This is a genomic window from Pseudomonas congelans, from assembly GCF_900103225.1.
Taxonomy (GTDB): domain Bacteria; phylum Pseudomonadota; class Gammaproteobacteria; order Pseudomonadales; family Pseudomonadaceae; genus Aquipseudomonas; species Aquipseudomonas congelans.
Genome location: NZ_FNJH01000001.1, coordinates 256,521 through 371,863 on the forward strand (window position 1 = coordinate 256,521; position 115,343 = coordinate 371,863).

At 59.1% G+C, this 115,343-nt stretch carries 79 protein-coding genes and 2 pseudogenes (2 of these 81 cut by a window edge); 51 read left to right on the forward strand and 30 right to left on the reverse strand.

The window, feature by feature from the left end; genetic code table 11:
- Positions 1-952: the 3' portion of an AI-2E family transporter gene (locus BLR20_RS01080; RefSeq protein ID WP_003406124.1), read on the forward strand. It extends 95 nt beyond the left edge of the window; only the last 952 of its 1,047 coding nucleotides appear in the window; the start codon falls outside the window, past its left edge; the stop codon is at positions 950-952.
- Positions 953-1,065: 113 nt separating this feature from the next.
- Here the strand turns inward: BLR20_RS01080 and BLR20_RS01085 are convergent, their stop codons facing one another.
- Entirely contained in the window at positions 1,066-2,091 is a 1,026-nt protein-coding gene (locus BLR20_RS01085; protein WP_054993948.1) for a sensor histidine kinase, read from the reverse strand.
- Entirely contained in the window at positions 2,088-2,837 is a 750-nt protein-coding gene (locus BLR20_RS01090) for a response regulator (RefSeq protein ID WP_010432884.1), read from the reverse strand. The genes BLR20_RS01085 and BLR20_RS01090 overlap by 4 nt, the downstream gene beginning before the upstream one ends.
- A gap of 276 nt (positions 2,838-3,113) precedes the next feature.
- Between BLR20_RS01090 and BLR20_RS01095 the strand changes: the two genes are divergently transcribed.
- The 3 genes from BLR20_RS01095 to BLR20_RS01105 all read left to right on the forward strand — a co-directional run bounded on the left by BLR20_RS01095 (position 3,114) and on the right by BLR20_RS01105 (position 9,100).
- On the forward strand, positions 3,114-5,126 hold the full coding sequence (locus tag BLR20_RS01095; protein ID WP_054993947.1) for a hypothetical protein: 2,013 nt from the start codon (positions 3,114-3,116) through the stop codon (positions 5,124-5,126).
- A gap of 206 nt (positions 5,127-5,332) precedes the next feature.
- Positions 5,333-7,516, forward strand: coding sequence for an autotransporter outer membrane beta-barrel domain-containing protein (locus tag BLR20_RS01100; protein ID WP_054993946.1), 2,184 nt, complete (start codon positions 5,333-5,335; stop codon positions 7,514-7,516).
- A 147-nt stretch (positions 7,517-7,663) separates the two neighbouring features.
- The gene (locus BLR20_RS01105; RefSeq protein WP_054993945.1) at positions 7,664-9,100 is read left to right on the forward strand and encodes a hypothetical protein; all 1,437 of its coding nucleotides are present in this window, start codon (positions 7,664-7,666) and stop codon (positions 9,098-9,100) included.
- A gap of 25 nt (positions 9,101-9,125) precedes the next feature.
- Here BLR20_RS01105 and BLR20_RS01110 read toward each other — a convergent pair whose 3' ends face one another.
- The 5 genes from BLR20_RS01110 to BLR20_RS01130 all read right to left on the reverse strand — a co-directional run bounded on the left by BLR20_RS01110 (position 9,126) and on the right by BLR20_RS01130 (position 19,734).
- Positions 9,126-10,259: a fimbrial protein gene (locus tag BLR20_RS01110; RefSeq protein ID WP_010432873.1), complete on the reverse strand. Its 1,134-nt coding sequence runs from the start codon at positions 10,257-10,259 to the stop codon at positions 9,126-9,128.
- Between the two features lie 47 nt (positions 10,260-10,306).
- On the reverse strand, positions 10,307-12,820 hold the full coding sequence (locus BLR20_RS01115; protein ID WP_054993944.1) for a fimbria/pilus outer membrane usher protein: 2,514 nt from the start codon (positions 12,818-12,820) through the stop codon (positions 10,307-10,309).
- Between the two features lie 31 nt (positions 12,821-12,851).
- Positions 12,852-13,613 carry a fimbrial biogenesis chaperone gene (locus tag BLR20_RS01120; RefSeq protein ID WP_032614496.1) on the reverse strand — a complete coding sequence of 254 codons (762 nt, stop codon included), beginning with the start codon at positions 13,611-13,613 and terminating at the stop codon, positions 12,852-12,854.
- Positions 13,614-13,720: 107 nt separating this feature from the next.
- Positions 13,721-14,272 (reverse strand): fimbrial protein, encoded by a 552-nt coding sequence (locus tag BLR20_RS01125; RefSeq protein ID WP_032614498.1) that lies wholly within the window; start codon positions 14,270-14,272, stop codon positions 13,721-13,723.
- 347 nt (positions 14,273-14,619) lie between these two features.
- Entirely contained in the window at positions 14,620-19,734 is a 5,115-nt protein-coding gene (locus BLR20_RS01130) for an RHS repeat-associated core domain-containing protein (RefSeq protein ID WP_054993943.1), read from the reverse strand.
- A gap of 272 nt (positions 19,735-20,006) precedes the next feature.
- Between BLR20_RS01130 and BLR20_RS01135 the strand changes: the two genes are divergently transcribed.
- The 5 genes and pseudogenes from BLR20_RS01135 (at position 20,007) to BLR20_RS01160 (ending at position 37,164) form a co-directional block, all read left to right on the forward strand.
- Positions 20,007-21,812, forward strand: coding sequence for a hypothetical protein (locus BLR20_RS01135; protein ID WP_054993942.1), 1,806 nt, complete (start codon positions 20,007-20,009; stop codon positions 21,810-21,812).
- A gap of 183 nt (positions 21,813-21,995) precedes the next feature.
- The gene (locus BLR20_RS28015) at positions 21,996-26,624 is read left to right on the forward strand and encodes a hypothetical protein (protein ID WP_235810011.1); all 4,629 of its coding nucleotides are present in this window, start codon (positions 21,996-21,998) and stop codon (positions 26,622-26,624) included.
- A gap of 54 nt (positions 26,625-26,678) precedes the next feature.
- Positions 26,679-31,828: pseudogene (locus BLR20_RS26350) on the forward strand (hypothetical protein).
- A 40-nt stretch (positions 31,829-31,868) separates the two neighbouring features.
- Positions 31,869-32,363, forward strand: a complete 495-nt coding sequence (locus tag BLR20_RS01155) for a hypothetical protein (protein WP_054993940.1) — start codon at positions 31,869-31,871, stop codon at positions 32,361-32,363.
- A gap of 97 nt (positions 32,364-32,460) precedes the next feature.
- The gene (locus BLR20_RS01160; protein WP_054993939.1) at positions 32,461-37,164 is read left to right on the forward strand and encodes an RHS repeat domain-containing protein; all 4,704 of its coding nucleotides are present in this window, start codon (positions 32,461-32,463) and stop codon (positions 37,162-37,164) included.
- Positions 37,165-37,247: 83 nt separating this feature from the next.
- Here the strand turns inward: BLR20_RS01160 and BLR20_RS01165 are convergent, their stop codons facing one another.
- On the reverse strand, positions 37,248-37,511 hold the full coding sequence (locus BLR20_RS01165) for a helix-turn-helix domain-containing protein (RefSeq protein ID WP_010432849.1): 264 nt from the start codon (positions 37,509-37,511) through the stop codon (positions 37,248-37,250).
- A 243-nt stretch (positions 37,512-37,754) separates the two neighbouring features.
- Between BLR20_RS01165 and kdpF the strand changes: the two genes are divergently transcribed.
- The 12 genes from kdpF (at position 37,755) to BLR20_RS01230 (ending at position 52,212) form a co-directional block, all read left to right on the forward strand.
- Positions 37,755-37,850 (forward strand): K(+)-transporting ATPase subunit F, encoded by a 96-nt coding sequence (gene kdpF / locus BLR20_RS01170; protein ID WP_003406089.1) that lies wholly within the window; start codon positions 37,755-37,757, stop codon positions 37,848-37,850.
- Between the two features lie 2 nt (positions 37,851-37,852).
- Complete coding sequence (gene kdpA, locus BLR20_RS01175; RefSeq protein ID WP_054993938.1) at positions 37,853-39,547, forward strand: potassium-transporting ATPase subunit KdpA; 1,695 nt, start codon at positions 37,853-37,855, stop codon at positions 39,545-39,547.
- A 22-nt stretch (positions 39,548-39,569) separates the two neighbouring features.
- Positions 39,570-41,648: a potassium-transporting ATPase subunit KdpB gene (gene kdpB / locus BLR20_RS01180; RefSeq protein WP_412778633.1), complete on the forward strand. Its 2,079-nt coding sequence runs from the start codon at positions 39,570-39,572 to the stop codon at positions 41,646-41,648.
- Positions 41,649-41,702: 54 nt separating this feature from the next.
- Positions 41,703-42,275 (forward strand): potassium-transporting ATPase subunit KdpC, encoded by a 573-nt coding sequence (gene kdpC, locus BLR20_RS01185; protein WP_054993936.1) that lies wholly within the window; start codon positions 41,703-41,705, stop codon positions 42,273-42,275.
- A gap of 66 nt (positions 42,276-42,341) precedes the next feature.
- On the forward strand, positions 42,342-45,005 hold the full coding sequence (locus tag BLR20_RS01190; protein WP_054993935.1) for a sensor histidine kinase: 2,664 nt from the start codon (positions 42,342-42,344) through the stop codon (positions 45,003-45,005).
- A 55-nt stretch (positions 45,006-45,060) separates the two neighbouring features.
- A complete protein-coding gene (locus tag BLR20_RS01195) occupies positions 45,061-45,753 on the forward strand; it encodes a response regulator (protein WP_032614516.1) in 693 nt (230 codons plus the stop codon).
- Between the two features lie 96 nt (positions 45,754-45,849).
- A complete protein-coding gene (locus tag BLR20_RS01200) occupies positions 45,850-46,128 on the forward strand; it encodes a lipoprotein (RefSeq protein ID WP_003316607.1) in 279 nt (92 codons plus the stop codon).
- A 504-nt stretch (positions 46,129-46,632) separates the two neighbouring features.
- Entirely contained in the window at positions 46,633-47,550 is a 918-nt protein-coding gene (locus BLR20_RS01210) for an AAA family ATPase (protein ID WP_010440612.1), read from the forward strand.
- Positions 47,520-48,503 (forward strand): DUF58 domain-containing protein, encoded by a 984-nt coding sequence (locus BLR20_RS01215; RefSeq protein ID WP_074594291.1) that lies wholly within the window; start codon positions 47,520-47,522, stop codon positions 48,501-48,503. Before BLR20_RS01210 ends, BLR20_RS01215 begins: the two co-directional genes overlap by 31 nt.
- Complete coding sequence (locus tag BLR20_RS01220) at positions 48,500-50,509, forward strand: transglutaminase TgpA family protein (RefSeq protein WP_054993933.1); 2,010 nt, start codon at positions 48,500-48,502, stop codon at positions 50,507-50,509. The genes BLR20_RS01215 and BLR20_RS01220 overlap by 4 nt, the downstream gene beginning before the upstream one ends.
- A gap of 24 nt (positions 50,510-50,533) precedes the next feature.
- A complete protein-coding gene (locus BLR20_RS01225) occupies positions 50,534-51,295 on the forward strand; it encodes a CHAD domain-containing protein (protein ID WP_074594294.1) in 762 nt (253 codons plus the stop codon).
- A 119-nt stretch (positions 51,296-51,414) separates the two neighbouring features.
- Positions 51,415-52,212, forward strand: coding sequence for an acyl-CoA thioesterase (locus tag BLR20_RS01230; protein ID WP_032614523.1), 798 nt, complete (start codon positions 51,415-51,417; stop codon positions 52,210-52,212).
- A 12-nt stretch (positions 52,213-52,224) separates the two neighbouring features.
- Here BLR20_RS01230 and BLR20_RS01235 read toward each other — a convergent pair whose 3' ends face one another.
- From BLR20_RS01235 to BLR20_RS01245, 3 genes are all read right to left on the reverse strand, one after another.
- Positions 52,225-52,467 (reverse strand): hypothetical protein, encoded by a 243-nt coding sequence (locus tag BLR20_RS01235; protein WP_010440619.1) that lies wholly within the window; start codon positions 52,465-52,467, stop codon positions 52,225-52,227.
- 107 nt (positions 52,468-52,574) lie between these two features.
- Positions 52,575-54,050 carry a methyl-accepting chemotaxis protein gene (locus BLR20_RS01240; RefSeq protein WP_010440620.1) on the reverse strand — a complete coding sequence of 492 codons (1,476 nt, stop codon included), beginning with the start codon at positions 54,048-54,050 and terminating at the stop codon, positions 52,575-52,577.
- Between the two features lie 83 nt (positions 54,051-54,133).
- Positions 54,134-54,973, reverse strand: coding sequence for a TatD family hydrolase (locus tag BLR20_RS01245; RefSeq protein WP_054993931.1), 840 nt, complete (start codon positions 54,971-54,973; stop codon positions 54,134-54,136).
- 180 nt (positions 54,974-55,153) lie between these two features.
- Between BLR20_RS01245 and BLR20_RS01250 the strand changes: the two genes are divergently transcribed.
- The 5 genes from BLR20_RS01250 to greB all read left to right on the forward strand — a co-directional run bounded on the left by BLR20_RS01250 (position 55,154) and on the right by greB (position 58,629).
- Entirely contained in the window at positions 55,154-56,575 is a 1,422-nt protein-coding gene (locus tag BLR20_RS01250) for an MltF family protein (RefSeq protein WP_054993930.1), read from the forward strand.
- A 112-nt stretch (positions 56,576-56,687) separates the two neighbouring features.
- Positions 56,688-57,122 (forward strand): DoxX family protein, encoded by a 435-nt coding sequence (locus tag BLR20_RS01255; protein WP_003316619.1) that lies wholly within the window; start codon positions 56,688-56,690, stop codon positions 57,120-57,122.
- Between the two features lie 244 nt (positions 57,123-57,366).
- Positions 57,367-57,675, forward strand: coding sequence for a class I SAM-dependent methyltransferase (locus BLR20_RS01260; protein WP_054993929.1), 309 nt, complete (start codon positions 57,367-57,369; stop codon positions 57,673-57,675).
- Between the two features lie 103 nt (positions 57,676-57,778).
- Complete coding sequence (locus BLR20_RS01265; RefSeq protein WP_010440631.1) at positions 57,779-58,108, forward strand: hypothetical protein; 330 nt, start codon at positions 57,779-57,781, stop codon at positions 58,106-58,108.
- A gap of 47 nt (positions 58,109-58,155) precedes the next feature.
- The gene (gene greB, locus BLR20_RS01270) at positions 58,156-58,629 is read left to right on the forward strand and encodes a transcription elongation factor GreB (RefSeq protein WP_010440634.1); all 474 of its coding nucleotides are present in this window, start codon (positions 58,156-58,158) and stop codon (positions 58,627-58,629) included.
- A 195-nt stretch (positions 58,630-58,824) separates the two neighbouring features.
- On the opposite strand, the gene BLR20_RS01275 is transcribed toward greB, so the two are convergent.
- Together BLR20_RS01275 and BLR20_RS01280 are read right to left on the reverse strand one after the other, a co-directional pair.
- Positions 58,825-61,341, reverse strand: a complete 2,517-nt coding sequence (locus BLR20_RS01275) for an ABC transporter permease (RefSeq protein ID WP_054993928.1) — start codon at positions 61,339-61,341, stop codon at positions 58,825-58,827.
- The gene (locus tag BLR20_RS01280; protein ID WP_003406778.1) at positions 61,341-62,024 is read right to left on the reverse strand and encodes an ABC transporter ATP-binding protein; all 684 of its coding nucleotides are present in this window, start codon (positions 62,022-62,024) and stop codon (positions 61,341-61,343) included. Before BLR20_RS01280 ends, BLR20_RS01275 begins: the two co-directional genes overlap by 1 nt.
- Before the next feature lie 10 nt (positions 62,025-62,034).
- Between BLR20_RS01280 and BLR20_RS01285 the strand changes: the two genes are divergently transcribed.
- From BLR20_RS01285 to BLR20_RS01295, 3 genes are all read left to right on the forward strand, one after another.
- Positions 62,035-62,640: an arylesterase gene (locus BLR20_RS01285; RefSeq protein ID WP_010440639.1), complete on the forward strand. Its 606-nt coding sequence runs from the start codon at positions 62,035-62,037 to the stop codon at positions 62,638-62,640.
- Between the two features lie 56 nt (positions 62,641-62,696).
- Complete coding sequence (locus BLR20_RS01290) at positions 62,697-62,978, forward strand: hypothetical protein (RefSeq protein ID WP_003315714.1); 282 nt, start codon at positions 62,697-62,699, stop codon at positions 62,976-62,978.
- A 112-nt stretch (positions 62,979-63,090) separates the two neighbouring features.
- Entirely contained in the window at positions 63,091-64,056 is a 966-nt protein-coding gene (locus tag BLR20_RS01295) for a L,D-transpeptidase family protein (protein WP_044323451.1), read from the forward strand.
- 660 nt (positions 64,057-64,716) lie between these two features.
- Here BLR20_RS01295 and BLR20_RS01310 read toward each other — a convergent pair.
- A complete protein-coding gene (locus BLR20_RS01310; protein ID WP_003347084.1) occupies positions 64,717-64,968 on the reverse strand; it encodes an Lpp/OprI family alanine-zipper lipoprotein in 252 nt (83 codons plus the stop codon).
- 461 nt (positions 64,969-65,429) lie between these two features.
- On the opposite strand from BLR20_RS01310, the gene BLR20_RS01315 reads away from it, so the two are divergent.
- Positions 65,430-65,717, forward strand: a complete 288-nt coding sequence (locus BLR20_RS01315) for a GNAT family N-acetyltransferase (RefSeq protein ID WP_003315710.1) — start codon at positions 65,430-65,432, stop codon at positions 65,715-65,717.
- A gap of 85 nt (positions 65,718-65,802) precedes the next feature.
- Here BLR20_RS01315 and BLR20_RS01320 read toward each other — a convergent pair whose 3' ends face one another.
- On the reverse strand, positions 65,803-66,879 hold the full coding sequence (locus tag BLR20_RS01320; protein WP_003315709.1) for a 3-deoxy-7-phosphoheptulonate synthase: 1,077 nt from the start codon (positions 66,877-66,879) through the stop codon (positions 65,803-65,805).
- A gap of 232 nt (positions 66,880-67,111) precedes the next feature.
- On the opposite strand from BLR20_RS01320, the gene BLR20_RS01325 reads away from it, so the two are divergent.
- From BLR20_RS01325 to cysB, 4 genes are all read left to right on the forward strand, one after another.
- Positions 67,112-68,083, forward strand: coding sequence for a putative 2-dehydropantoate 2-reductase (locus BLR20_RS01325; RefSeq protein ID WP_054993042.1), 972 nt, complete (start codon positions 67,112-67,114; stop codon positions 68,081-68,083).
- A 3-nt stretch (positions 68,084-68,086) separates the two neighbouring features.
- Positions 68,087-69,007, forward strand: a complete 921-nt coding sequence (locus BLR20_RS01330; protein WP_003406772.1) for a 5'-nucleotidase — start codon at positions 68,087-68,089, stop codon at positions 69,005-69,007.
- 76 nt (positions 69,008-69,083) lie between these two features.
- Positions 69,084-69,578: a universal stress protein gene (locus tag BLR20_RS01335; protein WP_054993041.1), complete on the forward strand. Its 495-nt coding sequence runs from the start codon at positions 69,084-69,086 to the stop codon at positions 69,576-69,578.
- A gap of 151 nt (positions 69,579-69,729) precedes the next feature.
- Entirely contained in the window at positions 69,730-70,704 is a 975-nt protein-coding gene (gene cysB / locus BLR20_RS01340; RefSeq protein ID WP_010429364.1) for an HTH-type transcriptional regulator CysB, read from the forward strand.
- Between the two features lie 78 nt (positions 70,705-70,782).
- Here cysB and BLR20_RS01345 read toward each other — a convergent pair whose 3' ends face one another.
- Positions 70,783-71,517, reverse strand: coding sequence for a phosphoadenylyl-sulfate reductase (locus BLR20_RS01345; protein WP_010429366.1), 735 nt, complete (start codon positions 71,515-71,517; stop codon positions 70,783-70,785).
- Positions 71,518-71,656: 139 nt separating this feature from the next.
- On the opposite strand from BLR20_RS01345, the gene thrH reads away from it, so the two are divergent.
- Entirely contained in the window at positions 71,657-72,274 is a 618-nt protein-coding gene (gene thrH / locus BLR20_RS01350) for a bifunctional phosphoserine phosphatase/homoserine phosphotransferase ThrH (RefSeq protein ID WP_010429370.1), read from the forward strand.
- Between the two features lie 32 nt (positions 72,275-72,306).
- Here thrH and pabB read toward each other — a convergent pair whose 3' ends face one another.
- The 4 genes from pabB to rloA form a co-directional block, all read right to left on the reverse strand.
- Positions 72,307-73,650, reverse strand: coding sequence for an aminodeoxychorismate synthase component I (gene pabB / locus BLR20_RS01355; RefSeq protein WP_054993040.1), 1,344 nt, complete (start codon positions 73,648-73,650; stop codon positions 72,307-72,309).
- Positions 73,651-73,725: 75 nt separating this feature from the next.
- Complete coding sequence (locus tag BLR20_RS01360) at positions 73,726-74,703, reverse strand: alpha-L-glutamate ligase-like protein (protein WP_162235649.1); 978 nt, start codon at positions 74,701-74,703, stop codon at positions 73,726-73,728.
- Positions 74,703-76,238 (reverse strand): osmotic stress tolerance membrane protein RloB, encoded by a 1,536-nt coding sequence (rloB, locus tag BLR20_RS01365; RefSeq protein WP_054993038.1) that lies wholly within the window; start codon positions 76,236-76,238, stop codon positions 74,703-74,705. The genes BLR20_RS01360 and rloB overlap by 1 nt, the downstream gene beginning before the upstream one ends.
- Positions 76,239-76,242: 4 nt before the next feature.
- Positions 76,243-76,779, reverse strand: coding sequence for a retropepsin-like aspartic peptidase RloA (gene rloA / locus BLR20_RS01370; RefSeq protein WP_003366834.1), 537 nt, complete (start codon positions 76,777-76,779; stop codon positions 76,243-76,245).
- A 297-nt stretch (positions 76,780-77,076) separates the two neighbouring features.
- On the opposite strand from rloA, the gene BLR20_RS01375 reads away from it, so the two are divergent.
- The 5 genes from BLR20_RS01375 (at position 77,077) to prpF (ending at position 83,903) form a co-directional block, all read left to right on the forward strand.
- A complete protein-coding gene (locus BLR20_RS01375) occupies positions 77,077-77,796 on the forward strand; it encodes a GntR family transcriptional regulator (RefSeq protein WP_054993037.1) in 720 nt (239 codons plus the stop codon).
- A complete protein-coding gene (prpB, locus tag BLR20_RS01380) occupies positions 77,793-78,686 on the forward strand; it encodes a methylisocitrate lyase (protein ID WP_054993036.1) in 894 nt (297 codons plus the stop codon). Before BLR20_RS01375 ends, prpB begins: the two co-directional genes overlap by 4 nt.
- Positions 78,687-78,793: 107 nt before the next feature.
- Complete coding sequence (prpC, locus tag BLR20_RS01385; RefSeq protein ID WP_054993035.1) at positions 78,794-79,921, forward strand: bifunctional 2-methylcitrate synthase/citrate synthase; 1,128 nt, start codon at positions 78,794-78,796, stop codon at positions 79,919-79,921.
- Between the two features lie 69 nt (positions 79,922-79,990).
- The gene (gene acnD / locus BLR20_RS01390) at positions 79,991-82,579 is read left to right on the forward strand and encodes a Fe/S-dependent 2-methylisocitrate dehydratase AcnD (RefSeq protein WP_032614543.1); all 2,589 of its coding nucleotides are present in this window, start codon (positions 79,991-79,993) and stop codon (positions 82,577-82,579) included.
- A 136-nt stretch (positions 82,580-82,715) separates the two neighbouring features.
- Positions 82,716-83,903 (forward strand): 2-methylaconitate cis-trans isomerase PrpF, encoded by a 1,188-nt coding sequence (gene prpF / locus BLR20_RS01395; protein WP_054993034.1) that lies wholly within the window; start codon positions 82,716-82,718, stop codon positions 83,901-83,903.
- Between the two features lie 61 nt (positions 83,904-83,964).
- On the opposite strand, the gene BLR20_RS01400 is transcribed toward prpF, so the two are convergent.
- Positions 83,965-91,206: a phosphoinositide-specific phospholipase C-related protein gene (locus tag BLR20_RS01400; protein WP_054993033.1), complete on the reverse strand. Its 7,242-nt coding sequence runs from the start codon at positions 91,204-91,206 to the stop codon at positions 83,965-83,967.
- Between the two features lie 189 nt (positions 91,207-91,395).
- The gene (gene ppsR, locus BLR20_RS01405; RefSeq protein WP_007249927.1) at positions 91,396-92,214 is read right to left on the reverse strand and encodes a posphoenolpyruvate synthetase regulatory kinase/phosphorylase PpsR; all 819 of its coding nucleotides are present in this window, start codon (positions 92,212-92,214) and stop codon (positions 91,396-91,398) included.
- Between the two features lie 220 nt (positions 92,215-92,434).
- On the opposite strand from ppsR, the gene ppsA reads away from it, so the two are divergent.
- From ppsA to BLR20_RS01445, 8 genes are all read left to right on the forward strand, one after another.
- On the forward strand, positions 92,435-94,810 hold the full coding sequence (gene ppsA / locus BLR20_RS01410; protein ID WP_054993032.1) for a phosphoenolpyruvate synthase: 2,376 nt from the start codon (positions 92,435-92,437) through the stop codon (positions 94,808-94,810).
- A 189-nt stretch (positions 94,811-94,999) separates the two neighbouring features.
- Complete coding sequence (locus BLR20_RS01415) at positions 95,000-95,989, forward strand: alpha/beta fold hydrolase (RefSeq protein ID WP_032614550.1); 990 nt, start codon at positions 95,000-95,002, stop codon at positions 95,987-95,989.
- A 98-nt stretch (positions 95,990-96,087) separates the two neighbouring features.
- The gene (gene rraA / locus BLR20_RS01420) at positions 96,088-96,576 is read left to right on the forward strand and encodes a ribonuclease E activity regulator RraA (protein ID WP_003315690.1); all 489 of its coding nucleotides are present in this window, start codon (positions 96,088-96,090) and stop codon (positions 96,574-96,576) included.
- An 11-nt stretch (positions 96,577-96,587) separates the two neighbouring features.
- Entirely contained in the window at positions 96,588-97,583 is a 996-nt protein-coding gene (locus BLR20_RS01425; protein ID WP_054993031.1) for a zinc transporter ZntB, read from the forward strand.
- An 85-nt stretch (positions 97,584-97,668) separates the two neighbouring features.
- A complete protein-coding gene (locus tag BLR20_RS01430) occupies positions 97,669-97,917 on the forward strand; it encodes a crfX protein (RefSeq protein WP_003383654.1) in 249 nt (82 codons plus the stop codon).
- A gap of 2 nt (positions 97,918-97,919) precedes the next feature.
- Positions 97,920-98,744, forward strand: a complete 825-nt coding sequence (locus BLR20_RS01435; protein ID WP_010428133.1) for a mechanosensitive ion channel family protein — start codon at positions 97,920-97,922, stop codon at positions 98,742-98,744.
- An 82-nt stretch (positions 98,745-98,826) separates the two neighbouring features.
- A complete protein-coding gene (gene sigX / locus BLR20_RS01440) occupies positions 98,827-99,417 on the forward strand; it encodes an RNA polymerase sigma factor SigX (RefSeq protein WP_003315686.1) in 591 nt (196 codons plus the stop codon).
- Positions 99,418-99,522: 105 nt separating this feature from the next.
- Entirely contained in the window at positions 99,523-100,557 is a 1,035-nt protein-coding gene (locus tag BLR20_RS01445; protein ID WP_003392951.1) for an OmpA family protein, read from the forward strand.
- 87 nt (positions 100,558-100,644) lie between these two features.
- On the opposite strand, the gene cobA is transcribed toward BLR20_RS01445, so the two are convergent.
- The 5 genes and pseudogenes from cobA to BLR20_RS01470 form a co-directional block, all read right to left on the reverse strand.
- On the reverse strand, positions 100,645-101,406 hold the full coding sequence (gene cobA, locus BLR20_RS01450; protein ID WP_054993030.1) for a uroporphyrinogen-III C-methyltransferase: 762 nt from the start codon (positions 101,404-101,406) through the stop codon (positions 100,645-100,647).
- 10 nt (positions 101,407-101,416) lie between these two features.
- Entirely contained in the window at positions 101,417-104,137 is a 2,721-nt protein-coding gene (locus BLR20_RS01455; RefSeq protein WP_054993029.1) for a nitrate reductase, read from the reverse strand.
- Positions 104,138-104,163: 26 nt separating this feature from the next.
- Positions 104,164-105,363 (reverse strand): annotated as a pseudogene (locus tag BLR20_RS01460) (NAD(P)/FAD-dependent oxidoreductase); the annotation flags it as partial.
- 276 nt (positions 105,364-105,639) lie between these two features.
- On the reverse strand, positions 105,640-107,301 hold the full coding sequence (locus tag BLR20_RS01465) for a bifunctional protein-serine/threonine kinase/phosphatase (protein WP_054993028.1): 1,662 nt from the start codon (positions 107,299-107,301) through the stop codon (positions 105,640-105,642).
- Positions 107,302-107,308: 7 nt separating this feature from the next.
- Positions 107,309-108,520: a nitrate/nitrite transporter gene (locus tag BLR20_RS01470; protein ID WP_054993027.1), complete on the reverse strand. Its 1,212-nt coding sequence runs from the start codon at positions 108,518-108,520 to the stop codon at positions 107,309-107,311.
- A 905-nt stretch (positions 108,521-109,425) separates the two neighbouring features.
- Here BLR20_RS01470 and BLR20_RS01485 point away from each other — a divergent pair.
- Positions 109,426-110,673 (forward strand): glycoside hydrolase family 68 protein, encoded by a 1,248-nt coding sequence (locus tag BLR20_RS01485; protein WP_054993024.1) that lies wholly within the window; start codon positions 109,426-109,428, stop codon positions 110,671-110,673.
- A gap of 59 nt (positions 110,674-110,732) precedes the next feature.
- Here BLR20_RS01485 and BLR20_RS01490 read toward each other — a convergent pair whose 3' ends face one another.
- A complete protein-coding gene (locus BLR20_RS01490) occupies positions 110,733-111,308 on the reverse strand; it encodes an ANTAR domain-containing response regulator (protein WP_054993023.1) in 576 nt (191 codons plus the stop codon).
- A gap of 14 nt (positions 111,309-111,322) precedes the next feature.
- On the reverse strand, positions 111,323-112,534 hold the full coding sequence (locus BLR20_RS01495; RefSeq protein ID WP_054993022.1) for a CmpA/NrtA family ABC transporter substrate-binding protein: 1,212 nt from the start codon (positions 112,532-112,534) through the stop codon (positions 111,323-111,325).
- A gap of 252 nt (positions 112,535-112,786) precedes the next feature.
- Here BLR20_RS01495 and BLR20_RS01505 point away from each other — a divergent pair, with 252 nt between their 5' ends.
- A complete protein-coding gene (locus tag BLR20_RS01505; RefSeq protein ID WP_010428110.1) occupies positions 112,787-113,818 on the forward strand; it encodes a quinone-dependent dihydroorotate dehydrogenase in 1,032 nt (343 codons plus the stop codon).
- Between the two features lie 144 nt (positions 113,819-113,962).
- Here the strand turns inward: BLR20_RS01505 and rmf are convergent, their stop codons facing one another.
- Complete coding sequence (rmf, locus tag BLR20_RS01510) at positions 113,963-114,178, reverse strand: ribosome modulation factor (protein WP_002553055.1); 216 nt, start codon at positions 114,176-114,178, stop codon at positions 113,963-113,965.
- Positions 114,179-114,766: 588 nt separating this feature from the next.
- Here rmf and rlmKL point away from each other — a divergent pair.
- Positions 114,767-115,343 carry the start of a bifunctional 23S rRNA (guanine(2069)-N(7))-methyltransferase RlmK/23S rRNA (guanine(2445)-N(2))-methyltransferase RlmL gene (gene rlmKL / locus BLR20_RS01515; RefSeq protein WP_010428108.1) on the forward strand. It continues 1,676 nt past the right edge of the window, so the window shows 577 of its 2,253 coding nt (coding positions 1-577); it begins with the start codon at positions 114,767-114,769; its stop codon lies off the right edge, out of view.

A 115,343-nucleotide genomic window follows, 5' to 3' on the forward strand; every position in this document is an offset into this window, starting at 1 on the left:
ATGGGGCGCGGTGCTGGCCTTCGCCAGCTGGCCGCTGATGCGTTTGCTGACCCGCTGGTTCAAGGGTCGAGAGTCGCTGGCTGCGTTGGTGATGTGCCTGTGCTGGATGCTGCTGGTCGCGGCGCCGCTGGTGTGGCTGGGTTTCAATCTCGCCGACCATGTGCGTGACGCAACCGGCCTGATCAAAGACATTCAGGTCGACGGCTTGCCTGATCCACCGCAATGGCTGGCAGGTATTCCGCTGGTGGGCGAACGGCTGGTAGCGCTGTGGACCACCATCGATCAGCAAGGCGCGGCGTTCATGGCGACGCTCAAACCACACCTGGGGCAGGTCGGTAACTGGATTCTGGCACGCAGTGCGCAGATCGGCAGTGGGATTCTGGAACTGACCCTGAGCATCGTCTTCGCCTTCTTCTTCTACAGGGACGGTCCGCGCCTGGCCGCCTTCGTGCTCAGCCTGCTTGAACGCCTGATTGGCGAGCGCGCCCAGTATTATCTGGATCTGGTCGCCGGCACGGTGCAACGCGTGGTCAACGGGGTCATCGGGACGGCAGCGGCCCAGGCGGTACTGGCGCTGATCGGCTTTCTGATCGCCGGTATTCCCGGTGCATTGGTGCTGGGTATTCTGACCTTTCTGTTCAGTCTCATCCCGATGGGTCCGCCATTGGTCTGGCTGCCGGCCACTGCCTGGCTGGTCTGGCAGGGCGAGTACGGCATGGCGATATTTCTGGGCATCTGGGGGATGTTCATCATCAGTGGCGTGGACAACGTGCTCAAGCCATACCTAATCAGCAGGGGCGGCAATCTGCCGCTGGTAATCGTCTTGCTGGGTGTGTTCGGCGGGTTGCTTGCCTTCGGCTTCATCGGCCTGTTCATCGGCCCGACGCTGCTGGCAGTCGCGTACAGCCTGTTGACCGACTGGGTCGGCAGCGAGCGTGCCCGCAGCCGCTGACGGCGAACGTTTTCGCAGTGGTTTCCAGGCACGGAGTGGTTGCACGGTCTAACTGGTTTGGCTGGAGAGACTGCTGATATCACGCTGGCCATTGTTCGCACTCACAGAGTGCGTCACAGGCGTGGCAGGTTCAGTATCGCCGTCAGGCCGCCGCCCGGCGTCTGCGCCAGCGTCAGATCACCGCCGATCCGCCGGGCGGCTTCTCGGGCGATGCTCATGCCCATGCCGATACCGCCCGAGTTGCGGTTACGCGAGCTTTCCAGACGGTAGAACGGTTCGAATACCGTCTCGTGAAACTCAGGCGCGATGCCCGGTCCGTGATCAACCACCGATATGCGCACGCGCTCGAGGCTGTCCTCGATCACGATATGCGCGCTACCGGCATAGCGCAGCGCGTTGTCGACCAGATTCTGCAGGCACGAGCGCAGTGCCATCGGCTGCGTTTTGAGCGGCTTGCACTGGCCTTCGTACTGCACGTCGTCGCCATTGTCCTGGGCATTCTCGGCCTGTGACTCGATCAGCGCCTGCAAGTCGAACTGCTGCAAGCCCTCGTTTCGCCGATGTTCGTTGAGGTAGGCGAGCGTGGCGTCGAGCATGTTGATCATGTCGTTGAGGTCTTGAGTCATCTGGCCATGCAGCTTCGGTTCCTCAATCTGTTCGACGCGCAGCTTGAGCCGCGAAAGGGGCGTGCGCAGGTCATGGGATACCGCAGCGAGCATGCGTCCGCGTTGTTGCATCTGTTCACGGATGTTGCGCTGCATCAGGTTGAACGTCTGCGCAGCCTGCCGGGCTTCTTTGGGGCCGATGATCTCCAGTGCCGGGCTGTCGAGATTTTCACTGAGCCGCTCTGCTGCCTCGCTAAGGCGCTGTACCGGGCGGGCCAGCGCTTTGGCGCCGTACCACGCGGCAACAATCAGGGTGACGAACTGAAAGAACAGCACCACCAGCGGACCACCCGGCGGCGGCCTGTGCCGTTGCCCTCGATCGTCCTGTGCATGCTGCGCATCCGGGCGGTCTTCAGGGGGCGGGCGCATGCCGTATTGCGTGAACCAGATGAACGCCAGCAAGTGCGCGAGCATGATCGCCAGCAGCGCGCCGCCGAACAGTCGGGCAAATAGCGTATCGAACCTGCGGATCAACCCAGCTCCCTGGCATCGAAAAGATAGCCTTCGCCGCGTACGGTCTTGATCAACTGCGGATTTTTCGGGTCGTCCCCCAGTTTCTGACGCAAGCGCGAGACCAGCAAATCGATGCTGCGGTCAAAGGCTTCTATCGAGCGGCCTCGGGCAGCATCGAGCAGTTGCTCGCGGCTCAGCACCCGGTGAGGTCTTTCGAGAAAAACGCGCAGCAGCCGGAACTCGGCGTTGGACAGCGGTACAACCAGGCCATCGGCCGCTGTCAGTTGACGCAAGACACTGTTCAGGCGCCAGGCGTCGAAACGGATGGTGGAGCGCTGATCGCTGCGTTCATCACGTACCCGACGCAGAATGGTCTGGATGCGCGCGACCAGTTCGCGCGGCTCGAACGGTTTGGCCATGTAATCATCGGCGCCCAGCTCCAGGCCGATGATCCGGTCAGTCGGCTCGCAACGAGCCGTCAGCATCAGGATAGGGATGTCGGATGTGCTGCGCAGCCAGCGGCAAAGCGACAAGCCGTCTTCCCCGGGCAACATCAGGTCAAGCACCACTACGTCAAACTTTTCTTCGTCCAGGGCCAGGCGCATCTGGGCACCGTCAGTCACGCCGCGTGCCTGAATGTTGAAACGCTTCAGGTAATCGCACAGCAACTCACGGATCGCTACGTCGTCATCGACGATCAGAGCGCGGGTAGTCCAGCGCTGTTCGGTGGCCGATTCATCGGCCGGACTGTCGGTAAGTACTTGCATAGGCCTTCGCTGTCTCACTGGCTGCCTGTGACCGGGTATCGGCTGGCTGGCGCGCGGTGCGCAATCGTGTCGATATGAAATGTCGTGTGCATGTCATCACTGTATCAATTCGGACACATTTTTCCGTGTCTTCGATGAGACCAGATTTTCACGGCTGTCAAGCTAGCAAATTCGAGAGTTGTGCCTGGCTTGCAGTGGTTGTCCACTGGCATGCCAGGCGGCACGTTCCCCAAGGCCTCTGCTGTCTGCGGACACGCCATTCAGGAGATGCTAATCATGGATTCGAAGAAATACCAACCGCTGCGTGCGCAGAAAGTACGCGACGATTACGCAAAGCAAAAAAGAGTGCTGAACAGGAACGCGGATTTACCACTGCTCCCTGTTACCGTCATCAATGCAATCGACGGAGATGCTGACGGGTTGCTGCCCGTCAGCGCACTTGCAAGCGACCTCGCCATCACCATTGCGGACTGGCGGCTAACCGCTCCGCCACCCGGCTTTACAGAAGATATTCATCTTGAGTGGCGACCCGATACCGTCAGTGAGTTCATTTCAATTTCGATAGAAACTTTGTCGACACCCATCATGGAACCTTTTCCTTTGCAGAGAGCTATTGAGCAAAGGCATTTCGCGCAACTCGAAGGCTTGCTGCACTTCAGGTATGGGGTCAAACCCTGGAACGACATCGAGGTGCAGTATGCGACTCCTCAGCCGATCACGCTGGACCGAATTCCCCCTTACGGAAACGAAGAGCCGCTTGTCATGGAGGATCCGGGACAGGTCAACGATGCCTCTCTTGACGTTAACGGCGGCGTCATAGTGACAGTGCCTGATTTTGTGGAAAGCAAAAAGGACTTCGTCAGGGTTGCGATCATCTGGTCGGATAAGGTCCCGCCTGTCGATCAAGCCATCATTCCCGATATAGTCGAGCTCCTGCCCGCAAATCGGCAGATGTTGATATCCCGCGACCTGGTGGAACGCTACGCCTCCGGGGATCATTATGTAGCCTATGAGCTATTCGACAAGGCAGGAAACCGCAGTCGTGTTTCGCGGGTGCGGACCGTTCCGGTCGCCAGAGGGTTGTTGCCCATCAATCTTAAATCGCCTGTCGTTCCACTGGCTGCTGACGGGTTTGTCGACCTGGAAGACGCCAATCGAGGTGTGACGGTAGAGATTCCTGCATTTGAGCAATACCATCCCGACGACCAAGTCGTGGTCACCTGGGGAGCAACCCCGTTGACGGCAAAGCGCATCGGTGAAGGAGACAACCCTTTTCCAGTGACGGTAGATGTCAGTTGGGAGCATCTGAATGCCGAATACACGATGCCCGCCGTAACCCCCTACGACGTTAGCGTTCCGGTCACCTACACGGTCATGCGCGGCACGACGCCTTTTGCGTTGCCGGATCTCCTTGCGATCGAAGTAACCGTCAACCTTGCCCACCCGGGTCCGGTGAACCCGACGGATCCGAATCCGGTCAATCCCGATCTTCTCCCGATACTTGTAAGGGGGGAATCGGGCGAGGATAACCACCTGATTGCCGCCGACAAGGATAAGGATGCGAAGGCTATAGTGACGCTCTATAGCCCGACCAGATCCGGTGAAGTCATTACGATGTACTGGAAGGGGGTGGCAATTGCGCAGACGGCTACGCTGAACGGCAATGAAAGCGCTGGAGATGAAATCGAGCTGAACATTACGTGGAATGAGATTGAGGTCGGTGGCCCAGGGACCGTACCGGTGTACTACACTGTGACTCATCCGGATTTTATTAATATTCAGAGGTCAGCTGAAACGCCAGTACTGGTTGACGCAGTGCCGATCATATTGATCGCCGCTACCTTTCCCGATATTTCCGCTGTCGGCTCTGCTTCAATGCTTAATTGCGCGTCTTTGCGTAAGCGTCAAAGTGATGGCTTTATTGGTTACAGGGTCAGTATTCCACCCTCCGGCTTTTTGGTCGCAAAACAAGAGATTACCCTCAAATGGGTGTTGAAAGAGGCAGACCAGATTGCGGACATACTCGGCACTGAGCTGATCGACAAGATTGAAATTGCAGAAGGTGCAGATCTGGCCGGCATAGAATGGTTTGTACAACCGTATGATCAGTACATTCTGCCAGCACAGGAGGATTCGGCGAACGGCTGGGCCTACGCTCGCGTGGTTTACACGCTCAATATCAACAATGGAGACGTTGAGTCACAGTACGTCGATACCATTGTCGGCATTCAGGATCTGGAAGAAGCCAGTGGAACATGTAACATAACTTCACTGCCAGAAATTCCCTGAGTGTTATAGCGAAAAAGTCTGTCGGGCAGGATGATCCCGGCAGACCAATCATTTGAATAGCATTTTACTTGTAGGAGAAGTCCTACAAGTAAAGTGGACCGGTCCGACAGAAGATAGGGGGGGATCTATCTACTATTGGCACCCTTTCGTTATTGACTGGTTCGCTTGATGGCGGGCCAGCATTTCGTAGTCTGGAGATGCCTTAAATGAACAATCCCCCGCTGCCTGGTGGTCGCCTGATCCTTTTGTTTTTATTCAGGCCTTTGGCCTTTTTGCCACTCCTGCTGTCCGGCCAGGAGGTCTTTGCTGAGCCCGTCAGGTCTGACAAGACCATTGATGGTACGACCCCGGTAACCGATTATCGTGTTTCAAGCGGGGCCACGCTGACGGCCAATGGTGCAGGGACGCTCAATGTCGTTGTCGAGCAGGGGTCGGCCGTGGTGCTCAATGGCTCCAGCGTAGCCGGTACCGGTTCAGGTGTTCTATTGCTCAACTCCATTGCCGACGTTGTCGGCAGTACGATTACAGGTACAACGACGGGATTATCGATAGGTCGCGTCAGCACCGATCCGACAGGCTCCAGCGCCACTGTCCAGGCCAGCACCATCAGCGGGAACTTGATTGGCGTACAGCTTGGTTCGCGGGGCGAGTTTACCGCGCGCGACTCTCAGATCAGCGGCGGCACCGTGGGCTTGCAGATGGGTAACGGGTCTGCGACCGTCTATGGCGGCACGATCAGTGGTGGCAACGGTGTGGGCATCAACCCTGGCAATGATCTGTCGATGCCTAACAAGCTGATTCTCGACGGCGCGACCGTGCAAGGCACGACTGGCGCGGCCATTCTGGTGGGCGACTATGGTCTGGAGTCCACAATCGCCGAGATTTACGTGAACAACGGCTCTACTTTACAGGGGGCAAACGGGGTCTTGCTGGACGTCACCGGCATCGCGGCTGCGAACATGGAGGTGGACAACAGCCGCCTGACCGGGGACGTGGTTGCGCAACAGGGCGCCACTGCCAATCTGGTTCTGCAGAATTCGGCCACCCTGACCGGCAACCTGCAAAACGTGCAGCGCGTTGCGATCAACAGCAACGCACAATGGATCATGACAGGCGACGACAAGGTGGAAAATCTGTCACTGGCGGGCGGTTCGGTGCGCTTTGGCGAATCGAGCGCTTTCTACACATTGTCGGTGGACAATTTGTCGGGAAGCGGCACTTTCGCCATGAAGGCCGACTTTGCTCAAAAACTGAATGATTATCTGGAAGTCACTGGCAACGCCAGTGGCAGCCATCAACTCGCGGTGACCGCCAGCGGTGAAGAACCGTTGAGCGACGCCAGTCTGCACATGGTGCATATTGGCGCAGGTGATGCGCAATTCAGCCTGCTGGGCGGGCCGGTCGATCAGGGAACCTGGTCCTACGATCTGGTACGGCAAGGTAATGACTGGTATCTGGATGCGTCGCAGAAGATCATCAGCCCAGGCGCAAGCTCGGTCCTCGCACTGTTCAATGCCGCACCGACGATCTGGTATGGCGAGCTGACTACACTGCGCACCCGCATGGGTGAATTGCGCAGCAGTCCCGGAAATGCCGGGGGCTGGATGCGCGCTTATGGCAGCCGCTACGATGTCGAACAAAGTGCAGGTGTAGGTTATCGACAGTCCATGAGTGGTGTGAGCCTCGGTGCCGACGCGCCGCTGCCATTCGGTGACGGGCAATGGCTGGTAGGGTTGATGGCAGGCTACAGCAAATCGGATCTGGATCTGCAGCGCGGCACCAGCGCGAAGGTCGACAGCTACTATGCCGGGGCTTACGCAACCTGGCTTGATCAGCAGAGCGGCTATTATTTTGACGGCGTGGTGAAGTTGAATCACCTGCGCAACACGGCCGATGTCAGCATGAGTGACGGGCAGCAGGCCAGAAGCGACTACGACACCAATGGTCTGGGCGCCTCCCTGGAATTTGGCCGGCATATCAATCTGGCAAATGGGTACTTCATCGAGCCGTTCGGTCAGGTGTCTGGCCTGGTTTTGAGCGGCAAGGATTATCAACTGTCCAACGGCATGCGTGCAGAAGGCGAGCGAACCGGATCCTTGCTGGCCAAAACGGGGGCAACGGCAGGACGCAACTTCGACGTAGGCGACGGGCGAGTTCTGCAGCCCTACATCCGTGCGGCACTGGCTCATGAGTTCATGGATCGAAATGAAGTGCGGGTCAATGACAACCGCTTCAATAACGACTTGTCGGGTTCCCGTGGCGAACTGGGAGCGGGCGTCGCGATGTCAGTATCGGAAAAGTGGCAGGTTCATGCCGATGTCGATTACAGCCGCGGCAATCGTATAGAGCAACCTTGGGGGGCCACGGTAGGCTTGCGTTATAACTGGTAAGACTATTGAAAAAAGGCCGTCATGGCCTTTTTTTGCGGCTTTAGAACCTCGCAATTCTGACAGTGTCGTCATGCAGGGCAAGGGTGTTAAATGAGCTCTGGTAAAGGATAAGGATCCCTCTCAGGGGATATACATGGAGCGTTCAAAATGACGAACACGGAACAAGTTCTGCCACGCCCGGTGGTGGCTGCGCTGCTGCCTGACAGCGCCGATTGGGATGAAACTAATCTGCTACCTGCAGGCGCGGCTGTCAGGGATTTGCCTGTTGAAATTCCCAAATGGGAATACATCCCCATCCCCGGCACCAAGACGCTACTGACGTTGTATTGGCGCACCGGGATCAGCACTCATCTGATTGAGTCGCGAGAGTTCAAGAGCGAGGATTACCCTCTGATTCCTCCAGACGAGCGCGTGTTTGAAGTGCCGACCCTCTATCTGGTTCAAGGCATTCACGACGTCTGGTATCAACTGACAACGACTAATGGCGAGACTTCAGAGTCCGAAAAAAAAGCCATCACAATTGACCTCACGCCACCTCTTACCGCTGTCATTGAACGATTGAAATTCGACACGACTACTGTCACGGAGCAATACCTGACTGACCACGGCCAGCAGCTGGTCGCAGAGGTCCCTGTTTATCAGGATTGCAAGCCGGGCGATGTCATCACGTGGTACTGGAATAGCAATCCGTTGAATGTACAGCCTGGCGATGAGGTGGACAGTCGGCTTTTGCTACGTGGTGAAACCCAGCCACTGTCTGTTGAATATCCTGGCAGCATGATTATTGCCAGTGGCGACGGGGAGCATTACGCCTTCTACACACTCAGGGACCGGGCAGGGAATGTCAGCGCATTTTCACAGCCGGCGTTGCTCCAGGTGTCGGCTCAGCCCGTTCCACGGGTACTGCCTGCACCGCGCATCACCGAAACGTCAGGGTCGAGTTCAAGCACGCTCAACCCCTATGACGCGCTGAAGGGCGCTCATGTGGAAATACCTGACGCCGCTGTGATCTACCCCGGTGAAACCGTCCGTGTGCAATGGGGAGAGCCGGGTACTGTGGGCGCCTATCGCACAGAACCGGCAGAATCAGCCGTGTTCACCATTCCCTCCACACACATTGCGCAGCATTTCGACAAGTCGATTCCTGTGTACTACGAGGTGTTTGAAAGCGGTGTCGAACTTCCGCATGTGTCAAGGGTACATACCTTAAGCGTGTCGAAACTCGAGGGTTTTCCTGTTGTGCAGTGCGACAAGGTAACAGGCGGGCAGCTGAGTCTGGGCGGCATTGCCACTGGAGGAAAGGCCAGTTTCACACTCGCCAGGTGGTCATTCATGGGGCCTGATCAGTTCGTCAGTATTGAAGTGCGTGGCACGGACAACGCCGGAACTCTGGTAGTGGTTCCGGTGGTGACGGGGTATCCAGTACCGGGAGAGGCTACCACTATCGCGGTCGGCCATATTTTCAAGGCGGACCTGCAACGCTTTAAAATCGGCGGTCTGCTCGAGGTCAGAGTCAGGGTGAGTTTCGATGCGAAACTCACCTGGCAGCGGTTTCCTTCCTTGACGCCGACCCTTTATCCCTGACGGTAAACACAGTTGTGCTGGCGGGTTACTTATAGGTCATGGTGAAACTCAACGCCCCTTTGGCCAGGCCTGGCCGGATCGCACTGTTGGCATCGGTCTGATAGAAACGGGCGTGAAAGTTGAGCACGGTGTTGCCCGGACTGATTGCAGACAACGGCACTTCAGTTAGCAGCTCCATCGGCGTGATGGCATCTGCTTTGAGGATCTGGATGCCTATGCCCTGGGCAGTAGAGTCGCTGGTCAGACTGAAAACACCGCTATTAGTCGGTTCTACCGGCATTGATCCCTGAACGCCATCGAGCTGGATATGAGCGGTAGCGACGAAACCTGTGCCAGGGGCGGTATCGGTTTCGCAATTGCTCAGGGAAATGCTGAAAGGTACCGCCGTGGTGGTAAAGCCAGGGCCTGTGAAGTCCGCGCTGTCCCATTCCCCGAGCTGGACAGGATCGGCGCTCACCGCATTGGCACCGACGCTGCATTGGGCCTGGTGAACGGTGCCTGTCAGGCCGAAACTCATGATCTTGCCCAGCGGTGTAACACTGCCGCTCCACAGCTCGCCGCCATCCAGTAACTGCGGGCCGGAGGGGATAGGCCCGGTCTTTACCAGCGTGACCTCATGTCTCAGGTGCAGAATCCTCATAGCGCTTATCATTGGCCGATGATCGTGAATGCCAAGGTAGGGCACTGTCGGGTCGCCGTCCACAGGGATGAAACAGTTGTTGCACGGGCCACCGGGAGGGGGGGTGAGTGGAATGCCCAGTCTGGTCCGCACGCCGACGCCCGGGATATTGGTCTGTAATATCTTGCCGGTCACATCCTCCCCGTTGATCGGGTCTATCACGCCAGGAAACACGGGTACCGTTGCAACTGCCCGGAACTCAAGCAGCGCGGTGCCGTCATTGATGCATGCCACCTCCAGGCCAGCTGGATCCGGTGTGATCGCGCTCATGTTGACGCTGCCGATTACCGAACCGATTTTTGCGTCCCTGGCGACATAAAGTGCACCGATGTCTCGACGAAAGTCTTTCATTCCCGGGGCTGTGCGCCAGTAGCATTCGTTGCTTGGATTTTGTTGGGGTTCACCGGCCATTGCGATGCTGAAATGGCTGGCGCCCAAGGCCATGAGACCATAGGCCAGGCATTGAGAAGCGGTGTTCATAAGCGTTTTCCTGATGGGACGGTAACGTGACTGCACCTTCACTGCCTTCATGGGTTGCACGTCAGTTCCTGCACTCGATAACCTTTGGCCACAGGCATGCGGGCGGGGTCGATGTGCAGGCGGCATTGGGGGGCTGATTGATTGCCCCATCGCACGTTGAGGCTTTGCGGTTGCATGCCTGTGGACAGCAGAATCTGCCCGCCCTGGCCTGCGATACCCATGAGATTTCCATGTTCATCACTGACCTGCGCACCGAATGGCAGTGGCTGGCCATCGCTGGCCCGTGCGTTGATGATCAATCGAGTGACCTCACGCGCGGCAAAGACGGTTTTGACCACAGCGCCGCGAGCCGGCACGACCTGAGTGCTGCCGTTGTCGATTTCCACTTCGGGGCCAAGTTGATCGGTCAGCAGGGCGATCTGGTTGTAACGATAAGGGCGCAGGTACGGGACAAGCGCGTAGCCCCGGTTGTCTGTCCTGACCCCGATCGCGTTAAAAACGCCGACGTCCGGCGTATCCGGAACCTGAACCAATGCGATGGTATCGCCCAGGTTGGGGCCCAGTTCAACGCCATCGGCGTGCAGTAACACGGCACCGCTGGCGTTGACCGACGTGCTGCGGTAATTACTGCCCTGGGTCATCCCTGCGCCGATGCTGCCGAACGGGGCCTGATAGCTTGCCGCGATACCTGCGCTCTGTCGGCGGCCGTCTTCGTTGCTCAGGCTCGTACGATAACTCAGGCGATTGTCGTCCAGGCTTCCGCTGAGGCTGGCGCGTTGGCTGTGGCGGTCGCCACTTTTTTGCAAATCGAAGGTCGCATTGCTTGAGCGCCCGATGCTCAGAGGCATCGACACGCTAAGCCCCACTTGCATGTCGTTGCCACTGTTAAATGCATCGCTCAGCGACTGCGACGCATAGAAGTTGTAGGTAACGCCTGCATACCGGGTATTGGCGTTGAACTGGAACTGACGTTGCTCATGGTTGATGCCCCAGTAATCCTGCCGGGACAGCGTCAGGCTGACGCTGCTGCGGTCTCCGAGTCGTTGATGAAGGGAGGCTTCAAGGCGACTGCGGCGGCTGCCTTTGAACATCGTGCTGTCGCTGCGCTGGCGCAGTGTTTCGTTAAAGTCCCGATACCCTTGGGTGGAATAGCGATAACCGGCGAAGCGCAGGTGGGTCCGGGTCGCGAATGCCTTTCCGTACTTGAACGCGTAACTCATGCCTTGCACGCTAGCCTGGCCGGGTTTGTCGATTTGCGCATCCGAATGCGTCACGTCAAATGCCAATGCACCCAGCCCCCCCATGTCTCTGGATATCCCCAGGGCTGTGGCGCGGTAAATGTCGCTGGTCAGCAGGCCACCGTAGAGCGTCGAGCTCCAGCCGGTACCCACTGCCAGCGTGCCCTGCCATAGCCAGGGTTGTTCGGTTGCGTTGATGCCGTTATGGCGACCCATGGCTGCGCTGTATTTCCAGGCGCCTTCACGCAACAGGTTGCCAAGGGTGGAGTAGGGCTGGGTAAAGCGCCGGACCTGGCCATCGGCTTCGGTCAGCACGACTTCCAGTTCACCACTGCCTGCGGTAGTCAGGTCATCGATCTCGTAAGGGCCTGCGCTGACGTAGGTTGAATAGATCGGGAAACCGTTCTGCAGCACTTCCAGCTTGGCTCTGCTTTGCGCCACTCCGCGGATGACCGGCGCGTAGCCTTGCAGCGCATCGGGAAGCATTTCCTCGTCGGTGTTGATCAGCACGCCCTTGATCGGCAGGCTCGGGAAGACATTGCCGCCAGTGTGTGTTTCGCCAACCGTCAGGTTTGCATGAGTACCGGGAAGATCGCGTTGAGCATAGGCGTAGGCCCTTGTCCATTCACGCCTCCCTTCTTCATCATGGCGCACGCTTTGATTACTTCGCAGCCGCCATTTGCCGAGGTTGATGCCGCTATTGAGGTACAGGTCCGCGCTGTTGCGTCGGCCCCTTTCAGCACCGGAAGTCTGTTGTGCCGAGGCCTGATAGCTGAAAAATGCTGCATTGATGCCGTAATCCCAGAGCGCCGGATCGACCTGGCCGGACGTGTCGCGGCGCATGGCGATCTGCGGAATGGAGATCGACAATTGCAGCCTGCCGCCGTCGAAATCGATCTGTGATCCCGGGACCAGCCCGAGCAAATCGACACACGAGGCGTCCAGCAATGCCGGATCGGCGAGGCCTTCAAGACGCAAGCCCATCTGCTCGAGCATTGCTCGGGAAAGGCACGGCAACAGCTGCTCGCCCCGCGGGTCGGTTTCGAAGCGCAGTTCCTGCTGGCCGAAGTAACGGCTGTTGATATGAATTTCTACCCAGTGGTTGCCAGGTGCGAGGTCCTGCGCATTGGCCAGCGTATCAAGTGCCTGGGCTGCCGCATCGCTTGAATAACCCGGACCCTGGCGCAGGAAGCCGGACTGGAACGAAATGGCGGCCAGCGCGGGACTGGGATCCAGCATAAGCGCGCCGCTGCCATAAGCCAGCAACGAACGCATAAAACGCAGGCGCACTGGTATGAACCCGGATTCAGGTAATAGGGGCATGTTCAATGTCCTGGAATAAATCGACGCTGTCTTACGGGATCAGCCGGACCGGGAGGGTTAATGGCGTGCTGTAGCCGCCGTAGTCGTTGATCGCGGAAAACACCACCTGCGTGCCAGGCGATGCGCGCAGCTCGTTGAGTTCATAGGTCTGCGAGGTCATCGGGCCGAGCATCACGGGCTGGCTGATCTTTTCTGTCTTGCCGCCAGCGGTGACTTCCAGGCGAATGAAGGAGACGTGGAAGGGGGACGGGTTGGTGGCGGTCAGTTGCGTTTTGTCTGAGGTTCGTTCGATCGACCATTGCAGATCCTTCAGTCGTGCAGTGGGGTTGTCGGTCAACCGGGCAGGGCGATAAAACATCTTGAGACGAGTGCGCAGAGCGATATTCAGCACGTTGCCTTGCGTGCTGTCGGCCTGAGGTATTTCCTGCACATTGAAATAGAACAGTGATTCGCGGTCAGCAGGCAGATCATTGGGCAGGCCGTTGATCTGTACCTGTTGCTCCTTGCCGGGATTGAGGCGGAACAGGGTCGGCGATGGCGCGAACGGTACCAGCGTGGTGGCGTCGTCGGCCGATGTGTTGACCCATGTCTGAACCGCGAACGGCCTATCGCTGGGGTTTGAAATGATCACCGAGGTGCTGCGTTTGTCGCTGGCAAACACTACGCGAGTCGCGTTGACGGTCAATGCCGCTTGAGCTGCGGGCATGCAGGCGGTCAGCATGAACAACGTCATGCAGATGCCGCGTGCACGCACGGCAGGAGCAGGAGCTTGCTTGCAGAGGGTGCCGAACATGAGAATTTACCTTGTGCATCCAGACCCCGTGGAGGCCTGGATGCATTGACGATGCTTTCGATAAGGGCGCGCGTGGCGCCACTACACGGCAAGCGAAAGGGGGAGTATCAGTTGATGGCAACGACAAACTGCACGTCTGCCGAAGCAGCACCGGCAGTGACAGTCGTTGCGGTCGAGCGGTAGTAGGCGTTGAAAATCATGTCGGTCACCCCACCGGCGATCAGCTTGTAAGGCGCGGACTCTTCGCCAGGCTTGATGGGACTTCCCTTGTTGTCCTTGATCACGATGGCAACGCCTTTAGCGCCATCGGTACTCGATGCAACCCCGAAGTAGTCCCCGGAGGTGTCCGTAGCGCCGTTGAAGGTGACTTTTGCAAAGTCGTCGGTGCCGGTCAGGTTGCAGTTGCCCTTGTCATTCAAACGCAGGACGAAGGTTTTGCCACTGTATTCCTGGCCGACTGCGGTAAAGCGGGAGGCGTCGACGCTGCCCATTTTCACCTGACTGCCAATTGCGCCATCGCCAGGGTTGACGACTTCGATAGGGCACGTGCTGCTGGTGATCTTGCCTTCGAAGTTGATAGTGCCAGTATTTGCAAGCGCCGAGGTGCCAGCCAGCGCAGCAGCCAGGGCAATGCCCAGTGCAGAGAAAGTTGTTTTCACGATAAATACCTGAGGGTGTTTTAAGTTACATATATTTTCAAGTTACACAGCGTGTATGTAACTATTGATGTCGTTCAATTGCTTTGTTTGTGTTAGCTGTCATGACGGGGCGGGAGTTTAGTGTGAAGTTACCTACAAATACAGGTGTCTTATGAGCTGGTTTTATGACTGATGTTGTAGGAAATGTCTTATATGTTTTGGCGTAAATTCATATGCCATGCTTTTAACGTGATACGTTTTCAGGTGCCAGTGCCTGCATTTCATTGCGGGCCGCCCAAATGCGGAGCAGGCCGGAATAGCAGTCAGGCGAGGATGCGTCATCATCCTCACCTGACTGATGAGTGTGCTCAGCTTCTTATTACCCTGGTCACACGATGCTTGGCGATAGCATTTAGCATGATTGCCGATGGCCCTTCAGCAGCGGCTGCCGCCTTTATTGCCTGACTGACAGGTTGGCCCTCCAGGCGCGCTCGAGTGGCCAGTTTTAATTCATCCAGCCCCCCCGCGTTCGCTGCCTGTGCCGGCGCGGTGGGGCGCAGATTTGCTTTGGCACCCGCCAGCATGGCGGGGTCAATAGCTTGACTCGCAATGGCACTGGTACTTGGTACGCTCGGTCCTGCGACCGCTACCGGGGCGCCTGAGAGAGAAGCTGCTGGAGACCTTGGAGAATAACGTGCTCGGGGGATTAGGCCAGATGCGTCCGCCGCTAAGCCTGGTGATCCTGGCGGGCTGGGCGGTCTGGGCGCGCTAGGCGCGTGCAACATTTCCGCAAGAATCAGGTTTTTTACCCCCTTGTCGTTTACAGGCTTGCTCAACGCGCGCATCGCTGAACTTGCAGCGCCTGTGCCCAAGCCCACTCCAAAAGCAGCCACGCCTGTCCACAAGGCAATGCTTCCGGCTGTCTGATCACCATTGGTCGCGTTGACCGCACCTGCTGCAGTGGAAGCTGCCGTGAGCGCTGTCGTTGCAACCAGGGCGACGGTCGCTGATGTCGTTTCGGCCACTCCCAGGCCGATGAGTGGTATTGAAACAGGTGCCGCCAGACCCGCTGTCATCGCCAGCGATGCAACACCCACTACCGTAAAGAACGCACCGACTGCCACGCCTACCCAACCCATGACGCCACCGCCACCCGCCGACCCTGGATACAACTCGCCTTCATCCGGCCGCCGCAAGCGACCGCTTTGAACGCTGGCATCGTGGCCAGTGGGGTCGCGCAGGGCGATAGGGTTACCCAGGCAATAGGTGTAGGGATTGACGCCACCCGCTGCGAAAGGGCTCAGGGAGTCGGGGCTGTGAAAGCGCATAAGGACAGGGTTATAGGCCCGATAGCCTCTGCCCAGCAGATACCAACCGCTGGAGGCATCGCGTACTTCACCGTTAAAGCCCAGCGTGGTGAGCAGCGGTTCATCGCTGTGACGATTGCCATAGGCACTGTAAACGGCTGTTCTGAGGGTGTCTTGCTGACATTCGCCCAGCACGCTGTTGTTCGGATCGGTGAGCAGCAGCAGGGTTTCGTCCTCTTGGTTTTCGCATTGCTGCCCCAGGGATTGCTCGCCCAGATACAAGTAGTGCGTGCGCCGGTCTTCCTGCACGCTGCTGCTGAGTTGCTGGTCCTGATAAAAACGCAGGGTTTCGCTGTCACTGCCATGTCGCGACGTCACCAGGTGGTCATGGCTGTCGTAACGGTATTCGCTGAGCGACCTGCCTGCAGTGTCCAGCACACCCAGCAGGCGGCTCTGGCTGTCGTAGCTCAAGGTATGTCCTTGCTCGTCGTTAAGCTGATTGCCATTTTCGTCATAGCGGAATGTCGGATCCAGCATCGGCGTGATCAGATCTTTTCTGACCCTGGACGGGCGGTAGGTAACGCCCGACAACTGACAAGGGTCCTGCACGGCATAGGTGAAAAACGCCCGCTCAATCGTATCGTCGGCAAACGTGGTCGTGGCCAGAGTGATGTTGTCCAGCGAATCGAAGGTGAACAGCTGGCGAATAATCCCCCGCGGCTCTGTATCGACGGGATGCCAGGTTTCTCTGGGCAGCGTACTGCCTGAACATTCGTGCAAGGTCAGGCGGCCGCGAGCATCATAGGTAAAGTTCTCCAGAAGCAGGCTTTCACTACCCTGTTGCAAATGCCGGCTTGCCAGCAAACCATCGGCTTGCCAGACCTGTTCAAGAATTCGCTCGGGCTGTTGATTCAGTGCCTGAGCCCTGAGCGTTTCCCGTCCCTGATGATCGTATTCGAAGCGGGTCGCAAGCGCCGTCCCTGCGGTCAGGTCGTGAGTGACAACGGAGCCGGGCCGGCTAAAATCGTCGTACGTGATCGAAGCCTTCAGCGTCCCTTGTTCGATACAGTCGAGCCTGCCGAAAGCATCGTAGTGGTAAAGCGTATCGAGCCCGGTGCTGGCACCTTCTTCAAGTTCTGTGCGCTTGAGCGGACGTTTTTGCAGGGAGGTCTGATAGCTGGTTTTCCAGGGTGTTCCCTGGTTGTCGATCCAGCTTTCGACTTGCAGACGGTTGAGCACGTCGTAATCGTAAGTGCGTGTGCCTTGATCATTATGAGCGCGGATCAAGCGTGCGCTCGTGGCGTCGTAATCGTATTCGGCGTTTTCGTCCGGCGCGATGCTGGTAAGCGCCTGATCAGTGAGTGCCAGGTTATACGTAAAGTTGATCGCTTCTCCCTTGGCGGTCGTGCGGGTCTTGACCTGTTTTCGGTCACCTTCATACGCGTAATTTTCCACGCGCGGACCGACGGTGCTGCTGGTGAGTCGCTGCAAACCGTCGAAGTTCTGTTTGCCTGCCAATGTTCTGGTCGTACCGTCGCTGTGAACCACCTCAAGCGTCGTCGCCAACTCGTCGCTGCTGTGCGTGGCGTAACTGCGATTGATCACGCTCTCGTCTGGCAGGGTGGTGGTAATCATGCGCGACCAGGCGTCGTAGCTGAACTGCGTGCTGTAGCCGGCTTCGTCAGTCTGACACGTGCAGCGACCCAGCCCGTCGTACTTGAATGACTGCGTGCCCGTGATCTTTTCACTGCCGTCCAGGCTGCTGATCTGTTGCGGTTTGCCGAACAGGTTCAGCCAGGTTTCGCTGCAGTTGCTGATTTTCGGGGTGTCGCTGCCACATTGTAACCAGCTGCGCTGGATTGGCCCGGCGTAGTCGTCACTGCCGATGGGGTTGAAATGTTGATGGTTTTGTACGCCGTCGTCTCCGGTTACCACACATTGTTGATTCCAGTCGTCATAGGTGAAGCGACGGTTGAGTATCAACGGTTCATGACCCAGGTAGTCGTAGGTGGTTTCCTGTTCCACGTTATTCCAAGTGCTGTATTGAGCGGCGTAGATCTGAAGCACGGCGATCAGATCGTCGGCGTCGATGTGATCCTGTTCTTCGTAGATAACTCGGCCCAGCCCGTCCATCCGGGAGCGAGTCATGACCTTACGGGCATTGATGGTCACCTGTTCTGCCTGTTCTCCTGAAGTGGCGCAGAGGACATATTGATATTCGCGGCTGGCCTCGAATTCCTGACCTGAAGCGACCACTTCCCGGGTCATCCGGTTGAGCGCATCGTATGCATAGCGTGTTTCCACGCCTTCGGCCTGGGTGAGCAGCTCTTGCCCGGTCAGGGGCGAAAGCTGACGGACCGTAACGCTGGTCACGCTGTCGAAGTCAGTGCTCAGCGTTTGAGTGATCTGTTGCACCGGTACTTCCAGTTGCGGGCTGTCCAGGTTGCTGTACGCATAGTCGATGTGAGTCGACTGACCGTTCAGGCGCAGGCTCTGACGCTCGACACGGCCATGCAGAAACGGCTCATCAGGCCGGTTGAAATGCGTCAGGCGGGTGTGCCGCAGCTCCACATCGTTACCCGCACCCTCGGTATCGATTTGCACCAACGTTTCGGTTTCAGGGATGATCCCGGTCGGCATCTCGCTATCGGTCAGCGCGGGAAATTCAGCGTAGCGATAGTGGGTTGACAGGATGGGTGCGTCGATCTCGTCTGACTGGGCGGGGGTGGGAGTAGTGGTTCTGGTGCGCAAACGGCTGACAAATCCTTCCGGGTCGGCAGGGCAATCGCCCTCGACGCCTTCTGCCGGGTACCAGGTGCTGGTTTCAACGATACCGTCGGCGCGGGTGTGCTCAAGCAGATTTCCAGCGCTGTCATAGGTGTTGCTTTGCTTCTCGTTGCGTACGCGTCCAGGCTCACTCAATACCGTCCAGCTTGTGTTGATTTCCTTGGGCAACTGGCAGTAGCTGAGTTGCCTTTCGAACGGTACGCCTTCTTCGATAAAGTAGAGCGTCTCGACGGTCTGGCGGTGTTCGTTCTGGGTAGTGACCTCTAGTGTCTGTAAATGAAACCGGTTGAACGTACGCTCGATACTGCGCACCGATTTGTCATCGACCCACAGGCTTTCGGTGCAGACATAATCATAGGGGTTCACATATTTGTAGAGGTTGTCCAGACCGTTGTCTTCCCAGTAAATACTCAGACCTGCGCCCAGAAAATTACGCGAGCGCTGTTGACTGTCTTTATAGGTATAGCGGACATCGACCTTTGGCTGGGCAAACCCGGGATCGACGATATGCCGGGTTACCCTTGGCAGTGCCGGGCGTTTGGCACTGGCAGGAAACTCATGACCGGCATCCTGGTAATAAACGTCTTCCTGGCTTCCCGTCGGTGTTTCTACGCGCTTGATGCACAGCTGGCTGTCGTTCTCGAAACCGTATTCGAACCGCCACGAGGCCGCGTTTTCCGTGGGCAGCGTGATCCGGGAAACACGCTTGTCAGTGCCCGTCAGGGACATGACGAAACGTGCCAGTTGTCCATCCTCTGTTGCGGCTTCCGGGTACAACGTGATCTCGACGCTGGTACTGCTGCGGGTGATATTCAGCAGGGGCTGGCCCTGATCGTCCTTGATCGATTCCAGCATGAATTGAGTGCTGTTGAACGGCTTGTGTTCGAGTCGGAGGCTATGACCTGACGGCGCGATGATCCGAACAGGCCAGGCCATGCGCTTGTCACCACTGCGGTGCACTTCAAGGATTTCTGTCAGGCCGGACTTGTGCACTACTCGAAAGCGGTTTTCATCCAGCTTGTAGAAATGAAAGGTGTCGAGTTTTTGTTCCGACATCGTCAGCCGCCCGACACGGGTGGTCCGTTCGCTACCTTTGCTGCCTGCGCTTCCATCTATGCAGAACGTTTCGCCAGTGCTCAGCGACAGAATATTAGTGCCGGGATTGTAGTGCGACAGCTGCAGGCCCCAGCCCAGACCATAGCCGCTGTCCTGCGTATTGAGCGGGCTATAGGAGAGCGCGGGTGTGATTCCGGGGCCGAGCAGATCATTGCCCTGCAGCTCGGGTAGATTGATAGAGACGTTATAAAGCCCTGTGCGCGGATCAACGCCGCTTTTCAGGCAACTCATAAAATTGAGCGCATTGGAGTGCACGGAAGTAGAAACAGTCATGGAGCATACCTCGTGGGTTGAAAACGACACGAGCGCACCGGTTGACTGCGTGCAATCCATGCGCCTGAGTCATAGGAGGAATTCAGTGTTCCTGGCTGCCGGAGACACTGAAAGCCTCGCTCAACCCTACTCGTTCCTCCGTGAGTCAGTAACCTAGCAATTGTACGAGTAGTCAGACGATTCGCCCGGGCTTACAAAGACTCCATTCGGCGCGGCCACACGGCTGAAAAAAATTTCATCACTTCACGTACTCGCGTGAAAGGAGCGCACTCATGGCTGTTGAGTATCCGGCACCCGGAGTCCCTGGACTGCAACAGCCCGGGAACTACATAGATCTCGAGCAACTGGGGAGCCTGGATTTGCTGACCTACGTCAACTATCCAGGCATCGTCAATGGAAGCTTTTTCTACATCAATTGGCGTGGTTGCGGTGCGAAAGGTGAGGTCGTGGATATATTTGATGACTTGATCGAAGTCGTCGGTCTTGAGGCCGATGGCATGCCGGTAATGATCGACAATCAGAAACTCAAGAGGCTTGATCAGGGGTGGGTTTTTTATTCGTATTTCGTGCCTGACAGCAATACCCTGGACACGCTAATCGAGTCGAAGCGGCTCTTCTTCAATGTAGGGCGCCCCTTGATCAGCGCCACGCCACTGGCTGTACCGCAATGTAAACAATCCCATGACCTCAAGCTGGATCCGCAGCTGCTCCGCTCGGGTGAAGTCACGTTCGTGACGCCGCCGTACAAGGCCATGCGCGCGGGCGACGAGGTGACGCTCACGCTGGATCTGTACTTTGGTGTCAGCGATCCTTGGGATCCTTTGGTCAGGACTCATAGCGTGACCGCTGGTGAGGCAGGTCAGCCTCTGACCTGGAAAATTCCTGCAAACGACCTGTTAGTAATCGAGGATGGTTACGCCCTCATGAGCCAGAAGATCGACTACGCAGGCACCACGTTCAGCACGCAGGGCCCTGTTCAAACCCTGGATATCGTGGCCCCGGATATCGTGTTTTTGCCCAGGCTCGAGATCAAGGACTTCAGCGGCGGCTCGCTGGATCCGCAATCCTATCCCGACGGCATAACCCTGAAGATCGAGCCGTACACAGGCATGCAAGTCAACGATGAGGTTGTGATCTACGTCAGCAGTGATAGCCAGTTGGTGAAAACCCTGCGCACTGATGTATCGACGCTCGACAGTCAAGTGCTTGAGCTCAAGGTGGACCAGGACTGGCTGGTCAGCAACAACGGCAAGAACGTGGAGTTCATGTACCAGTACGCACGGCAGGGTACTGCGGGCAGTTCGATCGCTCGCGGCGTCCTGCTACGCCAGCCGCTTGACCTGCCACCGCCGGAAATCAAGCACGCTATTGTCGAAGACAACGGCAGCGAGGGTGTCATAGGCCACGTCTTTGCACAGGCGCTGATTGACGGGGTGGAGGTGCGGATTCCAGAAACCGCTGTCATTGGCCCCGACGATACCGTGCAAATGCACTGGGACGGTTACGGCAGTACCGGCAGTTTCATCGCTGAACCTTCGGTCGGTGATCCAAAGCTTTTTATCATTCCAGCTACGGCCGTGCCCGCCAATATGGGCAAGCGTGTTGACGTGTATTACCAGGTGACCCCTGCTTTGGAACCGCCCGGCACCTCGAAGGTTTTCGATCTGGAGGTCAAAGGTATCGACGGCGGCTGGCCGGTCGTTCAGAACGTGCGGCCGTCAACCCATGATGGCTTGCTTTCGCTTGGCGAGGTGCCCACCGAAGGCGCCGGGCTCAGTCTTGCCACCTGGATGTATATGGTTGCAGGCCAGCGGGTACGCATCATCGTTACTGGATTGTCCTCAAATGGCGATCCGCAAAGCTTCGATGTGCGGACAGGCGCTGCCGAGCCTGTCACTGTCACTGAGTATCAGGCCGGTAAAGTCTCTGGACTCATACCCAAGGATTTTCTGGAGGGACTGCAGCGCGACACCGAAACTATTACCGTGAAGATTGAAGTCAGCTTTGACGAGGGCAAAACGTACGTACCGTTCCCTTTCATCAGCTTCAGCCTGACGAACCAGATGCGAGCCCGTTGATCAATAGCCAAGCAAGGATAATTAGCCATGGATGGTAATACGCTGGAAAGTCTGCTGGCCTGGATGCAGGCCCCTGAAAACAATGTCATGCACGGGTGGGGCGCGATTACCGTCCTGGGACGCAAGAAGGTCAATGAACTGTTGGCGCAGCAATTCATAGCACGAGCCACCACCGACTCCTGGTTGCCGCTGGTCAGTGGTGTAGTCGCCACGATCCCGGGCAAGCGGCTGGACGCCATCCACGGCTTCAAGCTGGGTACGCCACAGCTTTCGTTCGAAAAAGCCGGTGTGGTCAGTAACCATGCCACCTTGAGTTGCTCGGTGGACGCCGGAGCCTGGCTCAGGATGAGCCGGATAGACAACCAGTGGCAGACTCAGAGCATTGTAGAAATAGACCCGCTGCTCGGCCCCAGAGTACTGCTGGATCTGGACCTGATGAAGACGCAGGGAGTTGTTTCCGAGGACGGCCGAATCGTTCTCGATTTGAAACACAGTGACGATGTCAGGCTGACAGGGGCCGGCACTGAAGAAGAACAGGAACTGATAGGTACTGTTTTCAGCAACCTGATCAGCCAGTTGCCCGACGAGCAGCGGATATGGGAACTCGGCAGTATCGATGCCGGAGACGAAATCGTTGAGCTGATGAAGCCTCACGCTTTCAGGCTGCAGACCCAGGCAGACCCTCAGGCATCACCGGGCGCGGATGCTGCGACTGATCGCGAGGGCGCGCTTCTGGTGTGCATCAGTATGGTGGGTCAGGAGGCAGGCGATACGCTCCCGGCTAACTATCCATACTTTCTTCCCGGTGACACCGGCCTGGATTACTCGGCCAGTGTGCTGATGGGCGCAAATGCAGCACCCCTGGGTTTGCTGTATGCGATGGCAGACGCATTAGGCAGCGGTGATTTTGAGTACGTTGAAAATGCGGACGGTACGCTCTCGCAGGCCACGTTGACTTCAGGGCAGTTAGCGTTTGAGCCATTCTCGGTGAGTAAGGTTGATCCTGAGACCGGTGACCGGACGGATGCCGACGTCGGTGAAATGATCTTCAGCGCCACAGTCGATCAACCGCTCACGCTGGATTTCGAGTCTGGAAAAATCCAGCTGAACTGGACAACCCGATCGCCGGTCGGTTTAACAGTCAGGACAGATTCTGAGGCGTATGACTTCAGGTTTGAAGTCGGCCTGTCATTTGATGTCACCTATGAACGGACAGGTTCGCAATGGACGAGAGCGTCATACTCACTCGATAAAACCTTGACTATGCCCTCGGGCAGATCCTGGGAGGATGAACTTATCGGTCAGCTGATTGGCGTGGTCCTCTTCGCGATAATCATGACGCTGATCCAACTAGCCCGTGATGAGATTCTGCGCATAATCAGTGAGCGCGTGGACCCGATATTCGCAGACACGTTTTGGGCTGGTGCAGGACTCGAAGCGTTTACGAGTCAACAGATCACTCTGGGTTTCGGTGAGTCGATTCAGAGCGACGTTCTGTACATACCCAGGGACGTTGTGATCTTCGGCCATGTCAACCCGACGCTGACTTCGTTTACCGTCAGCCCCCTGCAGCCGCTGATGGCTGCTGGCAGCAGTCAACTGTTCGTCACTGAACCGAGTATACCGGGCGTGGTCTGGTCAGCAGAGGCGCTTGAAGGCGGGTCGGGCGAAAAGGTCGATATTTCGCCCTCCGGGCTTTACCAGGCGCCGCAAGCCGACGCGGTCAATGGCCTGCTGCGTGTGCGAGTAGTCGCTGAAGACAAGGCTACAGGCAATTCCAGCGCTGCCCTGGTCACAGTGCTGACCAACCCGATGACGATCAGTCCGCTGATTCAGATCTGCAGTCCCGGTGAGACCGTTGAACTCGCCGCCAAAGGGCTTGCTGGCATGCCGTTGCAGTGGTCGATAGGTAATCAGGTGCCGGGTGAAAGCGGTGAGGTGAAGCCCAGCATATTGCCCGGCGGTGATCACACCTATTTGGCCGGCCCTAAAGTGAGTGACAAAACCTATGTGCTGGACGAGGTCAGGGTCACCGGCGCCTCAGGGGCTCGCTCGGCCTGGGTACTGGTGGTGCAGCACTCACCTGCTTTGGTCGTCAAGCCACTGGTCGTTGACGTGTCGGCCGGTGAGGTCAGCTTGCAGGCGCAGTGGAACGGCGTTGAGATCAAGCCTGTGTGGACGTTGGCGGCGGGCAGTCGCGGCGAGATCACCGATGACGGCAAGTACAAGGCACCTGACAGCATACATGAGCGGTTTGCGCTGGTGTTTGCCACCTACGCTGACGACATGTTCGGCGAAGTGCAAGGACACATCATCCTGCCGCTCCCGTTGCTGGATTTCGAGGATGAGCTGACCTTGATGGGCGATGATGCCAGCGCCGTCAGCGTACTGTCCGCAGACAAGCCCAAGTCCGTCGCCAAGCAGCGCGCGCTGGCTTCTGCCAATAACACGTTGGACGGCCTTGTCGACTGGATGGCAAACCCTGCCAACAACGTCATGCTGGGCTGGGACGCCATTGCGGCCATGGATCGCAGCAGGGTCAATTCGCTGTTGCTGCAGGAATACATCCATCGCTTTTCGGCCAACACCTACCTGCCTCCGGTGAGCGGTCAAGTACCGACAGTCGTCAACGAGTGGATGGAATCCATTCATGAGTTTCTGCTGGACGCTCCGCGCCTGGCTTTTGTGAACGATGATCTGGGCAATTCTCATGCAACCCTGACCTGCTTCATTCTGGGCGGCACACAGTTGACCCTGAAAAAGAATGTCGACACCTGGGGCCTTGTAAAGCTGACCCGAATCGACCCGCTGCAAGGACCGAAGCTGACGCTCGATTTGAGTCTGGACGAGGTTGCGGGCCTGGTCGACGACGATGGCCGGGTCAAACTGGACTTGCGGCACAGTGACAACTTCATTCTCACCTTCGCCGAGTCAGCCTATGAAAGAAAGCTGGGTGGTGATTTCTTCAAGGACCTGTTCAATCAGCTTCCGGACGAGAAACGCATCTGGACATTGGGCGTCATCGAGGCCGGCTCCAATGCATCAATGCGCGCCGAGTCATTCAAGTTGCGCACCCAGACCCGTTCGCTGACTAAACAGGAGCTACAGGCAGGGAATGCCGGCGACGGCGCGATTCTGACCTTCATCTGTATGGAAGACGGTTCGCCAGGCGGTGATATACCGATTGAATACAGATACCTGATTCCGGAGTACTACTCGAAGCGCTATTCCGCCACAGTGCTTTTTGCCAAAGAGCGTATAAACAAGGCCGTGAGCATTGTCCAGACCGTGGCAGACGCTCTTTCCGCTGTGATTGAAAATCTTAAATTCGAGTACGTCACTGACGCCAACGGTCGAGTGATCAAAGCCACGGCGAAGAGCGGGAGTTTGACTGTCCCTTTTAGCTCCGAGGATTTAAATCCAGTAACGCTTGAGGGTAAAACAGTGACCCCCCGAGTTGTCAGATACGGGGCGTCATACTCTGCAACGGGTGGTTCGTCACCTTTAACGATCTCACTCGAGGGTGATCGGAATGCGCTGTTGACCTGGAAATCGGCGGCGTCCGGAGGCGTCACGCTGGAGCTCCTGGGTTCAGATTATCCAGTGTATGTGGCAGGCAGCTCCGTCAGCTTTGACGTGACGTGTGACTACGTATTTTCCGAGTTGTCCGACGATCTGGTGCTCCAGCCGACACTGAACACCGACGTCCTTGTCGGTGAAATGACGTTCGCTGCCGTTGACGGCCAGCCGGCTGTAGGTTTCGAGCTGCAAATGCGACTGGTCGCTATTGCTGCATATGTCATTGGCCAGGACAGAGCGCAAACGGCCTGGGAAATTCAGACACGGCTTGAAGAAGTACTTCCGACCCCGTTGCCGGTCAGCGCATTTATCCAGGAAAGCATTCAACTCAATTTCAACCAGGCGATCGTGAGCGATATTTTGCGTGCGCCTGGGGATATTGCAGCGTTCGGCTATGTCGCTCCTGCCACGACCGCTTTTGTCATCAGCCCGCAAGAGCATGTGATGGCGGTAGACAGCTCGATCACATTCGTCACATATCCTGCGAATATGGCGGTGGACTGGAACGCAGAAAAACTGCATGGCGCATCGGAGGATGCCGGTGGGATCACTACCGACGGCAAATACTACGCGCCGGAAGCCCTTGCAATGAACGAGCCCTTTATCCGGGTCAGAATCACCGCCACCGATAAAGCCACTAACTATCACAGCTCGGCTCTGGTGACGGTCGTCGCCAGCTCAGTGAGCCTGAATCCGCTGATTCAGGTGTGTGATGCCGGTAGTAGCGTCGAGCTGGCAGCCGGCGTACTGGGTACCGATGAGGTGAGCGTGTCGATCAGAAATCCGGTGGAGGGCGAGAGCGGCGAGCTATTACCCAGCGCATTGCCTGACGGTGACTACACCTACGTCGCCATTCCTGCAGGTGAACAGATCAACAAGACCTATGTGCTGGACGAGGTAGTCCTCTCTACTCAACCCTTCAGTGCGTCTGCCTGGGTGCTGGTTCAACTGAAAGCCCCGTTTCTGACTGTTCAGGCGACGGTAGAAGAGCAACAAGGCACACAGGTCAAGAGTGTGCGATTACAGGCATTCGCCAACGGAACTGCGAAGGATGCCCTCTGGTCGATGCCGCTGGAAGGGCCGGGCGAGATGAACGGCAGCGTGTACATCGCTGCCGAGCAGACCGACAAGCATTTCGTCTTGATTGTCGCCAGCATCGAGCATCCCCAACTGGGGACGCTGCAAGGGCACATCATTCTGCCTTTGCCGCTGACTGATCCAAACCCTGAATAACAATTCACTAAACACACAACTCAATACTTCATTGGTACCACAGGAGGTGGGCTCATGGCCGGTCATTCAGCAGACAGTCTGTTGGCATGGATGCAAGGTTCAACCCGGTTGAGAGGCTGGGACGCGATAGTAGCGATTGACGGCAAAGCTGTTAATGACCTGCTTGCACAGACGTATAAAATCGGAGTAGGTCAGGGGCTGGCGCAGCCCGTCCCTGATGGAAGCATTACCATTCCCGATACGAATATTTCGCACTATTTCTCGGGTCTGATGCTTGGCCCGCCTGCGCTGTCCTTCGAGAACAGCTCGCTCGAAAGCGCGTCAGTGGCATGGCGAATGTCTGGTCTCAGCGGCATGCATACTGTCGTGGAGAACAACCAGGGGCGTGACAGTATCCTGAAGATGTTCAGCTACGACCCTTCCGGTAATGCAGGTCTGCGTCTGGATACGCAGTTGACGAGTCTGAAGTCGGCGCTGGCGGTTGACCTCACTCTGAGCGAAAACGTCGAGCTGGATTTTTCCGGCAGCAGTCCCGCTGAACGGCGCGAGGCGGGCAAGTTCGTGCAAGCGTGGTTGCTCGACCCGGAGAACCGGCAGCGGGTGTTTACGCTGGGCGTGTTTGGCGACCCGGGTAATCCGCTGCTCAACGTACGCAGGATTGATGCACGCACACAACTTGAAAACGCTGAGGGGGGTGACGGCAGGGGCGCACTGCTGCTGTTCACCACGCTGGAGCATGGCGCAACGGGCGGATTCCCTGACGACGCTGCCGACTTCCGCTATCTGATCCCCAATGATACCGGGGCGGATTACTCGGCAACGGCGGTGTTCTCCTCGCATGCGTTGCACCGGGCTGCGCTGGGTCATGCCATGATACAAGCGATGCAAGGTCCGGAATTCGAGTTCACTCTTCCACCGGAGAAGCCGCTGGGACGAATGGTCGCAAAGGCCGGTACATTGGAGGTCGCTTCAGAGACCTATAAAACTGCGGACTTCGAATTCGAGTCCAGGGCGCTCAGCATTCCGGCGGTCAGCACACAGAAATCCCTGACCATCGACTTCGATTACAGCCAGGCAATGCAGAGCTGGAGTTTTCCGGTCACCGTCGATTTTCAGTACAGAGCTTTAAGCAGTACGGAGTGGCAACCGCGCAGCGAAGTCTTCAACGTCGATCTGGAGTACGAGTTCCATCTGGTCCCTGGCGAGTCCGATGATCAAGTGATGCAAGGTCATTTTTACGTGCCCTATGACCACGATCAGGAAGCCAGCGCGGTTGAGGGGCGACTCGACGGCCTTTCCGATCAGGAGCAACGGCAGATCAACGGTTTCGTGGCACATACCGTCAAGCACAGTTTGACGAAGTCGCTTAGTCGTACGCTCCAGACCCAAGGCTACGAGAGCGTGCTGAGCCATTTCGATCTGGGCGATGACCAGGTCCTGAAAGGGGTTACCTCAGGTATGCCCCATGACCTTACCGTGTTCGGCAGGATCGACTCCGCTGCCTCGGCGTTCAGGATTGTCGAGCAGCAAGCCCTGGTGGTCGCGGGTGCGCAACTGCAGATGAACACTCTGCCGGCGCGCGCCGGCCTGGTCTGGAGCGCTGTGAACCCGCCTGGCAGTAGCGGCAGCCCAGGCAAATTCGAAGGGCAGGGGATTTACCTGGCACCTGACGCGCAAGAGATGACGCAGGCTGTTCAGCATGTGCTTGTAACGGCAAGCGACCCTGCAACCCTGCAACCCTGCAAACCAGCACGGCGCTGGTGACCGTGCAGGCCTATGCCGTGAGCATCAACCCGCTGATTCAGGTCTGCAGTTACGGCGAACGCGTCAGTCTGCTGGCCGGAACGCCAGGTGATGGCAAGCTGACCTGGTCGATCGTTGACCCTGTAACCGGTGAAAGCGGCAAACTGGAACCCGATGCGGATGGCGCGGGCGGACAGATTTATGTGGCTGGGCCAAATGTAAAAGGCAAAACCTACGTGCTGGACGAAATCGCCGTCAGCGACGGTCAACACACCCGATCGGCCTGGGTGCTGGTTCGTCAGGTCGATCCCATCTTGACGATCGAGATGGTCGAAGACAGCACCTTGCCCGACGGCGAGATACGCTTGCAGGCCAAGGCCAATGGCATGCCTCTACGCGACGACGTGGAGTGGTGGAAGCCGGATGGCATGCCCGGTAGCTTCGACGGGGATGTCTACAAAAGCGACCTCAGTGCGCTGAATCCTTTCGTGGTGATCTTCGCAAGGTTCGAAGATACTGAATGGGGCATCGTCTACGAGGGGCACGTGATCCTGCCGTTGCCTTTGAACCGTTCTCCTGAAATGGTGCAGAAACTGCTGCTGCCTCAAGTCAGCACCCTGGATCGTCTGCTGAAGCTTTCGAACACCGAAGCGCTTACCCAGGGCTGGGATGCCATACTCGCCTTCAGTCGTGACGAACTCAACAAGCAGCTCGAACAACAATATGTCGAGCGTCACCAACAGCTGTCGTTTTTGCCTCCGTTCAATGGCGCCGTCGCGCTGGATGAGCAGGCGGTCGAGGTCGTCAAGCTGCAAGGGGTCCAGCTTGGGGTACCGTCCATTTCCATGCTGGCAGCTGATAGCTCCAGCGTGACTGTGACGATGAGTCTCGCGGCCGGGCGCTACACCAGAACACATCAGCCCGCAGGCGGAGCAACAGCCGTGTCCGGGAGCTTCAAAATCATCGAGGCCATGGGCTTCCGGGTAGAGATGAGCGTACCTCTGCAGGTGGACGGCGAGGGTAACGTGACCATGGATCTCACAGAAGGGTCTGACTTCACCTGCAATTTGTCTGGTGTCGACGAGCCCGTCAATGTACTGCTGGGCGGGTTCTTTGCGAACGAGTTCAAGCAGATCGCCCTGCATCGTGCCGTGTTTGTCTTGTTGGGTGTCGACCTCAATCGTTACACCGCTCAGTCGCCTGCAAGCTTTCGCGTAGTGACCCAATCAGCGCCCGGGGCCCGAAATGCCGAAGCGAGAAATTTTGGCGAGGGTGCCCTCGTCCTGCTCATCCGGATGCGTGGAGGTCATGGCGATGGACAGTTTCCGTTGAACAGCGACTTTACCTACCCGATTCCTGCCAATCCCAGAGCGCGCCTCGGGCAGTCCTACGGTGCTTCGCTGATACTGTCCCGGGAGATGCGATGCAACGAAGGACAGGATCGGCCGTCCCTGCTGGACAGTCTGCGGTTCGGTTCTGGAGCACCTTTCGCTGCGCCGGCTACCCGCGTGGCGGATGATCTGCTGATGTTCGGCACGTTTGAAGCACCCCAGGCCAGTATTACGCCTTTGTTTTCGACCATCATGGCGGGACAGACGCAGAGTTTTACCTTACGCGACGTGCAGGGGCAGTCAATCGCCGCGAACAGTTGGCAGGTGATCAGCCTGCAGGGTCACAACCCGGTAGTACACGGCATGATCACCTCCAGTGGTGTTTACACGGCAGCCAGCGTGACGCAGATGGGCCATGACGCGTTGCGTGTAGTGGTTACCGCCACCTACGACGATGGCGGCAAGACCCGCACCGCGTCGGCGCTGCTTGGTGTGGTCTCCGAGCCCATGGAAATAGCGCCGCGGGTGACGGTTGTGGCGGGCGGGGCGCTCTTCCAACCCGTGTTACTCAAGGCGACGGCGCTGGACGGTACGCAGGTCGGCCTGGCGCTGCAGGGAACAGAAGCAGGGACGTTGAGCGAGGTCGACGGCGGAATGCTGTTCACGCCGGACGCCAGGTCCGGAAAACGAACATTGAGCACCCAGCAGCTATCCGTTGAAGGGGAAGAAAAAAGGCTGGCTACCGTATTGATCGCCAACGGCAAGCAGGCGCTGCGCATCGAACCTGCTGCCGTCCCCAGAGCGCCCAAAGGCGTCCCGGTACAGCTGCGTGCCGACACTGCGCTGCTGCCCGAATTCGAACGGCGCTGGAAGATGATGGGTGGAGAGGGCGAGGTTGACGCTCAAGGGCTGTTCACACCGCCAGCCGACTACATAGGCAGCAGCGTTGTCAGTTGCGAAATTGTCAATAACGAGGTGGTGCTGGCCAGCGGCTATGCGGTGATAGAGGTGTCCGAAATTGTCGATGAGCCGACCTGGACGGATCTGTCGCTGTTCACGGTCACTGTGCCGGGCGGACCGGACAGTCAAGGGTCGGGCAGTCTGTACCCTAACGGCTATCAGCAACTGAGGATACAGATCAAGGCGCAGCCTATGGAGGAGGAGCACTCGTTGAGTGTAACGGAGACGGCATCAATGCGTCTGGTGGATAATGAATCCAGCGCATACGTCCCGTCAGTCATTCCGCCACTTGATGGCATTCCTGAGGACAGTAGTGAAACCTGGAGCCTGGCCTCTGTCTTGAACCGTTTCGAGCTATCTCTGCCAGGTGCCGTGGCGGCTGAGTTGTTGGCCGATAATATGTCCATCCAGAACTTCTATTTGCACAGCCGGGCGAAGCCCAGTTACGTAGGCACCTTTCACGCCACCTTTCAGCAGGACGATACAGCCCGTTGGTGGACCTCCGTAGAGAAGGAAGATGCGAACAGCAAAGTACTGATATCGCCGCTACCCATTCCTGTTTTCGATACCAACAACTATCAGTTCGATGTGACACGGGCTCAAGGCAGCGGAGGAGATCCAACGGTAATGCCACCTGACGACTGGACGACCGACGTCCCCTTCGTGATGAACTTTCGCACCACCGACTACTGGAAGTTGAGTGTTCGATACCCGGGAACTGGAGCCTTTGTGAGTTTCGTAGCGTTTAAGTTTTTACCGGCGAGCGGAGCGGATATCAGCGCCTCAATGATTCTCTGGGAAAGCGAACTGGAAGCTGAAACGTTTTTCAGTTGGACAGGGTATATCTTTGATGACCCGAGTGTCCCTGAAGATGTGGACAAGATTAAATTTGATGAAGCCGTCGAGTACGTTGTCAAGGCGGAGCCTCTGGACCTGCCTGTCAATATGAGCGTGTTCGAGTCTGGAAAGTTTACCATCAGCTTGCACAGAAGTGACCGCGTACCGTTTGTCATCGCTGGCAATCCTGATCGCGACAAGTTGTACCGTTCCCTAGTGGTCAGTCTACTTGATAAGCTGGGCAATATTCACAGGCGGCGAATCAGTTTTCTGTCAGAAGGCACTATTGGCAGGCGGAATCGTCTGGTTCACACGTTGTATACACCTACCTGATAGTTACCGTCGGATCATTAAATGACAGGGAGTCATTAACATGAAAGTTTTAAACACGTTGACAGTCTGCATGCTGGCTGTCGCTCTGACTGGCTTCAGTCTTGACAGCCCGGGGCAATCGGCTTCGGTGAAGCCTAAAGAAGAAGTGGTCCGCAGTATCGAGTTCAGGGAGAAGACCGAAGAGGGTGGAAACACGTGCACCGTCAAGATTGAAAACTCGGACATTACTGTTAATTTAAATGACGAGGAGTATAGCTGTGAAAACGATGAGATGCGCTACTTTAGATTGAATGATGTCCGGTCGGCTACCCTCATCACCCTGGAAAGTAAAGACTGTGACGATAGCGGCGGTTGGGTCTTTGTCCTGAAGACCTACGTTGATCCTGTGACCACCGGCCTGATAGCGATCGATGATCTTGACGATAAGTCAGAAGGGGCCATCGTTGTTCCGGGTGTGTTGATGCAGGAGAAAAGGAACGACGATGAAAACACCACCGGGAAGTTGTCCTGCGTCAGGATTAATATTTCCGACTGATAGGCTAACTGAGTAAGCAGTGCGCGCGCCCGGCGGCGTGCGCTATTGCTATAGCTTATGAGGCATCACCTACTGCTTGACTCTCGGAGTCTTTATCATGACGATTTCAACTTCCGTGCACTCCAACGCCTTCAACTTCATGAGTTTCATACAGAACGGTGTTGATCCCAGGACGGGTCAATACACGGTGTCCCTTACATTGCCCGATATCAAAACCAACGGGTTACGTGGGCCCGGTGTGCCACTGGTATTGAGTTACAACCCGCTCAATACCGAGGACAGCGGTTTCGGGCTGGGCTGGAACTTGCAACTGTCGCAATATCTGCCGGGCAGCGGGATTATCTCGCTGAGCAGTGGCGAAACGTTCAAGGTGGACGGCTCGCAGGGTGATCAACTGACGATGTCGGAAAAAAAGCTTGATAGCTTCCACTTCTACAGGGAAGACGACACGCATTACCGGGTGATGCACAAGTCCGGCCTGATGGAAGTCTTCGAAACGCTGGGTGCCACGGGGAACAAGGTGGCGATGCCGACACGCATTCTTGCGCCCGAGGGGAACAGCGTCACCCTGAGTTATGTGCCGTTCAACAGCGCTCACATGATGCTCAGCGAAGTGAAAGATGATGAGGGGCAGGTCCTGCTTGACATCCGCCGCGAGGAGACCGCGGTGTATATCCGCCTCTCTGCTGCACAGGGTGCAGTCGTGGAATTTGTGCTGACGCTGGGCGGGTCGGACCGAACTGTGACCCGCGTGGAGATGCCAACCGACAACGCTGCTTCCTGGCGTTTCGAATACGGTCTTGTCCGCGAACATATGTGCATGACGGCAGTGGACACTCCGGTCGGAGGACACGAAGCCATTTTTTATCAGGACGCAGGCCATGCGTTTCCTGTAAGGGCCAAGCGTGAACCGCTGCCACGTGTCTCCCGTCACCTGACGACCCCCGGCAGTGGTCAGGCGGAGGTGGACGTGCATTACACCTACGCAGACAGCCAGGGGCGCGAGCACAACTTTCTCGGGGCCGGCCTTGATATCGCCTGGGAGGATAACGGTCTGGACAACCTTTATCTCTACAGGGGCTCAGACGTGTATGAATACGAATCCACTGAAACCCTCCGGGTTGAAGACGCGGACGTACGCAGCATCAGGCGCGTTTTCAATCAGTTCCACCTGCTGACAAGCGAGACCACCACTCAGAACAATGCGTGCTCTACAGTGGAGACCGCCTACTATCTGTCGCCCGAGGAGCCTTTTTACGCTCAGCTCAATTACTGCCAGTTGCCGAAGGCGGTCAAGACCACCTGGCGATCGCTGGACAAACCATTGGCGCTACGCACTGAATCGGTCGCCAGCACCTATGACAACCATGGCAACCTGCTGGTCCGGACCCAGGCCAACGGAATGGTCGAAACCAGCACCTGGTACCCGGCCGCAGGCGAGGACGGCTGCCCTCCAGACCCTGAAGGTTTCGTGCGCACCATCAAGAGCAAGACCGTCACGCCAGCACCTTCCGATTACGGGCAGGCAGCGACACTCACCACTCGCTATCGCTATATCTCGCTGGCTGCCACAACCGGTAGTGAACGTGAAGACTGGATTACCGTGGAGAGCGAGAGCCTCGTGCAACTGGATTCCGGCCCCGGGCGATTGGTACAGGAGAGTGCCGAGAGCGAGCAGGTTTTGCAACAGACCACCTACACCTACATCAATACTCCGGACGATGCGTTTCAGCATGGCCGTGTCAGTCTGGAGGAACTGACCATGAGCGAACAGGTCACCGCCACGAAGTATGTGTACAGCACACTCATGAGCCCTGACTTTGGTGAAAGCGTGCTGCGTACGGTGCAGACCGTAACCGGTTTTGACGACGCGAAAAAAACCATCACGCTGGAGCATTCGTTGCTCAACGGCGAACCGCTGCTGAACCGTGACGACAATGATGTCGAAATCCGTTACGTCTACGACAACCTTCGGCGTGTGCTGAGCGAGACGGTCGCGCCGGACACCGATTATGAAGCCACCCGTCGCTATGAATATCAATTGTGCGCCGCCTCGACCGACTTTGCCGAGCAGCACCTGTTCGACGTCAAGGGCGTGCAGACCTGCAGCCGCTTCGACGGTTTGCAGCGAGTGATTTACGAAGAACGAGACGATGTCGACAGCCCTGTCTATGTTGCAGGCGCTGGCGTTGCACGCCAGACATATGCCGCCGTGTATGACGCATGGGGGCATCTGGTTAGCGAAACCGAATACGACTGGACAGGAGAGCAGTCACTGGCGCTCGCCAATGTGCTGGAGTACGACGATTGGGGTGAGCAACGTTGCGTTACCGGTCCCGATGGCGTGAAGACTGTCGAGGAAACCGACCCTGTCGGCACGCTTGAGTCTCAAGGCCCGATTCAACGCAGTTGGACCGAAAGCACGGGCGAGCCCGTCATCAAGACCGGCGTCAGCGAAACCTGGCTGAATCTGTTTGATAAACCGGTCCGCAGCGTACGTCTGGGTCTGGACCTTGAAGGTGAGCCGCTCAGCCTGAGCCGTTACCACTATGACGGACTGGGCCGCAGTGTTGAAGAAATCGTGGGCCATCCCGATCTTGAGCGCTCGACACTATACGTTTATGACGCGTTTGACCGGGTGATTGAAACCACCCTGCCGGACGATTCAATCGTAAGCCATACGTTCGCCGCTCACAGCAGCGAAGATCTGCCTGTCAGCGTCAGCGTCAAGCACAATGGCAAGCTTTCGGTATTGGGTGAACAGGTCTATGACGGTCTGGACCGCATGGTCAAAACCATTACCGGCGGGCGCGAGCGCACATTTGTCTTTGACCCTGGTCAGCCACAGCCCAAGAAGGTGACAACGCCAAGCGGACAGGGCATTGACTATGACTACCAGCCACAATTGGGCAGCGAACCTCTGCAAAGGAAGATCTTCGGCGCGACCGCCAATTACAAGTACGACCAGCACAATGCGCGCCTGTTGCATTCCGATGAGCAGGGCGAACAGCTGGACCGTGATTACTACAGCACCGGACTGTTGAAAAGCGAGAAGCGTATCTCCGAGGGCAGCGAGTACACCATGCACTACCAGTACAGTCGTCTGGGCCGATTGCTGTCCTACACCGATGTGCTGGGACAGGAGCAGACTAACCAGTACGACGACAAGGGGCGGTTGACGCAAACCTCGCTGGGCACGCTCTGTTCGGATTTCACCTACGACGCTCTGGGCCGTACGGCCAGTATCACCACTCATGACAGCGCTGGCGGGCAACACGTCGCCATCAACCTTGAGTACGACGAACTGGGCAGGGAAGTACTGCGCACCTTTGACCTCAATGGCACCGAGCAATGCATGGTTCAGGCCTACAATGATGTCGATGACATGATCAAACGCACGCTCAGCGATGGGGCCGGTACCCTGCGCGACGAGGATTATCGCTACGACAAACGCGGGCGGCTGGTTGGCTATGATTGCGCAGGACCACAGCAGCCCGTCGACGCTTACGGCAATCACATCACAGGGCAGATTTTCAGTTTCGATGGCATTAACAACCTGACGCTGGTCATGACCATGTTCGAGGGTGAAAGCAACCGCGCCCGATATTTTTACGAAGGCGCTGACCCTGCACAACTGACCCGGGTCACGAATACCGTCTATACGCCGGAAGAGCTCCGACTGGTCTATGACCTGGACGGCAACCTGATCCTCGATGAGGCGGGGCGTACGCTTACGTACGATCCGTTAGGCCGCCTGATCGAAGTGAGCACGCCGGGTGCAGGCATTCATTACCGCTATGACCCGCAGGACCAATTGGCTGGCGAGACCCGAGACGGCGACCAGGATCAGCGTTTTTATCGCGACGGAGCATTGGCCAATCAGCTCGGTGGCAGTCAGAGCAGTACCTTCATGCGCGGCGATGGCTACCTGCTGGCTGAACAGCAAAGTGATAAGGCGCTGCTGCTGGCCACCGACGGTAGCGACAGCGTGCTGAGTGAAGTCCACGCTAATGAGGTCGACCGGAGAAGTTATACGGCGTACGGCCAGGCGGACAGTGAGGGTGCAGCGGTCGGCAGGCTGGGCTATAACGGCGAACTTGCCGAGCGCGATACCGGCTGGCAAATGCTGGGCAACGGCTATCGGGCTTACAACCCGGTGTTGATGCGCTTTCACAGCCCGGACAGTTTGAGCCCGTTCGGCGAGGGTGGGCTGAACGCGTATGCGTATGTCGAGGGGGATCCGGTGAATGGAGCCGATCCGACGGGGCATAGCCTTTTCGGTACGTTCATCAGATTTTTTACAAAGGCACCTTCCAGTCTCAGCTCGAAGGTCAAGCATCTCCCCAAAAGCTTCCTCATGACCGAGTTTGACGAGGGAGCCCGTTTGAGGACATTTACGTCCAAGGATGCCGCAAATCTCGAAAAGTATGTGGCGAGAAATGCGGGAAAATCGAAGGCCGCATCCAGACGGTTTCAAGCTGCCGAGGCGAAGTACGAAAGAGCACTTGGCCAAAAAAATATGCCTTCAGAGATTTTCGATGAATACAACGCAGCAAAAAGAAGCTACGATTTTTTTGAGGATACTAAAAACGCTGCCGCAGTTGTCCAAAATTATATCGGGCAACGAGCGATCACGCCGTATGCAAGAGCTGTGTTCAAGAAGTCGGCGAAAGAGTTTGATATTGATGCGGCTATTATCGCTAAAAACGAAGATATAACGCGACGTATTAGGCTGGGGCAGCCCAGTAAAACAAGACAACCTGGTGACCTGGGTAGCTACCTGGGTGATGGCTTTTCTTGATAACACGTAGTTTCGAGATAACCGGGCAACAATGGCTTTACCGTTGCCCGGTTTAACTCAGAGGCTTGAAGTGTATTTTTATATCACTCCACCGAAATAACGCCCTGCCTGATCGCTATGACCAGCGCCGCACTTAACGAATGCACGTCGAACTTGCGGCGGATATTACTGGTGTGAAAGTGCACGGTCGCTTCCGAACACTTCTGTATGCGTGCTATTTCCCACGCGGTTTTGCCGATCGCCGCCCACTCCAGAATCTGTCGTTCCTTGACAGTCAACTGGACAAGCGTCTGAGCGGTCGGGCCGGGCGGCATGGCGCCGGACGGTTCTTCCTTGTCGCGATGCATGGTCAAGTCCTTTCCCTGAAGATCGCCGCACCACGATACCCCTGAGCGCCGGTCCGCGAACCTGACAGAAATGACAGCGCTGGCAGCTATGCAAGCGCTGCACCATCTGGCCTGTACAGCTTTTTTACAATTTCTTTACGGCGCGCCACGACTCTCGATCTCGCGCCTTTACACCCAGGCTCTCGACAATGCTCCCCATGCGGCCTGCGCCATATCGGTGTTTGCCTGATGGGGGAATTTTCAATGAGCGTTATGGATGGTATCTCTCTGCTGATGGGAGTCGGGCTGTTCATCTATCTGCTGGTGGCGCTGTTGCGCGCCGACCAGAGCCAGGAGTGATCATGCACAGTTACGATTATCTGTTGATCCTGGCCTTTCTGGTCCTGCTGCTGGCGCCCGCGCCATGGCTGGGACGTTTCTATTATCGGGTCATGGAAGGCGAGCGCACCTGGCTGACCCCGGTACTGGGGCCGGTCGAGCGGGCCTGCTACCGAATCTCCGGCGTCGACCCGAAAACCGAGCAGTCCTGGAAGCAATACGCCTGGGCCTTGCTGGCATTCAACCTGGCGGGCTTCGTCGTACTGTTCGCGATCCTCATGCTGCAAGGCATGCTGCCGCTCAACCCGCAGCAATTGCCGGGCATGGAGTGGTCGCTGGCCTTCAACACCGCGATGAGCTTTGTCACCAACACCAACTGGCAGGCCTACAGTGGCGAAGCCTCGCTCAGCTACTTGAGCCAGATGGTCGGCCTGACCGTCCAGAACTTTGTCAGCGCCGCCACCGGTCTCGCTGTGCTGGTTGCGCTGTGTCGCGGTATCAGTCGTCGTTCTTCGCACAGCCTGGGTAACTTCTGGGCCGACATGACCCGTGCCACGCTCTACGGCCTGTTGCCGATCAGTATCGTGCTGGCGGTGTTTCTGGTCTGGCAGGGCGTACCGCAGAACTTCGCCCATTACATCGATGCACTGACCCTGCAAGGCGCTGACCAGAGCCTGCCAATGGGCCCTGCGGCCAGTCAGATCGCCATCAAGCAACTGGGTACCAACGGCGGTGGATTCTTCGGCGTCAACTCGGCGCATCCGTTCGAGAACCCCACTGCCTGGAGCAACCTGTTCGAGCTGGTATCGATCCTGCTGATCCCGGCCGCGCTGGTGTTCACCTTTGGCCATTACGTCAAGGACATGCGCCAGAGCCGCGCCATCCTCGGCTGCATGCTGGCGCTGCTGTTGATCGGCGGCGCGGTCTCGCTGTGGGCCGAGTACCAGCCCAACCCGGCGCTGAACATCCCCGGTGTCGAGCAGACCGCACCGCTGGAAGGCAAGGAAACGCGCTTCGGCACCACCGGCACGGTGCTGTGGTCGGTCGCCACCACAGCCGCGTCCAATGGCTCGGTCAACGGCATGCACGACAGCCTCAACCCGCTGACCGGCATGGTCGCGCTGGTCAACATGATGGTCGGCGAAGTGATCTTCGGCGGCGTCGGTGTCGGCCTCAACGGCATGCTGCTCAACGTGCTGATCGCCGTGTTCCTTGCGGGTCTGATGATTGGCCGCACGCCGGAATACCTGGGCAAGAAGCTGCAGGCGCAGGAAGTCCGGCTGCTGGTTGCGACCCTGCTGGTGATGCCGGTCGGCGTACTGGTGCTGGGCGCGATTGCCGCGAGCCTGCCCGGCCCGGCCGGTGCCGTCAGCAACCCCGGCCCGCACGGCTTCAGTCAGTTGCTGTACGCCTATACCTCGGCGACGGCCAACAACGGCTCGGCGTTCGGCGGTTTCAGTGCCAACACCGTGTTCCACAACCTGATGCTCAGCCTGGCGATTTTCATCGGCCGCTTCGGCTACATCCTGCCGGTGCTGGCCCTGGCCGGTAGCCTGGCCGTGAAGAAGGCTGCGCCGCAGGGCCAGAACAGCTTCCCGACCCACGGCCTGCTGTTCGTCACCCTGCTGACCGTCACGATTCTGCTGGTGGGTGGCTTGACCTTCCTGCCGACCCTGGCACTGGGGCCGATTGCCGAACACCTGAGCCTGGGTTTCTGAGGAACCGATCATGAACTTACCTATTAATCCTGCAAATAACGCTGCAAAAAACGCTGCTGCGAACGCCACCGAATCGCAGGCCACCGAGTCGGCAAAAACCGGCATCGCTGCCCTGTGGCGTCCGGCGCTGGTGCAGGCGTTCGTCAAGCTCGACCCGCGTCAGCTCAAACGCTCACCGGTCATGCTGGTGGTGGAACTGACTGCCATTCTGACCACCGTACTGTGTGTGATCCCCAACCCGCAGGTGCCGACTTCGGTCTGCGTGCAGATTGCCCTGTGGTTGTGGTTCACCGTGCTGTTCGCCAACTTCGCCGAAGCGCTGGCCGAGGGCCGTGGCAAGGCCCGTGCCGATAGTCTCAAGGCGGGCAGCGAAGGGCTCAAGGCCCGTATCAGGGACGACAACGGCAGCCTGCGCATCATCAATGCCAGCGAGTTGCGCAAGGGCGATGTGGTGCGCGTCGAAATCGGCGAAATGATTCCCGGTGATGGCGAAGTCATCGAAGGCATCGCTGCGGTCAACGAGGCCGCGATTACCGGCGAATCCGCGCCAGTGATTCGCGAATCCGGCGGCGACCGCTCGGCCGTGACCGGCAACACCCGGCTGGTCTCGGACTGGCTGCTGATTCGCATCAGCGCCAACCCCGGCGAATCGACGCTGGACCGCATGATCGCGCTGGTCGAAGGTGCCAAACGGCAGAAAACCCCTAACGAGGTGGCGCTGGATATTCTGCTGATCGGCCTCACGCTGATCTTCCTGCTGGTGGTCATCACCTTGCAGCCATTCGCCCACTTCGCTGGTGGCAGCCTGCCGCTGGTGTTTCTGGTGGCGCTGCTGGTGACATTGATTCCGACCACCATTGGCGGCCTGCTGTCGGCCATCGGCATCGCCGGTATGGACCGCCTGGTGCGCCTCAATGTGATCGCCAAATCCGGTCGTGCCGTGGAAGCCGCGGGCGATGTACACGTACTGCTGCTGGACAAGACCGGCACCATCACCTTCGGCAACCGTCGTTGCGCTGCTGTGTATGCAGCGCCGGGCGTGACCCCGAAGGAACTGGGCGAGGGTGCTTTGCTGGCCTCGCTGGCCGACGATACGGCAGAAGGCAAATCCATCGTCGAGTTCCTGCGCAACCTGCACCCGATGAACGAGCCGACCCTGAGCTCGGTGACTGCCGTACCGTTCAGCGCTGACACACGTCTGTCCGGCGTTGATTACCAGGGCCACGTTTACCGCAAAGGCGCGGTGGATTCGCTGCTGGCCTTTATCGACATGCAGCGCAGCGAGCTGCCGCCGGTACTGGCCCGTGAGGTCGAAAAGATCGCCAAGACCGGCGGCACACCGTTACTGGTGTGTGCCAACGGGCGGCTATTGGGTGCGATTCATCTCAAGGACGTGGTCAAGCCGGGCATTCGCGAGCGTTTCGAAGAGCTGCGCAAACTGGGTATCCGTACCGTAATGGTCACCGGCGACAACCCGCTGACTGCCGCAGCGATTGCTGCGGAGGCCGGTGTCGACGACGTTCTGGCCGAAGCCACGCCGGAGAAAAAACTGGAGCGAATTCGCCAGGAGCAGGGCGAAGGGCGACTGGTGGCAATGTGTGGCGACGGTGCCAACGATGCACCTGCACTGGCCCAGGCAGACGTCGGCATGGCGATGAACGACGGCACCCAGGCCGCTCGCGAAGCGGCGAACATGGTTGACCTCGACAGCGACCCCACCAAGTTGCTGGACGTGGTGCAGATCGGCAAGGAGTTGCTGGTCACCCGCGGTGCGCTGACCACCTTTTCGATTGCCAACGACGTGGCCAAGTACTTCGCCGTACTGCCCGCGCTGTTTGCCTCGATCTACCCGCAACTGGGCGTGCTCAACGTCATGAAGCTGGCCAGCCCGCAGAGCGCGATTGTCTCGGCCATCGTGTTCAATGCGCTGATCATCGTCGTACTGATCCCGCTGGCCCTGCGTGGTGTGCGCGTTCAGGCGGCAAGCGCCGCTCACTTGCTGCGCCGCAACCTGCTGATCTATGGCCTGGGCGGCATCGTTGTGCCGTTTATCGGTATCAAGCTGATCGACATGCTGCTGGTCGCTCTGGGCCTTGTTTGAAGCCTGTGCTGCACGCCGGTCGGCGTGCAGCCTCACCTGATTGAGGATGTGCAGATGTCCAATGTATTGCGTCCGGCCTTGAGCCTGATCGTGTTGATGGGCCTGATCACCGGCGTGGCCTACCCACTGGTGGTCACCGGTGTTGCGCAAGTGGCGTTTCCGGCGCAGGCCAATGGCAGCCTGGTGTATGACGCATCAGGCAAGGTGCGCGGCTCGGCACTGATCGCCCAGTCGTTCACCGGTGATGAGTGGTTTCAGTCGCGCCCTTCGGCCGGCGCATTCGCGACCGTGGCCAGTGGCGCAAGTAACTTCGCGCCGAGCAACCCGGCGCTGGCGACACGCGTGAAAGAGGACGCCGCGAAACTGGCCAACGACTCGCAGGGGCCGGTGCCACTGGCCTTGCTGACCACCTCCGGCAGCGGACTCGACCCGCACCTGTCGCCTGAAGCGGTTGCCTGGCAGGCCGGTCGCGTTGCAGCGGCGCGCCAATTGCCGCTGGACAAAGTGCAGGCGCTGATTGAAGCCAATACCCAGCGTCCGCTGATTGGCCCGCCAGTGGTCAACGTATTGGCCTTGAATATGAGCCTGAATCAGTTACCGTCTGCACCGCGCAGCGCGCAGCTGTAACAAACGGCGCGGTGCCTGCAACAGATTAACTATGCTGACAGTAATAAAGAAAAGGCGGTAACCCACTTGAGTGATTCCGGTCGAGCTGATGCATTGCTGGCCCAGTTGCCCCGCGAAGGGCGCGGGCGGCTGAAGGTTTTCCTCGGCGCTGCGCCAGGCGTAGGCAAGACCTACGCAATGCTTCAGGCAGCCCACGCGCAGCTGCGTCAGGGCGTGAAGGTGCTGACGGGCGTGGTGGAAACCCATGGCCGCGCGGAAACCGAGGCGCTGCTCAACGGTCTGCCGCAACAGCCCTTGCTGCGCACTGATTATCGCGGCATGACCCTCGAAGAAATGGACCTCGACGCGCTGCTCAAGGCTGCGCCGAGCCTGGTACTGGTCGACGAACTGGCGCACACCAATGCGCCCGGCAGTCGACACGCGAAACGCTGGCAGGATATTCAGGAACTGCTCGCCGCCGGCATCGATGTGTATACCACCGTCAACGTCCAGCACCTGGAAAGTCTGAATGACCAGGTGCGCGGCATCACCGGCGTGCAGGTGCGCGAAACGCTGCCGGACTGGGTGTTGCAGGAAGCCTTTGATCTGGTGCTGATCGACCTGCCGCCTCGTGAACTGCTGGAGCGCCTGCGCGACGGCAAGGTCTACGTGCCGGAGCAGGCGCGCGCGGCCATCGACGCCTTTTTTACCCAGACCAACCTCACTGCGCTGCGCGAAATGGCCATGCAGACCGCAGCGGCGCAGGTCGATAACGATCTGGCGCAGGGCTACCGGCAGTTGGGTCAGTCCGCTCCGGCGGTGCGCGGGCGGATGCTGGTCGGCATTGATGGCGACATGCACGCCGAGCGTCTGGTGCGCCACGCCAGCCGGGTGGCCCAGCGTCGCCATCTGCCGTGGAGTGCGGTGCACGTCGACGACGGGCAGACGCTGGACGAGCAGTCCCGCGCGCGTCTGCAAAGCGCTCAACAACTGGCCGAGCGGCTCGGCGGCGAGGCGGTTTCGTTGCGCGCCGGGGAGGTCGCCCGAACGCTGGTGCAGCACGCCATCGAGCGGCGCGCCAGTGTGGTGCTGGTCGGCCAGTCGCGCCGGCACTGGCGGCGCAAAGTCTTCGGCGGTGGTGTTGCCGCGCGTTTGCTGCGCGAAGGGCACGGGCTGGAAATCTCGGTGCTTGACGACAGCGAAGAGCTGCCCGATCAACCGCCGCGCGCGCGCCCGGCTCGCGAAGTGGTGTGGTTCGATTACGGCCTGGCAGTCATCGCTACGCTGGTCGCCAGTCTGGTCGCCTGGGGAGTTGCAGGCGTGTTGGCGCTGCCTAATATTTCCTTGATCTTTCTCGCCGCGGTATTGCTGGTCGCTGTGCGCAGCAGCATGGGCCCGGCGCTGGCGTGTGCCGGGTTATCGTTCCTGGCGTATGACTTTCTGTTCATTCCGCCGAGTTTTTCGCTGAATATCCAGCGCGAAGAAGACGTGCTGACACTGCTGTTTTTCCTGCTGATGTCGGCCCTGACCGGCAAACTGGCGGCGCGCCAACGCAGGCAACTGCAAGCGCTGCGCGATACCCAGGAGCAAACCAGCGAACTGCTCGACCTGTCACGCAAGATGACCGCCGCCACTGACGGCAAAGCGGTGTTCAGCGCCGCCGAACAGCATTTTTCCGGCTGGAAGGAACTGCACCTGTGTCTGGTCGACCGCGACGCAGAGGGCGGCTGGGTGGTCGAAACCGGCGGCCCGCTGACTTTCTCTGAAGCCGAGCGTGCTGCCGCCGACTGGGCCTGGAAGCACGATCAACCCGCGGGCAGTGGCACTGGCACCTTGCCGTCTGGACGCTGGTGGTGGTGGCCGATCACCGCAGAAGAAGGGCCGTTGGCTCTATTGGGGGTCTGCGCGCGCGAAGGCCAGTCGTTCACCGCGCAGCATCGACGTCTGCTGGCCGCGCTCACCCAGCCACTGGCGCAGGCCCTGGCCCGTGCGCAATTGGCCCAAGAGCTTGAAGCCGCCCGTCTGCACGGCGAAACCGAGCAGCTGCGCAGCGCCTTGCTGGCTTCGGTGTCCCACGACCTGCGCACGCCGCTGACCTCGATGCGCGGCAGCATCGACAGCCTGCTGGCGTTGGGTGAAGCCATTCCACTGGAGGACCGCCGCGAGCTGCTGGAGGGCACTCGTGACGAAGCCGAGCGCCTGGACCGCTATATCCAGAACCTGCTGGACATGACGCGTCTGGGGCATGGCGCCCTGAAGCTCGCCCGCGACTGGGTGTCGCCCGCCGATATCGTCGGCAGCGCGCTGAACCGGCTGCGTGCCGTACTGGCGCCATTGCAGGTCAGCACCCAGGTGACCGGCGAGCTGCCGTTACTGTACGTCCACGCGGCGTTGATCGAGCAGGCGCTGGTCAACGTGCTGGAGAACGCCGCACGCTTTTCTCCCCTTGGCGGGCGCTTGCAGGTGGCGGCGGGCGTGGTTGACAGCGAGCTGTTCTTCTCGGTGAGTGACGAAGGGCCGGGTATCCCCGAGGACGAGCGGGCGAAAATCTTCGACATGTTTTACACCGCCGCACGCGGTGACCGTGGCGGGCAGGGTACCGGGCTAGGGTTGGCGATCTGTCAGGGCATGATCGGTGCGCATGGCGGGCGACTGACTGTCGAGGAAGGTATCGACGGGCTGGGCACGCGCATCACCCTGTTTCTGCCATTACAGGCGCAGCCGGACGCCGAAATGGAGGAGCCAGCTTGAGTCGATCATCGGTTACGCTAATGTCCATTGGCTGCATTGAAATGGCACGGTGATCATGAGTCAGACGGCAACTATTCTGGTGATCGACGACGAACCGCAGATTCGCAAATTCCTGCGTATCAGTCTCGCGTCCCAGGGCTACAAGGTACTGGAGGCCGCGACAGGCGCGGAGGGGCTGACCCAGGCAGCGCTGAACAAGCCGGACTTGCTGGTGCTCGACCTTGGGCTGCCGGACATGGACGGTCAGCAAGTGCTGAGCGAGTTTCGCGAGTGGTCGGCAGTGCCCGTGCTGGTGCTTTCAGTACGTGCCAGCGAGGCACAGAAAGTCCAGGCGCTGGACGCGGGGGCCAACGATTACGTGACCAAGCCGTTTGGCATTCAGGAGTTTCTGGCCAGGATCCGCGCATTGCTCAGGCAGGTGTCGGGCAACGACAAGCCCGAGTCTGCCTTGCGTTTCGGCCCTCTCACGGTGGATCTGGCCTACCGGCGCGTGCTGCTCGATGAGCAGGAAGTGGCGCTGACCCGCAAGGAATACGCGGTGCTGGCGCAACTGGCGCGGCATCCCGGACGTGTCATTACCCAGCAACAATTGCTCAAGGATATCTGGGGGCCTACGCACACCGAAGACAGTCACTATCTGCGTATCGTGGTGGGGCATTTGCGACAGAAGCTGGCGGACGATCCGACCGCTCCCCGATTCATCCTCACCGAGCCTGGAATAGGGTATCGTCTGCTGGCTGATCACTAGATGAAAAAAGCGAGCATAGCCCCGTGCTGCGGCACTTTTACTGCCCCGCACCGTCAAAGCCGCACACTCCCTGTTCACTCTTGAGGTAACACCCGCATGAAAGCCCTTATCTGTCTGCCATTGCTTGTTTTGGTTCTTGCAGGTTGTGCTGGCAAGACCGGATATCGCGACAGCTGTGCCACTCAGCTCGACGCTGCCTGGCATGAGCTTGATCTGGCCAAGGCTGAAGGCTTCGCCGGAACGGTCAGTTACTCCAAGGCCTTGTCGCTGCTGACGGGCGCCAAGACTCAGCAGCAGTTTGAAGCGTTTGAAGGCTGCACCGAAAAATCCGAAAAAGCCCGCTTCTATATCCGTGAGTCCCGCGCTGGCCGTTGATAAGTTGACGATTCCGGGGCATGGGAGCACTGGCTATCGCTCCCACGCTCCGCGTGGCAATGCATTTCGTGACGCCCTGCGTCAAACAGCGGTTCTGTCGCTTCAGTGATTTCTCCATCTGGCTCAAGGCACCTTTCCGCCCCTCGGCGAGTTACTTTGATGAAGCCAAAGTAACCAAAGCCTTTCGCTCCTGTTTCCGGCCCGACTTCGTCGGGTTCCTTCGCCCTGTCACTCATGTCGCACCCTGCGTCGTCAGTACCATCGTGGTCGAAAAGCGCTTTAGAGCAATTGGGCTAAAGGCACGGCTCGGGAACTGATGATTATCGTCCCCACGCTCCGCGTGCGGATGCCGTTCGTGACGCTCCGCGTCACAAATCTTCAGCCTGGCGAGACAGTAGGCCTAACCAACTCTGGCGAAACGGCCTACGCTCACTTTAAAGTGTTCGGACACTAGCATCGCTTGCAGTCCCACAGTCATGACGCAGTTGCCGGAAGGGGCTTTTGATGGGTAGAAAACTCGATGCGTGCCTGAGCGCGATCAATGAAGTGGTGCTGGGCAAGGAGGCGCAGGTACGGTTGGCGATGACGTGTCTGATCGGTGGCGGGCATTTGCTGATCGAGGACTTGCCGGGGATGGGCAAGACCACCCTGAGTCATGCGCTGGCGAAAATTCTCGGTCTGAGTTATCAGCGCATTCAGTTCACTTCTGACTTGCTGCCGGGTGACATCCTGGGGACTTCGGTATTTGATCGGGACAGTGGCCAGTTCACTTTTCACCCGGGGCCGATTTTCGCCGAGCTGGTGCTCGCCGACGAGATCAACCGCGCCACGCCCAAGAGCCAGAGCGCGTTGCTGGAAGCCATGGAAGAAGGGCAGGTGTCCATCGAAGGCGCGACGCGTCTGTTGCCCGATCCATTCTTTGTGATTGCGACTCAGAACCCGTTCAGTTCCGGCGGCACTTTTGCCTTGCCCGAGTCGCAACTGGACAGGTTCATGATGCGCATTTCCATGGGCTACCCGGCCAGAGCCGCAGAGAAAGCCTTGCTGCTGGGCGAGTCGCGCCGCGAACTGTTGCCGCGTCTGCAACCGATTCTGGATCACGCCCTGCTTGGTCAGCTTCAGGCGCAGGCGCGGCAGGTGCGCGCCAGTGACGCGCTGGTTGATTATGTCCTGCGACTGGTCGAGGCGACGCGCAGTCAGCCGCAGTTCGCCTACGGACTTTCACCCAGGGCGAGCCTGGCGGTTCTGGCTGCAGCACGGGCGTGGGCGATGTTGCTGGGGCGTGAGTATGTGATTCCCGAGGACGTGCAGGCGGTGCTGCCATCGGTGATCGGCCACCGCTTGCGTGAACGCAGCGATCCGACCGGGCATGGCGGCGGTGCGCTGGTGCAGTGGCTGTTGCGCGAGGTGCCCGCGCTTTGATCGAACCGCTCAAACCGCTCTGGCAACGCTGGCTGTCGAGGCGAATTCCTCCAGCGTCACGCATTACCCTCGACCACCGGCGCATTTTCATCATGCCGACACGCACCGGCATGATTTACGCGTTAGTGCTGGTGCTCATGCTGCTGGTAGCGATCAATTATCAGAACAGCCTGGCCTACGGGTTGACCTTTCTACTGCTGTCGATAGGCGTGCTGGCCATCCTGCACACCTACCGCAACGTCAGCGGTCTGATTCTGAGTGCAGGCGTGGCGCGTTCGGTATTCGTCGGCGAGCCGGTGCAATTGCGCCTGCGTCTGGAAAGTGCCGGTCAGGCTCACCATGCATTGGGGTTGGGTTGGAGCGCGACAGCGTTGCAGTCAGGCGACGTACTGCCCAGGGCGCTGACCGACCTGGAACTGACTCTGCCCGCCGAAAAGCGCGGCTGGCTGCACGCGCCGAGGCTGCGGATCGAGAGCGTGTTTCCGCTGGGCATCTTTCGCGCCTGGAGCTGGCTCGACCTGGAGCTGAGCGCCTTGATCTATCCTCGGCCATTGTCCGGAGCCATGCCGCTGCTCAAGGGCGTGCAACCGCATGCCGAGGACGATGGCCATGCCACTCAAGGGGCCGGCGTCGATGATTATCAGGGCCTGCGCAGCTACCAGCCGGGTGACAATCGCAGTCGTCTGCACTGGAAAGCGTATTCCCGCGGGCAGGGGCTGCTGATCAAGGATTTCACCGACCTCAGTGGTCATGACCTGTGCCTGGACTTCATGGCGCTGGGCGGGGGTATCGAGGAGCGTCTGTCGCGCCTGTGTTATTGGGTGCTGGAGCTGTCGCAGCGGCAGCAGCCGTTTGCCCTGCGGCTGCCGGGCTTTCTGTCGGCGGTGGACAGCGGTGATGCGCACCGCGAAGTCTGCCTGCGCGCCCTTGCGCTGTACGGCCATCGATCATGAACGCCAAGGTCAAGGCAGTTGCCGCCACGCCCATTCCGCGTGTCAGCCTTACCTGGCTGCTGGTAGCGCAGGCACTGGTGGTGTTGCCGTTCGCGTTGCATGTCCCGGTGTCGATCATGATCCTCTGGCTCGGTTGCACGGTGTGGCGCGTTCAGGCGTTCAGGATGCGCGTGCGATTGCCCGGCACCTGGGTCAAGTCCGGGTTGCTGGTAGGCACCGCAGGTGGCGTTTATCTGGCACGCGGCAGCCTGGTCGGGCTGGATGCAGGGGCTGCGTTACTGGTGGCCGCATTCGTTCTGAAAATGCTGGAAATGAACAATCGCCGTGACGCGCGCGTGCTGATTTTTCTCGGCTTCTTCTGCGTGGCGGTCGGCTATCTGTTTGAAGACAACCTGCTGTGGGCGCTCTTCAGTCTGCTGCCGGTCGGCGCACTGCTGGCAGCGCTGATCGGCCTGCAACACTCGGACCTGGCTAGCAGGTCGGCGGACACGCTCAAGCTGGCATTCAAGCTCATGGCGCAGGCACTGCCGTTGATGCTCCTGCTGTTTCTGTTCTTTCCGCGTCTGGACCCCCTCTGGTCGCTGCCGCAGCCGAGCAACAAAGGCGTCACCGGCCTCTCGGACAACATGGCACCCGGCGACATGGCGGAGCTGAGCAAATCGCCCGCGCTGGTGTTTCGCGCCAGTTTTGAAGGGCCGATCCCGGCGCGCAATCAGCTGTACTGGCGCGGTCTGACCCTTGAGCAGTTCGATGGGCGTCGCTGGTCGCAGTCGGCCCGCGCCCAGACCGTACAGATTGCGCAGTGGGAGAAGCGCGGTGAGCCGTTGGTTTACAGCGTTGTCATGGAAGCCAGCGGCCGGCCCTGGTTGCCGAGCCTCGACGTGGCAGAGACCACCTTGCCGGACGTGCGGCAGATGAGCGACTTCCGCCTGCAGCGCAGACGCCCCGTCGAGCAGTCGCTGCTGTACGCCGTCAACTCATGGCCGCAGAGTGTCCGTGATCCGCTGTCCAGCGAGCAGATCCAGCGTCAGGACCTGCAATTGCCTGCCAAGGGCAACGATCAGGCGCGGCAATGGGCCGATGAACTGCGCCGTCGCTACGCCACTCCTGACGCCATGGTCGCGGCGATGCTCGGTTACTTCAGCGATCAGCCGTTTCACTACACCCTCAAGCCGGTGCCACTGGGCAATGACAGCATCGATGAATTCCTGTTTGCCAGTCGTCAGGGTTTTTGCGCCCACTACGCCGGTGCCATGACCTTTGTCCTGCGCGCGGCGGGCATTCCGGCACGGGTGGTGGCCGGGTATCAGGGCGGCGAAGTGAACCCTGAAGGGCAGTACCTGACTGTCCGCCAGTTCGACGCGCATGCCTGGGTGGAATACTGGCAGCCGGGCGTGGGCTGGCGCAGCGTCGACCCGACTGCAGCCGTGGCGCCGCAACGTATCGAGCAAGGTCTGGAGCAGGCGCTGGCCGCGGACGAAGCGTTTCTGCAGGATTCGCCCTATTCAGCGTTGCGCTACCGCAACGTGCCTTGGGTCAACGCCCTGCGCCTCAGTTGGGATAACCTTAATTACGGCTGGCAGCGCTGGGTGCTGGGCTATCAGGGACAACAGCAGTTACAAATTCTTGGTCGCTGGTTTTCAGGGTTCCAGGCGCCGGCTTTTATCCTGGGGACCCTGTTTTCACTGGGCCTGGTGGCGTTATGGCTGTTCAAACCCTGGCAACGCGAAAGCGACTCGCAACTGCGCGTGTTCAACGCCTTTGAACGCTTGCTCGCCCGCCATGGTCTGCGTCGTATGCCGGGTGAAGGCGCTGACGCATTCTGCCGCAGGGCGGTGCTCAATTTTCCGCAGCATGCCGAGGCCATTGAAGGTTTCATCCGCGAATTTCAGGCGCAGCGCTACGCTGGGCGGCTGGCCTCGGCAAGCCGCTTGAGGCAGGCACTGAGTACACTGCGCCGTGGTCTGCCATGGAGGTTGTCAGCCGTCAGGGACAGGCATTCATGAATCAGTATGTCGAAGGGGAATTGCATGTCTTCAATGGTGGATCATCTAGTCGCCGAAGTGCTGGCGCTGGATGTCAAATTGCTCGCGTGTCAGGCACGTCTTGCTGTTTCGACTGACAGCGAAGCGCTGCACGATTTACGTACCACGGTGCGTCGTCTGCGCAGCGTACTGCGGCCCCTGCGGGAAAATCCGAGTGCGGCAGAGCTGGAAGAGGCGGCCAAGGCGGTCGGCCAACTGACCACGCCGCTGCGTGACATGCAGGTGCTCGCCGGGTTTCTTGAAGAGCAGGGTTTGAACGAGGCCGCGTTTACACGCAACCGCTACCTGGAAACCTCCTGCCCAAAGGTCGCCAGCTCGCCCGAGCTGACCCGTCTGCTCAAGCTGATTGACCGGTTCCCGGAAATGCTGCGCCTGCAGCAGCGCCAGGGCATGTTGCGGGGGCTGCGCAAGACCATTGAAAAACGCATGGACAAGCAATGGCACAAGCTGCGTGTGGCCATCGCCGAGCCGGGGCACGATCGGCATGACCTTCGCTTGCTGATCAAGCGCGTGCGATACGCTGCTGAAGCCTATCCACAACTCAGCCACCAGCCCAAAAATATGCGCGCCCGGCTCAAATCCGCACAAGGCGAACTGGGCGACTGGCACGATCATCTGCAATGGCTGGCGCAGGCTGCGGAGCAGCCCGATCTGGCACCCTGCGTGCCGGGCTGGCAAATAGGCATAGTCCGTGCCGAACGCAAGGCCGAAGCGTCGCTGAAACGCTTGGCCAAGGCCTGCTTCTGATCCGGTAATTTGTCGTGAGGCAAGTCATTCAGGCCGCAAAAATGGCCATTATGCGGCCTGTCGTCAACTAAGAGGATGGTTATCATCCATCCCCTTGTGTGTTGACGTGTGGAGTGAGCATGACCTTTTCCGAACTGATCGATGCGCTGCGTCGTGATCCGCGCTCTGTCACGATCCCTGCCGAATGGTCGCAGGGGCGTGCCTGCTTTGGCGGGCTGATGGCTGCGCTGACCTACGAAGCGATGCGTGCAGAGGTGCCCGAAGGGCGGCCGGTTCGCTCGCTGGCAATTACCTTTGTCGGGCCGGCCGCCCCCGGAGTGCCAATTGCTTTCGAGGTCGACATCCTGCGCCATGGCAAAGCAGTCAGTCAGGTGCTTGGACGCGCCATGCAGAACGGTCAAGTGATGACCCTGATACAAGGCAGCTTCGGTGCCCCTCGGGAATCAATGATCACCTTTGCCGCAGAGGCCGCGCCGCTCCTCAAACCGGTGGAAGAATGCCCGGACCTGCCTTTCGCCAGCGGCGTGATGCCTGATTACCTACGTTTCATGGATATCCGCTGGGCGTTGGGCGGCATGCCGTTCAGCAATACCCCATCACCGGCGATTGGCGGCTACGTGCGCTTTCGCGATGAACCGCACGCCACGCCCATGAGCGAAGCGCACATTCTGGCCCTGGTGGACACCTGGCCGCCTGCGGTGTTGCCGCACCTGGACAAGCCGGCACCCGGCAGTTCACTGACCTGGACTATTGAGTTCGTCCAGCCCCAACCGTCGCTCGATACCCAGCAGTGGTGCAGCTACCGCGCAGTCATCGAGCATGCCCGCGATGGCTATGGTCATACCGCCGCGGCATTGTGGAGCCCCGACGGCGAGCTGATCGCAATCAGTCGCCAGACGGTCACCGTGTTTGGCTGACCGGTATCCTCATCAAGGTTTGCGAGCAGCCCGCGCGGCGTCCTGGCGCTGGAAAGCCAGCGCCGCCACCAGGCCGATAACGCCGATGGCAACCGATGAAAGGCTTTCGGAAAACAGGCCGTTGAGGATCAGCAGGGCCGCCAGAATGAACAGCGGTACGGCGATCAGGTACAGGGCCAGACTGGTCGAGTGCTCCTGACTGTCGTTGCTGTCACGCCATTGATTCAACTGCAGATCGGAAAGTGGCTTGTTCATGATGCGGTCCTCTTCAGGTAACGCGTAAAGCGTCGTTCAATGCCTGAAGGGTAGGCCCGCGCGCAGGTGGCTGACGAGTCAAGCCTGTCTATCGCGGTGATAGCCTGTTACAGCTTGAGCTGGCCTATGGCGGCATTCAGTTCGCCTGCCAGCGTGGCCAGTTCGTCACTGGTGCTGGCGGAGTCAACCGTCTGGATCACCGTGCGTTCGGTAACATCGCGGATACTCACCACCGCACGGTTCATCTCCTCGGCGACCTGGCTCTGCTGCTGGGCAGCGACGGCGATCTGCGTGTTGCTTTCGCGCATCTGGGCCACGGCACCGGCAATCGCCGCCAGTGCATCACCGGCTTCCCGGGCCTGCTGCACGCACTCATCGGCCTTGTACGAGCTTTCCTGCATGAAATCCACGGCATCGCGGGTGCCGCTTTGCAGGGTCGAGACCATCGTGGTGATTTCATCGGTGGAGGTCTGCACCCGCTTCGCCAGATTGCGTACCTCGTCGGCGACCACGGCAAAGCCCCGACCCATTTCCCCGGCGCGTGCGGCCTCGATGGCTGCGTTGAGGGCGAGCAGGTTGGTCTGCTCGGCAATGCTGTGGATGACGTTGACCACACTGTTGATCTTCTGACTGTCTTCGGCCATGCGCTGGATCATTTCCGCCGTTTGCTGCACGCCGCTGGAAAGCCCCGCGATGGACACCTGCACGCGGTCGACCACCACCTTGCCGCTGCCTGCCAGCGCGTCAGCCGTCTGCGACTGATCACGGGTGGCCGTAGCGTGCTGGGCAATGTGATGGACAGTGGCAGTCATCTCGTTGATGGCCGTCGCCACCTGATCGGTTTCGCTTTGCTGGCCGAGCATGCCCAGGCGCACCTCCTTCATGCCCGCCGCCAGATGCGCGGCGCCCTGATCGAGGCGGCCAGCAGTTTGCGAAACGGTGTTGACCACTCGCTGATAACCGGCCTGCATGGCATTGAAAGCCTTGGCCATCTGCCCGACCTCATCGTCACTGCGGTTGGGAACACGGGCAGCCAGGTCACCGCTTTTTTCCACGTGCAGCATCACATCCTTGAGCGCGTTGAGCTGGCTGAGCAGAAAGCGGATCAGCAGTTGCGAGGCACAGAGCATCAATAACATCAGCACGAAAACCGCAATCGCGTAATGCGTGAAGCGATCCAGCAGGATCTGCATGAAGGTCGGGGTGAATGCCAGTAGCGCAATCCGTTGTTCGGCGCCGCGGGTGATGATCTGCGCACCGCTCAGCCATCGATCGCCGGCGGGTTTTTCCAGCGCAACCCAGTCGCGGGCGTCAGCCAGTTCCGGCAGCGCAAGGCTATCGAAAACCGGTGTCTGGCCCTGGCGGTAAGTCAGCAATGCATCGCTGGAGGGCAGCGCTGCGTCGACCGGCCAGGCGGCCAGCAGGCGCGCCTGTGCTTGTGCTGCCTGGCGCGACGCATCCGTGCGCGCCTGTTGCTCCGTTTGCATGGCGTACAGCACCAGCAACAGTGTTGTGACGAAAGCGACCGCGTTGACGGCCCAGAACTTATATTTCAGTGACAGGTTGGCAAGCCATGAGCCCATGAGTGGTCTTCTTCGGTAATCGGTGAGGTGGCAGCAAGATGCCATCACTGTGCCTCAGCCAACGAAGAGACCCTTGATGCGGGTCAAGAAAGCTGCAGATTTTCATCTTCTGGGTTTTTCTTCAGCACTGGCAAGGCGAAAAACTGCCGCGCGCAATCAGTGCTGTGGCGTGCGAGATCTTCCTGCGTTTCGCCCCGGTGCAAGGCCACTTCGCGCAAGACTTCCGGCAGGTAAGCCGGTTCGTTGCGACCGTTTTTCGGCTTGGGGCGCAGGCTGCGTGGCAGCAGGTAGGGCGCATCGCTTTCCAGCATCAGCCGGCCGCGAGGGATGTTGCCCACCAGCGCGTGGAGGTGGGTGCCGCGTCGTTCGTCGCAGATCCAGCCGGTGATGCCGATATGCAGATCCAGGTCCAGGTAACTGAACAGCGCGGCGCGCTCGCCGGTAAAGCAGTGCACGACTGCCGCGGGCAGGCGGTCGCGGTAGTCGCGCAGAATCTCCAGCAGCCGCTGATTGGCGTCGCGCTCGTGGAGGAACACCGGTAATTGCAGTTCCACGGCCATGGCCAGGTGCGCCTCCAGGACCTTTTCCTGCTGGGGACGAGGCGAGAAATCGCGATTGTAATCCAGGCCGCATTCACCCACGGCGCGAACGCGATTTTCCTTGAGCAGGGCATGCAACTGTTTCTCGGTGTCGCCGGTCCAATCGCTGGCTGAATGCGGGTGGATACCCGCCGTGCAGAACAGGCGTTGCGCGCTTTCATCCAGCTCGTGACACAACTGCAGCGCGTGTTCGCTGCCCTCGACACTGGTGCCGGTTACCACCAGTTGCTCGACGCCTGCGGCATAGGCGCGGTCGAGTACCGCCTGTCGCTGCGAGGCGAAGCTTGCGTTGGTCAGATTGACGCCGATGTCGATGAGTTGCATGGTGCTACCTCCAGCTGAAGGCTGTCGAGCATACCAGAGCTCTGGCCACAACAAGAAAACGCTGGGTATTCAAGCGATTGAACCTGAAGGTTCAACGATTTCCTTCGCTGCTCGATGCTGCTGCGTGACCTCAAGATTTCCTTTTTCCTGTTTCTTTCCGGCATTGCCCTGGGGAAGTGAATGATCCGATCCGCGCTCGTGTCTTTGCTGTGTCTGTTACCGCTGCTGCCCTTGCAGGTTTCTGCTCGTCAGACCGGTCCCGAGGTCGTGCAGCACACTGTGCAGGTGCGCGATTTGCCGGCGATTCGCAGCAGCAAGGTGCTGCGTGTGCTGGTCAATCAAAGTCGTAACAGCTCCGGCGACGTCAAGGGTCAGGAAATCGGCGTCGAATACCATCGCCTGCAAGCCTTCGAACAGTACCTCAACAGTCATTCCCGTGCGGGGCAGAAGGTCACGATCAAGGTCATCCCCAAGGCCAAGAACCAGCTGCTCACCGCTTTGCAGCGCGGAGAAGGCGACATGATCGCGCCCGGCGAGCTGCTCGATGTCAGCGACGCCAAGGGCATTCAGGCCAGCGCACCGATCGTTCATGACGTGCCTCTGGTGCTGGTCGGCATTCGTGGTCAGCGCAGTGTGCGGCGTGTGGATCAGTTGTCCGGAAAGACACTGAGCCTGCCCACCGGCAGTGCTGCCGACGAAGCCTTGCATCAGGTCAATCGACAACTGGAGCTGCGCAAGCTGCCCCTGGCAAAAATCGAATGGGTCGACCCCAGTCTGGCCGTCGAGGATGTACTGGAAATGGTCCAGGCCGGGATTTACCCGATGACGCTGGTCGAGCAGCCGATTGCCGAGCGCTGGGCGAGGATCATGCCCAAACTGCGCATCGAACGCGGCCTGACCCTGCCCACCCACGGAGATATCAGCTGGTTCGTACGTGACAACGCCACCCAGCTGCGCGCCAGTGTCGATGATTTCCTCAAAGACTATAAGCCGTCGGCCCAGCAGGATCAGGTGTTCGCCCAGGCGTACAAGAACACCTACAAGGTCAACAACCCGTTGGTGCGCAATAATCTGCAGCGACTGGAGCAACTGCGTCCGATGCTACAGCGCCATGCCGATGCGCAGGGCATGGACTGGCTCGACCTGGCTGCCCTCGCGTTCAAGGAATCCAAACTCGACCCGACTGCCAAGGGCAGTGGCGGCGCGACAGGCCTGTTGCAGATCACTCCGTCGGCAGCGAAAAGCGTTGGCGTGCCGAGCATCCAGAGCGCTGACGACAACATCCGTGCCGGGTCGCGCTACATGGCGCTGATCCAGCGCAAGTATTTCTCCAGTAAACGGGTCAACGAACGCGAGCGCATGGCATTCGTGATGGCCGCCTATAACCTGGGACCTGAGCGCGTGCAGGGTATGCGCGAGGAAGCGCGGCGTCGCGGGCTGAATCCGAACCAGTGGTTCTTCCAGACCGAGCGTGTGGCGATGGAGCAGGGCGGTGCCAATGTCGTGGCGTTCGTGAACAGCGTGAACAAGTACTACCTGGCCTTTGATCGCGAGCGCGACTCGCTGGAAAAGAGCGGGCCTAAACCAGCGGTAAAACGCTAAAGATCGATTTATTCGATTTTTATACGCCGTTATTTGCGGTTTTTACATAAGTGAATTTGATTATCATGGCGCCACTCGCTGTTAATCACCCATCACTCACGGAAAGTCCTCCATGAACACATTGATCAAGTCGGTCCTCACCACTCGTGCCGGTTACGGCCTGACTGTCCTGCGCGTCATCGTCGGTATCGCGTTCATCGCGCACGGCAGCCAGAAACTGTTCGGCGCCTTCGGTGGTTATGGCCTCGAAGGCACTGCGCAGTACATGGAAAGCCTGGGCCTGACGCCGGGTTACCTGATGGCGCTGATGTCGGGCAGCGCCGAATTCTTTGGTGGCCTGGGCTTGCTGCTGGGGCTGCTGGCTCGTCCCGCTGCGGTCGTGGTGATCCTTCTGTTGCTAGTGGCGATCTTCACCGTGCACATCCACAACGGCTTCTTCATGGCCAACAACGGCTACGAGTACGCGCTGGCACTGCTTGGCGGTGCCGTAGCGGTACTCATCGAAGGTGCAGGCAAGTTGTCGCTGGACCGTATCATCGCCCGATAACCGGCTACGCTTGCTGTGCAATGCCCGCTCTTGTAGCGGGCCTTGTGCGTTTGCAGGCACCCGCCATGAATGGCAATTGACAATGAATGGGACGTTTCTCTAGGATGCGTGCTCAAGCGCCGATTTAACAACTACTTGCGGGGCGCCTGACGAGGCTGAAGTCTTGTCGAAATACCGCTAAAACGTTGGTTCGGTGTTGCCTCTCACCGCTGCCCAGCGGATCTTGCGAGGCAGAGAAACAACCATGAACAACCTGCGCCCCCTCATTCGTCTTTCCCCGATCAGCACGGTCTTGTCACGCAAGAATCCGAAGATCCTCCTCAGCGGCTCCCATCAGCCCACGCTGTTGCGCTATCTCGACGGCTGGCCGCGTCGGCGTGGCGGCTCCTGTGCGTTTCTGATCCAGTTCGTCGAGACCCATCAGTCGCTGAGCCATTTTGCCGACGATCAGTTCGACCTCGCCGTGGTGCAATCGCCGCAGGCTGAGGATGTAGGGCAGGTGATTCGTGACCTGACCCGCATTGCCCGGCAGGGCCTGATTACGCTGGGTTGAACGCCTGAGTCAGCCAATTGGCATAGAAGGCATATTGCTGGCCCCCGAGGTGTGAACGGACAGGCAAAATCGCCGCCTTATCAAAGGATTAGGTGGTTTTCGCATGCGTTTGGTCTATTGTGCTCTGGCGTGCCTGACGCTTTCCGGGCTGGCTTTTTCCGTTCAGGCCAGAAATGCGACGGAAAACGAGCGTTATCTGTGTCGTTGGGGTTCGACCATTGCGGGCGGTGCACAGGCCTCCAAGCTGTCAGGCGTTACCCGCTATGGCGCGCGGCAGAAACTGCAGGCGCGCAAGTTCGCCAAACAATGGATGCGGCCCATGGCATTGCGTATCACGGAGCAGACCTACGACAGCGAGTCGCGGCTGAAGCCTGATGCGGTGACCAAGGTCTATTACGACGGCTGCATCCAGCACGAGGTGGCGCGACGCTGAATCTTTATTGCCTGTCGAACTGATTTTCGCAGGGCTGGAGAAACTTCTTGAGTACAAAGATCATCACCCGCGACGGGCATGAAGCCCTGAAGAAAGAACTCGATTATCTGTGGCGAGAGCACCGGCCCGACATCACTCAAAAGGTTGCCTGGGCGGCATCGCTCGGGGATCGCAGCGAAAACGCGGATTATCAGTACAACAAGAAGCTGCTGCGCGAGATCGACCGACGCGTGCGCTACCTGCGCAAGCGTCTCGAAGACATGCGTGTGGTGCAGTATTCGCCGGAGCAGGAAGGGCGGGTGTTCTTCGGTGCCTGGGTCGAGATCGAGAACGAAGCGGGCGATCTAAAGAAATTCCGCATTGTCGGTTATGACGAGATCTATGGGCGCAACGACTACATCTCCATCGACTCGCCCATGGCGCGCGCCTTGCTGAAGAAGGAAGTGGGCGACGAGGTGCTGGTCAATACGCCTGAGGGCGAGAAGCTGTGGTTCGTGAATTCGATTGATTACGTGAAGTGAAGCCCCCGCGTACACGCCCCGTGGGAGCGAGCTTGCTCGCGAAGAGGCCGGTGCAGCAACCGAAATGGGGCGTCTGCACCATCGTCTTCGTGAGCAATACGGATCGCCGCCCCGGTCACTCCCCACAGGAAAGATGAGCGCCCAGCCGGACAACTCTTGTTCTTGACGCTCCGCGTCACAGACCAGTTATCAGCCTCAACCCTCGCGCAGCACGGTCAGCGGGCTGACGTTGAGTGCACGACGGGTGCCGAATACGCCTGCACCACCGACCAGCAGGGCGCCGATGACCGGGAGCAGCAGCAGCCACGGGTGCGGTTGCCATTCCAGTGAGAAGGCGTAGCGGTACAGTACGAAGCTCACCAGTTCACAACCCAGGGCCGCCAGTACGCCGCTGGCGGCCCCCAGCAACCCGAATTCGATGCGTCGTGACTTGATCAGCAGTGCTCGCTCTGCGCCCAGTGCGCGCAGCAGTGCGCCTTGCCGGATGCGTTCGTCCAGCGTGGCCTGCAATCCGGAAAACAGCACAGCGATACCGGCGGCCAGCACGAACAGCAGGACGAACTGCACGGCCAGGGTGACCTGATCGAGGATGCTGCGTACCTGTGCCAGCAGGGCTTCTACACCCAGAATGCTGATGGACGGGTAAGCGCGTGACAGCTCGACGATCTGCTTGTCCTGACCGGGTGGCAGGTAGAAGCTGGTCAGGTAGGTAGTCGGCAAGTCAGCGAGGGTGCCCGGCTGGAAAATCATGAAGAAGTTGGGCTGGAAGGTATCCCAGTTCACGTCTCTGAGGCTGGTGACCACGGCTTCGCGGGTCAGTCCGCCGACAATGAAGCTCAGGCGGTCGCCCAGTTTGATTTTCAGGCTGTCGGCCAGTTTGGCCTCGATCGAGACACCGGGCGTTGCGTCGCTTTGCCCGGCGGCAGGCAGCGACTTCCACCAACTGCCGGCAGTCAGGGTGTTGCCCTCGGGAAGTTCGGCGGCCCAGGTCAGGCTGAGGTCGCGACGCGTGGCATTTTCACCGCGCGAATCCTTGGTCACGAAGTTGCTGACCGGTTCACCGTTGATGCTGGTCAGGCGTCCTGGCACCACCGGGTAAAGGGGCGCCGCGTGAGTGGACAGCTTGCTCAGGGTCTGGGCGAAGTTTTCTTTATCGTCCGGCAGTACGTTGAGCACGAAATAGTTCGGTGCATCCTTGGGCAGCTGATTTTGCCAAGTGTCGAGCAGCTCACCGCGCAGCAGCGCGATCAAGCCCATCGACAGTAGGATCAGACCGAAAGCCAGTGACTGGCCGGCAGCGGCCAGCGGGTAACGCAGCAGTTGCCCCAGGCCCAGTCGCCAGGGCAGCGAGGCACCGGAGAGCAGACGGCGCAGGCTGTTGAGCGCCAGTAACAGCAGACTGCCGAGCAGCAGCGCAGCGACGATACCGCCACCCAGCAGGGCGAAGGTCAGCACCAGGTCCAGGCTCAGGCGCCACATGATCAGGCCCAGCGCGAGCAGCGCTGCGCCATACACAAGCCAGGAGCTGGCGGGGATTGGCAGCATGTCGCGGCGCAACACGCGCAGCGGCGGTACGCGACCCAGTGCAGCCAGCGGCGGCAGGGCGAAGCCGGCCAGCGCTACGAGCCCGGTGCCCATGCCGGCCAGCGCAGGCAACACACCGCCTGGCGGAACGGTCGCCGGAAGCAGATTCTGCAGCAGCGCGAACAGCCCGAGTTGTGCAAGCCAGCCCAGCAAGGCACCGCTCAGACTGGCCAGCAAGCCGATGATCGCCAGTTGCAGGCTGAACAAGGTCATCGCCTCACCGCGCGACAGTCCAAGGCAGCGCAGCAGGGCGCTGGCATCGAAGCGCCGTGCGGCGAATCGGGATGCCGACAGCGCCACGGCAACGCCCGCCAGCAAGACGGCGACCAGACTTGCCATATTCAGATAACGTTCGGCCTTGCCCAATGCGCCGCCAATCTGCTGGCTGCCATCGCGGGCGTCCTTGATTTCCTGATGCGGCTCAAGACCCGGTTCGATGGCTTTGCGGTAGGCTGCCAGTGCCTGCGGCGGGCCGCTCCACATTTCCCGATAGGTGACCCGGCTGCCCGGCTGCACAACACCGGTGGCAGCGAGGTCCTGCAGGTTTATCATCACCCGCGGCGTCAGGCTGTAGAAGTTGCCTGCCCGGTCTGGCTCATAAGTCAGTATGCGGGTCAGTTTCAAGGTTTTGGAGCCGACGTCGAGGTCGTCTCCGACCTTCAGGTCGACCGCAGGAAGCAGGCGTGCCTCGACCCAGGCTTCACCCGGTTGCGGACCGCTGCCAGCCTGTTCCGGCTGGTACAAGTCTGCGGCACTTTTCAGTTCGCCGCGCAATGGGTAAGCGTCGTCCACCGCCTTGATGCTCGACAGCTGGATACCCGCATCGGTCGCAATCACGCTGGAAAAGACCACGATCTGCGCATGCTTGAGTTGCAGGCGTTTGCCTTCTTCGACCTGCTCGGCACGCGCCGGGCTCGAGCCTTCAAGAATCAGATCGGCGCCCAGGAACTCGGTCGCCCGCAGCAGCATCGCGCCGTTCAGACGGGCGCCGAAATAACCGATGGCGGTGCTCGCCGCCACGGCGACCAGAAGGGCAAAGAACAACACCCGCAACTCTCCTGCGCGGGCATCGCGCATCAGTTGGCGGACAGCGAGGCTCAGCAGGCGGGCAAAAGGCAAACGTGCCATCAAGGCTCCAGCGGGGCGACCAGTCGGCCCCCTTCAAGACGGATAAGGCGACGGCAGCGATGCGCCAGACGCTCATCGTGAGTGACCAGCACTAGCGTGGTGTTGCGCTCCTTGTTCAGTTCGAAGAGCAGGTCGCTGATGCGTTCGCCGGTGTGACTGTCGAGGTTGCCGGTGGGTTCGTCGGCGAACAGCACGTCGGGGTCGGCAGCGAAGGCACGGGCAATGGCGACCCGTTGCTGTTCGCCACCGGACAACTGACGCGGCGTGTGGGTCAGGCGCTGGCCAAGGCCCACCCGCTCCAGCAGGTCGCGAGCCTTTTCGCGGGCGTCTTTGCGGCCTTCGAGCTCCATCGGCAGCATGACGTTTTCCAGCGCGTTCAGGCTGTCGAGCAACTGGAACGACTGAAACACGAACCCGACGTGCTCGGCCCGCACTCTGGCGCGCTGGTCTTCATCCAGTTCGCTGAGGTTGCGCCCCGAAAGGATGACCGAACCGGCGCTGGGCAGGTCCAGCCCGGCTAGCAAGCCGAGCAGGGTAGATTTGCCCGAACCGGAGGCGCCGACGATGGCCAGCGTGTCGCCCTTGTTTAGTTCCAGGGAGAGTTCGTGCAGGATGGTCAGGTCACCTTCGGTGCTGGGGACTACTTTGCTGAGGCTTTGGGCACTGAGAATACTTTCACTCATGGAGAATCCGATGCGTGCGTTGTTTTTAAGTGCTGGCCTGGGGTTACTGCTGCTGTCACAGGGCGCGTTGGCGGGCACGGTATTGATCGTTGGGGATAGTATCAGTGCGGCTTTCGGGCTGGATACCCGCGTGGGGTGGGTCAGCCTGCTGGAACAGCGTCTGAGCAAGGAGGGATTCGACGACAAGGTGGTCAATGCGTCGATCAGTGGCGACACCAGTGCAGGCGGCCAGGCGCGTCTGCCTGCGCTGCTTGCAGAGCATAAGCCGGAACTGGTTATTCTGGAGTTGGGCGGCAACGACGGCCTGCGCGGCCAGCAGCCCGCTCAATTGCAACAAAACCTTTCATCGATGATCGACCGCTCGCAGGCGGCGGGTGCCAAGGTGCTGTTGTTGGGCATGCGTATCCCGCCCAACTACGGGCCACGTTACACCAAGGCCTTTGAAGAGGTTTACAGCAACCTGGCGAAGGAGAAAAAGGTCCCCTTCGTGCCCTTCTTTCTGGAAGGTGTAGGCGGGGTGCCTGAACTGATGCAGGCTGATGGTCTGCATCCGGCGGCTACCGCTCAGGGCAAGTTGCTGGAAAATGTCTGGCCGAGCCTGAAACCGCTGCTTTGAGGCTTTCCCGGGCGGGGGCTTTCGGCTAATGTGGCGCCCCCGATCTGGAGCCCCCCATGCCGCGTCCCGCCTGGTCCCTGTATGCCTATCAAATGCTTGAACCCGATGAGCAGCTGGATCTGTTCGCCTGTCAGGAAGTGCGCGTCCATCTGATCGCTCGCCAGTTGGAGCTGGGCGGTTCGATCGACCGTACATTGTGTGGCACGTTGTTGCCGGCCCAGCCGCAAATGCGCGCCGTCGAACTGCAGGCCATGCGCGATGAGCGTCTGTGCCCCTTGTGCAAGGCCATCATGGACGCTCAGCGCAGGGGGATGAATCCGATCTGGCCTGAACTCTAGCTGTCATGACTGCCTGAATGCCGGCCGCAGATATCCCCGATCCGGCAAGTGCCGGTGTACACTCCAGTTCTTGTTTTCATCTCTATAGTCGTTACCCGAAGGATCTTCCCGGATGTTGTCGCGCATTCCAGCCGTTACCCGCTGTCTGTCGCTTGCTGCTCTGTGCGCGGCGAGCTCTGTCCATGCACTGGAGTTTCCGTTGCCGCCGCCCGGCGAAGACATCGTGGGGCAGGTGCAGGTCATCAAGGCCAAATACGAAGACACCTTCGCCGATCTGGGCACCCAATACGATCTGGGCTACCTGGAAATGATCGCTGCCAACCCTGGTGTCGATCCCTGGTTGCCGGGCGCCGGCAAGGACATCGTGCTGCCGACCCGTTTCATTCTGCCGCCGGGTCCGCGCGAAGGAATTGTCATCAACCTTGCCGAATACCGCATGTATTACTACCCCAAGGGGCAGAATGTCGTGCACACCTACCCACTGGGTGTCGGCCGTGAAGGCTGGGGTTCGCCGATCGGCGTAACCAAGGTGACGGCCAAGACGCCGAACCCGACCTGGACGCCGCCGGCCTCGATCAAGGCCGAGCATGCGGCCGATGGCGATCCGCTGCCGGACGTGGTGCCGGCTGGCCCCGATAACCCGCTGGGGCCGTTCAAGTTCGGTCTGGGGCTTTCCGGCTACCTGATCCACGGCTCGAACAAGAAGTTCGGTATCGGCATGCGCACCAGCCATGGCTGTTTCCGCATGTACAACAATAACGTGCTGGAACTGGCCGACATGGCCCCGGTCGGTACGACCGTGCGCATCATCAGCGAGCCTTACAAGTTCGGCATCAGCGGTGGCAAGGTCTACCTCGAAGCGCACACGCCGGTTGATGACCTGGGCAACCCGTCGGTGGTCGACAAGCACACTGCGGTGATCAATGCGTTGCTCAAGCGTGACGACCTGGCCAATAACCTGCGCATGAACTGGGACGTGGTACGTGATGTGGTCGCGGCCGAAGACGGCATGCCGGTGGAAATCGCAGAGCCGGGCAAAGCGCCTGCGAGTGCTGAAGAGCCGGTGATTTTTCAATAATCCAGCCTGCTCTTGTGCCAATGCTTTGCGTGGGCATGCAGTTCGTGACGCTCCGCGTCACACAGCGGTTATGCGATGTCAGGTAGATTGGGTTTCGACTCGGGTCACCTTTTCGCCCCTCGGCGAGTCACTTTGAAGGGGCCAAAGTGACCAAAGCCCCTGGCTCCGTTTCCGGCCCGACTTCGTCGGGTTCCTTCGCCCTGTCACTGATCCGGGGGGCGCCGCAACGGGCCATCCATGGCCCGGTGCGGCTAGCCTGGCGTCCTGCCAGGCTACCCCCGGATCAGTGCCAGGACTCAGCCGTCACTTACGTCGCACTCTGCGTTGTTCGTACCATCGTGATCGAAAAGCACGTAGGGCGGCCTCCTGCAGGCGCAGCATGACGTTGTGCTGCACTGAAGACTTGTGACGCGGAGCGTCACGAACGGCATGCCAACGCGGAGCGTCGGCACGATAATCATCCGCGTGACATCGCAGAACCGCCGTGTAACGCAGAGCGTCACGAACTGCATGCCAATGCTCCGCGTTGGCACAAATTAGTTATCTTCCTGATACAGCAGAACAGTCATTCAGGCTTTTGCAGACACTCACCCAGCCAGAAAACAGGCAAAAAAAAGCCGACCCGTTGCCGGGTCGGCTTTCAATAATCCCGGGGGATTATTACTTGCGGCTGGCTTTGTCCAACATGCGCAGAGCGCGCTCGTTGGCTTCGTCAGCAGTTTGCTGAGCTTTTTGAGCAGCAGCCATAGCTTCGTCAGCCTTGCGGTAGGCTTCGTCGGCACGTGCTTGCGAACGAGCTGCTGCGTCTTCGGTAGCTGTCAGACGAGCTTCGGTTTCTTTGGATACGCTGCTGCAACCGGTAGCCAGAACTGCGGCCAGAGCCAGAGCAGAGAATTTCAGAACGTTGTTCATCGTGTTCACCTTCAAGGAATTTTTTTTCAAATTAGTCATCTCTCGAAAATGAGAAAACGACCGGCGTACATAGTACCCATTGTTTGTAGTAAGTAAACGGACCCGGCGCAAGAAGCTGCTAAAATTCCTCGCTTTGAAAGCGTTCCGCGTTACTTCTCAAGCGTTCTGTACAAAAACTATCCACTTTAACTGGACCCACGCCTTGCTGAAGCGTTCAGAACAGTTTGCGTGAGCCCTTGCCTGATGGACTGTCGGTCGGCACACGAGCATTTCCAGGTGTTTTTACATCGCCTGTGCTTGAGCATAGTTGGCAATGGCGCCTACTATCTCAACGTGATGTTCGTCGAGATCGGCAGTGCTCTACCGGTGTCGAAAACAGACACTGGGTGGCGTAGATGTTCCTTCGCCTGAAAAAGACCGGTAAGGTAGGGGTCAAATTCCAAGACCCGCGAGGAGTAGCGATGAGCGAGGCGTTGTCCATCCACCATGACGAAGTCGGCCACCATTTCGAAATTATTATCGACGGCCACCGTGCCTACCTGACCTACATGGATCTCGGCAAGCAGACCCTGGATTTCTATCGGACTTTCGTGCCCGACGCCTTGCGGGGTCGCGGAATTGCCGCCGCCCTGACCAAGGAGGCGCTCGACTATGCCGACAGCATGGGCTATTCCGTCATACCGTCCTGCTCTTATGTCGAGCGCTACATGGAACTGCATGATCTGCAGTCGCAGGCCGCCAAGCTCTGACGCTTTTTAACTACCGACAGTCAGCATGAAAAACGCCGAGCATCTGCTCGGCGTTTTCGTTATTGCGGTGCAGTCGGTCAGGCAATCACTTGCGCTTGCGAGCCGGCAGCACATCCTTGAGTTTCGCGTGCATGCTGCGCAGAGTCTTTTCAGTGCTTTCCCAGTCGATGCAGGCATCGGTGATGGACACGCCGTACTGCAATTCCGACAGGTCCTTGGGAATCGCCTGGCAGCCCCAGTTCAAATGGCTCTCGACCATCAGGCCGATGATCGATTCGTTGCCTTCCAGGATCTGGTTGGCGACGTTCTCCATCACCAGCGGTTGCAGGGCCGGGTCCTTGTTGGAGTTGGCATGGCTGCAGTCGACCATGATGTTCGGGCGAATGCCGGACTTGTTCAGGGCCTGTTCGCAGAGCGCGACGCTGACCGAGTCATAGTTGGGCTTGCCGTTGCCGCCGCGCAGCACCACGTGGCCGTAGGCGTTGCCTTTGGTGGTCACGATCGACACGCCGCCTTCCTGGTTGATACCCAGGAAACGATGCGGGCTCGATACCGATTGCAAGGCGTTGATGGCAACCGTCAGGCCGCCGTCGGTGCCGTTCTTGAAACCGACTGCCGAGGAAAGGCCCGAGGCCATCTCGCGGTGAGTCTGAGATTCTGTGGTGCGCGCGCCGATGGCCGACCAACTGATCAGGTCCTGCAGATACTGCGGGGAGATCGGGTCCAGAGCTTCGGTGGCGGTGGGCAGACCCATCTCGGCCAGATCCAGCAGCAGCTGGCGACCGATGTGCAGGCCATCCTGGATCTTGAACGAGTCATCCAGGTACGGGTCGTTGATCAGACCTTTCCAGCCTACCGTGGTGCGTGGTTTCTCGAAGTAGACGCGCATCACCAGATACAGCGTATCAGACACTTCTGCCGCCAGCGCCTTGAGACGCTCGGCGTACTCCTTGGCTGCCTTCAGGTCGTGGATCGAGCACGGGCCGATCACAATGAACAGGCGGTGATCATGGCCATCGAGAATGTTGCGAATCACTTCGCGGCCCTGGCTGACGGTCTGCAGGGCAGCATCGGTCAGTGGGATGTCGCGCTTGAGCTGATCCGGAGTGATCAGAGTCTCGTTGGAGGCAACGTTGAGGTCGTCAATCGGTAAATCAGCCATCGTGTTACTCATCAGGTCGCGGGTACTGGCCGCCAACGGTCCCCCGTGCGGCGGTGCCCAGCAGGTTTGAGCGCAGCGGGGAGCCGAACCTTAGCGCGTTATCGCGTTGTTCGACAATAAGTAAACGAGCTATCGGCAGGTCGCTGGCCTGGATACGCTGCCTTATTGCAAGACAATCCGCTGCGACGGATAGTGTACGGCCGCAAATAGCGAGACAGTCAAGGGAGAGGTCATGAGTGTTGATTCCCGTCGTCCGCGCGTCGGCATCATCGGTACGGGTGCCATCGGTGGCTTTTACGGATTGATGCTGGCGCGTGCCGGATACGATGTGCACTTTCTGCTGCGCAGCGAGTTTGACACGGTGGCGCGCGAAGGTTTGCAGGTCAAAAGCGCTGTGCATGGCGAGCTGTCCCTCAAGCCCGTTCAGGCCTATCGTTCGGCGGCTGAAATGCCGCCTTGTGACTGGCTGCTGGTCGGCACCAAGAGCACCGGCAATGCCGCGCTCGGTCCGATCATTCGCCAGGCGGCTGCGCCGGACGCCAGCGTGCTGCTGTTGCAGAACGGTCTGGCTGTCGAAGACCAGCTGCGTAACGTCCTGCCCGACAGCCTGCACATACTCGGCGGGCTGTGTTTCGTCTGCGTCAATCGGGTTGCGCCCGGCGTCGTCGCCCATGAAGCCTTCGGCGCGGTCAGCATCGGTTATCACAGCGGGCCGGCGAACGACGAGGCGCGCCGCATGGCGATCGTCGAAGCCTGTGCAGCCCTGTTCAAGACGGCCGGCATCGACGCCCCGGTCATGGCTAATCTGCAGCAGGCCCGCTGGCAGAAGCTGGTCTGGAATGTGCCCTACAACGGGTTGTCGGCTTTGTTGCAGACCAGTACCGGCCGATTGATGGCCGACCCTGACAGCCAGGCCTTGATCCGGGCGCTGATGGAGGAGGTCGTGCAGGGCGCCGAGGCCTGTGGTCATACCTTGCCGCCGGGTTTCGCGCAGCATCTGTTTGCAGTGACCGAAAGCATGCCGGATTACAGGCCCAGCATGTACCACGACCTGGCCGAAAAACGCCCGCTGGAGCTGGAGGCCATTTATGCCCGACCCCTCGCAGCGGCGCTTGCCGCGGGGTTTGACATGCCTCGCGTACGGGCGCTTTATCAGGCACTGGCGTTCATCGATCGGGGTAATCGCCCGGCAAGCGAGGAGTAATTCATGACAGAAGCTGAAGACCACAAGCTGGTACTGGCGATTTCATCGCGCGCACTGTTCGATCTGCGCGACAGTCATGAGGTGTACATGGCCGATGGGGTCGAGGCCTACCGCAAGTATCAGATTGAACATGAGGATGAGATTCTTGCGCAGGGCGATGCTTTTCCGCTGGTTGAAAAACTGCTGAGCCTCAATGCCAGCCTGGAAAAGGCGCGCGTCGAAGTGGTGCTGGTGTCGCGCAACAGTGCCGATACCGGGCTGCGGGTCTTCAACTCGATTCAGCATTATGGCCTCGACATCAGCCGCGCCGCCTTTGCCGGCGGGCGCAGTCCTTACCCTTATCTCGCAGCGTTTGGCTGTCACCTGTTTCTTTCGACGCATGCCGAGGATGTGCGCAGCGCCCTGGATGCCGGTTTCGCGGCGGCGACCATACTTTCGGGCGGCGCACGGCGCGCAGCCAGCGCCGAGTTGCGGATCGCCTTCGATGGCGACGCGGTGTTGTTTTCCGACGAATCCGAGCGGGTGTACCAGAGCGGCGGACTGGCGGCCTTTCAGGCCAGCGAACGTGAATGGGCCCGCGAGCCATTGCGCGGCGGGCCCTTCAAGCCGTTTCTCGCCGCGCTCAATCAACTGCAGCGCGAGTTTCCCGACGCGAGTTGCCCGATTCGCACCGCGCTGGTCACGGCTCGCTCGGCGCCTGCCCATGAGCGCGTGATCCGTACCTTGCGCGAATGGGACATTCGCCTGGACGAGTCGCTGTTTCTCGGTGGTTTGCAAAAGTCGGCCTTCCTTGAGGCGTTTGCCGCCGATGTGTTTTTCGACGATCAACCCGGCCACTGCGAGAAAGCGCGTGACGTGGTGGCGACGGGGCACGTTCCGCACGGTATCAGCAACGAAATAGTGCCGCTTGCCGACGGAGGCTGAGAAGTCCGCCGTCGCAGCCGATGATGCGCTGCTACGCTGAGTCAATCTCCGCCATTCCGGTTGTATGGGAGGTTGCATGGTTCGTTCGATGCTGTATGCCGCAGACCTCGGTCTGTATGCGCCTTATGTAACGCAGCACGCGCTGGCGCTGGCTCGAACATTCAACGCCGAGCTGTATGTCATCCATGTTGTCGAGCCTCTGGGGCTGTTCGCCGAGTCGGTGCTGCAGAGTTACCTGGGCGATGAAGCGCTGAAAGAACTTCACGGTAAAGGTGTGAGTGCATTTTTGAGTGGGATAGAGCAACGAATGCTCGACGGGTTTCGTGAAGAACTGGGGGAAGGGCACTCGGACCTTTCTCTGATTCGTACCGTGCGTGTCGTTCAGGGCGAGCCAGCCAGCGTGATTCTCGAACAGGCGCACAAGCTGAACGTGGATTTGCTTGTGGTTGGCAGTCACAGTCGCGGGATGGAAGAGGGCGCCTCAATAGGCCGGACGGCTGCAAGGGTCCTGCAGTTTTCCGACGTGCCGGTGTACATGGTTCCGATGATGTTGAAAAAGGGGCGGGGGTAAGAGGGAAGGTTCAATTGGTGGTTTTAATGAAATCGAGCGTGCGATCGCCTTACAAAGGTGATAAAAAGTTCTAGAATTATTCGTCTCACCATTAATCCAGTTATATACCGTCGCCGATACCTATAGGGTTTATCTGCTTTGAGGGATACATATGAAGCTCCAACAACTGCGCTACATTTGGGAAGTGGCGCACCACGACCTCAACGTTTCCGCGACGGCCCAGAGCCTTTACACCTCCCAGCCCGGCATCAGCAAGCAGATCCGTCTGCTTGAAGACGAACTGGGCGTCGAGGTTTTCGCCCGCAGCGGCAAGCACCTGACGCGTGTGACACCTGCAGGCGAGCGCATTATCACGACTGCGGGCGAGATCCTGCGCAAGGTCGAGAGCATCAAGCAGATTGCCCAGGAGTTCTCCAACGAGAAAAAAGGCACGCTGTCTATCGCCACCACTCACACCCAGGCGCGCTACGCCTTGCCGCCGGTGATCAGCAACTTCATCAAGCAATACCCTGATGTCGCGCTGCACATGCACCAGGGCTCGCCGATGCAGATCGCCGAAATGGCCGCTGACGGGACGGTTGATTTCGCCATTGCCACCGAGGCCCTCGAGCAGTTCAGTGATCTGGTGATGATGCCGTGCTATCGCTGGAACCGTTGCATTGTCGTGCCGCAGGGTCACCCGCTGACCAAGGCGCCGAAGCTGACGCTGGAACTGCTGGCTGAATACCCGATCGTGACTTACGTCTTCGGCTTCACCGGCCGTTCCAAGCTGGACGAGGCGTTCAGTCATCGCGGGCTGGTGCCCAAGGTCGTGTTCACGGCGGCGGATGCTGACGTGATCAAGACTTACGTCAGGCTGAACCTGGGCGTCGGCATCGTGGCAAGAATGGCGATAGACGAAACAGTGGACAGCGACCTGGTGGTGCTCGATGCCAGTGATCTGTTCGAGTCCAGCGTTACAAAAATCGCTTTCCGTCGCGGCACCTTCCTGCGTGGCTTCATGTGCGATTTCATCGAGAAATTTGCGCCGCACCTGACCCGCGAAGTCATGGCCAAGGCGATTCAGTGCCATAACAAACAGGAAATGGAAGAGCTGTTTGCCAACGTCGAGTTGCCGGTGCACTAGTAGCAGTTGCAGGCTATCAGTCAGAGCAGTACGCGCTTTGACTTTTAGCCTGCAATTAGAGGCTTGCCTCTAGCGGGTTCAGTTGCGTGCTATCAGGTTGCCCGCATGCAGTCCGCATTCCTTCTGCGTGGCTTCTTCCCACCACCAGCGACCCTCGCGCTCGTGCTGGTTCGGCAATACCGGGCGGGTGCAGGGTTCGCAGCCGATGCTGATGAAACCGCGCTCGTGCAGGCTGTTGTAGGGCAGCTCCAGCATGCGGATGTAGCCCCAGATTTCCTCGCTGCTCATCTGTGCCAACGGATTGAATTTGTACAGCGTGCGCTCGGCTGTCGAAAAGGCGCTGTCGATTTCCACTGCGGCAACCGCGCTGCGAGTGCCGGGGCTCTGATCACGGCGTTGGCCGGTTGCCCAGGCGCTGACGCCGGACAGTTTGCGCCGCAGTGGCTCGATCTTGCGGATGCCGCAGCATTCGCCATGGCCGTCCCGGTAAAAGCTGAACAGGCCCTTTTCCTTGACGAAAGGTTCGAGCTTGCTGTGATCGGGCGAAACGATCTCGATCTCGATCTTGTAGTGCTCGCGGACCTGCTCGATGAAACGATAGGTTTCCGCATGCAGGCGCCCTGTGTCCAGACTGAAGACCTTGACGTTCTTGTTCAGCTTCCAGGCCATGTCGACCAGGACCACGTCCTCGGCACCGCTGAAAGAGATCCACAGTTCGTCGCCGAAATGTTCGAAGGCCAGTTTCAGAATGTCTTGTGCAGATTTGTTCGCATAGGTCGTCGCCAGTTCAGCGACGTCGAAAGGTTGGCTCATCAGGCGGCTTCCTAAAATGCAAGAGTGGCGCTTAAGCGCTCGTGATGGCGGCAATGGTAACAAAATCCGCTGTTCAGTGGCCGTTGCCAGCGGCTAGAGTGCCGCTTCCGTTGCAAGTGAATGGTCTGAGGAGTGAGCTGTGGAAATTGCCTGTCTGGACCTGGAGGGTGTGCTGGTCCCGGAAATCTGGATCGCCTTTGCCGAAAAAACCGGTATCGAATCGCTGCGTGCAACCACGCGTGATATTCCCGATTACGACGTGCTGATGAAGCAGCGCCTGCGCATTCTTGATGAGCATGGTCTGAAACTGGCGGATATTCAGGAAGTGATCGGCACCCTCAAACCGCTGGAGGGCGCTGTGGAATTCGTCGACTGGCTGCGTGAGCGGTTTCAGGTGGTGATTCTCTCGGACACCTTCTACGAGTTCTCTCAGCCATTGATGCGGCAACTGGGTTTTCCGACCCTGCTGTGTCATCGTCTGATCACTGACGAGACCGACCGGGTGGTCAGTTACCAGCTGCGCCAGAAAGACCCCAAGCGTCAGTCGGTGCTGGCCTTCAAGAGCCTGTATTACCGGATCATCGCTGCCGGCGATTCGTACAACGACACCACCATGCTGGGCGAGGCCGATGCCGGCATCCTGTTCCACGCTCCCGACAACGTGATCCGCGAATTCCCGCAGTTTCCGGCGGTGCACACTTTCGATGACCTGAAGAAAGAGTTCATCAAGGCCTCGAATCGGGATCTGGTGCTTTAGGCGCAGCGGTTAGCTCCCTCAGAAGCTCGATCTCAGAGCGCCTCAAGCGTCTCCAGCAGCACGCGAACCTTGGTGAAGGTTTCCTGATATTCGGCTTCGCAGTCGGAATCGGCGACGATGCCGCCACCGCCCCAGCAGGAAATCTGTCGGTCCTTGACCAGCAGGCTGCGGATGGCGATCGAGCTGTCCATTTCGCCGCGCACGTCCAGATACATCAAGGAGCCGCAATACAGGCTGCGCCGGGTCGGTTCCAGTTCGTCGATGATCTGCATGGCGCGGATCTTCGGCGCGCCGGTGATGGAACCGCCGGGGAAGCTGCCGCCGATCAGGTCCAGTGCATCGTTGCCAGCGGCCAGCTCTCCGGTCACGCTGCTCACCAGATGGTGCACGTTGGGGTAGCTTTCGAGGCTGAACAGCTCGGGGACTTTCACCGAGCCGATGCGGCAACTGCGGCCCAGGTCGTTGCGCAGCAGGTCGACGATCATCAGGTTCTCTGCGCGGTCCTTGTCGCTGGCCAGCAGTTCGCTGGCGAAAACGGCATCCTGCGCCGGGTCCGCGCTGCGTGGCCGCGTGCCTTTGATCGGACGGGTTTCGACCTGCCGGTCGCTGACCCGTACGAAGCGCTCGGGAGAAAGACTCAGAATCGCATCGGCTCCCGGCAGGCTAAGGTAGCCGGCGAACGGCGTCGGGCAAGCTGCTCGCAACGCGCAATAGGCGGCCCAGGGATCACCCACGCACTGCGCCTGAAAGCGTTGTGCGAAGTTCACCTGGTAACAATCACCGGCCTGGATGTAGGCCTGAATACGTTCGAAGGCCTGGCGATAGCTATCCGCGCTGATGCTGGCCTGGAACGGCTGGCTGAGGCGGAATTCCGTGTGCGGCTCAGGGGTATAGACAGAGAACAGCTCAATCAGCCGTTTGCGCTCGCTTGCGGCCAGGGACGGGTGAAAAATCAGTTGGCTGGTCTGCTCCTGATGATCACTGATCAGCGCCCAGGCGTAGAGCCCCAGACGGGCCTCGGGCAGTTGCAGGTCGTCAATGGCCTGATCCGGCAAAGGCTCCAGGCGTCGACCAAACTCATAACTCAGATAACCGATCAGGCCGCCAGCGAAGGGCAGCTCGCATCCGTCAGGCAGCTGTGCCGTGCCCAGCGCCTTCAGACTGTCGCGCAAGCGCTGGAGATAGGCGGCCCCGTCCTCGCCATCGGCAATGCCCAGTTCCTGTAGCGGCCATGCACTGAGCAGGTCATGTCGGCCGCGCACGGCTGCCGGCCTGCCGCTGTCGAGCAGCACCGCCCCCGGCGCTTCGCGGATTCGCGCAAAGAACGCGATCGGGTCGGCGCTGTAGGGCAGGGGATGTAGCGAGCAGATCGGCATCGTCGAATATCGGTCTTGGAAACGCGGCTGGCGATTGTAGCCTTGCCGATGCGGCAGTCCTAGCGGTATGTCGGTTCAGACGCCGGGCACGTGACCGAACAGGTCCTGGACAAAGCTGACCCGTTCATGCGCCGATTCCTGACGTCCTTCGAGAGCCAGTTGCTCCAGACGTGCCTCGACGGCCTGCGTGCGATGGGTCAGGCCACTGTCATTGGCAATCTGAATGTTCAGGCCGGGACGGGCGTTTAGCTCCAGAATCAACGGGCCTTTGTCCTGGTCCAGAACCATGTCGACGCCGATGTAGCCCAGGCCGCACAACTCGTAGCATTCGGCGGCAAGCTTCATGAAGCCGTCCCAGTTGGGCAATTGCACGCCATCCACCGAGTGGGTGGTGTCCGGGTGCTTGCTGATGATGTTGTTCAGCCAGGTGCCTTGCAGGGTAACGCCGGTGGCCAGGTCCACACCCACGCCAATGGCGCCCTGGTGGAGGTTGGCCTTGCCGCCTGATTGGCGGGTAGGCAAGCGCAGCATGGCCATTACCGGATAGCCCATCAGCACGATGATGCGGATGTCCGGTACGCCCTCGTAGCTGATGCTTTTGAAGATCGGGTCCGGCACGACCCGGTACTCGATCAGTGCGCGGTCGCGGTGGCCACCCAGCGAATAAAGGCCAGTGAGGATGCTGGACACCTGGTGCTCGATTTCCGAGTGGCTGATGATGCGTCCCGAGACGGTGCGAAAGCGCTCCTCGAAACGGTCGGCGATCACCAGAATGCCATCGCCGCCTGCGCCCTGTGCGGGTTTGATCACGAAGTCGCTGTGCGCGCCGATGATCTCGTCGAGCCTGTCGATTTCCTTTTCCGTGGAAATCACGCCGTACATCTCCGGCACGTGAATGCCTGCGGCGATGGCCCGCTCCTTGGTGATGATCTTGTCATCGACGACCGGATAGAGGCTGCGCTTGTTGTACTTGAGCACGTAGTCGGCGTTACGTCGATTGATGCCCATGATGCCTCGGGCCTCGAGCGCCTTCCAGGTTTTCCACCAGCCGATCACTTGGCCTTTTCCTCTTTCAGGAATGCCTTGAAGCGCACCAGTTCGGTCAGTCGGTAGCCACGGTATCTGCCCATCGCCAGCATGAAGCCGACCAGCACCAGCAGCACTGCCGGGAAGGTAAAGACGAAATAGGTCAGTTCCGGCACGCTCATGATCAGGTGCGCCAGCGACGCGGCGAACAGCGTACCGATGGCGACCTTCATGGCATGGCTGCCGCCACGCTCTTCCCAGGTGATCGACAGGCGTTCGATGGTCATGGTCAGAATCACCATCGGGAACAGCGCAACAGACAGCCCGCGTTCCAGCCCGAGCTTGTGGCTGAACAGGCTGATGGCGGCGATCAGCACCACGACGAAGGTCAGTACCACCGACAGGCGCGGCAGCATTTGCAGTTTCAGGTGCTCCAGATACGAGCGCAGCGACAAGCCCAGCGCGGTGATCACGGTAAACAGTGCGATGCCGAAGCCCAGTTGCGTTTCCCTGAAGGCCAACGCAATCAGTACGGGGGTGAAGGTGCCCAGTGTCTGCAGGCCGATCAGGTTGCGCAGGATCAGGATGACCAGTACGCCAATCGGGATCATGACCATGATCATGAAGGTCTGCTGGGTCTGCAGCGGCAAGCCATATAGCGAATAGGCCAGGAAGTCCGAATCGGTGCTGGCGTCGGTCAGTTTGGCGAGACGCATTGCGTTCATTTCACTGTTGTTGAGGCTGAACGTGACTTGCACCTTCTTGCCACCTTCGACGCTGACCAGACCTTCTTCGCCTGTCCACCAGAGCAGGCGATCGTCCGGCAGGCCGGCTTCGCCGGTGTCGGGATTGAAGTACAGCCATTCCTTGCCGTTGAAGCTGCGCAGCCAGAGCTCCGGTGTCTGCTGCTCGGCATCCAGGCGAATGGTGTGGGCTTTTTCCAGCGGTACGTGGGCGATCGACAGCAGCAGCTCGGTGACCCGGGCCTTGTTGGACGCCGAGTTATCGCCGGCCAGCAGCAATTTGACGTTATCGTCGTTCAGGTTGTTGACGCGCTTGATGGCCTCGGTGATGAACGTCTCGACGTCCGCAGAATGCTGGCGAATGGGCGCCAGCAGCGCTTCCGCCGCTATCTTTTCCGGGCCTTCGACGGTCATGCTGTCGCGAAAGATAGGCCCTTTGACCTTGGGTTTCTCACCGCTGTAACGCTTGGTCAGCACCAGTCTGTAGTAGAGGGTTTGATTGCCGGTGGCGCGACGGGCCGACCAGGTGACCTTGCGGTTGCCGTCTGCGCGGTTGACGCTGACGCCGTAATTGTTCGAGATGAAGCTTTCATTGAGGCTGATGTAGTCGTGGGCCAGCGGCGGCACGAACATCTGCACTTTCACCGAATCCTTGGGATTGGCGACGAACTCGACTTTGGCGTCGATATTCCACAGATCATCGGTTTCGTCTTCGCTGACGGGTATGCCGAGCGCCAGGATCTGATAGGCCGTGATCGCGATGCCGAGGCTCACCAAGGCAGTGATCAGGATCTTCAGATGGAGTGTAAGAGAGCGCATGGATTTACTCTGCGTTTTGAGCGACGGAAGCGCAGCCGGGCTTCCCTGCCGCATATTTAAGACTTGGATCGACCAGCGCATCAAAGCGTTTCAACGCTTCGGAGCCGATCAAAAGCGGGTATTGGAAAGCACTTCGGTCAGTCAAGTTCACTTCTATGGTGCGTAAAGATTCGCCCATGCAGATATCGAGGCTGATCACCGGGCGTGACGAATACCGATTGTCGTCATCCGGGTCGAGATCGTCGGCACGCCGCTTGATCTTGCTGACCCGCGCCAGAGGGCGCTCGATGGGGTGTACATGCTTGCTGTCGCTGGCCAGATAAAAGCGCACCCAGCTTTCGCCATCGCGCTTGAAATGTTTGATGTCGCGGGCGCTCAGGGAGGCGGTCTTGGCGCCGGTGTCGAGCTTGGCGGCGATCTCGATATCGATTTCGATCAGCCTGGCGTATTCGTTGAGGCCATAGACTGTCTTGTTGGCGGCCAGGGTCAGGCCGGGCAAAAACAGAAGGCTGAGCAGTGTGGGGAGGGTAGTCAGTCTCATAAATCCTGGCGCGATGAGCGAACAACTTCAGGGTCAGGGCGCAAATGGAATTGACCTGATGATGGTAGGGCAGGCGGTTCGCAGTCGCTGGCTCCGCTGCGGAGCGTGCTGTACGGACGCGACGCATTCTAGCATGAAGCCCTGCGGCTGCCAGTGATCAACCTGCGCAGCTGTTCAGGTTGATGTGTCGAACAGAGGTTGTCTGCGCTGGCTGATTGTCGACAATGTAGAGTTTGGCTTTGACGGATCGATCAAATTTGACTAGATTTGAGCGCATATAGTCATGAGGTGTCGACAATGCTGAATGTGGTCGAAAAAACAATGACGGTTACCGACGACTCGGAAACCCTCTCCGAGAACGTTTTCCGACGCATTCAATCCGCCATCGTCAAAGGCGAGATTGCCCCCGGCAGCAAGATTTCCGAGCCGGAACTGGCCCGCACCTATGGCATCAGTCGCGGGCCGCTGCGTGAGGCGATTCACCGGCTCGAAGGGCAGCGACTGGTGGTTCGTGTGCCGCATGTGGGCGCCCGGGTGGTGTCGCTCAGTCATGCCGAACTGATCGAACTCTATGAAATTCGCGAGTCTCTGGAGGGGATGGCCTGCCGTCTGGCCGCCGAACGCATGACCCAGGCCGAAATCGACGAGCTGCGCGGCGTGCTGGATACCCACGAGCGCGATGCCGCCTTTCAGGCAGGGATTGGCTATTACCAGCAAGAGGGTGATTTCGACTTCCATTACCGCATCATCCAGGGCAGCGGCAATCGCACCCTCAGCCAGATGCTTTGCGGCGAGCTCTACCAGTTGGTGCGCATGTACCGCATTCAGTATTCCACCACGCCCAACCGGCCGCGCCAGGCCTTTGCCGAACATCACCGCATTCTCGACGCCATCGCCGACCGCGACGGCGAGCTGGCTGAATTGTTGATGCGCCGCCATATCGGCGCGTCCAGACGCAATATCGAGCGCCACTATCAGGCGGCTTCCCAGACGACTTCCGACCGAGGTAAACAATGAGTCATAACAACAGCACTCCCGGCCAGCGTTTCCGCGATGCAGTCTCCAGTGAACAGCCGCTGCAAGTGGTCGGCGCGATCAATGCCAATCACGCACTGCTCGCCAGGCGTGCCGGGTTCAAGGCCATTTATCTGTCTGGCGGCGGAGTCGCTGCGGGGTCACTGGGCATTCCGGACCTGGGGATCACCGGTCTTGAAGACGTGCTGATCGATGTGCGACGCATCACCGACGTCTGCGATCTGCCGTTGCTGGTGGACGTCGACACCGGTTTCGGTTCTTCCGCTTTTAATGTGGCGCGTACCGTGCGCTCGATGATCAAGGCCGGGGCTGCGGCGATTCACATCGAGGACCAGGTCGGCGCCAAGCGTTGTGGGCATCGTCCCAACAAGGAAATTGTCTCCCAACAGGAAATGGTCGACCGTATCAAGGCTGCCGTGGATGCCCGGACTGACGACAGCTTCGTGATCATGGCGCGTACCGATGCGCTGGCGGTTGAAGGGCTGGAGTCGGCTCTGGAGCGTGCCGCTGCCTGTATTGAAGCCGGCGCGGACATGGTCTTCCCCGAGGCCATCACCGAACTGGCGATGTACAAGCAATTCGCCAACCGTGCAGGCGTGCCGATCCTCGCCAACATTACCGAGTTCGGCGCCACACCGTTGTTTACGGTCGATGAGCTGCGCGAGGCGGACGTCTCGCTGGTGCTGTATCCGCTTTCCGCATTCCGCGCGATGAACAAGGCGGCGGAAAATGTCTATGGCGCGATCCGCCGTGACGGCAGCCAGAAAAACGTGATCGACAGCATGCAGACGCGCATGGAGCTGTATGACGCAATCGATTACCACACATTCGAACAGAAGCTGGATGCGCTGTTTGCGCAGAAGAAGGGCTGAAACCACGCTTGCGCTCGCTTCCACGCTCTGCGTCCGACGTTGAGCGCGTGGCATGGGTGCGATAGTCAGAGTCAGTCCATCAGCACAAAAACAAATGGGAGAAAACCATGGCTGAAGCAAAAGTATTGAGTGGTGCCGGGCTGCGCGGGCAGGTTGCCGGGCAGACGGCGTTGTCTACTGTGGGAATGGCCGGTGCCGGGCTGACCTATCGCGGCTATGACGTGCGTGACCTGGCCGCCGAGGCGCGTTTTGAAGAAGTTGCCTATCTGCTGCTGTACGGCGAACTGCCCAATCAGGCCGAGTTGTCTGTTTATATGGAAAAACTCAAGCGCCTGCGCGATCTGCCGCAGGCCTTGAAGGAAGTGCTGGAGCGCATACCCGCCGACACTCACCCGATGGATGTCATGCGCACCGGTGCCTCCATGCTCGGCACCCTGGAACCCGAGCGCAGCTTCGATCAGCAGCGCGACTCAACCGACCGCCTGCTCGCGGCGTTCCCGGCGATCATGTGCTACTGGTATCGCTTCAGTCACGACGGCAAGCGTATCGACTGCACTTCGGCCGAAGACTCCATCGGCGGGCATTTTCTGCACCTGCTGCTGGACAAGGCGCCCAGCGAACTGCACCGCAAGGTCATGGACGTCTCGCTGATTCTGTACGCCGAACACGAATTCAATGCCTCGACCTTTACTGCCCGCGTCTGCGCGTCGACCCTGTCGGATCTGTATTCCTGCGTCACGGCAGCCATCGGCACCTTGCGCGGCCCGCTGCACGGCGGTGCCAACGAGGCTGCAATGGAAATGATTCAGCGCTTCGCCTCGGCTGAAGAGGCCACCAAGGGTACGCTGGGCATGCTGGAGCGCAAGGAAAAGATCATGGGCTTTGGCCATGCGATCTACAAGGAATCCGACCCGCGCAACGAGGTGATCAAGGGCTGGTCGAAGAAACTTGCCGACGAAGTGGGCGATACCGTGCTTTTCCCGGTCTCCGAGGCCATCGACAAGGTCATGTGGGAGCAGAAGAAACTGTTCCCCAACGCGGATTTCTATCACGCGTCGGCTTATCACTTCATGGGCATCCCGACCAAGCTGTTTACGCCGATCTTCGTCTGCTCACGCCTGACCGGCTGGGCCGCTCACGTTTTCGAACAGCGCGCCAACAACCGCATCATTCGCCCGAGCGCCGAATACATCGGCGTCGAACAGCGCGCGTTCGTACCCCTGGAACAGCGCTGAAAAGGGGGCAGGGGAGCCGCCGATGAGCTCCCCACCCGTATTCCGAACACTCCGTGATCGAGTCCCGCAATGAACAGTGAATTTCGCAAACCGCTCCCTGGCACCCGACTGGATTATTTCGACGCTCGGGCGGCCGTCGAGGCGCTCAAACCCGGTGCCTATGCCACGCTGCCCTACACCTCGCGGGTGCTGGCCGAGAACCTGGTGCGCCGTTGTGATCCGGCGACCTTGAATGCCTCGTTGACCCAGCTCATCGAGCGCAAGCGTGATCTGGATTTTCCCTGGTTCCCGGCACGCGTTGTCTGCCACGACATTCTGGGTCAGACCGCGCTGGTCGACCTTGCCGGGCTGCGCGACGCGATCGCTTCGCAGGGCGGCGATCCTGCGCTGGTCAACCCGGTGGTGCCGGTGCAACTGATCGTCGACCACTCGCTGGCAGTGGAGTCCGACGGTAATGACCCGCAGGCGTTCGCAAAGAACCGCGCCATCGAAGACCGCCGCAACGAAGACCGTTTTCATTTCATTGACTGGACCAAACAGGCGTTCAAGAACGTCGAAGTGATCCCGCCCGGCAACGGCATCATGCACCAGATCAATCTGGAGAAAATGTCGCCGGTGGTGCAGGTACTCGACGGCGTAGCCTTCCCCGACACACTGGTGGGCACGGACAGCCACACGCCACATGTCGACGCGCTGGGCGTGATTGCCATCGGCGTGGGTGGGCTCGAGGCCGAAAACGTCATGCTCGGGCGCGCTTCGTGGATGCGCCTGCCGGACATCATCGGCGTCGAACTGACCGGACGCCATCAGCCAGGCATTACCGCCACCGATCTGGTGCTCGCGCTGACCGAATACCTGCGCAAACAGAAGGTGGTCGGCGCCTATCTGGAGTTTTACGGCGCAGGTGCGTCGAGTCTGACCCTGGGCGACCGGGCGACGATCTCCAACATGGCGCCTGAATACGGCGCGACGGCGGCGATGTTTTCGATTGATTCGCAAACCATCGACTACCTGCGTTTGACAGGCCGGGAGGACGAGCAGGTCAAGCTGGTCGAGCTGTACGCGCGGCACACCGGTCTTTGGTCGGACAGCCTGAGTGAGGTGCACTACGAGCGTGTGCTGAGTTTCGATCTGTCCAGCGTGGTGCGCAACATGGCCGGACCCTCCAACCCCCATGCGCGGGTCGCTACCGCCGATCTGGCGGCCAGAGGGATTGCCGGGCAATGGCACGAAGTGCCGGGGCAGATGCCCGACGGCGCGGTGATCATCGCTGCGATCACCAGTTGCACCAACACCAGCAACCCGCGCAACGTCATTGCAGCCGGTCTGCTGGCACGCAATGCCAACCGCCTGGGGCTGCTGCGCAAACCCTGGGTCAAGTCATCGCTGGCACCCGGCTCGAAAACCGTAGCGCTGTACCTGGATGCCGCCGGGCTGACGTCAGAGCTGGAGCAACTGGGTTTCGGCGTGGTGGCGTTTGCCTGCACCACCTGTAACGGCATGTCCGGATCGCTTGATCCGCTGATCCAGCAGGAAATCATCGACCGTGATTTGTACGCCACGGCAGTCCTGTCCGGTAACCGCAATTTCGACGGGCGCATTCATCCTTACGCCAAGCAGGCCTTTCTGGCCTCACCGCCACTGGTAGTGGCTTACGCGATTGCCGGGACCATTCGTTTTGACATTGAAAATGATGTGCTGGGTATTGCCGATGGCAAGGAAATCCGCCTCAAGGACATCTGGCCCAGCGACGAAGAGATCGACGCAGTGGTGCAGGCGTCGGTCAAGCCAGAGCAGTTTCGTCAGGTCTATATCCCGATGTTTGCCATCGAAGAACACACCGGGCCGAAGGTCGAGCCGCTGTACGACTGGCGTCCGATGAGTACCTACATCCGCCGCCCGCCCTACTGGGAAGGCGCGCTGGCCGGAGAGCGTACGCTCAAGGGTATGCGGGCACTGGCCGTGCTGCCGGACAACATCACCACCGATCACCTGTCTCCGTCCAACGCGATCATGCTCGACAGCGCGGCGGGCGAGTACCTGGCGAAAATGGGCCTGCCGGAGGAAGACTTCAACTCCTACGCAACCCATCGGGGCGACCACCTGACCGCTCAGCGCGCGACCTTTGCCAACCCGCAACTGGTCAACGAGATGGCGGTGGTCGATGGCAAGGTCAGAAAAGGCTCGCTGACCCGCATCGAACCCGAAGGCGTGGTCACGCGCATGTGGGAAGCCATCGAAACCTACATGGCGCGCAAGCAACCGTTGATCATCATTGCCGGCGCCGACTATGGACAGGGCTCGTCCCGGGACTGGGCGGCCAAAGGCGTCAGGCTGGCGGGCGTCGAAGCGATTGCTGCAGAAGGGTTCGAGCGTATTCACCGCACCAACCTGGTCGGCATGGGCGTGCTGCCGCTGGAGTTCAAACCCGGCACCAGCCGTCTGACCCTGGGCATCGACGGCAGCGAAACCTTCGATGTGATCGGCCAGCGCACACCGCGCGCGACGTTGACGCTGGTGATTCAGCGCCGTAACGGCGAGCGCGTCGAAGTGCCCGTGACATGCCGCCTGGACACCGCCGAAGAACTCTCTATTTATGAGGCGGGCGGCGTGTTGCAGCGCTTTGCCCAGGACTTTCTGGAGGCTACTGCATCATAGCTACGCTGGAGCGTGAGGAACGATAAGCGTGCGCAAGAGCACTACCGTGCCCATGCTCCGCGTGGGCATGCAGTTCTGGACGCTCTGCGTCCGATTTTGAGCGCGCAGCGCGCTCTTTGAACAGGACAACGAATTCATGGCTCATTCACCACAGATCCGTATCCCCGCCACCTATATGCGTGGCGGCACCAGCAAGGGTGTTTTCTTCAGGCTGACGGATCTGCCCGAAGCTGCACAGATTCCGGGCCGGGCGCGGGATGCGTTGCTGCTGCGAGTCATCGGCAGCCCGGACCCCTATGAAAAACAGATCGACGGCATGGGCGGGGCGACGTCGAGTACCAGCAAGAGCGTGATTGTGTCGCGCAGCAGCAGGCCCGACCACGATGTCGATTACCTGTTTGGCCAAGTGTCCATCGACAAGCCGTTTGTCGACTGGAGCGGCAATTGCGGCAACCTGTCAGCGGCCGTGGGGCCGTTCGCGATTACGAGTGGTCTGCTCGACCCTGGCCGTTTTCCGCAGGACGGCGTCGCGGTGGTGCGTATCTGGCAGGCCAATATCGGCAAGACCATCATCGCCCACGTGCCGATCAGCAACGGCGCGGTGCAGGAAACCGGTGATTTCGAGCTGGATGGCGTGACCTTCCCTGCGGCGGAAGTACAGCTTGAGTTTCTGGACCCAGCGGCGGACGAAGAGGGCGCGGGCGGCTCGATGTTTCCGACGGGCAATCTGGTGGACGACCTGGAGGTGTCCGGTATCGGCATTCTGAAAGCGACCATGATCAATGCCGGCATCCCGACGATTTTCGTCAACGCCGCCGACATCGGCTATACCGGCACTGAGCTGCAGGGCGATATCAACAGTGATCCGCAGGCGCTGGCCCGTCTGGAAGCCATTCGCGCCTACGGTGCTGTACGCATGGGCCTGATTCACAGCATCGAAGAGGCCGCCACGCGCCAGCATACGCCCAAGGTAGCGTTTGTCGCTGGCCCGGCCGATTACGTCTCGTCCAGCGGCAAACCGGTTGCGGCTCACGATATCGACCTGCTGGTGCGCGCCGTGTCGATGGGCAAGCTGCACCATGCGATGATGGGCACGGCTGCAGTTGCAATCGGCACTGCGGCGGCCATTCCCGGAACGCTGGTGAATCTGGCAGCGGGTGGCGATGCACGCAGAGCAGTCCGTTTTGGTCATCCATCGGGCACGCTGCGCGTGGGTGCTCAGGCCCTTGAGGAGGGCGGCGAATGGACCGTCACCAAGGCGATCATGAGCCGCAGCGCGCGCGTTTTGATGGAGGGGTGGGTGCGAGTGCCGGAAGGCGTATAGCAACAAGCAGGATACGCTTGATCGAGTGTTGCGCCTGCCAGGCAGGCGCAACATCTCAGGTTTATTGCAGTGGTTGGAAATAGCCGTAGGAACTCTTGCCGTCCATGCTGCCCCAGTGGGTGACTTCAACCTTGATGAAGCCATCGTTGTACGCCTCATCAAAGCTGGGAATGACGTGAGGCACGATGATGTCCTGCATCATTGTTACGTAGGTTATGCCCTGATCGAAGGTTCCGTCCGGATTACCCGTCAGGGAGAATTGCGAGCCCTTTTTGGCCCTGACGATAGTTGCAGACTTTATTTCATCGTTGTCACAGCCATACGGATTATTGCCTGCTCCCATCTTGAACTGGTCATGTTTGGCGAATGGAACCGTGCAGACAGTGTTTTCGGTTGCGCCATTGCCTTCATGGAAAACGATTTCCGCGCCCGAAAAATCGCTATCAGCAGGTGAAGCCCCAACGATGATACGGGAGACTTTGCCGTCTATACCGTTGTTGCGCAACGCAGTCACAGTCACTTGATCATCTGAGAAGCTGCGTTCGAGCGAGTTGATCGTCACAAACGTATTGATCGGCATGGTTTTCTTGACGTCTATGTAGACAAAATCGTCTGATTTTTTGCCATCCGGCGAGTCATACAGCGTGATGCGTGTGCCGCGGGCAACGCCGGCCAGTTGCACAGATCTGACTTCATCGTTTTCACAGCCATGCGCTGGCAGTCTGAGGCTGTAATCGTGCAGGGACGGCAGTACGCAAACGGTATCCCCACTACGATCGGCGTTTGCTTTTTCATACAAGTAAATGCCTCCCTGGCTCAGCGCCGCAGCGTAAGGAATGGTATCGCCCGTCTGGTTGTAATCCACGGCGATGTAGTTGGGGTACTTGTTAGCCTTGGGCATACAGTTGTCCAGCACGCGATGCTGCAGCCAGGTCAGGTTGTTGTCGACGTCACCGGCGTGAGCCGCACTGCTGGCGAATGCGTGAATCTGGTTCATGACAAACAACGGCGGCCAGCCCTTTGAGTTGGGTGCCTGCACTGTTTCCAGAGGATGACCCATGTCTCGGGTTTCGCAGGCCCAGTCGTGGTTCGTTACAAGTCCCAGATTGTAGGTGTTTTCGACCGCTATATCGGTGTTCTTGAGGATTCGCACATCAAGGCCGTTAATCTCGAGCTTGCCGGTCAATTCGGTCTTGTCGGCAAGTATGATGACACGTTTGTTTTTCCGGATAATGTCGCCAAGTATAGGCCACCGAGCAGTGGAGTAATCGGCCGTGTCAAACACCATTGACAGAAACTCGGGGGATACCTGTTCCAACTCGTGTTCGAACAGCTCTCGCTCCACGTATGACTCCAGCATAAGCGTGATGACGGCTGACGGATTGGCCTTCAGAAACGGTAGATAGACGTCGTTTAGAGTCTTGACTAACTCGTCATTCAAACTATTTACCTGATAACAGTCGTCCTCATCCCACCCATGGCAGAGTTTTATAAAAGGCGTTCCATCATCGCGGGTTCGTGGATACAAATCCAGCATGAAGCCTCTTATGCCTCGCTCCAACTGCTCCTTGATGCTGTTGAGGTAGGCGTTGTGTGCCGTTGCCCATGTGTATTGGTTGAAGGGGCGGGAAAAGTCGTTGATACCCGGCGCTGTCTGTTCCCAATCGGCGAAAGGTGTCCACCAGGCGTTGCTGGTACTTCCGCTGGGGTAATACCAATAGTGCGCGCTTGGGAGGCCTGCGACTTGAGCTGTATAAAAATAAGTTCGGTCAGGCTGTATGTACCGGTGTATGGCACCCGGCCAGGTCACCTCATCCCAATCCTTCGGATCTGCCAGCGTGCCTGCGTGGATACCTTTGTCTATCCAGTACTCATTGCTCGAGTTGTCAGCTGGGAGTGGCCATCCAGCATCAGCGGGTTTACCGTCCTTTCGGGCTTCGTAATAGTGCTGACCCCCTGCATTGGCTAGCAAGGTGATAGCACCCGGCCACACCTGTTCAGTACTGGTTCTAGGGCTGTCGAATGTACCGTAGTGCTTGCCGGCATAGGTCCAATGATCGTTATCGACCTCTCCCACAGGAAAATACCAGTTATGCGCGGGGGCAGTGCCCGTGAACTTCGCGGTATAAAAGTAAGGAATCCTATCTCTCAGGATCACGTGCTGCGCGCCTGGCGACGTTGGCTCGGTCCAATCTCGCGGGTCAATAAAGGTACCCGCATGACTTCCGCCAGCGAAGGTCCAGTTTGCGTCGTCACTCGCTGTGAGCGGGTAGTGCCAGGCATGTTGTGATGGCACGCCTTCATTTTTTGATGCAAACAACACACGCAGATTGTTCACTGTCGAAAAATGCAAAGCGCCAGGCCAGGTAAATTCGTCCCAGTCTTTGGCATCATAGGCCATGCCCGAGTGGCGACCGGTGCCTCTGTAGGTCCAATGCTCATTGCTGGCCTCGCCCGCCGGGTAATCCCATCCGTCTTCTGAAGGCAAACCCTCGGTAATCGATGTGTAGTAGAAGTACGTGCCTGCCTGATCCATGTGTAGATGGACCTCGCCCGGCCAGGTTGGCTCGCTCAATGATTTGGGATCCGCAGCCGTACCCGCATGTGTTGCTGATGCGATATAAATCCAGTTGTTGTTGCTGCCGGCTCCTCCCGGATATACCCAACCCTGTTGCGATGGAATGCCATCATTGCGGCTCTTGTAGTAGTCGCGCACATGCTCGACTTGGCTCATGTGAATTGCACCCGGCCAGGTAGGCTCGTCCAGTTCCTTGGGGTCGGCGTAGGTGCCTTGATGTTTTTGCGACGCTAGATAAGTCCAGTATTGGTTGTCAGTCGCGCCCACAGGGTAGGTCCAGTTCTCTTTTGATGGTGTACCGTTTCCCCTGGCTGCGTAAAAGCGGCGGACACCATCGCCTGAATAGGCATGAATTGCACCCGGCCATGTAATATCCTCCCAGTCTTTGGGCGCACCATAAGTGCCTTGATTTTTACTTTCGGCGATGAATGTCCAATGGTTGTTGGAGATGCCGGTTGTCGGGTAATCCCAATGCTTTTCGGAGGGCACTCCGGTGGCTTTCGCCGCAAACAGGAAAACATCATTTGCGTGCTCGTAACGATGGATCCTGCCTTTCCAGGTGAGATCTTCCCAGTCTTTCGGATCTTTTTCGGTTCCTTCGTGTTTGCTCTTACCGATGAAAGAAAAAAACTTGGTGCTCTGAGAAAAGTGGGGAACGCTGGCGCCCAAATCAGCGGGCAGGCCCTGCATCAGCGATGAGAAATACAGGCTCGCTCCCGTTCCATCGACCGTCCTGTGAATGGCTCCGACGCGGGTCACATCGTCATCGGCTTCCTTGGGCTCATCAAAGGTGCCTTGATACTTCTCCGCTCTTGCAAACAACCAGTGCTCATTGTCGACAGCTTCCGAAGGGTAGCTCCAGCCCATTCTTGAGGGCACGCCTTGTTTGCGTGCTATGAAATACAGATGTCCTGCCTTGGAGAAATGGTCATGAATAGCGCCCGGCCAGGTCATGTCATCCCAAGGTTTGGGGTCTCCATACGTGCCACGGTGTAGACCGATACCGATATGAGTCCAGTCTTCGTTGCTGGTATTGCCCTTGGGATACTCCCAGCCCTGTTGCGAAGGAGGCACTCCCCAGAAAGTGGAGGAGAGAAACCTCAAGCGTCCGCGTTCCTCGACCATATGAATCGCGCCTGGCCAGGTGAAATTGTGCTCTGTATTTGGGTTGGTGAAGGTGCCTTGGTGTTCTCTGGTGCCAATGTATTTCCAGGCTTCGCTGTCCTGACCCTTTGGGGGGAAGGGGCGGCCATAGTCCATTCCTTCAACCTTTGAAACGAAGAAGTTTTCAGGCTCTAGTCCTGATGTGCGCGAGGCATGAACGGCACCCGGCCAAGTGACTTCGATATCATCTTTGGGAGACTGAAATGTCCCGGCTTTTCGTGAGACACCCAGATATGTCCATTGCTTGTCACTGTGCAGGCCGTCTTGCGGGTAATCAATGCCGAGCGTGACTGCTGTCCCCAGGAATGTCGACCTATAGTAAACAGACAACGGGGTTGAGCCTTCGAAATACCCGTCCCGCTTGTGGACAGCGCCCGGCCAGGTCAGGTCTTCGAGCGTTTTGGGGTCCGCATAAATGCCTGCATGCCTGCTTTCACCTTTGTACGTCCAGTTCACAGTGTCGGCTTTTATGTCGTCCACCGAATCATAGCGCTCCGATGGAAACCCCTCGAAATGTGCCTCGTAATACACTTTGCGATCCGGCAGGTTGAACGCATGGATTTGTCCTGGCCACGTCGGATCATGCCAGCCTTTAGGGTGCTCCAGAGTGCCGAGACTTTGATCAATAGGACCGACATAACTAAAGAACTCGTTGCTTTCGGCCGTTTCAGGTGCAGTGGGGTTGACTGCCGAATTCAGACCTTCAAATCGGGAAATAAAGTAAGTGGGCTGGCCGTCGATGGGGAAGTTATAAACGGCACCAATCCAGGACAGATTTCTTGGGTCCAGCCCCTGTGCGGGATACTCGAACGTTGCCTTCGTCCGGTTGTTAATATATTTCCAGTACTCTGTATCGTCCCTGTATAGCGGGTCAGGGCGGGTCCATGTTGTCGATACCGTGCCATCCTGCTGTGGTGTGTAGTGGGCATCCAGGCCTTCAGCCATGCGGAACACATGAATGGCACCTTTCCAGGTGAAGTCCGCGATGGTTTCGTCGCCTTTAGGGTCGCTGTACGTGCCGAGATGCGCGGTGCCAGCCAGATATGTCCAGCCTTCCTCACTCGCGGTGCCAGTGGGCAAAGGTTTATTGCATGTAACTCCGTCGCTTTCTTCGTCGGTTTTGAAAAAAGCGTACGTCTCTTTACCTGATTGATCCGGATTGATTTCGATTCGGTTAATGGCCCCTCGGTAGGTCGCTTCGCAGTTAATCTTCGGGTCTGCGTAAGTCCCTGCATGGACGCCCCGATAGATCCATAAATCATTCTTGATGGCTTGAGTGGGCGTGCCGGGAAAATCCTCGTAATCATCTGGCAGGGGGGGGAATACATGTTCCTGATCAGCCGGGTATCCGGTAAATCTTGACGAGTAAAGACGCCGTTGGCCTGTTGAATCAAGAGTAGCGTAAATGGTTTCCGTGTTATCACTGCGCTCATCGATGTGCTTGGGGTCATCGTAGGACCCATCATGAACACCCATGTTGCGTTCCGCTATATATGTCCAGTGAGTGGTATCTTCTCGCGTATGGGCGCGCGGTGCCGTCCACGCGGGCGACACCGTACCCTCCTGCTTTGATGCGTACAGCGCCTCGGCGCCATTCGCCATGTTGAAAAGATGGATGGCACCTTTCCAGGTGAAGTCCGCGATGGTTTCGTCGCCTTTGGGGTCGCTGGATGTGCCGAGATGGAAGTTGCTCGCCAGATATGTCCAGCCTTCCTCGCTCGCGGGGCCAGAGGGTAAAGGTGTCCAGCATGTATCGCCATAGCCTTCGTAGTCGGTCCTGAAAAAAGCGTACCTCTCTTTGCCTGATTGGACTGGATTGATTTCGATTCGGTTGATGGCACCAAGGTAGGTGGCTTCGCAGTTAATCTTCGGGTCTGCGTAAGTCCCTTTATGAACACCTCGGTATACCCAGAAATCATTTTTGACGGCGGGAAGGGGCGTTTTGGAAAAGTCATCGTAGTCATCGGGCAACGGTGGGAACCCCAGATCCCTGTCAGCCGGATAGCCGATAAATCTCGACGAGTAAAAACGCCGCTGGCCTGTTGAATCAAGGGTAGCGTAAATGGAATCAACGCTATTACTGCGCTCATCAATAGGCTTGGGGTCCTCGTAAGTTCCAGCATGAACGCCCTTGTTGCGGTCTGTTACATATGCCCAGTAAGCGGTATCTTCTCGTGTTTCGGGGGCTGGTGCCGTCCAGTCGGGCGACACTGTACCGTCTCGTTTTGATGCGTAGAACGCCTCAGCGCCATTAGCCATGTTGAAAAGATGGATGGCACCTTTCCATGTAAAATCCGCCACCGTCTGGTCACCTTTAGGCCTATCAAAAGTGCCTGGTGTGTCAGTGGATGCCAGGAGCCTCCAGTCGGAGTCGGAGAAAGGGATGGTATGTGACCCGCCGTTGATACATGTCCTTCCGTCCTCTTCAAGCAGGGTGCTATAAAAAGCTGACACTCCGTCAGTCTGGATGACTTTATTGATGGCGCCCTGGTAGGTGGCTTCGCACGCGATTTTAGGGTCCGCGTACGTTCCCGCATGGGTGCCTCGGTATACCCAGAAATCATTTTTGACGGCGGGAATGGTCGTTCTTGAAAAGTCCACATAGCCATCTGGCAAAGGCGGGAACCCCAGTTCCCTATCCGCCGGATAACCGATAAAACTCGACGAGTAAAAACGCCGCCGGCCTTTTGAATCAAGGGTAGTGTAAATGGAGCCAACGGCATGACTGCGCTCGTTGAAGTGCTTAGGGTCTTCGTAGGTTCCAGCATGAGCGTCGTCAGCGCGGTCTGCTATGTATTTCCAGTAATCGTTATCTTCTCGTTTTCGGGAATCTGGTGCAGTCCAGGCGGGAGACACATTGCCGCCCTGCTTTGACGAGTAGAACGCCTCCGCGCCATCGGACATCTTGAAAAGATGGACGGCACCTTTCCATGTGACATCCGCCACCGTCTGGTCGCCTTTAGGGGCCTCAAAAGTGCCGGGCGTATGAGTTGATCCGATGTATGCCCAGTCAGTGTTGGGCCCTGGGGTAGCAGGCAGCCCGGAGGTGATGCATGTCCTGCCGTCCTCTTCACGCAGAGTGCTATAAAAAGCTAACCATCCGTCAGTCTCGGTAACTTTATTGATAGCGCCCATGTAGGTGGCTTCGCATGCGATTTTAGGGTCTGCATAAGTTCCCGCATGAGTACCTCGATAAACCCAGGACTCGTTCTGGACGGCCGGGATGGAGTAGGTTGGAAAATCCGAGTAGCCATCAGGTAAGGGTGGAAGTTCATGTTCAGCCGGTGCACCGACAAATCGGGACTCGTAAAAACGCCGTCGGCCGGTAGAGTCGATGAGCGCGTAAATGAGGCCAGTTGCGGAGCTGTCGTCTTTCAGTTGCAGCGGATTTTCATAGGTGCCGGCCTGGTGCTTTGCGGTGCCCTTCAGCACCATCTGCGCAGAGTGACCTGCTTGCTGCGTGTTGTTCTTGAGATTCGACGCCGGTGGTGCACTCCCGGCGTATGCAGGGTTTAGCAGTGCTAGCGCGAAGGCCGTTGGCAATAAGGCTGTGAGGTTCATGTTTCATCGTCCCTGATGACTGTTTGCATCGCACATGGCGAGCGGTATTGCTACCTGTATCGATCCGTCCCCACGCCGTGCTGGCGTCAAGGGGTGTCGGGATCATCTTTAAGCAAGCAGGTACGAATGAATACTGGCATAACTGATAGGTACAACCTGCCAGCTCTTGATTGAAAGGCGTGGATCAGCCTATTTGAAGCGTCGCTCCACCCCTTTCTCCACGAGGACCTTGGCGGAGATCTCTTCCACCGAGAAATGCGTCGAGTTGATGTGCGGAATGTTTTCGCGGCGGAACAGGCTTTCCACCTCGCGCACCTCGAATTCGCACTGCGCGTAGCTGGAGTAGCGGCTGTTGGGCTTGCGCTCGTGGCGGATGGCTGTCAGGCGATCCGGGTCGATGGTCAGGCCGAACAGCTTTTCGCGATGCTGCTTGAGTGCCGCAGGCAGTTGCAGGCGCTCCATGTCGTCTTCGGTCAACGGATAGTTGGCCGCCCGGATGCCGAATTGCATGGCCATGTACAGACAGGTCGGGGTTTTGCCGCAGCGCGAGACGCCGACGAGGATGATGTCGGCCTTGTCGTAATAGTGCGTGCGTGCGCCATCATCGTTGTCCAGCGCAAAGTTCACCGCCTCGATGCGCTCCATGTAATTGGAGTTATGCCCGATGGAGTGCGATTTACCCACGGAGTAGGAGGAGTGTGAACTAAGCTCCTGCTCCAGCGGGGCGAGGAAGGTCGAGAAGATATCGATCATGAAGCCGTTGGACGTCGCCAGAATCTCGCGGATGTCCTGGTTGACGATGGTATCGAAGATGATCGGCCTCACATCGTCCTTGTCGGCGGCATTATTGATTTGTTGTACCATCGCCCGCGCCTTCTCGACGCTGTCGATATAGGGCCTGGTGAACTTGTTGAAAGTAATGTTTTCAAATTGTGCCAACAGGCTTTGGCCCAGGGTTTCGGCGGTGATGCCCGTGCCGTCCGAGATGAAGAAAGCGGATCGTTTCATTTTTGCCCAGGCCTTAAGCAGTTGAAGAATTCTGGCTATCATAGGCGTGCTTGCCGGTCCTGAGGGCCTGCAGATGCTGCTTTTTTACAAGCCCGGTTTTGAAGCATGGTTTTGAGCGCCCGATTTGCACGTCCGGGCAGATACGCCTGAAGCCACATAGCTTGTGGCTCGGGTGAATGAGCTTTTCCCAACAACAAACACAGTTAGTGGAGAGATCACCTTGGTAGAGTACGTAGTTTCCCTCGATAGGCTCGGCGTCCATGATGTAGAGCACGTGGGGGGCAAAAACTCGTCCCTCGGCGAGATGATCAGCAACCTCGCAGGTGCTGGTGTTTCGGTGCCCGGCGGCTTCGCGACTACCGCCCAGGCTTACCGTGACTTTCTCGAGCTCAGCGGCCTGAACGAGCAGATCCATGCTGCGCTGGACGCCCTTGACGTCGATGACGTCAATGCACTGGCCCGCACCGGTGCGCAGATTCGTCAGTGGATCATGGAAGCCGAGTTTCCCGAGCAGCTCAACGCCCAGATCCGTACTGCGTTTGCCGAGCTGTCTGCCGGCAATCCGAACCTGGCCGTGGCCGTGCGTTCCTCCGCAACTGCCGAAGACTTGCCGGATGCGTCGTTCGCAGGCCAGCAGGAGACCTTCCTTAACATCCGCGGCGTCGAGAACGTGATCCGCGCGGCCAAGGAAGTCTTCGCTTCACTGTTCAACGACCGTGCTATTTCCTACCGCGTGCACCAGGGCTTCGACCACAAGCTGGTCGCGCTGTCGGCGGGTGTGCAGCGCATGGTGCGCTCCGAGACCGGTACGGCGGGTGTCATGTTCACTCTCGACACTGAGTCCGGTTTTCGCGACGTGGTATTCATCACCGGCGCTTACGGTCTGGGTGAGACAGTTGTGCAGGGCGCAGTCAACCCGGACGAGTTCTATGTGCACAAGGACACGCTGGCGGCCGGCCGCCCGGCAATCCTGCGTCGCAACCTGGGCAGCAAGGCGATCAAGATGATTTACGGCGAAGAAGCCAAGGCCGGTCGCTCGGTCAAGGTGGTTGACGTCGAGCCTGCCGACCGCGCACGTTTCTGTCTGACCGATGCCGAAGTGTCCGAGCTGGCCAAACAGGCGATGATCATCGAGAAGCACTACAAGTGCCCGATGGACATCGAGTGGGCCAAGGACGGTGATGACGGCAAGCTGTACATCGTCCAGGCGCGTCCGGAAACCGTGAAGAGCCGTGCTTCGGCCAACGTCATGGAACGCTATCTGCTCAAGGAGACCGGCAAGGTGCTTGTCGAAGGCCGTGCCATCGGTCAGCGCATCGGCGCGGGCAAGGTGCGCATCATCAAGGACGTGTCCGAGATGGACAAGGTCCAGCCCGGCGACGTGCTGGTGTCGGACATGACCGACCCGGACTGGGAACCGGTCATGAAGCGCGCCAGCGCAATCGTCACCAACCGTGGCGGTCGTACCTGCCACGCGGCGATCATCGCCCGTGAGCTGGGCATCCCGGCAGTGGTCGGCTGTGGCAACGCCACGCAGACCCTCCAGGATGGCCAGGGTGTAACGGTTTCCTGCGCCGAGGGCGACACCGGTTATATCTTCGAAGGCGAGTTGGGCTTCGACATCAAGACCAATTCGGTCGATGCCATGCCTGATCTGCCGTTCAAGATCATGATGAACGTCGGCAACCCGGACCGTGCCTTTGATTTCGCCCAGTTGCCCAATGCCGGTGTCGGTCTGGCGCGTCTGGAGTTCATCATCAACCGCATGATCGGCGTGCACCCCAAGGCGCTGCTCAACTATTCGGTGTTGCCACCGGAAATCAAGGAAAGCGTCGACAAGCGCATCGCCGGTTACGACGATCCGGTCGGTTTCTATGTCGAAAAGCTGGTCGAGGGCATCAGTACCCTGGCCGCCGCGTTCACGCCGAAGAAGGTCATCGTGCGCCTCTCGGACTTCAAGTCCAATGAGTACGCGAACCTGATCGGCGGCAAGCTCTACGAACCCGAAGAAGAAAACCCGATGCTGGGCTTCCGCGGTGCTTCGCGCTATATCAGCGAGAACTTCCGCGACTGCTTCGAGCTGGAGTGCCGTGCGCTCAAGCGTGTGCGCGAGGAGATGGGCCTGACCAATGTCGAGATCATGGTGCCGTTTGTCCGCACCCTGGGCGAGGCGAGCCAGGTCATCGATCTGCTGGCGGCCAACGGTCTGAAGCGTGGCGAAAACGGCCTGCGCATCATCATGATGTGCGAGCTGCCGTCCAACGCGATTCTGGCGGAAGAGTTCCTGGAGTATTTCGATGGCTTCTCCATCGGCTCCAACGACCTGACCCAGCTGACGCTCGGCCTCGATCGTGACTCCGGCGTGATCGCTCACCTGTTCGACGAGCGTAACCCGGCGGTCAAGAAGCTGCTGTCCAACGCCATTCAGGCGTGCAACAAGGCCGGCAAGTACATCGGTATCTGCGGGCAGGGGCCTTCCGATCACCCGGATCTGGCGCGCTGGCTGATGGATCAGGGGATCGAGAGCGTCTCGCTCAACCCCGATTCGGTACTGGAAACCTGGTTCTTCCTTGCCGAGGCACAGGCGCCTGTCTGACAGGCGGCTCGCCTGAGGCGCGGTCCTCGCAAGACCGGGCTTCCTTGTGACGCGAACGCGGCCTGAGCCGTCATGTGCTTCAGGTGTTTGAATGAGGCGGTTTCTTCGGAAGCCGCCTTTTTTATGGCGCACCGCGAGACCCCGGAGCATGTGGTTTCATCCCGTCTGTCAAACCAGATAAAGAGTGATATGCAGAGCAGCAGCCAGCTTTTTCCCGTTGCCTTGATCAGTGCCGAGCGTCGTGGCGATCTGGTCGAGGACGTCTACCGTCTCAAACCTGCCAACAGTCCCGACGCCAGTGTCGAACTGGCGGTGACCCGACTGGGGCGCGTCGATCAGCCTGATGTGCGTGGCACTCCGGTGATACTGCTGCATGGCAGCTTTTCCAACCGGCGCTTCTGGTATTCGCCCAAGGGCATCGGTCTGGGCGCGTATCTGGCGCGTGCCGGCTATGACGTATGGATTCCTGAAATGCGCGGCCATGGCTTGTCGGCTCGCAACCTGAGTTATCGCAGCAATTGCGTGGCCGACTACGCGCGTTTCGATTTGCCAGCCATTGCCGCGTTCGTCGTCGAGCAAAGTGGTCAGATACCGCACTGGATCGGCCACTCGCTGGGTGGCACCAGCCTGGCGGCAGCCTTGGGCGGTCAGTATCTGGGTGTTGATACTGCGGCGTCGGTGGCGCTGTTCGGCAGTCAGGTCAGCCGTACCTACTGGCCGCTGAAAGTCCCGCCGCTGCAATGGTCTGCGAAGTTGTTGCTGAGGTCCTTCGAGCATGTCTCCGGACCGCGTTTCAAGCGTGGTCCCGAAGACGAGCCGATCGGCCTGGTTCTGGAAAGCATGCGCTGGCACGGGCTTTTCGGACGTTTCGGTGAGCGTGACAATAACTGGTGGGCAGGGTTGAGCGCGGTTCAGGTGCCGCTTCTGGCTGTCGCTGCGGTCGGCGACCATCAGGACCCGGTGTGGGCTTGCCGTGAACTGTTCGAGCAGATCGGCAGCGAACACAGGCAATTCCTCTGCCTGGGCCGCGAACACGGCTTCAGCGAGGATTTCGACCATGTGCAGATGCTGGTCAGCAAGGCCGCGCAGCAGCAGGTCTGGCCGCGCGTGATCGAATGGCTGGGCGAGCGTTCCGTTCCTGAACAGGTTGCAGAGTTTCAGGTCGCGGTAGGCAGTTAGCCGGTAAAGTCGCTATGGTTAGCCTCATCCGGTCGTGTCTTTTTCACTAAACCGTCCGCATCAGTCGCGTCCCAATAGCCGATGAAAGGAGTTGTCCCATGCACTACCTCACCCCCGATCTGTGTGACGCCTATCCGGACCTGATTCAGGTTGTGGAGCCGATGTTCAGCAATTTTGGCGGCCGCGATTCGTTTGGTGGCCAGATCGTCACGCTGAAATGTTTCGAGGACAACTCCAAGGTCAGGGAGCAGGTCGAGCTCGACGGCAAGGGCAAGGTACTGGTCGTCGACGGCGGTGGTTCGCTGCGTTGCGCGCTGCTGGGTGACATGCTGGCAGACAAGGCTGCAAAGAACGGTTGGGAAGGCATGTTGATCTACGGCTGCGTCCGTGACGTGGACGTCATCGCCCAGACCGATCTGGGTGTCCAGGCGCTCGCCAGTCATCCGAAGAAAACCGAGAAGCGCGGCATAGGCGAACTGAATGTGCCGGTGACCTTTGGCGGCGTGACGTTCCGCCCGGGTGAGTACCTGTATGCCGACAACAATGGCGTCATCATTTCCCCATCACCCCTGACCATGCCGGAATAAGCGAAGTATCCATGTTCGATGAAGCAAACGCGCAGTGGGGGCTGGTCCATGCCCTCGTTTTGGACGGTAAGGGTGGGGCGCGTTTCATTGCTCGAACCGAGTTGCAGGACCTTGTGTTGAAGCCAGAAGAAAGTGTCTGGCTGCATTGGGATCGTAGCCACCCGCAGACACATGCCTGGCTGCGCACCGGCAGCGGTCTGAGCGAGTTTGCCTGCGACCTGTTGCTGGAAGAGAACACCCGGCCGCGTTTGCTGCCGTTGCCGGAGCAGGAGTTGCTGCTGTTTCTGCGCGGTGTGAACCTGAACCCAGGTGCCGAACCGGAAGACATGGTCTCGGTACGTATCTCTGCCGCCGCGCAGCGGGTGATCTCGCTGCGCCTGCGTCCGCTGCGTGCCACCGAAGAACTGATTGAGCTGCTGGGGCAGGGCAAGGGTCCGAAAAGCGCCTCGGAGCTGATCCTGCACCTGGCGCAGCACCTCACTGACAAGGTTCAGGATCTGGTGGGTGAACTGACCGAGTCGGTCGATGAAGAGGAAGAAAAGAACGACGCCGACGAACGGTACAGTCCTGAGCATGGCAAGCTGCTGCATATCCGTCGACGCGCCGCCGGCCTGCGCCGGTTCCTTGGGCCGCAGCGGGATATTTATGGCCAGCTTTCACGCATCAAGCTTTCCTGGTTTGCTCATGACGACGCTGATTACTGGAATGAGCTGAACAACAGCCTGACCCGTTATCTGGAAGAGCTCGAGCTGACCCGCGAACGGGTGGGGTTGCTGCTGGAGTCCGAGGACCGGCGCCTGCGCGAGCACATGAACCGCACCATGTACCGCTTCGGGATCATTACCTGTATCTTTCTGCCGATGAGTTTTCTCACCGGTCTGCTGGGTATAAACGTTGGCGGCATTCCGGGTTCGGCCAGTTCGTACGGCTTTCTGGTGGCCTGTCTGCTGATCGTCGCACTGGGCGCAGGGCAGTGGTGGCTGTTCCGCCGTTTGCGTTGGGTATAGGGCGAGCCCGGATGGTTTTTTGATGAGCCTGTGTGACTTGTTGTTTTCGCGTCGCGTCTTTGAATGACATTACGTGAGGTGCCTGATGCACGATCCGTTTGAAGAATCTTTACGCGACATGCTCAATTCTTCATCCTCCAGCCGGGATGATGACGCATGTCTGGGACGCGTCCTGAAGACCGCCAATCGCCAGGTCGGCGCCGGTGTGTTGTTCGGGTTGCTGGGCCGTTGGTCGGAGGCGCTGATGATCGCCGTGAACAACGGCTCGGCCCATGTATCTCCCGTTTCTCGCCGCACCTCGACAGGTGCGCGTTCTATCGATAAGGCTGATTGAGCATGGAACTGAATCTCTGGACCCAGAGCCTTCTTGCTGCAATGACTGCATTGTGGACCAAAGTCGCAAACTTCATCCCCAACCTGTTCGGCGCCCTGGTTGTGGTGCTGCTCGGTTTTGTCGTCGCCAAGCTGCTCGACACACTGCTTTCCAAATTGCTGGCCAAACTGGGCCTTGATCGTCTGGTCGGCGGTACCGGTCTGACCAAGATCATCGGCCGCGCTGGCGTCAAGGTGCCGGTCTCCACGCTGATCGGCAAGGTCGTCTACTGGTTCGTTCTGCTTATCTTCCTCGTATCGGCTGCTGAATCACTGGGCCTGCAGCGGGTCTCGGCTACGCTGGACATGCTGGCGCTGTATTTGCCCAAGGTATTTGGTGCAGCACTGGTGCTGCTGGTCGGTGTACTGCTGGCGCAATTGGTCAATGGCCTGGTGCGCGGCGCTGCCGAAGGGGTAGGGATAGACTACTCTGCCGGCCTGGGGCGAATTGCCCAAGGGCTGGTCATTATCATCAGTATTTCGGTCGCCATCAGCCAGCTCGAGGTCAAGACCGACCTGCTGAATCACGTTATTGTGATTGCGCTGATTACCGTTGGTCTGACAGTGGCGCTTGCCCTGGGCCTCGGCAGTCGCGAAATTGCCGGGCAGATCATCGCCGGAATCTATGTCCGCGAGCTGTTTCAGGTCGGGCAACAGGTACAGATTGGGGATACGGAAGGGCAGATCGAGGAAATCGGTACGGTCAAGACAACGCTACTGACAGACGAGGGGGAGCTGGTGTCATTTTCAAACCGCATCCTGCTCGAGCAGAGAGTAAGCAGCCGTTAAGCGGTTAACCTGCTAATGTATGCCGCCACGTTGCCGATACAGGGCATGGCGGACATTGACCTGACTGTCGGCAAGATTTGTTTTGAATAAACCTCAACCGTTTTCGACGCGCTACGACCCACGTGAGCTCTCAGATGAGGAGCTGGTCGCGCGCGCCCACGTCGAGCTGTTCAACGTGACGCGGGCCTACGAAGAATTGATGCGCCGTTACCAGCGAACACTTTTTAACGTGTGCGCGCGGTATCTGGGGAACGATCGCGATGCTGACGATGTCTGTCAGGAGGTGATGCTTAAAGTGTTGTATGGGTTGAAAAATTTTGAAGGTAAATCTAAATTTAAAACCTGGCTGTACAGCATCACCTACAATGAATGCATCACGCAGTACAGGAAGGAACGGCGTAAGCGTCGCTTGATGGACGCGCTGAGTCTGGATCCACTTGAGGAAGCGTCGGAAGAAAAGGCGCCCAAACCTGAAGAACGGGGCGGACTTGATCGCTGGCTTGTGTATGTGAACCCGATCGATCGGGAGATTCTGGTCCTGCGTTTTGTCGCAGAACTTGAATTCCAGGAAATCGCTGACATCATGCACATGGGCTTGAGCGCAACGAAAATGCGTTACAAGCGGGCTTTAGATAAATTACGAGAGAAATTTGCGGGAATCGCCGAAACTTAATACGGTGCAAATATCTCTAACAAACTGGCAAGGTCTGTTAGACTTGCCGCTGAGTTGTCCCCATGTGTGGGACTGCTTAATAATCATCAGATGGGGATTTAACGGATGAAACTGAAAAACACCTTGGGCTTGGCCATTGGTACTATTGTTGCCGCAACGTCGTTCGGCGCTCTGGCTCAAGGCCAAGGCGCGGTCGAAATCGAAGGCTTCGCCAAGAAAGAATACTACGACAGCGATCGTAACTTCAAAAACGACGGCAACCTGTTCGGCGGCTCCGTTGGCTACTTCCTGACTGACGATGTTGAACTGCGTCTGGGCTACGACGAAGTCCACAACGTCCGTAGCGACAGCGGCAAGAACATCAAGGGCGCAGACACCGCTCTGGACGCTCTGTACCACTTCAACAACCCAGGCGACATGCTGCGTCCATACGTATCTGCCGGTTTCTCTGACCAGAGCATCGGTCAAGACGCCCGCCGTGGCCGTGACGGTTCCACCTTCGCCAACATCGGCGGCGGCGCCAAGCTGTACTTCACTGACAACTTCTATGCCCGTGCAGGCGTTGAAGCTCAGTACAACATCGACCAAGGCAACACCGAATGGGCGCCTAGCGTCGGTATCGGCGTAAACTTCGGCGGCGGCAGCAAGAAAGTAGAAGCAGCTCCAGCTCCAGTAGCTGAAGTGTGCTCCGACAGCGACAACGACGGCGTGTGCGACAACGTCGACAAGTGCCCGGACACCCCAGCCAACGTTACCGTTGACGCTGATGGCTGCCCAGCAGTTGCCGAAGTGGTTCGTGTTGAGCTGGACGTGAAGTTCGATTTCGACAAATCCGTAGTCAAGCCTAACAGCTACGGCGACATCAAGAACCTCGCTGACTTCATGCAGCAGTACCCACAGACCACCACCACTGTTGAAGGTCACACTGACTCCGTCGGTCCTGACGCTTACAACCAGAAACTGTCCGAGCGTCGTGCAAACGCCGTTAAACAGGTCCTGGTCAACCAGTACGGTGTTGGCGCTAGCCGCGTAAACTCGGTTGGTTACGGCGAAAGCAAGCCAGTTGCTGATAACGCAACTGAAGCTGGCCGCGCAGTTAACCGTCGCGTAGAAGCAGAAGTAGAAGCTCAAGCTAAGTAATTAGCCGCTTGTACTGAAAAGCCCGGCTTAGGCCGGGCTTTTCTTTGCCTGCGATTTGGCATTGCGTCTGTTCAGGCGGGCCTGCAGTCAGCCGGCATTCAACTGCGCATGGTCCATCAGGGTTTGGTTCAGCAGCTCATTGCTGTACGCGGCAACCGAGCCGATCACCAGAATGGCGGGGCTCTTCAATTGGAAAGCGGCTGCGTCCTGTTGCATGGCATTCAGGGTGCTGCGGCATTCGCGCTGCCACGGCAGCGAAGCGTTCTCGATCATCGCCACCGGCATCTCGCCACTCATTCCGCCTGCCAGCAGGCTCTCGCGAATTTCCGCCAGTTTTGCTACGCCCATGTAAACCACCAGGGTGGTTCCGCCTTGCGCGAGTGCCTGCCAGTTGAGGGTGCTGTCGTCCTGAGTGTGGGCGGTGACCAGCGTCACGCCGCGGCTTATACCGCGCAGGGTCAGCGAAATGCCGCACTGTGTTGCACCGGCAAGACCCGCTGTAATGCCGTTGACCAGCTCCACGGCAACACCGCGTTCCTGCAGCCACTGCGCCTCTTCACCGCCACGTCCGAAGATGCACGGATCGCCGCCTTTGAGGCGCACGACGCATTTGCCCTGACGCACATAGCGCAGCATCAGGCGATGGATAAACGCTTGCGGCGTCGAACGGCAACCGCCGCGCTTGCCGACCGCAATGACCCGCGCTCCCGGGCAATGTTCCAGCACTGCGGTGTTGACCAGATCATCGATCAGCACCACGTCGGCTTCACCCAAGGCACGTACTGCCTTGAGGGTCAGCAATTCCGGGTCACCGGGGCCCGCGCCTACCAGCCATACTTTTGCGCTCATGCCGCATTCCTCATTCTGTAACCGCCACGGTATTGATCAGTCTTCTTATTTCTGGCACGCAGGAGCCGCACTGGGTGCCGCAGCCCAACTGTGTCTTGAGTTGATTCAGGTTCAGGCCACGCTCGATAGCGCTCATTACCGCGCTCTGGCTGACGTTCATGCAGTTGCACAGGGTCTTGTCGCGAGTCTGTGTCGAATCTTTGCCCGGTTCACTGCGCAGCGGTGCCAACAGCCAGCGCCGCAATGAAGCATCGACTCGCTCTTCCAGCCACAACGTCTGCAGCCAATGCTGGGCAAGTGTTTCACCGGCCAGGCGAATCGCGGTAATACGTCCGTCGTCGATCCCTACCCGCTTACCGATCGAGCGTCTGGGGTCGTCATACGTCATGACCGGTCCTTCATCCAGGCCCAGTACACGGTCAATCTGCTGCAGCAGCCCTGAATCGGGTGCTTTTGCGCTGGCGGCGCGTATCACCAGAGCCGGGCGCTCGCGTCCGGCAAGGCCCATGCTCAGGTAAGTGAAGGTCTCGCACAAGGGGCGCAGCTTTTCCATTCGTTGCTGCACGTTGCCCTCGACCAGCGCAAAGAACTGCCAGGGCAGGTGGGCTTTTTCGATCCTGACGCCGGCGTGCTTGAGTTCCGGTTGCTTCGAGACCGGGTCGAAGGCTGGCTGGGTGAGAACGTTGACACCCCCCTTTAGGAACCTGTCGCCCCAGTGCATCGGCACAAAGGCCTGGCCGACTGCAACGCTGTCCTCGCTGCCGACCGGCAACAGCAGTTCGCCGCGCCGACTGATCAGTTTGACCAGGTCGCCGGGTTGCAGGTCATGGCTGAGCATGTCCTGTGGATTGAGGCTCAGCACAGCTTCGCTGACATGCCCGAACAAGCGGGCAGCGGTGCCGGTGCGGCTCATGCCGTGCCACTGATCGCGCAGCCTGCCGGTGTTGAGTGTCAGCGGGTAGTCGGCATCGCGCAATTCCCTGGCGGCGATGTAAGGCTCGGACAGAAACTGCGCCCGGCCTGAATCGGTGGGGAAGATACCGTCGCAGTAAAGACGCGGCGTACCGCTGCCGGCACCACGCGGGAAGGGCCATTGTTGTGGGCCCTGCTGGTCGATGAGCTCGCGGTCGATTCCGGACATGTCCAGATCGCGCCCCACCGTCAGGCCCTTGAACTCATCGAACAAGGCTTGGGGTGTAGCGAAATCGAACAGCGCAGGGGCGTCGGGTCGCAGGCGTTTTTGCAGGCGCTGGGCGAAATCCACCGTGATTGCCCAGTCGGAGCGCGCTTCGCCGGGCGACTGGATGGCCTTGCGCACGTTGGATATGCGCCGTTCGGAGTTGGTCACCGTGCCTTCTTTCTCGCCCCAGCTGGCAGCAGGCAGCAACAGATCGGCATAACGCGCGGTTTCGGTGGTCGTGAAAGCTTCCTGAAGTACCACGAACGGGCAGGTTTCCAGCGCTTGCCTGATGCGGTTCTGGTCGGGCAGTGACTGTGCCGGGTTGGTGCAGGCGATCCACAGGGCCTTGATTGTTCCGTTTTGCAATTGCTCGAACAGTTCGATGGCTGAAAGGCCGGGGCTGGCAGGCAGGCTGTCGACACCCCAGTAGGCTGCAACCTCGTGGCGGTGTTGAGGATTTGCCGCGTCACGATGGCCAGGCAGCAAGTTGGACAGGCTGCCGGTTTCACGTCCGCCCATGGCGTTGGGCTGGCCAGTGAGCGAGAAGGGCCCTGCGCCGGGTTTGCCAATCTGTCCGGTCGCCAGGTGCAGATTGATCAGTGCGCTGTTTTTCGCGCTGCCTGCCGTGGACTGATTCAGCCCCATGCACCATAGCGACAGAAAAGCCGGAGCTTCGCCCACCCAGCGGGCGCAGGTGTGCAGTTGTTCAAGGGGGATGCCGCAGAGGGCGGCCACGTGTTCGGGCGGGTAATCACCGGCCAGCGTGGCCAGTTCCTCGTAGCCCTGCGTGTGCGCGGCAATGAACGACGGGTCGATCAGCCGTTCGCTCATCAAGATATGCAGAATGCCGTGAAACAGCGCGACGTCTGTGCCGGGCTGAATCGCCAGGTGCAGGTCGGCCAGTTCGCAGGTATCGGTGCGCCGTGGGTCGATGACGATGAGTTTCATCTGCGGCCGACGACTTTTCGCCTCTTCCAGACGACGAAACAGAATCGGGTGCGCGTACGCCATGTTGCTGCCGACGATCATCACGCAATCGCTCAGTTCGATATCTTCGTAACTGCATGGCGGTGCGTCGGCGCCAAGGCTGCGCTTGTAGCCAGCCACGGCCGAGGACATGCACAGCCGTGAGTTGCTGTCGATATTGTTGGTGCCGATCAGTGCGCGCGCCAGCTTATTGAACGCGTAGTAGTCCTCGGTCAGCAACTGGCCGGAAATGTAGAAGGCGACGCTGTCGGGACCGTGTTCGCGAATGCTCTCGGCGAACACGTTGGCCGCGTGTTCCAGCGCGGTGTCCCAATCGGTGACACTACGCGCCAGGCTTTTGCTCAGGCGCAGTTCCGGGTACAGCGCGCGGGCTTCGATGTCACCGGTCAGGTGCAGGCTGGAACCTTTGCTGCACAGCTTGCCGAAGTTGGCCGGGTGCTTCGGATCGCCACTGACGCCGAGAATATTCTCGCCGCCATGCTCGATCAGTACGCCGCAGCCCACGCCGCAATAGCAGCAGGTAGACGCCGTGACGCGAGGGGCGTGAAGGGCAAGGCTGTTCATGCGCAGGCGGCCTCCGGGGCAACGGGTTTGCCGAACATCAGGTGGTCGCGTATGGCATCGATTCCCTGGCCATCACGGATCTGCTGCAAGTACCAGTTGCCGTCGGCGGTGTCGCCGTACAGGCAGGCGCCGACCAGTACGTCGTTCTTGATGACCAGCTTCTTGTAGACACCGCCGATGGGGTCGGAAAGAGTGATGCTTTCAGTGCCTTCACCGCCGAGGAAATCTCCGGCGGAAAACAGGTCGATGCCGGTGACTTTCAGCTTGGTCGAGGTGACCGAGCCCGGATAACGCGCAAAGCCCAGTTGCGCAAGGTGGTTGGCGCAGACCCGCGCCTGCTCGAACAGCGGCGCCACCAGCCCATAAGCGATACCACGGTGGCTGACGCATTCGCCAATCGCGTAGATGCGCGGATCGTAGGTCTGCAGGGTGTCATTGACCAGGATGCCCCGGTTGCAGGGCAGGCCGGCTTGCTCGGCCAATTCGGTATTGGGCCGTATGCCTGCGGCCATGACCACCAGATCGGCGTCGATCCTGTCGCCGTTGTTGAATTGCACCGCAGTTACGCGGCCCTGATCATCGCCGAGCAGGGCGTCGGTCTGCTCGTCGAGGCGAAAGCTCAGGCCGCGCTTCTCCAGTGCCGCTTGCAGCATCCTTCCGCTGGTCTTGTCCAGTTGGCGCTCCAGCAGCGTCTGGCCGTTATGAATCACCGTGACGTGCATGCCGCGCAGGCTCAAGCCGTTGGCTGCTTCCAGGCCGAGCAGCCCGCCGCCGATGACGACTGCGCGCTTGTAAGTGACGGCGGTGTCGATCATCTGCTGCGTGTGGCCGATGTCGCGATAACCGATAACACCGTTCAGTGTGTTGCCGGGGATCGGCAGTATGAACGGCCGCGAACCGGTGGCAATCAGCAGCCGATCGTAATGGGCCTGGGTGCCGTCATCGGCGATCACCACGCGTCTGATGCGGTCGATCTTCACCACGCGACGGTTGAGCAACAACTGGATGCCGTTGCGCTCGTACCAGTCGAGATCGTTGAGCACGATGTCTTCGAAATTCTGTTCGCCGGCCAGTACTGGCGACAGCAGGATGCGATTGTAGTTGGGGTGTGGCTCGGCGCCGAAGACCGTGATGTCGTATAGGTCTTCGCTCAGTTTCAGCAACTCTTCGAGTGTGCGCACGCCGGCCATGCCGTTGCCGATCATCACCAGTTTGAGTTTGGTCATCTTGCCTCCGAGTCACTGCAGCGCGTGCTCGACACGTTTCGCGCAAACAAAAAAAGGCGTCCCGTCAGTGGTCTGACGAGGACGCCTTTGTCCGGTCCCGTTCTCTCGGGAGACGCAGCCTTCATCGTTGAGGGCTGCGTGTTATGAATTATCTGCCATGTGCCATGCAGCGCTTGTGCCAACTCGGATTTGCCGGCCTGCGCGGCGTGCGGTCGATAGCGCAGGCCCTTTCTGCACTGCGTTGAGGCGCGCTGCACAGAAGCGGGGCGCAAGGGCTCAATGGCGACCCATCAGCCAGATCACCAGCACCAGGTTGAACAGCAGCGAGAGCAGCGCCAGCGTTCGCCAGACTTTCAGCGGTTCGCGTTCCAGAAGCGGACGCGGTTTGGTCACCAGCGGGCGATGCTCGGCCTGCTCCAGTTCCAGCAACCACTGTTCGGCGGTTTCGTAACGCTGGTGCGGGTCGGCATGCAGTGCCTTGTCCAGGCTGTGGCTCAACCACTGCGGCAGATCCGGCCGGTAACGGCTGGCAGGTATCGGCGTGCCGAAGCGACGGTGCTGAAAGGCTTCGATCTCGCCGTAAGGGTATTGCCCTGTCAGCAGGTAATACAAGGTGACACCTGCCGCGTACAGGTCCTGCTGCGGATGCGGTTCGGCACCGTTGAAGGCCTCCGGTGCTATATAGCTCGGTGTGCCGGGCAGGTCTTCGGTATTGACGGCCGAAAGGCCCGGACAGAACGCCAGGCCGAAATCCAGCAGGCGCAGCTCGCCGTCGTCGGCCAGCAGCAGGTTTTCCGGTTTGATATCGCGATGTATGATGTTGCGTCGATGCAGCAGGCCCGTGGCCCGCAGCAGTCGGGTGGCGAGGTCCTGCCACTGGAGCAGTGGCAACGGGACCTTGTCAGTGAAGAGTTCCGCCAGAGTGTGTCCGCGATACTCGCGCATCACGTAATACAGATGCTGACGGTCTGTCAGTGGGTGTATTTCTGGAAAGAAGCGCCCGGCGACCCGGCGCAGAAACCATTCCTCCAGCAGCAAACCCTGACCGGCGCCGGTCTCTTCATGGCGACTGGCTGGCAGGGTTTTCAGCAGCCAGGGTTGCTCATGGATATCGGTGACCCGATAAACGACGGACTGGCGTGATTGCGCCACGATGCTGCCGACTTTCCAGCCCTCGAATGTCTGATCGGCCTTGAGCGCGGGTGGCAGCGGCCATTGCTGCAATTGCTGCAGCGTATCCCCCAGATCGTCCTCGCCGAGCTTGTCGACCTGGATCACCAGAGCGCTGGCATTGTCCTGACTGCCGGCCAGGTGTGCCGCGCTGACCAGTGTTTTCACCGCCGAGTCGAGGTCGTTCTGTTCGCTCAGAATCGAGCGAATACTTGCGTCCCCCAGGGTCGCCCAGACGCCATCGCTGACCAGCAGCAGGCGCTCGCCCTCACACAGCTCGCCGTCCAGATAATCCATGACCACGTACTGATCCAGACCCAGCGCACGCTTGAGCACATGCTGCATGTCGGGCTGTTCCCAGACGTGATCTTCACTGATGCGTTTGAGCGTCCCGCTCTGCCAGCGATAAGCCCGGCAGTCGCCGACATGGGCGAGAGTAAAGCGCCGACCGCGCAGTACCAGAGCGCTGAGGGTGGTCAGCAGACCGTTGGCCAGCAGCCAGCGATTCTGCGCCAGCAGCAGGCGATCCAGGGACTGCGCCACGCCCCAGGTTTCCGGCGTGGCGTAATAGTCGAGGGCCAGTGCCTGCAGGGTCGACTGCGCGGCCAGTGCGCCATCGGCGCACTGGCTGACGCCGTCGGCAAGGGCGACCAGATAGCCCTTGCTGGCGGCCAGCGCCGGGACTGGAGTGACCAGGCGCACGGCGTCCTGATTCTCCGCTCGCGGTCCGCTGGCGCTGAACTGCGCAAACTGCAGTTGCAGGGTCATCGGCGCTTCAGACCCGAGCCGCCGTGACTGCAGCCGAACCCCAGGTGGTTCTCCAACGACGCTTGACGTTCAGCAGGCCGAACCAGGCCAGTACCGCCAGGCCTGCGAACAGCCACAGGCCCAACTGGTAGTCGCCGGTGTTCTGTTTGATGGTGCCCAGGCCCGCCGCCAGCAGGAAGCCACCGATACCACCCGCCATGCCGATCAAGCCGGTCATGACTCCGATTTCCTTGCGGAAACGCTGCGGTACCAGCTGGAACACCGCGCCGTTGCCGGCACCCAGGCCCAGCATGGCGGCTACGAACAGCGCCAAAGCGGCCCACGAGCTCGGCAGGTTAAAGCCCACGGCGGCAATGCCGATGGCGGCAACCGCATACATCACGGTCAGCGTGCGAATCCCGCCGAAACGGTCGGCCAGCGCGCCACCCAGCGGGCGCATCAGGCTGCCGCCGAATACGCAGGCAGCGGTGTAGTAACCGGCAGTGATCGGGCTCAAGCCATACTGGTCGTTGAAATAGCCGGGCAGGGCGCTGGCCAGGCCGATGAAACCACCGAACGTCACGCTGTAGAAAAACATGAACCACCAGCTGTCACGATCACCCAGCGCCTTGAGGTAGTCCGCCACGGATTTGGGTTTGCTGCGTTGCGGGGCGTTGCGTGCCATCAGGGTGAAGGCGATCAGGGTCAGAATCAGCGGGATCAGCGCCAGGCCGAAGACGTTGCCCCAGCCGAAGCTGGCGGCCAGTACCGGCGCGATCAGTGCCGCCAGTACAGTGCCCGAATTGCCCGCGCCGGCGATGCCCATGGCCTTGCCCTGATGCTGGGCTGGATACCATTGTGACGCCAAGGGCAGCGCGACAGCGAACGAAGCACCGGCCATACCGAGGAACAGGCCCAGCACCAGCACCTGGCCGTAGGTGTGAATACCCAATTGCCACGCAGCCAGCAGCGCGCCGATGACGATCACCTGGCCGATGATCCCGGCTGTCTTGGGCGACAGTTGGTCGGCCAGCAGTCCCATGAAAAACCGCAGCACCGCACCGGCCAGAATCGGCGTGGCGACCATCAGGCCACGTTGCTGGGTGGTCAGGTGCAGGTCAGTGGCAATCTGCACCGCCAGCGGGCCAAGCAGGTACCAGACCATGAAGCTCAGGTCGAAATAGAGAAAGGCCGCGAACAGGGTCGGTTTGTGGCCTGCCTTCCAGAAGCTTGTATCCATGTGAACACCTCATCTCATCTGTTGGTTAGTCAGTCGGGCCATGACCGCGACACGGGTTGTTCAGACGCTGTGGTGGAGGGTTCCGAATGACGGCGACTCCACCGGCCCCTGCGCCCGGGGCCAAAACGCAAAAACGTCGCCTCTCTGTCCATGGGGGCGGAAAGAGATGAGCGACGTCTTTGTCGTAAAAGGTGATAGCCGCCGTTGGCTACCGGTGCGATTGCTTTAGCAATAGACGGGCCAATGGCCGTGCAGGCGCGTCAGCCGAACGTTGCAGGCAGGTTGTATGGTCTTCAGGAGTTGTGGGTGAGCGGATGGACGACCTTGAACCGGGCGTTGCTCAGCACGCGCGCTGCAAAAAAGGGCATGGCGGCGAAAAGCCAGATTGCGATTTGCGCAGTTCGTATAAAGCAGCAGGGGCGGGCGGATTAATAGAATGACGAATGATTTATTAAAGTTCAAACTATTTAATATTATTTAATGTGCCATCAGTTTTGCGCGTAAGTACTGTCATTGTGATGCTGTTTCGATACACGTTCATGATGACCTTAATGTATATAAATCAATACGCAGTTCCCTACAGTTGTACGATAACAATGCGGCAAATATTTAATTTACTTTGCATGTTATCTCTGAGAGCATCGCTTCTGTCGCTACGTGTGACGCTTATTAAACAGAAGGTGATTTCACTTTTCAATCCGGTAATCTGTAGTTGCAGTTTGCCAGTCAATTTCGATAAATGCTTACTTTGAAAGAAGTAATCGGCTACTCGCTCTTTTCTCGGCTTCCGGTTGTCTTCGACACTTGAACGCCCGACACACTCTGCACCTCGGCATTGCACCCGTGCCTGCCGTGTTGTCTTCCTCTCCGCGCCGCATGTAAAGGCGCCTGCAAAGGACATCATCATGAGTAACATCCATTACGCCCCTACCATCTGGTCCCGTGCCGATGCGTTGAAGGTCAATGAAAATGACCCGACCACCACGCAGCCGCTGGTAAAAGCGGACTTCCCGGTCATGAGTGATACGGTCTTCATCTGGGACACCATGCCATTGCGCCAGCTCGACGGCACGGTGGTCTCGGTCAACGGCTGGTCGGTCATCGTCACACTGACCGCCGATCGCCACCCCGACGATCCGCAGTATCTAGGCGCCAACGGCCGCTACGACATCAAGCGCGACTGGGAAGATCGTCACGGGCGGGCGCGCATGTGCTACTGGTATTCGCGCACCGGCAAGAACTGGATCTTCGGTGGCCGGGTCATGGCCGAAGGCGTGTCACCCACCACCCGCGAGTGGGCGGGCACACCGGTACTGTTGAATGACCAGGGTGATATTGATCTTTACTACACCTGCGTGACACCGGGGGCGACAATTGCCAAAGTCCGCGGTCGTATTGTGACGTCCGATCAGGGCGTGGAGTTGAAAGACTTTACCCAGGTCAAAAAGCTGTTCGAGGCCGACGGCACTTATTATCAAACCGAAGCGCAGAACTCGACGTGGAACTTCCGCGACCCCAGTCCGTTTATTGATCCCAATGATGGCAAGTTGTATATGGTCTTTGAAGGTAATGTCGCTGGCGAACGCGGTACACATACAGTTGGCGCTGCGGAACTTGGCCCGGTGCCACCAGGTCATGAAGAAATTGGCGGTGCGCGTTTTCAAGTGGGCTGTATCGGTCTGGCGGTTGCCAAAGATCTCAGCGGTGAAGAGTGGGAAATACTACCGCCACTGGTGACTGCGGTGGGTGTCAATGATCAGACTGAACGCCCGCATTATGTCTTTCAGGACGGCAAGTATTATTTGTTCACCATCAGCCACAAGTTTACGTATGCCGACGGCGTGACCGGGCCGGATGGCGTTTACGGTTTTGTTGGCGAGCATCTGTTCGGGCCTTACCGGCCGATGAACGCATCCGGACTGGTGTTGGGCAATCCGCCTGCGCAGCCTTTCCAGACGTACTCCCACTGCGTGATGCCGAACGGCCTGGTCACGTCGTTCATCGACAGCGTGCCCACCAGCGGCGATGACTACCGTATCGGTGGCACCGAGGCGCCGACGGTGAGAATCCTGTTGAAGGGCGACCGCTCGTTCGTGCAGGAAGAGTATGACTACGGCTACGTGCCGGCGATGAAGGATGTGCAACTGAGCTGACTGGCTGCGCCCCTGTAACCCCTGAGGAACGCCTGTGCAGGCAGGCGTTCTTCGTGGCTTCAGCCCAGCAGTTCGCTCATGACGATAATCTGCTCGGCCACCTGAATCAGCTTCTGCTGGCGACTCATTGCCTGACGTCGCATCAGCGTATAAGCGTCCTCTTCGTTGCAATCCTTCATCTTCATCAGCAGCCCCTTGGCCAGTTCGATGCGCTTGCGCTCGGCCAGTTGCTGGTCGCGGGCATGCAATTGCGCGCGCAGCGCCTGATCGCTTTCAAAGCGTGCCATTGCCACATCCAGAATCGGTTGCAGCCGTTGCGCCTGAATACCCTCGACGATATAAGCGCTGACCCCGGACTTGATCGCCTGGCGCATCACGCCTGGATCGTGCTCGTCGGTGAACATCACGATGGGCCGTGGCTGGTCGCGGCTGACCAGCACTACTTGCTCCATCACATCGCGACCTGGTGATTCGGTGTCGATCAGGATGACGTCCGGGCGCACGGCTTCAACGCGTGCGGGCAGGTCGATGATCAGTCCGGATTCGTCGATCACTTCGAAACCGGCTTCTATCAAGGCCGACCTGAGGCGCCCGACCTTTTTGGCAGTGTCATTGATAAGCAGGATACGCAGCATGGTTACGTTCTCCGTCAACGACTGGCTACAGCAGGCACGTCGTCGGCCAGCGAGTGGAGCCTGAAGCTACGCGCGTAGCCTGCCGGATCGCTGCCGTCCCAGACCCTGCCATCGATCAGCTGGCTGCTGCGCAAGGTTGCGGCGGGTACGTCGATGCCCAGCGCACTGGCTGCCTGACGGTACAGGTCGAGTTGCTGGACGCGACTGGCCACCGCTAGGTAATCCGGGTCTTCGCGCAACAGGCCCCAGCGTCGGAACTGGGTCATGAACCACATGCCGTCGGACATCCAGGGGTAGTTGACCTGTCCCTGAGCATGGAAGCTGACGGCGTTAGGGTCTTGCCAGCGATTGCCGAGACCGTCGCTGTACTGGCCGAGCAAACGCGGCTCGATGCAGTCCACCGAGGTGTCCAGGTAATCGGCACCGCTTAGCAGTTGCGCGGTGCTGCGCCGGTTATCGTCGTTTTCCTCGATGAAGCGGCTGGCTTCCAGTACGGCCATGATCAGCGCTCTGGCAGTGTTGGGGTTCTGCTCGACAAACTCACGGGTGCAACCGAGCACCTTGCCCGGGTGATCCGGCCAGATCGCCTGACTGGTCGCCATGGTGAAGCCCAGTTGCTGCTGCACTGCGCTGGCGCCCCAGGGTTCGCCGACGCAGAAACCGTCGATGCGACCGGCCTGCAGGTGTTGCGCCATTTGCGTGGGTGGCACCACGACACTGGTCACATCATCGAGCGGATGAATGCCTTGGCTGGCCAGCCAGTAGTAGAGCCACATGGCATGGTTGCCGGTGGGGAATGTCTGCGCGAAGGTCAGCTTTGAGCCGCTTTGGTGCGCGCGTTTGTCCAGTGCTTCAGGAGTGATCACGCCTGCCTGCTGCAACTCGCGGGACAGGTTGATGCACTGGCCGTTCTGGTTGAGCCCCATGAGGATGGCCATGTCGGTCGCCGGGCCACCGCTGATGCCCAGTTCCACGGCATATATCAGGCCGTACAGGCTGTGTGCCGCCTGCAACTGCCCGCTGACCAGTCTGTCGCGCAGCCCGGCCCAGGAGGTCTGACGCTCCAGGTTCAGGCTCAGGCCGTAAGGCTGGGCGAAGCCCTGGGTGGCCGCGACCACCAGCGGAGCGCAGTCGGTCAATGCCATGAAGCCCACGTCCAGGCTGTTCATTTCCGGGGCGTCGCTACCGGCCACCCAGTCCAGCGCATTACCGGTTCGTTCTTTCATCGCGCGTGCTTCATCAAAGGTCCGTCCAGAAAAAAGGCGTCGTCCGACCCATTGCCAATGCAAGTGTCGAAGCGACGCCGTTGTCCACGCACCGCTCCGCCGTTGGAGTGAGTGCCGATAGCGGTTTCAAGCAAGGCATATGCCATCGCGGGGGGAGGGCGAGCAACAAGTTTGTCGCGCGCCTCGCTTGACAGGCCCGCACACGTCTATAATCGCCACCCTGAATTCAGCTGCTCACGAGCCCATCCCGCCATGTATAACCTGGCCCGCCAGTTACTGTTCAAACTTTCCCCGGAAACCTCTCATGACCTGTCGCTGGACCTGATCGGTGCAGGCGGACGGCTGGGCCTCAATGGCCTGCTGAGCAAGTCCCCGGCGAAGTTGCCGGTCAGCGTGATGGGCCTCGAGTTTCCCAACCCTGTAGGGCTGGCAGCGGGTCTCGACAAGAATGGCGCGGCCATCGATGGCTTCGCGCAACTGGGCTTCGGTTTCGTCGAGATCGGCACGGTGACGCCACGTCCGCAGCCGGGCAATCCCAAGCCGCGTATTTTCCGCCTGCCCAACGCCGAGGCGATCATCAATCGCATGGGCTTCAACAATCTGGGTGTCGACAACCTGGTGTCCCGTGTCGAAGCAGCAAAGTATCGCGGCGTTCTGGGTATCAATATCGGCAAGAACGTCGACACGCCGGTCGAGCGCGCGGTAGACGATTACCTGATCTGTCTGGACAAGGTCTATGCCCATGCCAGCTACGTCACGGTCAATGTCAGTTCGCCCAACACGCCGGGGCTGCGCAGCCTGCAGTTCGGCGATTCGCTCAAGCAACTGCTCCAGGCGCTGAGCCTGCGCCAGCAGGAGCTGACGCAACGGCATGGCAGGCGTGTGCCGCTGGCGATCAAGATTGCCCCGGACATGACCGACGAAGAAACCGTGCTGGTGGCCGCAGCCCTGATCGAATCCGGTATGGACGCAGTCATCGCCACCAACACCACGCTCGGCCGCCAGGGTGTCGAAGGTTTGCCGCACGGTGACGAGGCGGGTGGATTGTCCGGCGCGCCGGTTCGGGAAAAAAGCACGCACATCGTCAAGGTGCTGGCCGGTGAGCTCGCGGGCCGTCTGCCGATCATCGCCGCCGGAGGGATCACCGAAGGCCGGCATGCCGCCGAGAAAATCGCTGCGGGTGCCAGTCTGGTGCAGATATATTCGGGTTTCATTTACAAGGGCCCTGCGCTGATTCGCGAGTCGGTGGATGCCATTGCGGCGATGCCTCGCGTCGCACACTGAACCCGGGGGTAAAAAAAGGGGCTCTCCGAGAGAGCCCCTGGGCGTTGGCCCGCCGCCCGGGTCGGGCGTGCATGGTGCAGGTGTGAATCAGTCAATCATGTGTGTGGCCCGACAGAGGCCTGAATGTCTTTGATTTGAATCGCCTCATCCGACCGCGTGAAGTTCGTTGAGTCTGTGGATGCCCGCAGTGCCGGTCATACCGTCCCAGTTGTCGCCGCGTCCTTCGCGCCAGCCATTGATCCATGCCTGGCGTACTGACGGTAGAGTAAAAGGGCAAAGCTCACGGGATTTGCCATGAACGCCGTATTGATAACCGCGTAAAAATGCTCTTTCCAACGGATCACGCTTAAGTCTTCTCATAGGGTAATGCCCTCGTCTGTTGACTGTAATATCCCTGAGACCCCGTATTGAGGTCGGGCAGAATCTTCTGCCGTTGGGGCCCGCTGCCGGCGTCGCGGGCCTTGATGCCATCACCATTGCGGCGATGACCTGAGACGATTTCTAACCAAAGCGAAGGGCGGTGTGAATGATCGTTTTGTCATAAGCACGTCACATTCAGGTCTGTCGAGCAATAAGCGGTGACCTGTTTCAACCATGATATTTTCTGCAGGCCCTTGAACATGAGGGTTTGCGAGCCAATTGAGATCGCTTATCAGGCTCATATACTGGCTCAATGCCTTGGCTGCTTAAGCGACGAAGGGTCACAGTAAGGCTGCAAAAATGTGACTTTTCAAAACAAGACTTTTGATTGCGCGTCTTTATTGCCGACATCGCTTTGCCTGATATCTGTTCTAATACGCGCCAAAACTGCCGCAATGACATGACAGGATCATGCGGTGGACCGGCACACATCACGTGCCACGCAGGCGTTCTCCATGAAAGACGCCTGTTCAAATCTGGCAGGGCAATGCGTTGCCCGCCGCAGACGGCTCAGGCCCTGGAATACACATGTCGGATCGCTACGAACTTTTCCTCACTTGCCCCAAGGGCCTTGAAGGCCTGCTTGCCGAGGAAGCCACTGCGCTGGGTCTGCAAGAGACCCGCGAGCACACTTCAGCCATTCGCGGCTCGGCCGACATGGAGACCGCTTACCGGCTGTGTCTCTGGTCGCGTCTGGCCAACCGCGTGTTGTTGGTGCTCAAGCGTTTCCCGATGAAGGATGCGGAAGACCTTTACCACGGCGTGCTGGATGTCGAGTGGCAGGATCATCTCGAATCCGACGGCACCATTGCGGTGGAATTCAGTGGTCATGGCTCGGGCATCGACAACACCCATTTCGGCGCACTGAAGGTCAAGGATGCGATCGTCGACAAGCTGCGTACCCCGGATGGCGAGCGTCCGTCGGTCGACAAGATCAACCCCGATCTGCGCGTGCACCTGCGTCTGGATCGCGGCGAAGCGATTTTGTCTCTCGACCTGTCCGGGCACAGCCTGCACCAGCGCGGTTACCGCCTGCAGCAGGGGGCCGCACCGCTGAAGGAAAACCTCGCCGCCGCTATCCTGATCCGCGCCGGCTGGCCGCGCA

Bases quoted from the DNA above. Each gene is read 5' to 3' on its own strand.
- BLR20_RS01335 (WP_054993041.1), top strand. From the start codon at position 69,084: ATGGTTCGTTCGATGCTGTATGCCGCAGACCTCGGTCTGTATGCGCCT.
- BLR20_RS01400 (WP_054993033.1), bottom strand. From the start codon at position 91,206: ATGAACCTCACAGCCTTATTGCCAACGGCCTTCGCGCTAGCACTGCTA.
- BLR20_RS01230 (WP_032614523.1), top strand. From the start codon at position 51,415: ATGACCTTTTCCGAACTGATCGATGCGCTGCGTCGTGATCCGCGCTCT.
- BLR20_RS01135 (WP_054993942.1), top strand. From the start codon at position 20,007: ATGGCTGTTGAGTATCCGGCACCCGGAGTCCCTGGACTGCAACAGCCC.
- BLR20_RS01415 (WP_032614550.1), top strand. From the start codon at position 95,000: ATGCAGAGCAGCAGCCAGCTTTTTCCCGTTGCCTTGATCAGTGCCGAG.
- BLR20_RS01235 (WP_010440619.1), bottom strand. From the start codon at position 52,467: ATGAACAAGCCACTTTCCGATCTGCAGTTGAATCAATGGCGTGACAGC.
- BLR20_RS01330 (WP_003406772.1), top strand. From the start codon at position 68,087: ATGACAGAAGCTGAAGACCACAAGCTGGTACTGGCGATTTCATCGCGC.
- kdpF (WP_003406089.1), top strand. From the start codon at position 37,755: ATGAGCGTTATGGATGGTATCTCTCTGCTGATGGGAGTCGGGCTGTTC.
- BLR20_RS01485 (WP_054993024.1), top strand. From the start codon at position 109,426: ATGAGTAACATCCATTACGCCCCTACCATCTGGTCCCGTGCCGATGCG.
- BLR20_RS01285 (WP_010440639.1), top strand. From the start codon at position 62,035: ATGCGTGCGTTGTTTTTAAGTGCTGGCCTGGGGTTACTGCTGCTGTCA.
- BLR20_RS01375 (WP_054993037.1), top strand. From the start codon at position 77,077: ATGCTGAATGTGGTCGAAAAAACAATGACGGTTACCGACGACTCGGAA.
- BLR20_RS01220 (WP_054993933.1), top strand. From the start codon at position 48,500: ATGAACGCCAAGGTCAAGGCAGTTGCCGCCACGCCCATTCCGCGTGTC.
- BLR20_RS01275 (WP_054993928.1), bottom strand. From the start codon at position 61,341: ATGGCACGTTTGCCTTTTGCCCGCCTGCTGAGCCTCGCTGTCCGCCAA.
- cysB (WP_010429364.1), top strand. From the start codon at position 69,730: ATGAAGCTCCAACAACTGCGCTACATTTGGGAAGTGGCGCACCACGAC.
- BLR20_RS01155 (WP_054993940.1), top strand. From the start codon at position 31,869: ATGAAAGTTTTAAACACGTTGACAGTCTGCATGCTGGCTGTCGCTCTG.
- BLR20_RS01255 (WP_003316619.1), top strand. From the start codon at position 56,688: ATGAACACATTGATCAAGTCGGTCCTCACCACTCGTGCCGGTTACGGC.
- BLR20_RS01280 (WP_003406778.1), bottom strand. From the start codon at position 62,024: ATGAGTGAAAGTATTCTCAGTGCCCAAAGCCTCAGCAAAGTAGTCCCC.
- BLR20_RS01100 (WP_054993946.1), top strand. From the start codon at position 5,333: ATGAACAATCCCCCGCTGCCTGGTGGTCGCCTGATCCTTTTGTTTTTA.
- BLR20_RS01445 (WP_003392951.1), top strand. From the start codon at position 99,523: ATGAAACTGAAAAACACCTTGGGCTTGGCCATTGGTACTATTGTTGCC.
- acnD (WP_032614543.1), top strand. From the start codon at position 79,991: ATGAACAGTGAATTTCGCAAACCGCTCCCTGGCACCCGACTGGATTAT.
- BLR20_RS01320 (WP_003315709.1), bottom strand. From the start codon at position 66,879: ATGGCTGATTTACCGATTGACGACCTCAACGTTGCCTCCAACGAGACT.
- BLR20_RS01325 (WP_054993042.1), top strand. From the start codon at position 67,112: ATGAGTGTTGATTCCCGTCGTCCGCGCGTCGGCATCATCGGTACGGGT.
- kdpC (WP_054993936.1), top strand. From the start codon at position 41,703: ATGTCCAATGTATTGCGTCCGGCCTTGAGCCTGATCGTGTTGATGGGC.
- BLR20_RS01430 (WP_003383654.1), top strand. From the start codon at position 97,669: ATGCACGATCCGTTTGAAGAATCTTTACGCGACATGCTCAATTCTTCA.
- BLR20_RS01105 (WP_054993945.1), top strand. From the start codon at position 7,664: ATGACGAACACGGAACAAGTTCTGCCACGCCCGGTGGTGGCTGCGCTG.
- BLR20_RS01245 (WP_054993931.1), bottom strand. From the start codon at position 54,973: ATGCAACTCATCGACATCGGCGTCAATCTGACCAACGCAAGCTTCGCC.
- BLR20_RS01495 (WP_054993022.1), bottom strand. From the start codon at position 112,534: ATGAAAGAACGAACCGGTAATGCGCTGGACTGGGTGGCCGGTAGCGAC.
- BLR20_RS01260 (WP_054993929.1), top strand. From the start codon at position 57,367: ATGAACAACCTGCGCCCCCTCATTCGTCTTTCCCCGATCAGCACGGTC.
- prpB (WP_054993036.1), top strand. From the start codon at position 77,793: ATGAGTCATAACAACAGCACTCCCGGCCAGCGTTTCCGCGATGCAGTC.
- BLR20_RS01265 (WP_010440631.1), top strand. From the start codon at position 57,779: ATGCGTTTGGTCTATTGTGCTCTGGCGTGCCTGACGCTTTCCGGGCTG.
- BLR20_RS01425 (WP_054993031.1), top strand. From the start codon at position 96,588: ATGTTCGATGAAGCAAACGCGCAGTGGGGGCTGGTCCATGCCCTCGTT.
- BLR20_RS01195 (WP_032614516.1), top strand. From the start codon at position 45,061: ATGAGTCAGACGGCAACTATTCTGGTGATCGACGACGAACCGCAGATT.
- prpC (WP_054993035.1), top strand. From the start codon at position 78,794: ATGGCTGAAGCAAAAGTATTGAGTGGTGCCGGGCTGCGCGGGCAGGTT.
- BLR20_RS01295 (WP_044323451.1), top strand. From the start codon at position 63,091: ATGTTGTCGCGCATTCCAGCCGTTACCCGCTGTCTGTCGCTTGCTGCT.
- BLR20_RS01435 (WP_010428133.1), top strand. From the start codon at position 97,920: ATGGAACTGAATCTCTGGACCCAGAGCCTTCTTGCTGCAATGACTGCA.
- cobA (WP_054993030.1), bottom strand. From the start codon at position 101,406: ATGAGCGCAAAAGTATGGCTGGTAGGCGCGGGCCCCGGTGACCCGGAA.
- BLR20_RS01455 (WP_054993029.1), bottom strand. From the start codon at position 104,137: ATGAACAGCCTTGCCCTTCACGCCCCTCGCGTCACGGCGTCTACCTGC.
- BLR20_RS01110 (WP_010432873.1), bottom strand. From the start codon at position 10,259: ATGAACACCGCTTCTCAATGCCTGGCCTATGGTCTCATGGCCTTGGGC.
- ppsR (WP_007249927.1), bottom strand. From the start codon at position 92,214: ATGAAACGATCCGCTTTCTTCATCTCGGACGGCACGGGCATCACCGCC.
- BLR20_RS01250 (WP_054993930.1), top strand. From the start codon at position 55,154: ATGATCCGATCCGCGCTCGTGTCTTTGCTGTGTCTGTTACCGCTGCTG.
- rloA (WP_003366834.1), bottom strand. From the start codon at position 76,779: ATGAGACTGACTACCCTCCCCACACTGCTCAGCCTTCTGTTTTTGCCC.
- BLR20_RS01240 (WP_010440620.1), bottom strand. From the start codon at position 54,050: ATGGGCTCATGGCTTGCCAACCTGTCACTGAAATATAAGTTCTGGGCC.
- BLR20_RS01465 (WP_054993028.1), bottom strand. From the start codon at position 107,301: ATGACCCTGCAACTGCAGTTTGCGCAGTTCAGCGCCAGCGGACCGCGA.
- rmf (WP_002553055.1), bottom strand. From the start codon at position 114,178: ATGAGAAGACTTAAGCGTGATCCGTTGGAAAGAGCATTTTTACGCGGT.
- BLR20_RS01160 (WP_054993939.1), top strand. From the start codon at position 32,461: ATGACGATTTCAACTTCCGTGCACTCCAACGCCTTCAACTTCATGAGT.
- BLR20_RS01130 (WP_054993943.1), bottom strand. From the start codon at position 19,734: ATGACTGTTTCTACTTCCGTGCACTCCAATGCGCTCAATTTTATGAGT.
- BLR20_RS01290 (WP_003315714.1), top strand. From the start codon at position 62,697: ATGCCGCGTCCCGCCTGGTCCCTGTATGCCTATCAAATGCTTGAACCC.
- BLR20_RS01120 (WP_032614496.1), bottom strand. From the start codon at position 13,613: ATGTTCGGCACCCTCTGCAAGCAAGCTCCTGCTCCTGCCGTGCGTGCA.
- pabB (WP_054993040.1), bottom strand. From the start codon at position 73,650: ATGCCGATCTGCTCGCTACATCCCCTGCCCTACAGCGCCGACCCGATC.
- BLR20_RS01225 (WP_074594294.1), top strand. From the start codon at position 50,534: ATGTCTTCAATGGTGGATCATCTAGTCGCCGAAGTGCTGGCGCTGGAT.
- BLR20_RS01310 (WP_003347084.1), bottom strand. From the start codon at position 64,968: ATGAACAACGTTCTGAAATTCTCTGCTCTGGCTCTGGCCGCAGTTCTG.
- BLR20_RS01115 (WP_054993944.1), bottom strand. From the start codon at position 12,820: ATGCCCCTATTACCTGAATCCGGGTTCATACCAGTGCGCCTGCGTTTT.
- BLR20_RS01315 (WP_003315710.1), top strand. From the start codon at position 65,430: ATGAGCGAGGCGTTGTCCATCCACCATGACGAAGTCGGCCACCATTTC.
- BLR20_RS01090 (WP_010432884.1), bottom strand. From the start codon at position 2,837: ATGCAAGTACTTACCGACAGTCCGGCCGATGAATCGGCCACCGAACAG.
- rloB (WP_054993038.1), bottom strand. From the start codon at position 76,238: ATGCGCTCTCTTACACTCCATCTGAAGATCCTGATCACTGCCTTGGTG.
- rraA (WP_003315690.1), top strand. From the start codon at position 96,088: ATGCACTACCTCACCCCCGATCTGTGTGACGCCTATCCGGACCTGATT.
- BLR20_RS01345 (WP_010429366.1), bottom strand. From the start codon at position 71,517: ATGAGCCAACCTTTCGACGTCGCTGAACTGGCGACGACCTATGCGAAC.
- BLR20_RS01095 (WP_054993947.1), top strand. From the start codon at position 3,114: ATGGATTCGAAGAAATACCAACCGCTGCGTGCGCAGAAAGTACGCGAC.
- BLR20_RS01165 (WP_010432849.1), bottom strand. From the start codon at position 37,511: ATGCATCGCGACAAGGAAGAACCGTCCGGCGCCATGCCGCCCGGCCCG.
- BLR20_RS01200 (WP_003316607.1), top strand. From the start codon at position 45,850: ATGAAAGCCCTTATCTGTCTGCCATTGCTTGTTTTGGTTCTTGCAGGT.
- BLR20_RS01470 (WP_054993027.1), bottom strand. From the start codon at position 108,520: ATGGATACAAGCTTCTGGAAGGCAGGCCACAAACCGACCCTGTTCGCG.
- BLR20_RS01505 (WP_010428110.1), top strand. From the start codon at position 112,787: ATGTATAACCTGGCCCGCCAGTTACTGTTCAAACTTTCCCCGGAAACC.
- BLR20_RS01490 (WP_054993023.1), bottom strand. From the start codon at position 111,308: ATGCTGCGTATCCTGCTTATCAATGACACTGCCAAAAAGGTCGGGCGC.
- kdpA (WP_054993938.1), top strand. From the start codon at position 37,853: ATGCACAGTTACGATTATCTGTTGATCCTGGCCTTTCTGGTCCTGCTG.
- BLR20_RS01210 (WP_010440612.1), top strand. From the start codon at position 46,633: ATGGGTAGAAAACTCGATGCGTGCCTGAGCGCGATCAATGAAGTGGTG.
- prpF (WP_054993034.1), top strand. From the start codon at position 82,716: ATGGCTCATTCACCACAGATCCGTATCCCCGCCACCTATATGCGTGGC.